This is a genomic window from Myxococcus sp. CA056, assembly GCF_013336715.1.
Taxonomy (GTDB): Bacteria; Myxococcota; Myxococcia; order Myxococcales; family Myxococcaceae; genus Myxococcus; species Myxococcus llanfairpwllgwyngyllgogerychwyrndrobwllllantysiliogogogochensis.
On the sequence record NZ_JABUMT010000021.1, the window covers coordinates 57,672 to 171,108 of the forward strand.

The 113,437-nt window shown below is 67.2% G+C and carries 101 protein-coding genes (2 of these 101 only partly in view); 53 read left to right on the forward strand and 48 right to left on the reverse strand.

Annotated features, from left to right (window positions below; genetic code table 11):
• From HUA76_RS41785 to HUA76_RS41805, 5 genes are all read right to left on the reverse strand, one after another.
• Positions 1-170 carry the beginning of a hypothetical protein gene (locus tag HUA76_RS41785; RefSeq protein WP_174464076.1) on the reverse strand. 277 nt of this gene lie to the left of the window's left edge, so 170 of the gene's 447 nt are visible here — the first part of the coding sequence; it begins with the start codon at positions 168-170; its stop codon lies off the left edge, out of view.
• A 113-nt stretch (positions 171-283) separates the two neighbouring features.
• Positions 284-835 carry a hypothetical protein gene (locus tag HUA76_RS41790; protein ID WP_174458689.1) on the reverse strand — a complete coding sequence of 184 codons (552 nt, stop codon included), beginning with the start codon at positions 833-835 and terminating at the stop codon, positions 284-286.
• Complete coding sequence (locus HUA76_RS41795; RefSeq protein ID WP_254614834.1) at positions 832-1,803, reverse strand: FecR domain-containing protein; 972 nt, start codon at positions 1,801-1,803, stop codon at positions 832-834. Before HUA76_RS41795 ends, HUA76_RS41790 begins: the two co-directional genes overlap by 4 nt.
• 49 nt (positions 1,804-1,852) lie before the next feature.
• Positions 1,853-2,362, reverse strand: coding sequence for an RNA polymerase sigma factor (locus tag HUA76_RS41800; RefSeq protein WP_371745758.1), 510 nt, complete (start codon positions 2,360-2,362; stop codon positions 1,853-1,855).
• Positions 2,363-2,462: 100 nt separating this feature from the next.
• Positions 2,463-3,380, reverse strand: a complete 918-nt coding sequence (locus HUA76_RS41805; protein WP_174464077.1) for a hypothetical protein — start codon at positions 3,378-3,380, stop codon at positions 2,463-2,465.
• A 77-nt stretch (positions 3,381-3,457) separates the two neighbouring features.
• Here HUA76_RS41805 and HUA76_RS41810 point away from each other — a divergent pair, with 77 nt between their 5' ends.
• Together HUA76_RS41810 and HUA76_RS41815 are read left to right on the forward strand one after the other, a co-directional pair.
• On the forward strand, positions 3,458-5,242 hold the full coding sequence (locus HUA76_RS41810; RefSeq protein WP_174464078.1) for a DUF1588 domain-containing protein: 1,785 nt from the start codon (positions 3,458-3,460) through the stop codon (positions 5,240-5,242).
• On the forward strand, positions 5,239-6,846 hold the full coding sequence (locus HUA76_RS41815) for a DUF1552 domain-containing protein (RefSeq protein WP_174464079.1): 1,608 nt from the start codon (positions 5,239-5,241) through the stop codon (positions 6,844-6,846). The genes HUA76_RS41810 and HUA76_RS41815 overlap by 4 nt, the downstream gene beginning before the upstream one ends.
• A gap of 27 nt (positions 6,847-6,873) precedes the next feature.
• Here the strand turns inward: HUA76_RS41815 and HUA76_RS41820 are convergent, their stop codons facing one another.
• From HUA76_RS41820 to HUA76_RS41835, 4 genes are all read right to left on the reverse strand, one after another.
• Positions 6,874-8,301 carry a tetratricopeptide repeat protein gene (locus HUA76_RS41820; protein WP_174458694.1) on the reverse strand — a complete coding sequence of 476 codons (1,428 nt, stop codon included), beginning with the start codon at positions 8,299-8,301 and terminating at the stop codon, positions 6,874-6,876.
• Positions 8,302-8,623: 322 nt separating this feature from the next.
• Positions 8,624-9,277 carry a glutathione S-transferase family protein gene (locus tag HUA76_RS41825; RefSeq protein WP_174458695.1) on the reverse strand — a complete coding sequence of 218 codons (654 nt, stop codon included), beginning with the start codon at positions 9,275-9,277 and terminating at the stop codon, positions 8,624-8,626.
• A gap of 34 nt (positions 9,278-9,311) precedes the next feature.
• Complete coding sequence (locus HUA76_RS41830; protein ID WP_254614835.1) at positions 9,312-11,564, reverse strand: di-heme oxidoredictase family protein; 2,253 nt, start codon at positions 11,562-11,564, stop codon at positions 9,312-9,314.
• A 157-nt stretch (positions 11,565-11,721) separates the two neighbouring features.
• Positions 11,722-12,750: a hypothetical protein gene (locus HUA76_RS41835; RefSeq protein ID WP_174464080.1), complete on the reverse strand. Its 1,029-nt coding sequence runs from the start codon at positions 12,748-12,750 to the stop codon at positions 11,722-11,724.
• A gap of 237 nt (positions 12,751-12,987) precedes the next feature.
• Between HUA76_RS41835 and HUA76_RS45925 the strand changes: the two genes are divergently transcribed.
• The 5 genes from HUA76_RS45925 to HUA76_RS41860 all read left to right on the forward strand — a co-directional run bounded on the left by HUA76_RS45925 (position 12,988) and on the right by HUA76_RS41860 (position 17,818).
• Complete coding sequence (locus tag HUA76_RS45925) at positions 12,988-13,485, forward strand: hypothetical protein (protein WP_254614836.1); 498 nt, start codon at positions 12,988-12,990, stop codon at positions 13,483-13,485.
• A gap of 325 nt (positions 13,486-13,810) precedes the next feature.
• Positions 13,811-14,296, forward strand: coding sequence for an RNA polymerase sigma factor (locus tag HUA76_RS41845; protein ID WP_174464081.1), 486 nt, complete (start codon positions 13,811-13,813; stop codon positions 14,294-14,296).
• A complete protein-coding gene (locus HUA76_RS41850; protein ID WP_174464082.1) occupies positions 14,293-14,997 on the forward strand; it encodes a DUF4384 domain-containing protein in 705 nt (234 codons plus the stop codon). The genes HUA76_RS41845 and HUA76_RS41850 overlap by 4 nt, the downstream gene beginning before the upstream one ends.
• A complete protein-coding gene (locus HUA76_RS41855) occupies positions 14,994-16,538 on the forward strand; it encodes a caspase family protein (RefSeq protein ID WP_174464083.1) in 1,545 nt (514 codons plus the stop codon). Before HUA76_RS41850 ends, HUA76_RS41855 begins: the two co-directional genes overlap by 4 nt.
• Positions 16,538-17,818, forward strand: coding sequence for a hypothetical protein (locus HUA76_RS41860; RefSeq protein WP_174464084.1), 1,281 nt, complete (start codon positions 16,538-16,540; stop codon positions 17,816-17,818). Before HUA76_RS41855 ends, HUA76_RS41860 begins: the two co-directional genes overlap by 1 nt.
• Positions 17,819-17,849: 31 nt before the next feature.
• Here HUA76_RS41860 and HUA76_RS41865 read toward each other — a convergent pair whose 3' ends face one another.
• The gene (locus HUA76_RS41865) at positions 17,850-19,535 is read right to left on the reverse strand and encodes a DUF4082 domain-containing protein (protein WP_217440895.1); all 1,686 of its coding nucleotides are present in this window, start codon (positions 19,533-19,535) and stop codon (positions 17,850-17,852) included.
• A gap of 165 nt (positions 19,536-19,700) precedes the next feature.
• The gene (locus HUA76_RS41870) at positions 19,701-20,873 is read right to left on the reverse strand and encodes a serine hydrolase (protein ID WP_174464086.1); all 1,173 of its coding nucleotides are present in this window, start codon (positions 20,871-20,873) and stop codon (positions 19,701-19,703) included.
• Between the two features lie 326 nt (positions 20,874-21,199).
• Here HUA76_RS41870 and HUA76_RS41875 point away from each other — a divergent pair, with 326 nt between their 5' ends.
• Together HUA76_RS41875 and HUA76_RS41880 are read left to right on the forward strand one after the other, a co-directional pair.
• On the forward strand, positions 21,200-23,587 hold the full coding sequence (locus tag HUA76_RS41875; protein WP_254614837.1) for an Ig-like domain-containing protein: 2,388 nt from the start codon (positions 21,200-21,202) through the stop codon (positions 23,585-23,587).
• Positions 23,588-23,818: 231 nt separating this feature from the next.
• Entirely contained in the window at positions 23,819-24,778 is a 960-nt protein-coding gene (locus HUA76_RS41880; RefSeq protein WP_174458705.1) for a hypothetical protein, read from the forward strand.
• A 250-nt stretch (positions 24,779-25,028) separates the two neighbouring features.
• Here HUA76_RS41880 and HUA76_RS41885 read toward each other — a convergent pair whose 3' ends face one another.
• Positions 25,029-27,293 (reverse strand): hypothetical protein, encoded by a 2,265-nt coding sequence (locus HUA76_RS41885; RefSeq protein WP_174464088.1) that lies wholly within the window; start codon positions 27,291-27,293, stop codon positions 25,029-25,031.
• A gap of 448 nt (positions 27,294-27,741) precedes the next feature.
• Here HUA76_RS41885 and HUA76_RS41890 point away from each other — a divergent pair, with 448 nt between their 5' ends.
• From HUA76_RS41890 to HUA76_RS41905, 4 genes are all read left to right on the forward strand, one after another.
• Positions 27,742-28,101 (forward strand): YciI family protein, encoded by a 360-nt coding sequence (locus HUA76_RS41890; RefSeq protein ID WP_174458707.1) that lies wholly within the window; start codon positions 27,742-27,744, stop codon positions 28,099-28,101.
• A gap of 141 nt (positions 28,102-28,242) precedes the next feature.
• Complete coding sequence (locus HUA76_RS41895; RefSeq protein WP_174458708.1) at positions 28,243-28,725, forward strand: GNAT family N-acetyltransferase; 483 nt, start codon at positions 28,243-28,245, stop codon at positions 28,723-28,725.
• Between the two features lie 602 nt (positions 28,726-29,327).
• Complete coding sequence (locus HUA76_RS41900) at positions 29,328-30,434, forward strand: acyltransferase (protein ID WP_174458781.1); 1,107 nt, start codon at positions 29,328-29,330, stop codon at positions 30,432-30,434.
• 183 nt (positions 30,435-30,617) lie between these two features.
• Complete coding sequence (locus HUA76_RS41905; protein ID WP_174458709.1) at positions 30,618-30,875, forward strand: hypothetical protein; 258 nt, start codon at positions 30,618-30,620, stop codon at positions 30,873-30,875.
• Between the two features lie 97 nt (positions 30,876-30,972).
• Here HUA76_RS41905 and HUA76_RS41910 read toward each other — a convergent pair whose 3' ends face one another.
• Positions 30,973-31,551, reverse strand: a complete 579-nt coding sequence (locus tag HUA76_RS41910; RefSeq protein WP_174464089.1) for a DapH/DapD/GlmU-related protein — start codon at positions 31,549-31,551, stop codon at positions 30,973-30,975.
• Positions 31,552-31,612: 61 nt separating this feature from the next.
• The gene (locus HUA76_RS41915) at positions 31,613-32,533 is read right to left on the reverse strand and encodes a LysR family transcriptional regulator (protein WP_174464090.1); all 921 of its coding nucleotides are present in this window, start codon (positions 32,531-32,533) and stop codon (positions 31,613-31,615) included.
• Positions 32,534-32,590: 57 nt separating this feature from the next.
• On the opposite strand from HUA76_RS41915, the gene HUA76_RS41920 reads away from it, so the two are divergent.
• Positions 32,591-33,460, forward strand: coding sequence for an aldo/keto reductase family oxidoreductase (locus HUA76_RS41920; RefSeq protein ID WP_174458711.1), 870 nt, complete (start codon positions 32,591-32,593; stop codon positions 33,458-33,460).
• A gap of 515 nt (positions 33,461-33,975) precedes the next feature.
• Here HUA76_RS41920 and HUA76_RS41925 read toward each other — a convergent pair.
• The 7 genes from HUA76_RS41925 to HUA76_RS41955 all read right to left on the reverse strand — a co-directional run bounded on the left by HUA76_RS41925 (position 33,976) and on the right by HUA76_RS41955 (position 46,928).
• Positions 33,976-34,224 (reverse strand): hypothetical protein, encoded by a 249-nt coding sequence (locus tag HUA76_RS41925; protein ID WP_174464091.1) that lies wholly within the window; start codon positions 34,222-34,224, stop codon positions 33,976-33,978.
• A 97-nt stretch (positions 34,225-34,321) separates the two neighbouring features.
• The gene (locus HUA76_RS41930; RefSeq protein WP_174464092.1) at positions 34,322-38,353 is read right to left on the reverse strand and encodes a PPC domain-containing protein; all 4,032 of its coding nucleotides are present in this window, start codon (positions 38,351-38,353) and stop codon (positions 34,322-34,324) included.
• A gap of 323 nt (positions 38,354-38,676) precedes the next feature.
• On the reverse strand, positions 38,677-39,801 hold the full coding sequence (locus HUA76_RS41935; RefSeq protein WP_174458714.1) for an ABC transporter permease: 1,125 nt from the start codon (positions 39,799-39,801) through the stop codon (positions 38,677-38,679).
• A gap of 2 nt (positions 39,802-39,803) precedes the next feature.
• A complete protein-coding gene (rbbA, locus tag HUA76_RS41940) occupies positions 39,804-42,599 on the reverse strand; it encodes a ribosome-associated ATPase/putative transporter RbbA (protein WP_174458715.1) in 2,796 nt (931 codons plus the stop codon).
• A 25-nt stretch (positions 42,600-42,624) separates the two neighbouring features.
• On the reverse strand, positions 42,625-43,638 hold the full coding sequence (locus tag HUA76_RS41945) for an HlyD family secretion protein (protein ID WP_174464093.1): 1,014 nt from the start codon (positions 43,636-43,638) through the stop codon (positions 42,625-42,627).
• 10 nt (positions 43,639-43,648) lie between these two features.
• Positions 43,649-45,346 (reverse strand): efflux transporter outer membrane subunit, encoded by a 1,698-nt coding sequence (locus tag HUA76_RS41950; protein WP_371823603.1) that lies wholly within the window; start codon positions 45,344-45,346, stop codon positions 43,649-43,651.
• Positions 45,347-45,380: 34 nt separating this feature from the next.
• Entirely contained in the window at positions 45,381-46,928 is a 1,548-nt protein-coding gene (locus tag HUA76_RS41955; protein WP_174464095.1) for a Cof-type HAD-IIB family hydrolase, read from the reverse strand.
• Positions 46,929-47,261: 333 nt separating this feature from the next.
• Here HUA76_RS41955 and HUA76_RS41960 point away from each other — a divergent pair, with 333 nt between their 5' ends.
• The 3 genes from HUA76_RS41960 to ppk2 all read left to right on the forward strand — a co-directional run bounded on the left by HUA76_RS41960 (position 47,262) and on the right by ppk2 (position 51,851).
• A complete protein-coding gene (locus HUA76_RS41960) occupies positions 47,262-49,709 on the forward strand; it encodes a phosphoketolase (RefSeq protein ID WP_217440896.1) in 2,448 nt (815 codons plus the stop codon).
• Positions 49,710-49,718: 9 nt separating this feature from the next.
• Positions 49,719-50,936, forward strand: a complete 1,218-nt coding sequence (locus HUA76_RS41965; RefSeq protein WP_174464096.1) for an acetate/propionate family kinase — start codon at positions 49,719-49,721, stop codon at positions 50,934-50,936.
• A gap of 141 nt (positions 50,937-51,077) precedes the next feature.
• Positions 51,078-51,851 carry a polyphosphate kinase 2 gene (ppk2, locus tag HUA76_RS41970; RefSeq protein ID WP_217440897.1) on the forward strand — a complete coding sequence of 258 codons (774 nt, stop codon included), beginning with the start codon at positions 51,078-51,080 and terminating at the stop codon, positions 51,849-51,851.
• Positions 51,852-51,984: 133 nt separating this feature from the next.
• Here ppk2 and HUA76_RS41975 read toward each other — a convergent pair whose 3' ends face one another.
• The 4 genes from HUA76_RS41975 to HUA76_RS41990 all read right to left on the reverse strand — a co-directional run bounded on the left by HUA76_RS41975 (position 51,985) and on the right by HUA76_RS41990 (position 55,016).
• Positions 51,985-53,238: a serine hydrolase gene (locus HUA76_RS41975; RefSeq protein WP_174464097.1), complete on the reverse strand. Its 1,254-nt coding sequence runs from the start codon at positions 53,236-53,238 to the stop codon at positions 51,985-51,987.
• A gap of 251 nt (positions 53,239-53,489) precedes the next feature.
• On the reverse strand, positions 53,490-53,849 hold the full coding sequence (locus HUA76_RS41980) for a DUF1048 domain-containing protein (RefSeq protein ID WP_141642113.1): 360 nt from the start codon (positions 53,847-53,849) through the stop codon (positions 53,490-53,492).
• A 1-nt stretch (position 53,850) separates the two neighbouring features.
• Entirely contained in the window at positions 53,851-54,180 is a 330-nt protein-coding gene (locus HUA76_RS41985; RefSeq protein WP_174464098.1) for a PadR family transcriptional regulator, read from the reverse strand.
• A 206-nt stretch (positions 54,181-54,386) separates the two neighbouring features.
• Positions 54,387-55,016 carry a DUF2306 domain-containing protein gene (locus HUA76_RS41990; protein ID WP_254614838.1) on the reverse strand — a complete coding sequence of 210 codons (630 nt, stop codon included), beginning with the start codon at positions 55,014-55,016 and terminating at the stop codon, positions 54,387-54,389.
• Positions 55,017-55,290: 274 nt separating this feature from the next.
• Here HUA76_RS41990 and HUA76_RS41995 point away from each other — a divergent pair, with 274 nt between their 5' ends.
• From HUA76_RS41995 to HUA76_RS42005, 3 genes are all read left to right on the forward strand, one after another.
• Entirely contained in the window at positions 55,291-55,686 is a 396-nt protein-coding gene (locus HUA76_RS41995) for a hypothetical protein (protein ID WP_174464045.1), read from the forward strand.
• A gap of 101 nt (positions 55,687-55,787) precedes the next feature.
• Complete coding sequence (locus tag HUA76_RS42000; RefSeq protein ID WP_174464099.1) at positions 55,788-56,321, forward strand: GrpB family protein; 534 nt, start codon at positions 55,788-55,790, stop codon at positions 56,319-56,321.
• A 434-nt stretch (positions 56,322-56,755) separates the two neighbouring features.
• Complete coding sequence (locus tag HUA76_RS42005) at positions 56,756-58,828, forward strand: glycoside hydrolase family 5 protein (RefSeq protein WP_174464100.1); 2,073 nt, start codon at positions 56,756-56,758, stop codon at positions 58,826-58,828.
• Positions 58,829-58,900: 72 nt separating this feature from the next.
• Here the strand turns inward: HUA76_RS42005 and HUA76_RS42010 are convergent, their stop codons facing one another.
• On the reverse strand, positions 58,901-59,578 hold the full coding sequence (locus HUA76_RS42010; protein WP_174458725.1) for an FMN-dependent NADH-azoreductase: 678 nt from the start codon (positions 59,576-59,578) through the stop codon (positions 58,901-58,903).
• 143 nt (positions 59,579-59,721) lie between these two features.
• Here HUA76_RS42010 and gcvA point away from each other — a divergent pair, with 143 nt between their 5' ends.
• Complete coding sequence (gcvA, locus tag HUA76_RS42015; RefSeq protein ID WP_174464101.1) at positions 59,722-60,672, forward strand: transcriptional regulator GcvA; 951 nt, start codon at positions 59,722-59,724, stop codon at positions 60,670-60,672.
• A gap of 33 nt (positions 60,673-60,705) precedes the next feature.
• On the opposite strand, the gene HUA76_RS42020 is transcribed toward gcvA, so the two are convergent.
• The gene (locus tag HUA76_RS42020; RefSeq protein ID WP_174458727.1) at positions 60,706-61,374 is read right to left on the reverse strand and encodes a TetR/AcrR family transcriptional regulator; all 669 of its coding nucleotides are present in this window, start codon (positions 61,372-61,374) and stop codon (positions 60,706-60,708) included.
• Positions 61,375-61,483: 109 nt separating this feature from the next.
• Between HUA76_RS42020 and HUA76_RS42025 the strand changes: the two genes are divergently transcribed.
• The gene (locus HUA76_RS42025) at positions 61,484-62,659 is read left to right on the forward strand and encodes an NAD(P)/FAD-dependent oxidoreductase (RefSeq protein ID WP_174464102.1); all 1,176 of its coding nucleotides are present in this window, start codon (positions 61,484-61,486) and stop codon (positions 62,657-62,659) included.
• Between the two features lie 60 nt (positions 62,660-62,719).
• Here HUA76_RS42025 and HUA76_RS46170 read toward each other — a convergent pair whose 3' ends face one another.
• Both HUA76_RS46170 and HUA76_RS42030 read right to left on the reverse strand, forming a co-directional pair.
• The gene (locus HUA76_RS46170; RefSeq protein WP_256433628.1) at positions 62,720-62,842 is read right to left on the reverse strand and encodes a hypothetical protein; all 123 of its coding nucleotides are present in this window, start codon (positions 62,840-62,842) and stop codon (positions 62,720-62,722) included.
• A gap of 544 nt (positions 62,843-63,386) precedes the next feature.
• Entirely contained in the window at positions 63,387-63,902 is a 516-nt protein-coding gene (locus HUA76_RS42030) for a helix-turn-helix domain-containing protein (protein ID WP_174458729.1), read from the reverse strand.
• Positions 63,903-63,996: 94 nt separating this feature from the next.
• Here HUA76_RS42030 and HUA76_RS42035 point away from each other — a divergent pair, with 94 nt between their 5' ends.
• Positions 63,997-64,656 (forward strand): glutathione S-transferase family protein, encoded by a 660-nt coding sequence (locus HUA76_RS42035; RefSeq protein ID WP_174458730.1) that lies wholly within the window; start codon positions 63,997-63,999, stop codon positions 64,654-64,656.
• Between the two features lie 174 nt (positions 64,657-64,830).
• The gene (locus HUA76_RS42040) at positions 64,831-65,166 is read left to right on the forward strand and encodes a putative quinol monooxygenase (protein ID WP_174464103.1); all 336 of its coding nucleotides are present in this window, start codon (positions 64,831-64,833) and stop codon (positions 65,164-65,166) included.
• A 114-nt stretch (positions 65,167-65,280) separates the two neighbouring features.
• On the opposite strand, the gene HUA76_RS42045 is transcribed toward HUA76_RS42040, so the two are convergent.
• The gene (locus HUA76_RS42045) at positions 65,281-66,717 is read right to left on the reverse strand and encodes a hypothetical protein (protein WP_174464104.1); all 1,437 of its coding nucleotides are present in this window, start codon (positions 66,715-66,717) and stop codon (positions 65,281-65,283) included.
• A gap of 143 nt (positions 66,718-66,860) precedes the next feature.
• Positions 66,861-67,562 carry an AraC family transcriptional regulator gene (locus HUA76_RS42050; RefSeq protein WP_254614851.1) on the reverse strand — a complete coding sequence of 234 codons (702 nt, stop codon included), beginning with the start codon at positions 67,560-67,562 and terminating at the stop codon, positions 66,861-66,863.
• A gap of 140 nt (positions 67,563-67,702) precedes the next feature.
• Between HUA76_RS42050 and HUA76_RS42055 the strand changes: the two genes are divergently transcribed.
• A complete protein-coding gene (locus HUA76_RS42055) occupies positions 67,703-69,565 on the forward strand; it encodes a long-chain fatty acid--CoA ligase (RefSeq protein WP_174464105.1) in 1,863 nt (620 codons plus the stop codon).
• Positions 69,566-69,728: 163 nt separating this feature from the next.
• Entirely contained in the window at positions 69,729-70,169 is a 441-nt protein-coding gene (locus HUA76_RS42060; protein ID WP_141647681.1) for a YciI family protein, read from the forward strand.
• An 81-nt stretch (positions 70,170-70,250) separates the two neighbouring features.
• On the opposite strand, the gene HUA76_RS42065 is transcribed toward HUA76_RS42060, so the two are convergent.
• Positions 70,251-70,502: a hypothetical protein gene (locus HUA76_RS42065; protein ID WP_174464106.1), complete on the reverse strand. Its 252-nt coding sequence runs from the start codon at positions 70,500-70,502 to the stop codon at positions 70,251-70,253.
• 54 nt (positions 70,503-70,556) lie between these two features.
• Between HUA76_RS42065 and HUA76_RS42070 the strand changes: the two genes are divergently transcribed.
• The 8 genes from HUA76_RS42070 to HUA76_RS42105 all read left to right on the forward strand — a co-directional run bounded on the left by HUA76_RS42070 (position 70,557) and on the right by HUA76_RS42105 (position 79,843).
• Positions 70,557-71,345, forward strand: coding sequence for a helix-turn-helix domain-containing protein (locus tag HUA76_RS42070; protein WP_371823604.1), 789 nt, complete (start codon positions 70,557-70,559; stop codon positions 71,343-71,345).
• Positions 71,346-71,392: 47 nt separating this feature from the next.
• Positions 71,393-72,274, forward strand: coding sequence for a sterol desaturase family protein (locus tag HUA76_RS42075; protein ID WP_174464107.1), 882 nt, complete (start codon positions 71,393-71,395; stop codon positions 72,272-72,274).
• A gap of 126 nt (positions 72,275-72,400) precedes the next feature.
• Positions 72,401-72,904, forward strand: coding sequence for a hypothetical protein (locus HUA76_RS42080; protein ID WP_174464108.1), 504 nt, complete (start codon positions 72,401-72,403; stop codon positions 72,902-72,904).
• A 197-nt stretch (positions 72,905-73,101) separates the two neighbouring features.
• The gene (locus HUA76_RS42085) at positions 73,102-76,059 is read left to right on the forward strand and encodes a PQQ-dependent sugar dehydrogenase (protein ID WP_371823605.1); all 2,958 of its coding nucleotides are present in this window, start codon (positions 73,102-73,104) and stop codon (positions 76,057-76,059) included.
• Between the two features lie 154 nt (positions 76,060-76,213).
• Positions 76,214-77,758, forward strand: a complete 1,545-nt coding sequence (locus HUA76_RS42090) for an arylsulfatase (RefSeq protein ID WP_174464110.1) — start codon at positions 76,214-76,216, stop codon at positions 77,756-77,758.
• A gap of 177 nt (positions 77,759-77,935) precedes the next feature.
• Positions 77,936-78,130, forward strand: coding sequence for a hypothetical protein (locus HUA76_RS42095; protein ID WP_174464111.1), 195 nt, complete (start codon positions 77,936-77,938; stop codon positions 78,128-78,130).
• On the forward strand, positions 78,127-79,125 hold the full coding sequence (locus tag HUA76_RS42100) for an NADP-dependent oxidoreductase (protein ID WP_174464112.1): 999 nt from the start codon (positions 78,127-78,129) through the stop codon (positions 79,123-79,125). The genes HUA76_RS42095 and HUA76_RS42100 overlap by 4 nt, the downstream gene beginning before the upstream one ends.
• A gap of 148 nt (positions 79,126-79,273) precedes the next feature.
• Positions 79,274-79,843: a TetR/AcrR family transcriptional regulator gene (locus HUA76_RS42105; protein WP_174464113.1), complete on the forward strand. Its 570-nt coding sequence runs from the start codon at positions 79,274-79,276 to the stop codon at positions 79,841-79,843.
• 258 nt (positions 79,844-80,101) lie between these two features.
• Here the strand turns inward: HUA76_RS42105 and HUA76_RS42110 are convergent, their stop codons facing one another.
• The 3 genes from HUA76_RS42110 to HUA76_RS42120 are packed head-to-tail and all read right to left on the reverse strand — an operon-like array spanning position 80,102 to position 82,529.
• On the reverse strand, positions 80,102-80,875 hold the full coding sequence (locus HUA76_RS42110) for a LytTR family DNA-binding domain-containing protein (RefSeq protein ID WP_141647690.1): 774 nt from the start codon (positions 80,873-80,875) through the stop codon (positions 80,102-80,104).
• Positions 80,872-81,942 carry a sensor histidine kinase gene (locus HUA76_RS42115; RefSeq protein WP_174464114.1) on the reverse strand — a complete coding sequence of 357 codons (1,071 nt, stop codon included), beginning with the start codon at positions 81,940-81,942 and terminating at the stop codon, positions 80,872-80,874. Before HUA76_RS42115 ends, HUA76_RS42110 begins: the two co-directional genes overlap by 4 nt.
• On the reverse strand, positions 81,939-82,529 hold the full coding sequence (locus HUA76_RS42120; protein WP_174464115.1) for a hypothetical protein: 591 nt from the start codon (positions 82,527-82,529) through the stop codon (positions 81,939-81,941). The genes HUA76_RS42115 and HUA76_RS42120 overlap by 4 nt, the downstream gene beginning before the upstream one ends.
• A 182-nt stretch (positions 82,530-82,711) precedes the next feature.
• Between HUA76_RS42120 and HUA76_RS42125 the strand changes: the two genes are divergently transcribed.
• Positions 82,712-83,479 (forward strand): alpha/beta fold hydrolase, encoded by a 768-nt coding sequence (locus tag HUA76_RS42125; protein WP_141646048.1) that lies wholly within the window; start codon positions 82,712-82,714, stop codon positions 83,477-83,479.
• A gap of 67 nt (positions 83,480-83,546) precedes the next feature.
• Here the strand turns inward: HUA76_RS42125 and HUA76_RS42130 are convergent, their stop codons facing one another.
• Both HUA76_RS42130 and HUA76_RS42135 read right to left on the reverse strand, forming a co-directional pair.
• Positions 83,547-84,179, reverse strand: coding sequence for a hypothetical protein (locus HUA76_RS42130; protein ID WP_174464116.1), 633 nt, complete (start codon positions 84,177-84,179; stop codon positions 83,547-83,549).
• A 262-nt stretch (positions 84,180-84,441) separates the two neighbouring features.
• Positions 84,442-85,062 (reverse strand): glutathione S-transferase family protein, encoded by a 621-nt coding sequence (locus HUA76_RS42135; RefSeq protein ID WP_174458745.1) that lies wholly within the window; start codon positions 85,060-85,062, stop codon positions 84,442-84,444.
• Between the two features lie 177 nt (positions 85,063-85,239).
• Between HUA76_RS42135 and HUA76_RS42140 the strand changes: the two genes are divergently transcribed.
• Positions 85,240-86,100: a helix-turn-helix domain-containing protein gene (locus tag HUA76_RS42140; protein WP_174464117.1), complete on the forward strand. Its 861-nt coding sequence runs from the start codon at positions 85,240-85,242 to the stop codon at positions 86,098-86,100.
• 121 nt (positions 86,101-86,221) lie between these two features.
• Here the strand turns inward: HUA76_RS42140 and HUA76_RS42145 are convergent, their stop codons facing one another.
• Positions 86,222-87,121 carry an NmrA family NAD(P)-binding protein gene (locus tag HUA76_RS42145; RefSeq protein WP_254614839.1) on the reverse strand — a complete coding sequence of 300 codons (900 nt, stop codon included), beginning with the start codon at positions 87,119-87,121 and terminating at the stop codon, positions 86,222-86,224.
• Between the two features lie 119 nt (positions 87,122-87,240).
• Here HUA76_RS42145 and HUA76_RS42150 point away from each other — a divergent pair, with 119 nt between their 5' ends.
• Positions 87,241-87,837, forward strand: a complete 597-nt coding sequence (locus HUA76_RS42150; protein WP_174458748.1) for a TetR/AcrR family transcriptional regulator — start codon at positions 87,241-87,243, stop codon at positions 87,835-87,837.
• A 69-nt stretch (positions 87,838-87,906) separates the two neighbouring features.
• Here HUA76_RS42150 and HUA76_RS42155 read toward each other — a convergent pair whose 3' ends face one another.
• Positions 87,907-88,800 (reverse strand): LysR substrate-binding domain-containing protein, encoded by an 894-nt coding sequence (locus tag HUA76_RS42155; RefSeq protein ID WP_174458749.1) that lies wholly within the window; start codon positions 88,798-88,800, stop codon positions 87,907-87,909.
• Between the two features lie 122 nt (positions 88,801-88,922).
• On the opposite strand from HUA76_RS42155, the gene HUA76_RS42160 reads away from it, so the two are divergent.
• Complete coding sequence (locus tag HUA76_RS42160) at positions 88,923-89,801, forward strand: PhzF family phenazine biosynthesis protein (protein ID WP_174464118.1); 879 nt, start codon at positions 88,923-88,925, stop codon at positions 89,799-89,801.
• A 41-nt stretch (positions 89,802-89,842) separates the two neighbouring features.
• Here HUA76_RS42160 and HUA76_RS42165 read toward each other — a convergent pair whose 3' ends face one another.
• Positions 89,843-90,730 carry an SDR family NAD(P)-dependent oxidoreductase gene (locus HUA76_RS42165; protein ID WP_174464119.1) on the reverse strand — a complete coding sequence of 296 codons (888 nt, stop codon included), beginning with the start codon at positions 90,728-90,730 and terminating at the stop codon, positions 89,843-89,845.
• Positions 90,731-90,762: 32 nt separating this feature from the next.
• On the opposite strand from HUA76_RS42165, the gene HUA76_RS42170 reads away from it, so the two are divergent.
• Entirely contained in the window at positions 90,763-91,707 is a 945-nt protein-coding gene (locus HUA76_RS42170; RefSeq protein ID WP_174464120.1) for an AraC family transcriptional regulator, read from the forward strand.
• Positions 91,708-91,820: 113 nt separating this feature from the next.
• On the opposite strand, the gene HUA76_RS42175 is transcribed toward HUA76_RS42170, so the two are convergent.
• Together HUA76_RS42175 and HUA76_RS42180 are read right to left on the reverse strand one after the other, a co-directional pair.
• Positions 91,821-92,072 (reverse strand): hypothetical protein, encoded by a 252-nt coding sequence (locus HUA76_RS42175; RefSeq protein ID WP_174464121.1) that lies wholly within the window; start codon positions 92,070-92,072, stop codon positions 91,821-91,823.
• 94 nt (positions 92,073-92,166) lie between these two features.
• Positions 92,167-92,658, reverse strand: coding sequence for a hypothetical protein (locus HUA76_RS42180; RefSeq protein ID WP_174464122.1), 492 nt, complete (start codon positions 92,656-92,658; stop codon positions 92,167-92,169).
• 119 nt (positions 92,659-92,777) lie between these two features.
• Here HUA76_RS42180 and HUA76_RS42185 point away from each other — a divergent pair, with 119 nt between their 5' ends.
• The 8 genes from HUA76_RS42185 (at position 92,778) to HUA76_RS42220 (ending at position 100,538) form a co-directional block, all read left to right on the forward strand.
• On the forward strand, positions 92,778-93,536 hold the full coding sequence (locus tag HUA76_RS42185) for a hypothetical protein (RefSeq protein ID WP_246137514.1): 759 nt from the start codon (positions 92,778-92,780) through the stop codon (positions 93,534-93,536).
• 392 nt (positions 93,537-93,928) lie between these two features.
• Positions 93,929-95,392 (forward strand): SH3 domain-containing protein, encoded by a 1,464-nt coding sequence (locus HUA76_RS42190; protein WP_254614840.1) that lies wholly within the window; start codon positions 93,929-93,931, stop codon positions 95,390-95,392.
• 119 nt (positions 95,393-95,511) lie between these two features.
• Positions 95,512-96,579, forward strand: a complete 1,068-nt coding sequence (locus HUA76_RS42195) for an alpha/beta fold hydrolase (protein ID WP_174464123.1) — start codon at positions 95,512-95,514, stop codon at positions 96,577-96,579.
• Entirely contained in the window at positions 96,576-97,391 is an 816-nt protein-coding gene (locus HUA76_RS42200) for a MerR family transcriptional regulator (protein WP_174464124.1), read from the forward strand. Before HUA76_RS42195 ends, HUA76_RS42200 begins: the two co-directional genes overlap by 4 nt.
• Positions 97,392-97,799: 408 nt before the next feature.
• Positions 97,800-98,246, forward strand: a complete 447-nt coding sequence (locus HUA76_RS42205) for a hypothetical protein (RefSeq protein ID WP_174458757.1) — start codon at positions 97,800-97,802, stop codon at positions 98,244-98,246.
• 87 nt (positions 98,247-98,333) lie between these two features.
• Positions 98,334-98,606, forward strand: a complete 273-nt coding sequence (locus HUA76_RS42210; protein WP_174458758.1) for a hypothetical protein — start codon at positions 98,334-98,336, stop codon at positions 98,604-98,606.
• Between the two features lie 145 nt (positions 98,607-98,751).
• Positions 98,752-99,645: an RNA polymerase subunit sigma-70 gene (locus tag HUA76_RS42215; RefSeq protein WP_217440900.1), complete on the forward strand. Its 894-nt coding sequence runs from the start codon at positions 98,752-98,754 to the stop codon at positions 99,643-99,645.
• Positions 99,646-99,719: 74 nt separating this feature from the next.
• Positions 99,720-100,538 (forward strand): alpha/beta fold hydrolase, encoded by an 819-nt coding sequence (locus HUA76_RS42220; RefSeq protein ID WP_174464126.1) that lies wholly within the window; start codon positions 99,720-99,722, stop codon positions 100,536-100,538.
• 349 nt (positions 100,539-100,887) lie between these two features.
• On the opposite strand, the gene HUA76_RS42225 is transcribed toward HUA76_RS42220, so the two are convergent.
• The 3 genes from HUA76_RS42225 to HUA76_RS46650 form a co-directional block, all read right to left on the reverse strand.
• Positions 100,888-101,772 carry a hypothetical protein gene (locus HUA76_RS42225; RefSeq protein WP_174464127.1) on the reverse strand — a complete coding sequence of 295 codons (885 nt, stop codon included), beginning with the start codon at positions 101,770-101,772 and terminating at the stop codon, positions 100,888-100,890.
• An 8-nt stretch (positions 101,773-101,780) separates the two neighbouring features.
• Positions 101,781-102,143, reverse strand: a complete 363-nt coding sequence (locus HUA76_RS42230; RefSeq protein ID WP_174458762.1) for a cytochrome c oxidase assembly factor Coa1 family protein — start codon at positions 102,141-102,143, stop codon at positions 101,781-101,783.
• A gap of 62 nt (positions 102,144-102,205) precedes the next feature.
• Entirely contained in the window at positions 102,206-102,454 is a 249-nt protein-coding gene (locus HUA76_RS46650; protein ID WP_371745762.1) for an MYXO-CTERM sorting domain-containing protein, read from the reverse strand.
• Between the two features lie 62 nt (positions 102,455-102,516).
• On the opposite strand from HUA76_RS46650, the gene HUA76_RS42235 reads away from it, so the two are divergent.
• The 3 genes from HUA76_RS42235 (at position 102,517) to HUA76_RS42245 (ending at position 105,066) form a co-directional block, all read left to right on the forward strand.
• Positions 102,517-102,660, forward strand: a complete 144-nt coding sequence (locus HUA76_RS42235; RefSeq protein WP_174458763.1) for a hypothetical protein — start codon at positions 102,517-102,519, stop codon at positions 102,658-102,660.
• Between the two features lie 279 nt (positions 102,661-102,939).
• Positions 102,940-103,932: a hypothetical protein gene (locus HUA76_RS42240; protein ID WP_174464128.1), complete on the forward strand. Its 993-nt coding sequence runs from the start codon at positions 102,940-102,942 to the stop codon at positions 103,930-103,932.
• 96 nt (positions 103,933-104,028) lie between these two features.
• Positions 104,029-105,066 carry a DUF3592 domain-containing protein gene (locus HUA76_RS42245; protein ID WP_174464129.1) on the forward strand — a complete coding sequence of 346 codons (1,038 nt, stop codon included), beginning with the start codon at positions 104,029-104,031 and terminating at the stop codon, positions 105,064-105,066.
• Between the two features lie 69 nt (positions 105,067-105,135).
• On the opposite strand, the gene HUA76_RS42250 is transcribed toward HUA76_RS42245, so the two are convergent.
• The 3 genes from HUA76_RS42250 to HUA76_RS42260 all read right to left on the reverse strand — a co-directional run bounded on the left by HUA76_RS42250 (position 105,136) and on the right by HUA76_RS42260 (position 107,643).
• Complete coding sequence (locus tag HUA76_RS42250; protein WP_174464130.1) at positions 105,136-105,933, reverse strand: N-acetylmuramoyl-L-alanine amidase; 798 nt, start codon at positions 105,931-105,933, stop codon at positions 105,136-105,138.
• Between the two features lie 253 nt (positions 105,934-106,186).
• Positions 106,187-107,032 carry a signal peptidase I gene (lepB, locus tag HUA76_RS42255; protein ID WP_174464131.1) on the reverse strand — a complete coding sequence of 282 codons (846 nt, stop codon included), beginning with the start codon at positions 107,030-107,032 and terminating at the stop codon, positions 106,187-106,189.
• 200 nt (positions 107,033-107,232) lie between these two features.
• The gene (locus HUA76_RS42260) at positions 107,233-107,643 is read right to left on the reverse strand and encodes a RidA family protein (protein ID WP_174464132.1); all 411 of its coding nucleotides are present in this window, start codon (positions 107,641-107,643) and stop codon (positions 107,233-107,235) included.
• Between the two features lie 149 nt (positions 107,644-107,792).
• On the opposite strand from HUA76_RS42260, the gene HUA76_RS42265 reads away from it, so the two are divergent.
• The 3 genes from HUA76_RS42265 to HUA76_RS42275 form a co-directional block, all read left to right on the forward strand.
• Positions 107,793-108,707, forward strand: coding sequence for a LysR family transcriptional regulator (locus HUA76_RS42265; RefSeq protein ID WP_174464133.1), 915 nt, complete (start codon positions 107,793-107,795; stop codon positions 108,705-108,707).
• A gap of 135 nt (positions 108,708-108,842) precedes the next feature.
• Entirely contained in the window at positions 108,843-111,584 is a 2,742-nt protein-coding gene (locus tag HUA76_RS42270) for a right-handed parallel beta-helix repeat-containing protein (RefSeq protein WP_174464134.1), read from the forward strand.
• A 2-nt stretch (positions 111,585-111,586) separates the two neighbouring features.
• On the forward strand, positions 111,587-113,437 hold the 5' portion of the coding sequence (locus HUA76_RS42275) for a hypothetical protein (RefSeq protein WP_174464135.1). Its footprint extends 351 nt past the window's final position; only the first 1,851 of its 2,202 coding nucleotides appear in the window; it begins with the start codon at positions 111,587-111,589; its stop codon lies beyond the right edge, outside the window.

Genomic DNA, 113,437 nt, shown 5'->3' on the forward strand with positions numbered 1-113,437 from the left:
ACAATCGCGTACTCATACTGAGCGGGCGGATAACCCGGGAGCGTGCATTTGTCGGTCTCGAACTGACTCAGCGTGCCGCAGACCACCCACCCCGCCGCATATGCTGGAGCCGCGGCAAGAAGCAAGATTGCCCCAATGAATCCAAAAGACACCCATCGTCGCTGCATCATAGCGGCGCGCTCCTCTCAAGAACCCACAAACACGAATACCACGCTAAACATGCGGGGCAAGTTTGTGTTCACTGACACACCACCCAAGCCAAGAGTGGAGGCTCAGGAGCTGCTCAAGGTGCGCTCAATGCCTGAACGACCAGCACATCCAGCTCGATGACCTCGCCAAGGACGCCCTCGGCGCCAGTCACTGCCACGGACATCCGTTCCGTTCCCGCTGGAGCCGTCAGCTCGCGCGCGGTCCGGACCCACTTGGAGGAAAGCACCGGGCTGGAGAGCAGGTCCGACTGCAGCTCCCGGCCGCTTGCATCCCGCCAGCTGACCCGCATCTCGGCGACCGGGGAGCGCTCCGACGTCCCGCGCACCCAGAACGAAGCGCGGTGCGCCCCCGGGGATGCGGCGAACCCGGGCCAGTTGTCGAGGTGCACGCCCCAGCCATACGGCTCGGTCACCTCCACGCGCAGGACTGCTTCACCTTCTCTCGCGTCGGTGGACGCTCTCGAAGCGGTGACGCCGTACCACGCAATCCAGGCGCCAGGCCCCGTCTCCAGGGAAGCCGACTCGGCATCGAGCAGATTGGACGTCGCCGAATGGTCGATGATGGCGGGCTCGCACGCGGTCAGCGCCGCTGCCAGCCACAGCAGGCTCCAGCCTCCCCGTTTCATCGCGCGCTCTCGCGGTCTCGGCCCTCGCAGGCCAGCGTCCCACGGGCACGCTGGACCGCCTCCGCGTAGTGCCCGCGCTGGAACTGCTGTTCGTGCCGAGCCCAGTGGGAGCAGGCACGCCGCGCGTCCTTGAGCTGGTACGTCAGCAACGAGCCCAGCTCGAAGCTCAGGCGCTCCCGCGTCGCCACCGGCTGCTTGCGCATCGCCTCCTCGAGGTACCTCGCCGCTTGCTCGAACTCGCGCCGACCGCGAAGGACCTCCAGCTCTCGCAAGACGTCCTCCGCGCTCGGAGCACGAACCGGTGTGGAGGGAACGCGCGTGGGAGCAAGCTTCGGGCTGGGCGCCGCCAGCGGTGCGGGCCTTCCCGACTCGGGAGGCGCAGGCTCCGGAAGGGCTGGCTCGGAGGGCACGGCCACCGGCCACGCCAACGTCTGCCCCACCCCCACGGGAACCACCGCGCCACTGAGCCCACGAAAGGCAATGGCACCTTCGTGCAGGGTAACGGTGCCTTCCCCTCCCCGCTCCTCCACCGTGAAGCGCGTGCCCATCACCTCGATGGCGCCGCCCGACACGAGCACGACGGCAGGAGGCACGCCTGGCTGGCGGTGATTCACCGAGAACTCCGCGCGACCGTGGACCAGTCGCACGCCGGAGGGTTCACGACGAACGACGAGCGGCCCCTGGTTCCTGAGGGTGATGCCTCGGGCCACGTCCATCAGGGCGGCCTCGCCCCCTTCAATCATCACACCCGCGGCATCTTCCCGCGCCATGAGGTCCACACTGGCCCGCGCGACCTCGAGTCCCCCGAGAGAGCGTGCGGAGGGGGCCCGCATGAAGAACACCGCGAAGGCCAGCGCCACCGCCGACGCGGCGAGTCCCCAGAACACGGGACGCCTGTGCCATGCGGACTTCGGCGCGCGTGAGTCCCGCAGCCGCGACCACAGTCGGGCCCGGACGGCGGGTGGCATCCCTTGCTCGCGGCGGAGCGGGTCTTCACGCCGGAGCTCTGCACGGAAGTCACGGGGAGCCATCATCCACCTTCCATCCCCAGGCCGTCAGACGGCCCTGGGCGCGGCTGATCAACTTCGACACGTAGCCTTCTGACAGCGAGAGGAGCTGGGCAATCTCGCGCTGGCTCAGGTCGTCCAGAAGCTTCAAGGTCATCACCACCCGCTCCTGCCCCGGCAAGCGGTCCAACGTCGCCGTGGCGCTGCGCAACGCCTCGCGCCGCACGAGGGCCGCCTCCGGCGTGGACTCCGTCTCCGCGGGGTGCACAGGAAACAAGAGCTCGGCGATGCGCTGTCGGAACGTCTTCTCGCGCCGCAGGGCGGAGAACGCCACGTTCTGCGTGACTCGAAAAAGCCAGCCCCTCACATCCTCCTCGCGCAGCCAGGCCTGGTGCTCCCACGCCTTGAGGAAGACGTCATGTGCGACGTCTTCAGCCCAGCCCGACCGACCCGCCGCATACCGCATGGCCCAGACGTAGACGTCCTCGGCGTGCTCCTCGTAGAGCGTGTCGAATGACACAGGCCGGGCAGGCAGGGCGAGCGGGGCCTTTGAGTGCGGAGCACGCGACATCCATCACCTGCGAACCTACGATTGAAGCGGGAGAAACTTTCCTCGGAGGCTACTGCCCCCAAGAAAGCTGGGCGCCGGTTTCGAGCCTCACCCCTCCCCGAGACCACAGTGTCTCGCCCTCGCGCACATGCGTCACGGGCCGCAGCACCCCCAGGGCCACGCGCAACTCCGCCGCCAGACGCTCGGTGAACCGCCACCGGAGCTTCATCCGGGCCCAGCCCGCGGGAGACACCTGGGTACCGGTCCGGCCCGACGCCCAGGCGTCCTCGAGTCGGAAGGCGTGGAGGACGAGGCCCGCGCCCACACCCGGTTCGAGCTGCAGGCGCTCCGCCACGGGGAGCCGATAACTGAAGAAGGCGCCACCTTGCGCCTCGAACACGGTCAGCGCCGCATCGCGGGACACCCCGAGCCCCGCCTCCGCCTCCAGGCCGAAGGCCCCCAGGCCCCGCCTGACGGAGAGCAGGAGGTGTGGATCGACTCCAGGTCCGTGCCAGAGCGTCCCCAGCCCCAGGCCCAGGTCCAACTCGGGGCGCTCTGGGGCGGCAGCCACCTCCACGGGAGGCTGGAGCACGAACTCGGGCAGAGGCGGCTCCGGTTCGGGCGGCTCCGGCTCGGGCTGCACCGCCCGCGTCATCTCGGAGAGCTTCTGTGCGACCTCCAGATGAAGCTCCGCGATGGAACCCCGTCCCACTCGGACGCCCTGTTCCACCCGTTGCAGCGGCCCGACGGCCTCGAGCAACAGCCCTTCGGGAGTGCGGCTCGCACGCAGTCGAAGCTGGGCCGGACTCTGTGGGGAGACGACCGCGAAGCCCTCCTGAATCAGCCGCAGGGCCACCTTGCGCTCCAACTCCACCGCGTCCCACCGCCGATAGTCCTGCTCGGGAAGCGCGCGCAGGTCGAACGACACCGACACCACCGGGGACTGGGTCAGGGCGACGAGGGAGAACGCGCAGAGCAGAGCAAGCATGCGGTGATGGCGAGAGTACCGTCGCCGGTGGCCCACCGGGCAGGAAAGTATTTTCGGCCCCGCGCGTAGCCAGGGACATGACGCTTCCTCGCTCCGTGGGCATCCTGCTTCTTTGCGCTGGCGTGGTCGCCTGTGAGGGCTCCGCCCAGCACACCCATCACCCCGGCGGAAACGACCCGGATCCGCCTCCGCCGGCCACGTCCGATTCCGTCCGTCCGGCGCCAGCGAAGTTCTCCTGTGACGCGAGCGCCGTCCCCTCGGACCTTCCGTTTCCACGGCTGTCCCGGACGCAGGTGATGAACTCGCTTCGCTTCTCCATTGCCCGTGCGCTGCCGAACGAGGCCGACGCCCTCTGGGCGAACCTCGCCCCCCTCCTTGCCCGCTACCCCACGGACCAGCGCACTCCCGCGCCTGGTGACTTGAAGGGTGGCTTCAGCCGGCTGGACCAGTCCATCCAGCAGACCCAGATCGACGTCATGTATGACCTGGGCAGCGCCGTGGCCCAGGAACTCACCAGCACCGACGCGCGCCGCAACGCGCTCCTGGGAAGCTGCGCGAGCGACAGCCAGACCGCCAACGACCGGGCCTGCCTGGAGACCTTCATCCGGGGATGGGGCTCCCGCGTCCTGCGCTACCCGCTGCCGACGGCGGAGGTCACCGCCTTCGCGGACATCGCCGGGGCCACGCCGGTGAACAGGGCGGCGGTGGCGGACGTCATCACCACCGTCCTGAACTCGCCCTGGTTCCTCTACCGCGTCGAGCACGGCACCGCCGCCGGCCAGCCGGTGAGCCCCCTCTCCGCGTTCGAGCTGGCCGCGAAGCTGTCCTACCAGCTCTGGCAGGCGCCTCCGGACGACGCGCTCTGGGCCGCGGCGACCGATGGCTCGCTCCTGACCGAGAGCGGCTTCAGCGCCCAGCTCGACCGGATGATGAAGAGCCCCCAACTGCGAGGCTCCCTGGACGAGTTCGTCAGCGAGTGGCTGCGGCTCGAGGAGCTGCCGTCGCTGGAGGCGCTCCGCAACGACCCGGTCTACCGGTCCTTCGTCGGAGCGCAGATGCCCTTGGACGCCACGCGCACCGCGATGTTCGAGGACGTCCAACTCTCCGCCTGGAACACCGTCGTGTCCGGTGGCACGGTGAGCGACTTCCTTCATGACAAGAGGTCCTACACGGCGGACCCCTTCCTGGCCGGCATCTACGGTGTCCCCGTCTGGAGTGGCTCCGGTCCGGCGCCGGTCATGCCGTCCCAGAACCGCGGCGGACTGCTGACCCGCGCGGCGTTGCTGGCCACGGGGACCCCGTCGACGCGGCCCATCCACAGGGGCTACCTGGTGCGAAACGCCCTGCTCTGCCAGCAAGTCGGGGCCCCTCCGCCCAACGCCAGCACCAGGCCGCCCGCGCCGACGGAGCGCATGACGACGCGACAGGTGGTGAGCCAGCTCACCTCCGGAGGCAGTTGTGGGGGATGTCATAACAACACCATCAATCCACCGGGCTTCGTGCTGGAAGGGTTCGACGCGCTCGGACGGGAGCGCGACGTGGAGCGGCTGTTCAACCCTCAGGGCCACGAGACGGCAACCCCCTCCGTGGACACCTCGGCGGACGTGTTGCTCTACGACTCCGAGCAACGCGTCATCTCCAGCGCCTCGGAGCTGTCGCGGATGATTGACGACAGCCAGCTCTTCGAGTCCTGCGTCGCGCAACACTACTTCCGCTTCGCGCACGCTCGCGTGGAGTCCACTTCCCGCGATGGGTGCCTTCTTTCAGAGATGGAGACGGTCGCGCGCAGCGGCGCACCGATGGCCGACCTGCTGAAGACCGTCGTCCAGCATCCCACGTTCAAGCAGAGGAGCTTCCAATGAGCAACACACCTGTCTTCCGATGGGACCGCCGCATGTTCCTGCGCGGCGCGGGCGGAGCCGTGCTGGCGTTGCCGCTGCTCCCATCGCTCTTGAGCCCGCGCGAAGCGAAGGCCCAGGCCGCCGGGCGCCCGAAGTCCTTCGTGCATTTCCGCACCCCCCACGGCGCCATCTTTGGCGCGAGCATGTGGCCGGGGGACCCGGCGCTGACGCAGTCCCTGTTCTACGCGGACCACGACGTCCGGCGGGGAGACCTGGCCGCGACGGCCCAGGCGAACGGAGATGCGGTCATCAGCCGGGTGCTGACCGCGAAGTCGTCCGTGCTCACGCCCACGCTCATCTCGAAGATGAACATCCTGCGGGGACTCGATTTCCCCCTGTACATGGGTCACAACTTCGGCGCCCCGCTGGGCTACTACGACTTCGACAAGCAGAGGCCCGGCTCACCTCGAGCGACCATCGACCAGGTGATGGCCTACTCACCGGCCTTCTACCCGAGCGTCGCCTCCGTCCGGAAGCGAAGCGTCGCCATCGCCGGCGCAAGCACCTCGACCGGCAGTTGGGGATACAACACCCCCGGGGTTCGCTCCTCCGGAGTCGCCTCCAGCTCCATCGGCGGCACCGAGAGCTCGCTCGCCCTCTTCGACACCTTGCTGGCCGGTAGCAGCAGTCCCGGCACCGCCCGGACTCCCGTGGTGGACAAGGTCCTCGAAAGCTACCGGCGGCTGCGCAACGGCAACGGTCGGCTCTCGGCCGAGGACAGGGGGCGACTGGACCAGCACATCGACGCGGTCGCGGAACTGCAGCGCCGGCTGGAGACCACCGGCACCGGCTGCCAGGTGCCGGCCCGTCCCACCACCGACAACCTGTCGCTGCGAAACTCCAGCTCCTTCGCGGGAGACCCCGCGAAGAACGTCGAGTACTTCCGGCTCATCAACGAAGTGCTCGCCGTGGCGATGAACTGCGGCGTCTGTCGCGTCGCCACCATCAGCATCGACGAGCACAACCAGAACCTGACCTTCACCCCTCGCGCGCCCCAAGGCGAGGACTGGCACAACAACGTCGTTCATCCCTCGACCGTGCCCGGGGCGAACCAGGACCTGGTGGTCCAGTTCAACCAGGTCTTCTTCTCGCAAGTGTTCCTCGACCTCGTCTCCCGCTTCGAGCGGTTCTCGAACGGCGCGGGCGGGACCCTGCTGGATGACTCGCTGCTCGCGTGGGGGCAGGAGAACGGCAACACACCCCACTTCTCCTTCTCCGTCCCGGTGGTGACGGCCGGGAGCGCGGGGGGCGCCCTCAAGACGGGCAACTACTGCGACTACCGGAACATCACGCGCAAGGTGAGCGGCGACTCGAGCACGGGCAGCGAGGGCAGCTTCCTGTGGTCGGGCCTCCTCTACAACCAGTGGCTCGGCACGGCGCTCCAGGCGATGGGCATCCCGCAGGCGGAGTGGAACGAAACCGACCACTCCGGCTACGGCTGGAAGGCGTCGTACCAGTCCACCTACGAGTACCTCTTCACGAACAAGGGCTTCAGCTCGGCGCAGGCCTATCCAGCGGTGATGTGGCAGAAGGCTGGAGAGCTGCTGCCGTTCCTCGCGCCCTGACAGACGTGAGTCCCGGCATCCAGACTGTCATTTCGAACCCGGCTCCAGCTTCCGCAATTCTCGCTCCGCGTGCTTGCGTTGAGCCGCGGTGCCCTTGCGCTGCAGGAAGGACCGATAGGCCTTGATGGCCTCAGGTCCCTTCCCCATGTCCCGAAACAAATCGCCCCGATTCAGGTGGAGCACGTTGCGCTCGTGGCCCGTCTCGGTGAGCAGCGCCAGGCATTCGTCGAGGACGGCCTCGGCCTGTGACCACTCCTTCTGGGACCACAGCGCGAAGCCGAGGTTGTTGAGGATCTCCGCCCGGAGGTCGATGGTCGCATTCAACTGCTGGTTCATCTGCTTCCTCAGGCTGGCGTCCTCCACGGTGATCGCGGCCAGGGTGCCCTCAATGGTGAGCCGGCCGCTCTCGAGCCATGTCCGGTACAGTGTGGTCCACGCTGCGAGCGCCGCCTTCTGCTGCCCCGCTCTCCACTGAGTGAGTGCCTCCTCGTTAGCGGCGAGCAGGCCCTGGTGGGTGCGACGGAAATCCTCCAACTCATTCAGGTTCTCGTCCTCCCACTTCTTCGTCAGCCTTCCGTCCTCTGCCATCTCCTCGAACTCCGGGAGGGAGTATTCGCGCCCCATGTACGCCGAGCACTTGACGCCAGCCTCGCCCGTCTGCGCGAACGTGCAATCACAGGTCGGAAGCGCGGTGCCTCCGCCCGTCCAGCTCATGGAGTACACCGTCTGGGGGAGTTCGAACTCCGTTTCTCCGAAGGAGATGGTCTCATCGAGACACCCGCAGAGCTCCCGGGTCATCGCCTCGCTGGCGGTGGCGTTCACCTCGGAGGTGAGGCTGTCGACGACCCACAGGCCGCACTCCTTCTGGGACGCGGCGAGCAGCCAGCGGGAGTTGGGAAGGTAGGACCAATTGAGCTTATGAGCCCCTCCGTCCCGGGGACCCAGCACCTTCTCCAGGGCGGCAGCCGCCGCTGGGAAGGTCTCCACGGGGGAGCGGGCCTCATCCGGGAAGAGGGAGACGACCCAGGCCTCCTTCACGCGCCGTAGCCGGAGCAGACACCGCTGAGCACCATTGCCAAAACGGACCGCGGCGGAGGTCGCGCTCTCGGGCTCGGGGGTAAGCCGAGAGACCTTGCCCATCTCCGGACAGCCATTGAGGGGCTGACTCGTTCGTACCACGGCCGGGGCAACGGGCTGCCCCGTGCGTGGGTCCACCACGAAGAAGGCGTCATGGAACGGAGGAGTATCCGAGGACTCGCGGGTCCGTGGGCTGGGGACGACGAAGTAGCCCACGCGAAGTCCGGCCTCCGGGAGTTCGACCCAGAGTTCCTCCAAGAGGAAGCGTCCGCCGCGCCAGTCCTGGAAGGCGGGGGTCTTCTTGAGGTTCGCCGACGAAATCTCCGGGGAGGTCGCGGGCGCGATGGCGACAAGGAGTGGCAGGAGGAATGAAAGCATGGGCCGTCTGTGACTGTAGTTCTCGCACTGCCTTCGCGCGAAGTCCGGAACGCAGCGGTTCGTGTCGCTGAGGTTGAGCCACGGCGTCTCGGGCGACCAGGTGGTCACCGCGATGGAGAAGCTCAAGCAAGAGGGCAAGTACGGCTACAGCGACCTGCGCGCCGTCCTGGACGACAAGGGCGAGGGATTATTCAAGACGCAGAAGGAAGTGGGCGCAGGAGCCGGAGGACGACCAGAACCGTCCCGTCAACGACCCCAGGCCCGGGTTCATCGACGCGCTTCGACTGGCGCTGCAGCCCTGACCCGGCGCGGGCCCGTGCCGTCACGCGGTCCGCGGGGCGGCGTTGAACACCGCTCGTTGCGCGGCGAACGCACGCTTGTAGGCGGGCCGCGCTTCGGCGCGGGCGATATAGGCGGCGAGGTTCGGATACGCCTCGAGAATGCCCGACGTCTGCAGTCTGCGCAGGACCGTCACCATGAGGATGTCGGCCGCGCTGAAGGCGCCGCCTAGCCAGTCCGCGTCGCCGAGAAACGCGGAGAGATCATCCAGCCGTTTCCGGATGAGGGTGTCCAGCGCGCGCAGGCGATGCTCGTACCAGGGCTGGTCGCGCTCGAGAATCATCACCAGACTGCGGTCGAAGATGGGCGGCTCGACCGTATTGAGCGCCGCGAACATCCACGCAATCACGCCCGCCCGGCCATTCGCGTCTTCCGGCAGCAGGCCGGCATGGCGCTCCGCGATGTGGAAGACAATCGCGCCGGACTCGAACAAAGCGAGATCGCCCTCCTCATAGGTCGGAATCTGACCGAACGGATGCAGCGACTTGTGCGCGGGCTCCTTCATCGCCTCGAACGACAGCAGACGGACGTCGTAGGGCTGGCCCACCTCTTCCAGCGCCCAGCGCACCCGCATGTCCCGCGCCAATCCGTTGCCGCGATCAGGTGAGCGTTCAAAGGCGGTGATGGTGATGGTCATGTCCTGCTCCTTGCCCTCACCAATATCACTCCCGTCAGAGTGACTGGATGAACTTGAGCAGGGCCGCCCTCTGGGAGCCGCCCAGGGTGCGGAAGGCCTCCTTGGAGGACTCAGCTTCGCCACCGTGCCACAGGATGGCCTCGGAGAGGCTGCGCGCACGGCCGTCATGCAGATAGGCCTCCCCGCCGCTGACGCCAGCCGTCAAGCCAATGCCCCAAAGAGGTGGCGTGCGCCACTCCGCTCCCGTGGCCCCCTCCTCGGGGAGGTTGTCCGCCAGCCCCGGTCCCATGTCATGCAACAGCATGTCGGTGTAGGGACGAATCACCTGGCTGCGCAGCTCGGTGTGGGGGTGATACGGGCTGGTCGCCAACGTCGCGACGTGGCACCGGGCACAGCCCACGCTGCCGAAGAGGCCCTCCCCTTGAAGCGCCACAGCGTCATTGAGATTGCGGCGCGCGGGGACCCCGAGCAGGGCGACGTAGCGAACCATCCTATCCAGGTCCGCGTCAGCCAACTCGGTGCTTGCTCCGGCACAGGTCTGTCCCGAGCCGCAATCCGGAACCGGGAAGACAGACGTGGTGACGCCAAGATCGACATTGAGCGCGCTCGCGATCTGATGCCTGAGCCTCGCTTTGCCCGCCTTCCAACCGAAGCGCCCCATGCGCGGCTGGCCCGTCTGTGGATCAACCACGGTCTGCATGCGACCCGAGATGCCGTCGGCATTGGCGTCGTTGGGGTCGGCGAGGCTGGCAATCATGGTCTCATCGAGCGCCTCCAAGAGTCCCATCCCGACCAGGGGCGGAGTGATTCGGGCCGAATGGTACGTGGGAACGGGCCCCGTGAAGCTGTAGAGGGGGCGCCGCAACTGATAGCCCGTGCCATCACCGAACGTGCCGCCCGTCACCGCCCAGCCCGAGATGCTCACGTTGCCCTCGGGGCTCCCGTTGGTGCTCTGCGGTTGCAGGACCCACCCCAGTGCAGGATGCGCCGTCACGGTGGTGCCGACCGCTCCCACTCTGACGGTATAGAGGAGAGGAGGCGCGAGGACGACGTGGCCAGGATTCCCTCCACTGGCACCACCGCCGTTCACCGTGAAGCTCACCGGGGACGTCGTGCTCAGCCCCCCCGAGGTGTTGCCGATGGTGAAGTGGTACTGGACGGCCGTGCCCGCCGGGATGTTCTTGAGGAGATGGGTGTTCGCGTTGGAGCTGTCATGCGCCATCCGGAAGCTCTGCTGGGCGCCTCCGTTGAGCTTGTAGTGAAGGTCCGCCCAGGGCGCGTCATTCACATAGAACCGCAAGGTATACACGGACGTCGCCGGGTCGGGAGGAAGCCCGCGGCCATTGTTGGTGTGGCAGGCCACGCAGCTGCGACCGATATAGGAGGGCCCGAGCTTGTTCTGCTGCGCGGTGAGGCTTGGGTTGCCAACCTCCGAGTGGGAGCCATCGCTGAAGTCGGTGTGATGCAGGCGCCGCCCCTCGACGAATGGCTGGGCGTTCCCTGGCGCCGTGTTCGTCGCCATCTGCTTGAACAGGTGCGCCGGCTCGTTCGAGTAGCTGTAGCCAAGCGTCGTGCGCCCCCCCAGCCAGGCTGTCTCCGGCAGGGGAAACGAGTCCAGGTTCGAGCCCCTTCCTTCCCAGGGCACCATGCCGCCCTGGCCCACGATGTAGAGGAACGCCGTCCCGTAATAGTTGGCGCGTCCCACGACGGGAGGGAGCAGGAACGGGCTGATTTCAATCTCCATGCGGTCGCCCACCTGGATCCGCCGGTTCTCCTTCGCATTGTAATTGATGGTGGCCGTGTAGCGCAGTGGATCCACCTGCGTCATGTCCACGTTGAACCAATACTGAGAGAGCACCGCCTGCCCCTGGTAGAACGCGCGGAAGTCCGGCGTGTCCAAGGGCCAGAGCGTGGTGATGTTGACGGTGATGTCGCCGCCCCCCTTGGCGACCCTGTCGATGATCTCAATGCCGTGGGTGCGGTATTCGAAGTACAGCGGCAGGTAGTGCTCGTAGCTTTGGAACTGCGCTTCACGGGCGTGGCGATCACGCGACCGGTCCGCGAGGCGGGTGATGAGCGCCGTCGGCGTATCCACCACGACCGCGGGCTCCAGCGGGGTGCTGGAGTCGAAGAGCGGGACCACCGAGAGCATGGACGCCGGCATCGAGGAAGGCGCGGGCTGCGCTTCATCGCGCTCGGCCTGGGGCGCGTTCCCGCAGGCGCCGATGAACACCCCCATGATGGCCAGACTCCAAGCCGCCGCTCGCGTGCTGGAAGGTTCTCTCATGCCCTGAAGTCTATCGCATCAAAAGCTGGAATAGACTGATTTCGAGCTTAACTCGCCATGTGTATGGCGTCTGTGTGGAATGAGATAATCGAGCGGCTTGCTCGGGCGCGCCCTGGCGTCATCCGTCTGGATGACGCACATCGCCCATACACCAGCGCTACAGGAACTCGTCCCCTCCCCCAGCCTCCGGCTCCTGCGCGGAGAGCAGAACATTCCCGGGCCGCTGCTCCACGCGGAGGCCCAGGCCCAGGGCCGTCAACTCCTCGAGCGCGGCGAGGGCCTCCATGACGGGCTGGACATCCGCGACCCGGGCAGGCACGGCGATGCGTTCCAGACGCGAGCCCACCCGCTCCAGCAGCACGTGCGGAGGGAGTGCTTCGATGTATCGGCCATAGAGATAGGCGGGCGCGCTCAGCTGGGCGACCTCGGAGGGTGAGAGGGTCGCGACACTCGTATCGAAGCGCGCCCTCACCTCCTCCACCGAAGTGTCCTGACGCCACAGTCCGAGCAGGGAGCGCAGGAAGTCCATCAACGGTTGCGCCCGGGACGAGCCCAACTTCGCCGAGGCGACCTCCAGCGCCCGCTCGGCGCGTGCGGTGTCCGGCTCGACGAAGAACAGCGGCAGCACCTCTTCAATGCCTGGGGTGTAGAGGGGCTCGGCGAGTTGCTCCGGCGCACCCGCGAACGCGCGCAGCGTCTCGGGTTCGAGCGGCTCACCCGCGAGCCACCGGCACCACAGCGCCTCCAGCGAGCCCGCGGCGAGCGACGCGCGGCGCAGCAGATGGGGTCGTGCCTGCTCCACGCCTCCGAACAACACGACGGTCACCAGGTCCGCGGTGCAAGGCCCCTCGGGGAACTCGAGCGCATCCACCCCCGTCCAGCGCGCGTACCGTTTGCGCTTCAGGTCGCGCTGGACCTCGCTCGCCACCTCGCTCCACGCGGACCAGGGCACACCCAGCGCCGCGTAGTCCTTCCGGAGTCCCTCATCCGCGGGGGCAGAGACCTCATTGGGGCGCTTCTTGAAGTCGGTCCGCACGCGCTTGAGTTCCTTCGCGAGCGCGGGCAGCTCTTCCGCCGGACAGCCGCCAGTCAGGAGCCGGAGGCGGGAGATGGGGACGCCGGGCAACTTGAGCAGCCAGGATTTGAACGCCGACCAGGCGGGTGCGGAGAGGTCTCGGGATTCCACGGTCTGTCCTCGTTCAGGCGCCAGGCCCGCGCCCCCGCGATGAGTCGCGGGGCCATGTGGCCTGCCTGGTCCATCATGAAAGTTTGCTCCGCTGGTGGCTACGCCCTGGGCCTGTCCCCTCGGGGCGTCCAGTCCTTGTCGGCACATGTGGTCGGTCGAGCGCCGGCGTGGGCCCGGAGGGCGTGGTGTGCCCCCAATTTCTGTCAGCCCCTCTCAGCCGAACGATATGCTGAACTCATGGAGACGCGGACTAACTGGCTCTTGATTCTTCTACCCTTCGCGGGATTGGTCTCGCTCTGGCTCGTCACGAACGCACGCGAAAAGCAAGTCGCCAAGAAAGTATACCAGGCCGTGGACGAAGGCCGGCTGAGTGACGTCAAGTCCATGCTCTCAAAGCATGCCTTTCCAAACCAGCGCACAGTCGTCGTCGCGACCTCCATCGTCAGAGCCGTTCAATCAAGACAACCTGCGATCCTCGACTTTCTTCTCAGCAAAGAGCTGAAACCCATATCACTCACTCAGAAGCTTGATTCATTTCTTCACGAGCAGTCGCTGAGAGGTGGCTGGAGGGGCGTTGTTCTCTGGCAGTCGCGAACCTCGCACATGTTCGAGCCTTGGAGAGACCTGAGCAAAAGCGATAAACTCAAGCTGAGAAGCAGGGCCTCTCGCGGCGACACGGTAGAAACGGCAAAGGCCCATCTTCGTGGCGAACGTGGACGATGGACCGTCCCATGAAGAGGGAGAAGCTCGGCCACCCTGCATGAGTGCGTCAAAACGCGCATCACGACGGTGATCGATGCTCACGGCGAGCCGCCTTCCCCCCACTGAAGGAGCGCGAGTCAGCGCCGGGCGGAAGGGAGGCTCACCTCCGTCTTGCCGGGGGATGCGACGCCCTCACTCCTCGCGAACGCGCTCGGCATCAACCTCCCCGGCTCCAACCCGGATGGCGGCACCGCGGCGCGCTGAACCGCCCCTGCCGCTCCGTCTTCCGCCGTTCGGAGGCTGGGTGTACGCTCGGTGTCGCAGCGGTAGATGTCCTCCCCCTCATCGGATTTCCCTGATGCGCGACGGTGATGCCCTCAGTGAGGTCTGCCGCAGACTGGGACCGGCCATCTACCGCCGGTGTCTGAAGATCCTGCGCAATTCGGATGAGGCCGCGGACGCCTGTCAGAAGGTCTACATGCAGTTGGTGCGTCATCGCTCCCGGCTTCCTCCGGAGCCCGAACAGCTGCGCTGGGTCTACGTCGTCGCGACACGGGTGTGTTTCGCCCAACTGCGCGACGATGCCTGGGAGACGGCGAGCGGGGCGGAGCTGAACCACGACGCGCCCGCGCCCACGGACAGCTTCGCGGAGGTGGCCGACCGGCAGATGGCGCTCAAGGCGCTCTCCTGCGCCACGGAGCACGAGCGCATGGTCGCGTGGCTCGTGCTCGTCGATGGCCACTCCCAGGAGGAGGCCGCCGAGCTTCTCAGCCTCTCGCGCAAGACGGTCGGCAAGCGCATCCAGCTCTTCCTGGCGAACGCCCGCCGAGGGGTCTTCGAATGAACGCGGCACGGACGGCGCAGTGCCCGAGCGACCTCGCGCTCGAGGAGCACCTGCTCCACGCGAATCCCGCCACTGCCCGGCACATCGCCGGGTGTGCCCATTGCCAGACCTGGGAGCGGTCCGCCGAGGAGGCCTCGCGCGCGTTCGCCCGCGAGAACCCTCGCTGGATGGCGAAGACCCAGGCCAGGTCCCGGCCTCTGCCGCGATGGGCGCCACTGCTGCCGGCGGCCGCCCTCGCCGCGGCCGCCCTGTTCTTCCTCCGCTCCCCTCCCCCGGAGTCCCCGCGCTATGCGACCAAGGGCGAGGAGCTCACCGTCTACATCGGAGGGCAGGGAGCGCCGCGAGCCGCGACCCAGGGCGAGCGGGTGCGACCAGGAGAGGCGCTCCGCTTCCAGGTCGCGCCGGGCTCGGCGGCATTTGTCTGGATTGCCTCCGTCGACTCGACGGGCGCCGTCTCCCGCCTCGTGCCCGCGGAAGGGACGACACCACTCGCGGTGGACGGGACACAGCTGCTTCCGGGCAGCGCGGTGCTCGATGCGGCTGAAGGCCCGGAGCGAATCTGGGCGGTGATGTCGCGGGAGCCCCTGAGCTGGGCCGTCGTGGAGCAGGCTCTCCAGGGGAGCCCGGTGCGGGACTCCACGACAGTTCAAATCCCCGGCGCTCGGACCGCCACGGTGTTGCTCGAGCGCGGCGCTCCATGAGCCGGCTTGCGTTGCTCCTCGTGTTCTTCTTCGCGGCTTCCGCGAAGGCCCAGTTGCCCGAACGGCGCTTTGCTCTCGCGGTCGGCGGCAACGTGGGCGCACCGGGCCACGCGCGGCTCCGCTTCGCGGAGGCGGATGCCTCGCGCTTCGCGGACACGCTGAAGGAGCTCGGGGGCTTTCACGGCGAGGACGTGCGCGTGCTTCATCAGCCCACTCGCGCGCGGCTGCTCGCGGAGGTGCGAGCGCTCGAACAGCGCATCGCCGAAGCGGCCCGCCACTCCTCGCGGCGAAACCTGCTGCTCCTCTACTGGTCCGGGCATGCCACGGAGCAGGGCCTGGAGCTGGGAAGCGAGAGCCTCTCCTTCGCCGAGCTGAGGAAGCTGCTCGGGGCCTCGCGTGCGCACGTGCGACTGGCTTTCGTGGATGCGTGCAGGTCCGGAGGGCTCATCACCCCGAAGGGGGCGAAGGCCCTTCCCGGTGGCTTCGCGCTCGACGTCACGAGCGACGAGTCCCCGGATGGGACCGCGATTCTCGCGTCCTCGGGTCCAGGGGAGAACGCGCTCGAGAGCGCGGAGCTGCGCGGGAGCTTCTTCACGCACCACCTGACGGCCGGGCTTCGCGGCGCCGCGGACGCCGATGGAGACAGTCGCATCACGCTCCAGGAAGCCTATCGCTATGCCTATGCGAAGACCGTCTCCCACACGGCCGAGGTCTCCGGAGTCGCGCAGCGCCCGACGTATGCCCTGGACCTGAAGGGAAAGGGAGAACTCGTGCTCACCGAGCTGCGCCACGCGGACGCGCGTCTCGTCTTCGCTCCGGGGACGGAGCCCGACAGACGCTGGCTCGTCGTGCGCGACGAGGGGCTCGGCGAGGTGCTGGAGCTCCGAGAGGACCCGGTGAAGCCACGGCAGCTCGCGCTGCGTGCCGGAAGCTACCGGCTGATTCGCACGACCGCGGACGATGTCCGGACCGGCGCCTTCGCGCTCAGGCGCGGGGAGGAACGGACGGCCACGACCGTCACGCTGACGCAGCGGCCTTTCGCCGAGCGCGGAGAGAAGGGAGGCGAGGCCGTCGCACGGGAGCTGGAGTTGCTCGCCGCGGTCGGTCTCAACACGCCGCCACTTCGGGGCATGGGGCTTGCGCCCGCGCTGGTGCTGGGAGGGGACGTCGCGATGGGGACATCCCAGACGCTGCGGCTCCGCGCGAGATACCAGGACGGCCGGGGCCAGGATGCCGGGCTGCCCTATGCGCTCCGGAGCCTGGGAGGGGATGTCGCGTGGCTCTGGCGGCTTCCTGTCCGGGGGCTCGAAGCCGGTGGCCGGCTGGGTGCGGATGCGGTCCGGCAGTCGGTGGCGAGCACGTCGGAAGGGACGGCGTTCCGCGGACGCGTGGGGGCGGTGCTCTCCCATGCGCTGCCCCTCGGGGGCCGGGTCTCCTGGTTCTCGGAGGTGGAGGCACAGCTCGCCTCGTTCAGGCTGAATGACCGCGTGGTCCTTCGGCCCGCGGTCGAAGCCGTCACCGGCCTGGGCTTCCGACTCTGATGCGTGACGTCCTCCTCGTCGCGGCCCTGGGCCTCTTCGCGTGCGCGTGTGGTGAAGGCCTCTTCGATGCACGCGGGCGGCCCGACGTGCGTGTCATCGGGCGCGAAGGCGGCACCGTCACCTCCCGCGATGGTCGCCTCCGGGTGACCCTTCCGCCGGGAGCACTCGAGAGCGAGGAGACCGTCTCACTCCGGGAGCTGGGGGTGCGGAGCTGGTCGGTGGGGGTGGCTTATGCCCTGGAGCCTTCCATGCGGACGCTCGCCGTCCCCGCGCGGGTGGAGATGCGCGCCGAGTCGGCCCCGGGCCACCGTGGCCCCGCCTCCCTCGTCCGGATGACCCGGGATGGCCTCCCGGCCCCGATGGCCGGTTCCTGGAGCGAAGGGACGCGGAGCTTCGGCCAGCTCTCCGCGCTCGAGGACCTCGGGCTCGCGCAGCCCCTGTGCTCCGAACCCATCGAATGCGCGGATGGCTTCCGGTGCGAGGACGGCGCGTGCAAGTCCTGTCCCGCCAACGTCTCCTGCCGGGCCAACCCGGGCCTTCCCGGCCCGCGGAATACCGGCGTCCCCCCGGGCGCGACCCTGGTCCGGCATGAGGGAGACGTCGTGCTGGACACGCCGGGGGCCGTGCTCGAGGACCGGGACATCCACGGTCGACTCATCATCCGCGCGAACGACGTCACCGTACGCCGGTGTGTCGTGCACGCGCCGGTACCCCGCGAGATTGACGGCATTATCAACGTCTCAGGGGCGACGGGCGTCCTGCTGGAGGACATCGAGGTCTTCGCCGAGGAGTCCTCGACGCTCCAGTGGGGCGTGGTGGGAGGAGGCTTCACCGCGCGCCGGCTCGACGTGCATGGGGTGGTGGTGGGGATGGGCCTGCGGTCCGGCGCTCGGGTGGAGTCCTCGTGGATCCACGCACTGGACCCGGTGGGCGCCCAGTACGGCATCAGCATCTTCGAGGGGCGAGACATCGGCATCTACGACAGCAACGTGCATGGCCCGGGGGAAGACATCGGCGCGGCGGTCTTCGTGAACCAGCAAGTGGGGCCCACGCGCGACGTGAGGGTAGAACGCAACCGGCTCGACCGCGGCAGTTGCATCGTGAACCTGGGACATGCGGGCGGCACAAGCCTTCAAGGCATGGTGGTGCGCAACAACGTCTTCGGCGCCCGGACGGTCTACGACTGTGCCGTGCTCGTGAGCACCCAGACGCAGCTGTCCGCCGAGGGCAACGTCTGGGAGGCCACGGGCGTGGAGGTCCCCATCGAGCGACACGATTGAGACCTCCGGGATGCCGCCCTGACGCTGCTCGCTAGTTCGACGGAGGAAGGACCGTTCCGTCCTCCCAGGTGTTGTTGGACCAGACGTTCCCCGGCTCCGAGGTGTCGAAGCTGGTGATGGCCCCGTACCAGCCGCAGCGCCCGCTCTGACCGCGACCGAAGACATTGCCGATGAAGCGGATGTTGTTCGACGCGCCCGAGTACGGCTTGCCCTGGGACGACCCGCCATAGGCGCAGAAGCCGCCCGTCGTGCCGGGGAAGAAGTTGTTCTCCACCAGGTTGTTCTCCACCGGAGCGAAGTCGCCATAGCCGGTGAGCGCCGCCGAACAGCCCGCGTCGGGCGGCACGTCCGGCGCGTCGCAGATGATGGTGTTGTGCCGGAGCGTGACATTCCGGCCCATCCGGATGCCGGACTCGTGCGCGGTGCCCGTCTCGTCCGTCATCTGGCCATGGACGTAGGAGTCGCGAATCTCGCAGTCGTGCCAGCAGTGGATGGAGCGATTGCCACCCTGCACGTGCACGCGAACGGCGGTGAAGTTCACGGCGCCTACTCCCGTGACGATGCGGTCACCCGCGTCGACGTGGGAGTCGGTGAGCGTGAAGGAGAACCCGGTGGAGTTCTCGTCGGTGGAGACACTCCCGTTGATCTTCGAGTTGCGGATGATGACGCCCGCCGCGCGGATGGTGAGGTCGCAGTTCACCGTCTTGGAGTCGATGAGCGTGTTGGCCACGGAGATGGAGCACGGTCCGGTGTAGGGCGTGAGCTGCGTTCCCGCCGGCACGCCTGTATTGCTCGCATTCGGAAAGCCGCCGGCCGGAGGGCTGGAGCCGGTCGTCGCCGTGACGGCGTTCGAGTCGGCGCTGAGATTGCCCGCGGCATCACGCGCCTTCACCAGGTAGCTGTAGACCGTGGCCGCCGTGAGTCCCGTGTCCGTGTAGGCGCGGCTCGACGTGGAGGCGATCTTCACGCCATCGCGGAAGAGGTCGTAGGCCGCGACGCCGACATTGTCCGTGGAGGCATTCCAGCCCAGGTTGATGGCGCTCGCGGACGCCGCGGACACGACGAGTCCCGAGGGGGCGGTCGGCGCCTGGGTATCCGGCGAGGGCTCGGTGCTGTCCGGAAGGAAGACCACATCCACGGCGTAGTCGGTGTTCTGGTAGCCCTGCGTCGGAAAGCCGCCGCCATAGCGATAGACGCCGTTGACCCCGTCCACGCCCGATGCGAGTCCCCGGATGGGGCCGCGTGACTTCTCCGTGTTGAAGCCACCCACGGTGGCGCCATACCGTCCGGCCGCCGCGTAGTACGACACGACATAGGTGGTCCCCACGATGACGGTGATGGGGGAAGCAAAGCGCACCGTCTGCCAACCCGTCGTCGTCTCGCTCGTGGAGGTCGCCTCCGCGAGCTTCGCGCCCGCCCGGTTCCACAGACTCACGCGGTGCGGACCGGCATTCTGGGCCCCTCCCTTGAAGAAGCGCACGCCACGGACCGTGCCCGGAACGGACACGCGGAACTTCATCCCCAGCTCCACCGCACCGGTATCGCTGTCCATCGCGATGGTGGGGCGCGCCGAGTCGAGGAAGAGCGAAACCTCGCCCGCCTCGAGGGCCTGGTGCTCACCGGCGAGCGACTCCTGGCGCGGGGAATCGTCCACGGTGCCGGCGGAACAGGCGGACAACACGATGAAAAGGACCGCTGCAAGACTCCGAACTCTCATGGGCACTGCCTCCGAAGGATTTCTTTTCGGGCGGCTAATGCGCGAGCCGCGATTCATGGGAACCCGAAGCGCACGAAAAAGCCCTGGCACCTTTCTGTCGGTGAAAGTCCCTGAAGCTGCCCCGCGAAAAACCAGGCAGCTCCAGGCACCTGATAGAACGCGACGCTATTTCTTGCAGGTCGTCGCCGCATCGACCTTGGCCACGTCGGCGCCCCACAGGCAGACGATGCGGTCCAAAGCCACGCCGCTGCGGGAGTTGCTGAAGAAGACGATGCCGTCGCCGGATTGCGGACGCATCAAGAAGTAGGCGCGGAAGCCGGCCTGGTTGCGTCCATCATGACCAACGGCGGTGCTGCCATCACCGAGGCGTTCGATGAAGTGGCCCAGGCCGTAGGCCGGCGCATCGGGCGCGCGCGGCGTGCTCAGTTCCGCGGGGGTATACAGCTGGGCCAGTTGCGCCTGGCTCAGTGGATGCGCGCCGGCGGTGTTCGTCATGCCGGCAATCATCCAGCGGGCGAAGTCGCGGACGTTGGTGGTCAAGGTCGACGGCGCCTGCTCGACGTAGTAGCGCATCGGCACCGGCGCACCATCGTCGCCGTGTCCCTGCGCCGCGACGGCCAGCACCTCCGGCGTCATCGCGACGCTGCTGTGTTTCATGCCCAGCGGCCGGAACACCAGCTCACGCGCCAGGTCTGAATACTTGCGCTTCGTGGTCCGCTCGATGGCCAGTTGCATCAGGGTGTAGCCGCCGCCGGAGTACTGGAGTTTCGCACCGACCGGTGCGAACAGCTCCACCGCGCCGCGTCCATTCGTCTTGCCGGCCAGCGACTCCTCCAGGCTCGGCAGCTCCTTGAAGTCGAGCCACCCCTGATACCCACCCAAGGTCGTGCCCGCGGTGTGCGACAGCAGGCGACGGATTGTGATGAGTCGATGGTCGAACTGGCTCTGCGCCAGCGGCCACGGCGACAGCATATCGGCCACGGGCTTATCCAACTGCACGCGGCCCTGCTCGGCCAGACGCATCGCCACCCAGCTGGCGACCGGCTTCGACAGGGAGGCGGCGCTGAACACCGTGTCGGGGGTCACCGGCACCTTGCCCGCGTGGTCCGCGAAGCCGAAGCCCTTGGCGTAGACCAGCTTGCCTCCGGCAATCAGCCCCACCGCCGCGCCTGGGATACGGGCTTCTTTCATGAGGGCCGGCACTTCGCGCTCGATGACCTGGGCGAACGGCGGCGCCGCGACGGCCGGCACGGCGAGGGGGCCTGGCCTGGCCTGGAGGCCCTGGGCCTGGGCGAGGGACAGCGGAAGGATGAGGGTCAGCAGGAGCACGGCACGCATGAGCGTTCCTCCGAAGGGGGGTCCGGAGAAGAGGATGCGGTAGCCGGCGCGGAGCGTGGGGTGCCCGTCGCCCAACGTCTCACAGCGTCGCCGGAGTGCACGTGGGGCGGCGCCGCGCGGAGGCAGGCAAATGCATGTCATGGACATTGTGTCCATCGTCCTCGAGCGCTTGTCGGCTGGTGGTCTGAGGACGCCGGCCATCAAGGTGTTGCGCGCAGAGCCGTTGCGGGCAAGGAGAGGTGTCGTTCATTCCATGGGGGGGACGGTCCATTCCGGGCTCCATCCTGCTCCTCGGGGGAAGACACTCGATGCGAAGCCGTCCTGGTATGCCGTGGTCGTGGGGGCTGGGCCTTGCGCTGGCCTTGTCGCTGGGGGCGTGTGGCGTGGAGCCGTTGGAGGAGAAGGTTCGTCTTCCGGAGGATGGGGCGCTGACGAGTGAGCGTCTGGACGCCTTGTTGGCGTGGGACCCGTATGCGGATGCGGTGGCGTCCGGCACCACGGCGACGGTGCTCAACGCGAGCGCGGCGCTGGGCGCTCCGGACGGGCAGGCGGCGACACTGCTGGGCTTGCTCAACTCGGCGCTGGTCCTGGACCTGGGTCAGGGAGAGGAAGGCAACGGCGACCTGCGCGTCTACTACCAGGGCCTGTCATTGGCGCTGGTGGCCCAGGTGGACTTCCTGAAGGCGGATGGGACGTTCATTGGCTCCAGCTCGTTGCACCTGGTGGAGCTGGGCCTGGGGACGCATGTCGCGGTGGCGACGTACCCGGGGAACCAGCCCTATCGCTACGTGCGACTGAGGGGCGCGGTGCTCGCGCTCTACCTGGTGGACGCGGTGGAGACGTCGCTGCGACCCATCTGTGGCGATGGGGTGATTGGTGGGGTCGAAATCTGTGACGACGGCAATCAGCTCTCTGGAGACGGCTGCAACAGCGTCTGCAAGGTGGAGCCGGGCTACACCTGCACGGGACAGCCGAGCATCTGCGACAACAACTCAGCGCCCACGGTCGAGGACGTCCACGCGACCACCCCCGAGGACACCTCGGTGAACATCACCATCCCCGCGGCGGACCCGGATGGCGACGCGCTGGTGTTCTCCTACACCTCGCCGAGCAACGGCACGCTCACAGGCACGGGCGCGACGGTGACGTACACCCCGAACGCGAACTTCGCCGGAGAGGACACCTTCCAGGTCACGGTCTCCGACGGCGAGGAGCAGGCAACGGCCACCGTCTCGGTGACGGTGACGCCAGTCAATGACGCGCCCGTGGCTGCCTCCGCCTCGGTGACGGTGAGCTACAACACGTCGACGCCCATCACGTTGGCGGCCACGGACGTGGACGGGGACGCGATCACGTACACCGTGACCGCTCCTCCCGCGCACGGAACCCTGTCTGGGACGGGCGCCCAGTTGCTCTACACGCCGGCCGTGGACTTCCATGGGGAGGACTCGTTCACCTTCACGGCCAGCGACGGCGCACTGACCTCCAATACCGCCACGGTCAACATCACCGTCAGGCCTCCGCCCTTCTGCGGCGACGGCAACACCGATTCAGGTGAGGTGTGTGACGACGGCAACCGCGTCGCGGGGGATGGCTGCCGGGCGGACTGCCAGGGCGTGGAGGTGTGCGGCGACGGCCTGGTCGACAGCGCCACGGGAGAGCAGTGCGATGATGGCGGCACGACCCCAGGGGATGGCTGCGACGCCACGTGCCAACTGGATGCCTTCTCGAATGTGCCCCCCACGCTCATCAGCGGGACGCTGAACTGCACCACGGCCAACTCGAACACGGGGCGCAAGGCGGCGGTGGATGCACTGGGGCGCTTCTACGTCGTCATGCGGTGTGGTGGCGAGGTCCATGTCAGCGTGAGCGTGGACCGTGGCCTCACCTGGGTGGGGCCCACTCCCCTGGGAATCACCAACGCGGCGGAGGTCGCGATTGAAGGCGGCCCCACGGGAGTCGCGTACGTCGCGGCGACGGCGAGCCCAGGCGTTCTGCTGTTCACCCGGACCGTCGACGCGGGAGCGAGCTGGGAGGCGCCGCGGTCCCTCAGCGCGGCCGCCAACGCCACCGTCAGTCTGGATTCCAGGGGCGACGCCCTCTACATCTCCGTCTCGCGAGGCGGCGTAGGGGTGCGCATCCTCCGGAACTTCGCGCGAGGCGCGAACGACTTCAGCGCGACAGACGTGGACCAGGCCAATGCCTTCTTCGACGTCCTCGTGGACAAGATCAGCGGAGATGTCTTCTCGGTGAGTGACTCCCCTGCCTTCCGCATCAGCCGCAGTAGCGACCAGGGGACCAGCTTCGGCCCGCTGAGTTCCCCGCCGGGGCAGGCTTTCTTCTCGGACTGGACGGGCTCCAACGGCTTCATCTACGCCACGGGCTCCAACGGGGACAACAACGTGGACGTCATCCCCATGTCCGCGCCGGGGACGAGCACCCAGGTGCCGGGCCTCCCCACGGACGTCAGTCCCGCCCCCATCCGGACGATTGACTCGGACGCGCTCGGCAACGGCTACATCGCCACCCAGCGGGGGACGGGCGACATCCAGTTGGACCGGATGCTCGTGGGAGCCACCCTGATTCTGGCCACGGATGCCAGGACGGTGGGGCCGGGCACCGTGCCAGCGGTCGCGGCGCTCCCGTCGAACGGCGGCGCCCTGGTGGCCTATACGAACGGCACCAGTGTCTACGCCTCGGTAGTGGTCTACTGAAGCTGAAGCCACCGAGTCACGGATGCGCGCCTCCCAGGGACTTCGGGAGGCGCGCATCCAGTTCGCCGTGAGTGGGACCACGCCTTCGAGCGGCGTTCAGGAGGGACGAAACCGCGTCCCACGAGGACGCAATCGCTCCACCACGCAGCGCCTCACCGGGCGAACACAGCCTTGCGCCATGTTGGACTGTGCATTGCACTGCATTCCTGCCCACTCCGGAGGAACAGCCGCGTGCATGAACTCAACAAGAGATTCAAGGCAGACCCGCTCGCTTTCATGAATCGGCTCATCATGGTCACGCTGCCGGCCCAGCCCTGCCCGACCTGCCATTGCGTGATGGACCTGGGTCAGGGGGGCTGGGCGGTCGACAACGTCTATGCCCGCCCGGAGCCGATGGTGCTCACGTTTGACTTCGTCGCGGGAGCCTTTGGCGGCAACATTCCCGCGGGACAGACCTTTGGACAGGCACTGGGAGCAGCGGCACCGGCAGGCCTGGCCTTCACCAACGCGGCTGCCAATTACGCGGCGCTGCAGGTGATGAAGGTCGGGCTCGCCCGCGTCGCGAATCCCGTGGGGCGGTGGACCCGCCAATACACCGCATACTGGTTACCCTGGGCGACGCAGGGCGCGAACGAACTGCATCTGAATGACCCGCACGTCAGGTTCTTCTTCACCGCCATGTTCAGCGGCTGCACGTTCTGCGTCGCCACGCCCGCGGGCGGCGCGGGGCCGGCCAACGTCTGGGTGACACACATTGCCTGGGATCCTGGGGTCAACGCACCCGCGGCCTGGGGCGGGGCAGCGCTCGCTGGCGGCGTCAACGTCGATGCCCGGAGGCTCAGCGCGGAGCGCGCCTTCTACACGGCCCGAATGGGCGCGGGCACGAATGTGCGGTCGGTGGCCCTGCGCCCCGATGCGCTGCCCGGTTTCGCCGGCGTGCCGCCGGTGGCCGCCGTCCCCATCACGGCGCTCGGCGGCCCACTCCCCGCGATGCATGGCCGGTACTGCTACGGCGACAACCCCGCGCTCGTCCCCAATCCAGGCATCGCCTTCATCGCGGGATGGAGGGACGACAATGACCACTGGCACTTCGCGGTTCAAAAGCACCCCGGTGGCTTCACCGCGCTAGGAGCACCGATGCAGCGCGCCGTACACACCATCGTGCCGCAGGGCGTGCAACAGTTCTTATGAAGCGCGTCAAGGCGGGTGAGCACGGCATCCGGACAACGGGGCTCGGAGGGACCAGCGCGGTCACCGTCAGGAGACATCATTCAGGAGCAGGGACCAGGGCGGCCCGGGCGAACACAGCGCCCACCCGGGCTCCTATGCGGCCTTCGTATTGGTCCCGGATGGAAACAACATCGAGGTCGTGAACCACGGACCGACACGGCGCACGGCCGCGTCGGTCATCCTCACCCTGGCGGGGTGACGCCTCGACCGCTCAAACGACCGAGAAGTTCGAGAACATGACGCGGACGTCCGCCTGGGAGGGGTCCCCCTTCCGGAGGAGGTCCGCGAGTTCCTTGCCTCCCTTCACTTTTGTCCCGTCCAGCTTCTTGAGCAGGTCGTCGCGGAACTTCTGCCCCAGGTCCTTCCAGTCCTGCTGGTTGTACCAGTCCTTGCCGTCGCTCATCCGCGGGAACTCAAGGGAGGTATCGTTCATCGTGTTCGTCACGATCATCGTGAGCGGGTCCTGGGGGTTGCCCTGGGCCTGCTTGATGAGCTGCGTGAGCGCCTGAGGGTCCTTGAGTCCGAACGCCTGGGCGGCCTTCGCGTATGCGGCCGTGGCGGTGGAATTGAGGTCCACCTTGGGGTCGGTCGACCCCGCCAGGTTCTGGATGTCCTTCGGCGTCAGTCCCGCGTTGATCAACCGCTCGTGGTCCTCGCTGCCCGCCTCGACGATGTTCTTCGCGGCGCTCTCATCGATCTGGGCGGCCTTCTGGACCAGCGCGGTCCGCTCCTCCTTCAGTTCCTTCTTCGAGTCATCCCCGGAGAAGAGCCCGCTGACCATGCCACCGAGGAGGTGGATTCCCGCGCCAACGCCACTGATGACGGCTCCCGCCGCGGTGCCCAGCACGGGGACGAACTGGAGGGCATTGCCCGCCAGCGAGATTCCCGTTCCCATCACCTGCATCCACGCGCCAGGGTCGCCCTTGTTGTCCTTGAGCTTCTCCACGTCCTTGCTCATCTGGAGACCATTGAGCGCGAGCCCCACACCCGGCGCCATGCGCGCCGCGAACTTGGCCGCGTTCTTGGCGAAGGGGCTGGCGCTGTTCATGGTGTGCAGGACGCCCGCCGTCAGCTCCAGGCCGCCATTGGCGAACGCGGCGGACTTGATGATGGCGGCCGGATACTTCCCATCCTGGAAGGCGTTCACGGCGCCGAAGCCCGACTGCACCACTCCCGCGACTCCCAGCGCCTTCATGAAGCGGTTCTGGCCCTCCCAGTCGGTGAGGAATTTGTTGGCCAGCGTGTCGTAGTTGCGGTCGATGACGGCCGTGCCCAACGCGGCCTGGAAGTCCTTGACCGCGCCGGGAATCTTGGCGAGCCCCTTCACATCCACCAGAGAGACGAGGAGGGTGTTCAGCTCCTCCGACGCGGCCTTGCTGTCCGCCTCGAGGGCGGCGGGGTCGTCGTCCTTCGTCCCCGGCGCGGTGGGGCGATCCTTGCCCAGGATTTCAGCCTGGGCGTTGGGGAGGGCGGGAGCGAGGATGTCATCTTGGAGCTTGGTCTCGAAGTCCTTGCCCTTCGCGGACTCAAGCGTCCTCAGGACGGGGTTCTGGTCCAGGGGGAGCTGGCTGATGCTGCCCACCCAGCGGATGGCGTCATCCGCGTGCTGGCTGCTCTTCGCCAATGACTGGTAGCCGTCATACAGCTCCTTGATGGCCTTCTCGTCTCCGGCGACGGCGAGCGTCTCCAACGAGCCCCGGGACGACTCCAACGTCGAGGCGAGCTTGTCGGCCGCCTGCGTCTCCGCGTCGTAGACGTCCTTGTGCTTCGCGCGGTACTCGTTCTTGTAGGCCTCCAGTTGCTCGGGCGCCAGCGCCGCGCCGAACCGGGCGAGGTCCTCGTTCAGCCTCGCCTCCGCCTGGGTCTTCTTCTCGAGTGCCTTGTCGTAATCCCCCCGGGCCTGGGAGACCCCGTCCTTGGCCTGCTGGGTCAGCTCGCTCAACCCCTCGACCGCCTTGGGCTTGATGGGCGCGAGCGCCTGGACCAGACCATCGGTGAGCACCCTGCACTGGCAATCCTCCGCGAGTGACTTCAGGGTGTCGTCGAACTGGCCCAGGTCCTTCTCGTTCGGCAGCCCCTCAGCGAGGCGCTGGGAGATGACCTTCACTCCATCTGGCCCCGCGGCATCCGCCACACGGCCCAGCGCCGACAGGCTGTCGCGCACGGTGGCCTTGGACTTGTCGTCCTTCTTCTCCTTGTCGGCGATGTACCCCAGGTCCCCTCCGATTTTCTGGAGCGTCGCGTCCGACGCCTTGAGGAGCGCGTCCGCGTAGGCCTTGTCCCCCGGGCGGCTCGCCACCAGGGACTCCAGCTTCTTCGCGGCCTCGCCCGCGTTACTGGACCGGTAGACGTCCGCGACTGAAGCGGCATCCTGCTGCGCCTGCGCTTCGACGGGAGGCGGCGGAGGAGGAGGCGGTGCCACGTGCGTCGTGTCTTGCGCCGGCGGCGTGAACTCGTCCTTGAAGGGGGTCCCCACGGTCGCGCCGGCCGGAGGGGTGGCCTGATTGACAGGCGCCGCTTCCGGAGGGGGCGCAGCCGGGGCTGGCGCAGGGGCAGGTGGCGGCGGGGGACTGCGAAACAGCTTGTCGATAAAGGCCATGGCGAGACGCTCCGGGTGGGGACTGGTCAGGAAGAGCGCGCCCACGCCACTCCGGGGCCACGCCGCCACGCGGCGGACGAGGGTGACCCGGCGTGGAACCCGCGGGGAATGGGGGATGAGGGAAGCGGGTGGGCATGGGGGCGCTCCACCAGGGGAGTCCCCACGGAATTGGGCGGCGCATTTCCACCGAATTTCCACAACGCCGCGTACGTCCGTGACGGACCGGGGCAATGGATTGCCAGCGGCCCGGGGTACGCGCAGGAAACGCTTCTGCTCGAAGGGCGGATGGGGGACGCTCCGAAGCCACCCACGAACGGAGCGTGTGATGGCGTACATGTTGTTGATTCTGGAAGAGAGCACCCGCAAGCGGAGCCGGACACCCGAGGAGGGAGGGCGCGAGATGGAGCGGATGGTGGGCTTCGTCGAGGACCTCAAGGCCCGAGGGGTATGGAAGGCGAGCGACTCGCTCCGCTCCGTTTCGGAAGGGGTGCGGGTCGAGGTCCGAGGCGGTCAGCACACCCTGCGCGATGGCCCGTTCGCCGAATCCAAGGAGATTGTCGGGGGCTACGTCCTCTTCGACTGCCCTACCCGTGCGGAGGCGCTCGAGATCGCCCGCAAGTGTCCCGCGGCCGAGTGGTCGACGGTCGAGCTGCGTGAAGTCGGCGTCTGCTACGAGGGAGACTGACTGCGGACATGCCCCATTGCAGGGGGAACGCCGAGCTCCGGGTCCACGTCATCCAAGGGAGGCGCCGGGCTCGGGGTCACGTCTCCAGCCGGGGCCCCGCGCCCGCGTTGCCTGTCTGCTTGGGTCAAGTAAGCTTCCGCCATGCGCCTCAGGAGAGCCGAAGCCGCCGATGCCACGGCCATCGCGGCCATCATCATCCCCACCATCCGCGAAGGCACGACGTACGCGCTCGACGCGAACATGAGCGAAGCGGACGCGCTGGCGTACTGGATGGGTCCGGACAAGGAAACGTTCGTCGCGGAGGAGGACGGTGTCATTCTCGGCACCTACTTCATCCGACCAAACCAGGCAGGCGGCGGACGACACGTCTGTAATTGCGGCTACATGACGAGCGCAGCCGCGACGGGCCGAGGCATCGCGCGGCGCATGTGCGCGCACTCGATGGAGTACGCACGCTCGCGTGGGTACCGCGCCATGCAGTTCAACTTCGTCGTCAGCACGAACGAACGGGCCGTGAAGCTCTGGCAGGCACTCGGGTTCGAAATCGTCGGGCGTCTCCCCCTCGCGTTCCAGCACCCCACCGCGGGCGAAGTCGATGCGTTCGTGATGCACCAGCCGCTCTGACGCACGCTCTCTCGGAGAAAGGAACCGAACTCATGCCGCAACGACTCTGGTTGATGCTCTTGGGAGTATTGGTGTCCTGTGCCTCGACTCCCAGCCCCCACGGCGCTCCCCTTGCCCCACTGGACCCAGGACCAGCTCCCCGTGGCCGCGGAGGTACAGGACCGGTCAACGTACGAGGATGGGATACTGGGCCAGGTCTGGTTCGCGGGGCGCGTCTGGACCTTTGATTATCCCGACAAGAAGCTGTGGCTGCGTGCTTCGGGAGATCTCCCGGCGGTGGAGCCTCGGCACCGGGTCCTGCTGGGATTCTCCTCGGACTCAAGCTGTCTTCGAACGCGCTTCCGAGTAGGCGGAGCATCCGTGACGGATGGCGACGAGGGCCCTGCCCGAGGGCCCTGCCCGGGGGACCTGCCCTGGCCTTCATCGGAAACACGGCGTCCCGGCTCTCCCCTCTTTCCTCAAGACGCGGCGTGACGAAAAACATCGGGGCGCGGAAATGGATGCCGCACGTCGGGCGATGTCCCCTAGCATCCAGCGCCTCCCCCCGCTGAGAGCCGACTCCGCTGAACGCCACCGAACCGCGCCACCTCGCCGGCCTGGACCTGCTCCGGTGCCTGGCCATCCTCATCGTCGTCCTCTTCCACTACCCGCGCCCCGACGGCCACGAGACCTACCAGGTGCTCGCCAACTTCGGATGGACGGGCGTGGAGCTGTTCTTCGTGCTGAGCGGCTTCCTCATCGGCTCACAGCTCCTGGAGCCGGTGTCCCGGGGCGAGACACCGTCCCTGAAGCGCTTCTACCTGCGGCGCTCGCTGCGCATCCTGCCGCCCTATCTCATCGTCGTGGCCCTGTACCTCTTCATTCCCGCGTGGAGTGAACGCCCCGTGGAGACGCCCGCGTGGCGCTTCCTCACCTTCACGCAGAACTTCGGACTGCGCCGGAACGGATTCTCCCACGCGTGGTCGCTGTGCGTGGAGGAGCACTTCTACCTGGTGCTGCCCCTCACCGTGCTCGCGCTGCGCGGACGCGTCCGGGCGCCGCACCTCCTCGCGGGCGCGGCAGGGTTGTTGGTGGCCGGAATGCTCTTGCGCGGCGGCCTGTGGCAACGCCACTTCTCGATGCTCGGGCCGGGTGAAGCCGGGTGGCGCGGTTACGACACGCTCCTGTACTACCCGACGTACGCGCGGCTCGACGGGCTGGCGTGCGGCGTGTTGCTCGCGGCGCTGCGCGTCTTCCGACCCGCGGCATGGGAGCGCTGGACACGAGGGGCCCGCGCGGCAGGCCTGGCGTTCGTGGGGCTCGCGTGCCTGGGCGTCGTGCTTTGGCTGAACGAGGAACACTTCCGGTATCTCGCCCACACGATGCTCGCGTTCCCCCTGACCTCGGTGGGCTACGCGGCGCTGCTCGTGGCCCTGGCGGGCCCCACCGCCTCGCGCGTTTGCGCCCGCATCCCCGGCGCGAGGACCTTCGCGGTTTTGAGCTTCACCGTCTACCTCACCCACAAGGCCGTGCAGCACGCAGTCCGTGTCGCGCTGGAGCCCCATGGCATGGACGCCTTCCACCCCATCACACTGCTGGGAGGCGCCGTGGCGGTGCTGCTCGCGTCGCTCGCGCTGCACCACGGCGTGGAACGGCCCGCGCTCAAGTGGCGTTCGCGGCTGGAGACACGGCTCGTCGGTGAGCCTTCGCCTCAACCCGCCGCCCGCTAGCCCAACAACCTGGCAAGAGGGCGCCCATTACACGTGGACTCCGGGAGCCTCTCCTGGAGTGCCGAGCCTCGGGCGTCAGCGGTGGAGTGCTCTGGCATTGCGCGCCGAGTCACGAGTTTGTCGGGGATTCAAGAGACAGATGTATTGATGGATGACGTGGCTGCAACCCCTCACGGAGGGCGCATGCGCACGTTCCTGATTGGCGGTCTGTTGGCGATGGCGGTGGGCTGTGGCGGTCCCATGGAGCAGGAGCAAGAGGAGGAGTCGACCCTGGCCTCGGAGGAGTCGCCGCTCCCGAACTGCACCAACCTCCCAACCAGCGTCACCCGCTACTACAACGCCTCCCTCACGGCGGTCATCGGTGAGCGCGGGTGCTCCTGCGGCAGCTATGTCAACTGGGGGCGGACGTCGAAGTACTACAATGTCCGCGACAACTGCTAGCAAGCCGCTGAAGCAGCCTGCGTTGGAGCGCTGACAGGCGCTGCTTCATGAGGCGGCGCCCACCGGCCGGTCCGAGCGCCCGGAGCACGCTCGTGACTCACCACCGTCGGCGAACGGTCGCCTTGGGGCCGGTCACCAGGCTCGCCGCGGGCACGTCGTCGACGACGACCGCCCCGGCCGCGACCACCGCGTCGCGCCCGATACGGACCCCGGGCATGATGGTCGCGCCCGCGCCAATCCACACGTTCTCCGCGACGTCGATGGGTGCGCCCGTGAGGTACAGCCGCCGCTCGCCCGGGTCGACCGGATGGCTGACGGTGATGAACGTGGCCTTCGGGCCGACCATCACACCTTCGCCCAGTCGGATGCCGGCGTAGTCGAGGAACGTGCAGCCCTGATTGATGAACACGCGCTCGGCAAGCTCCAGACGCAGGCCGTGGTCCGTGTAGAAGGGCGGATAGATTGTCACCCTCCCCGGGAGCGGCCGGCCCAGGATCTGCTCGAACAGCGCGGCCTTGCCCGCCTCGTCCTCGAAAGGCAGGACGTTGAGGCGCGACGTCAGCTCGGTGACCCGTCGCACCCGCTCGCTCATCGCCGTGAACTCAGGTCCGAGAGCCCTCTCCCCCTTCGCCAGGGACTCAGGGCAGTGGATGCGCATGAGACGGTCAATGGGCATCCCAAGAGCTTCTCTCGACCCCACACCCAAATCCAGCGCTGAAACATTCCTTGGGAGTGCGTCAAGAAGGCGCGGGCACCTGCCTGGCGATATCGATGATCGCGGCGCGCACGAAGGCGCACGCCTCGTCCTCATCCAGCGCCGCGGGCCACAGCAGGTCCATGCCACCAGCGGGGTGCGCGAAGGGGAAGCGCGCGCTGCGAAGGTGCGGCCGCTGCCGCAGGACATGCGCCGCGAAGACATCGGGCAGGGTCGCTACCAACGGGCTGCCGTCAACGATGGCGCCTATCGCGCTGAAGCTCGCGACCGAGCAGCGGACGCGTCGCTCCACGCCGAACCGGTCCTCGACCGTGCCGCGCAGGTCGCCGTTGAAGGAGACGATGACGTGCTCCTGCGCGAGATACGCGCGCTTGCCAGGTCGCGCGCCGAGGTTCACGTGGCGCGGGTCGAACAGGCAGACGAAATGGCCGCGGATGAGCGGCGTGCGCAGAATGGCTTGCGGCAGCTTGTCGATGACCGTGGCCGAGAGGTCGACGCGACGGGTCGCCAGCGCCTCGACCACCGTGCGGAACTGGACCGGCGTGCAGACGAGCCGCATGTTGGGCGCGTCGCGACCGAGCCGGCGCAGCAGCGGCGGCAACAGCCATTCGTCCGCGTAATCGGCGAGTCCGACGCGGATGATCCTCTCGCTCTTGCGTGGGTCAAAGCGCGCCGGTGCGAGCGAGGCCTGGAGCATCGCCTCGAGCAGAGGACGGACCTCGGTCACGAGACGTGCGGCACGGCTGGTCAGAATCGCGCCGCGACCGTGGCGCACGAGCATCGGCGTTTCCAGCGACTCGCTGAGCCGGGAGAGCGCCGCGCTCACCGCCGACTGCGTGAGGTAGAGCCGCGCGGCCGCCTTCGTAACGGAGCCCGCGTCGGCGACGGCGACGAGCACGCGCAGCAGGTTGAGGTCGAGATTCCTGGCACGAACAACGTTCATGATTGGCATGCATGCTATTTGCTAGTGTGAATCGGGGCCAGCGTTAGATTTACGCCCATGACGAACACAGACAGACTCGGCGGTCGATTCACGTTCCCCGGCACATCGCTCACGGTGCACCGCATGGGCTACGGCGCCATGCAGCTCGCGGGCCCGCACGTCTGGGGACCGCCGAGCCATCCCGAAGCGGCCGCGGCGGTACTCCGCGAGGCGATTGCGCTCGGCATTGACCACATCGACACGAGCGACGCCTACGGGCCCCACGTCACGAATCAGCTCATTCACGCCACGTTGCATCCGTATCCCAAGAACGTCGTGCTCGTGTCGAAGGTGGGTGGGCGGCGTGGCGCGGACAGGTCGTGGCTCCCGGCGCTATCGCCCGCGGAGCTCCGCTCGGGCCTCCAGGACAACCTGCGCAACCTCGGGCTCGACGCAATCGACGTCGTGAACCTGCGCATGATGAGCATGACGCCCACGGAGGGCCCTCTCGACAAGGAACTCGCCGTCCTCATCGAGCTCAAGCGAGAGGGGCTCGTTCGACACATCGGCCTCAGCAACGTGACGGCGCGCCAGGTCGAGCAGGCGCAAGCGCTCACCGAAATCGTGTGCGTGCAGAACCACTACAACCTGGCGCATCGAGGAGACGACGCGCTCATCGACGCGCTGGCGAAGCAGGGCATCGCCTACGTGCCGTTCTTCCCGCTCGGCGGCTTCACGCCGCTCCAGTCCTCGACGCTGTCGGAAGTGTCGAACGAACTGGGCGCGACGCCGATGCAGGTCGCACTCGCGTGGCTGCTGCACCGCGCGCCGAACATCCTGCTCATCCCGGGCACGTCGTCGGTCGCGCATCTGCGCGAGAACGTGGCCGCCGCATCACTCGTGCTGCCGGAGAAGAGCATCACCGCGCTCGACGGAATCGCGCGTTGACAGTGACCTGCGCCGGCTCCGGCCACCCCCGGGGGCAGGCCGTGAAGAAGCGTCGGCTCAGCGTCGACCCGGCGGAAGCGCGTCTCCGGGAGGGGGTCCACCTGCCCTCCGGGAGAGGTCGCAGTCCTCGGGACAGTCGCAGCGGGTCTCCCGCGCGTCACATACGCCGTCGCCACAGCGGCGACAGACGGGCTGGGCCGCTGTGCCGAGCCGCGAGTCACACGTCCCCTCCTTCGACACGACACCGCAGCGAGGGAGCAACCCGGGACAGCAGGCCAGGGGGCCCGCGATGGCTCCTTCTCCGGCACACGCCTCCTCGCCGCTCCACGCAGAGCAGAAGCGGGTGCCATCACAGTAGGCCGCCTCCCGGCAGTGCTGGGGAAACTCCCCGCATCGCTCCACGGGCAATCCCTCACACCACACATCCGGGCGCGACTCCCAAGGCAGCCACTCCGTCAGCTCAGCCGGCACACCGCCCCAGAGCACCACGGCGCCAACGGCGCTCCACACGAGCATCATGAGCACGACCACGAGGAGGTGGTGCCCGGGAAGCTGCGCGGTTCGCCCCGAACGAGCAGAGACGTGAGCGCCGCCGCGTCCCTGGAGGAGACGGCCTTCATCACCGCCGATTCCTCGACCTCATCGCCGGGGACCGGCTCCGGCGCCCGGGCACATCCCTGAGCGAGCAGCACCCCCGCGGTGATGGCCAGCAGGCCCAGGACTCCACGGAGCCCCACGCCCCACGTCTGACATTCAGGAGCCATGACTCCCATTCAACCCAGAGCCCCCCTGGATGGGAAGCCGGCGCCACCCCAAGGCTTCCGAGAGACAGCGCTCACGGAAGCCCGGGATGTGGGGCCGCTACCGGAAGTTGGGCAGCACCCACAGGTTGTAGCTGTTGGCGGTGAGGGTGAGGCTGACGAAGTACGTCCCCGGGGCGGGGTCGATGATGGTGCAGGTCGAGTTCGGACTCGGGAAGGGATATGCGCAGTCCCGCTCCGTCGCCGTCGGCGGTGCATCCTTGCGCACCGCGAGGCTCAGGTTCCCGTAGTAGGAGCCCGACTCGCCCGTGGTCCGATAGCCTGTCGTCACCGTGAAGTAGTCGACGCCCTCGGGAACGACAATCTTGTAGGTGCGCACCACGCCCTCGGAGCCGCCGACTCCGTAGAAGTAGTCCTGGTTGAGCAGCAGCGGGGCCTGGTCCAGACGGGGGCCATGGAAGGCCCCGACACGGACGTGGCTGAAGGACGTGGTGGCGCTCAGCACGCGGGCATACCAGGGACCCTCGGCGGGATTCTCGAGGGTGCAGCGCACGGAGCCCTTGGCCAGGTAGGCGCAGCGCGGGCTCGCGGCGGTGGGCAGGGTGCCACGCTCGACGCGGACATCGAAATGCTCATACGTCGATGTCGTGTCGTAGCGCAGCTCGAACGAATACATGGCCGCGTTGGCGGGCACGTCCAGGTGGAAGTATTGCGTCTTGCCCGCGTCGAACTGGAGGTTGGTCGCGGGGATGCCATTGGCGAGCGGCGTCACCGTGTCCGCCTGGAAGTAGCCGCCCGTGAGGGTGACGAACTCGTACGCCTCCGTCCCCGTCAACGTGACGAACCACGTCCCCGGCTGCGGGTTGGCGAACGTGCACTGCTTCAGGTTGCCCGGGCCCGTCGTCGCGCAGTCCAGCGTGGCGCCGTCCACGGCGCGGCCACCCCGCTTCACCTTCAGGTTCACGCTCCCCGTCCCATTCTCGGTGGCGAACCACAGCGTGCCCTGGCCGGGAGGCACCTCCAGCTTCCACTGCTTCTGCGAATACTTCGGCCCCTTCTGCCCCGACAGGGAGACATGGGAGGTCAGCGCGGGAAGATGCTCGCCCGGCGTCATCGCGTAGGAAGCGCGCAGGACGGGCACCGACGCGCCCACCTGGTCCCGCACGGCCACGTACCAGGTGCCGGGCTGGGGGTTGGTGATGGCGCAGGTCTCCTCGTTGCCAGGACTGTTCGTGGAGGCGCAGTCGTAGGCACTCGGGTCGGCCAACGAGCCGTGTTTCACATACAGGTCCGCGTTGCCGGTGCCCGAGTAGGGAGCGCCCGACAACTGGAAGAGCAGGTCCGTCGCGCCCACGGGCACTTCGAGTCGCCAGTGCCTCGTCGCGCCCTTCGCGCCGTTGAACGGCCACTCCTGGATGTCATTGGCCAGGGGCCGCACGTCTCGTCCCGTCGTCGTGAAGCGGACCGCGCCTTCGAAGCCCTCCGTCGTCGGGCCGGTGGAGCCGTAGATGCCGCCCTGAACGGTGAGGTACCAGGTGCCGGGGGCGGGGTTGGGGATGTCGCAGACGGAGGCGGGCCCGCAGTCGAAGAAGACGCTGGCCGGGGAGGCCTCGTGCCGCAGCCACTGATAGGCATACGCCGACTTGGGCGTGCGGCGGGCATTGAGCAGCTCCGTGAGCAGGTAGGCCTGGCCCTCTGGCACCTGGATGCGGAACGTCTGGAAGGACCTGGACGCGCCGGCGACGGGCACGGGGACGCCATCCACGAGGTCGGAGGTGGGCCCCCGCTCCAGGTGCTGCCAGTAGAACGACTCGGTCGTCTGGGGGTAGTCCGACGGGAACTCCAGCAGGGCGAACCAGTCCCCGGGCTGGGGCGAGGGAATGCTGCATTCCTGCCGGACATGGCCCGGCTTCACGGATGCGCAGTCGTAGTCAGAGGACGTCGGCAGGCGGCCCTGGCGCACGTACAGCTTCGCCTCGGAGTTGCCACCCGTGTAGGCGTTGAGGCCCGTGCTTCCGACGGGGACCTCCAGCTTGAAGTAGCGCCGGGGCGGCCAGTTGTTGACGGTGGCGCCGTAGCCCAGGTCCTGCGTCGTCTCGGGCGCGGTGTAGTCCGCGGTCAGCGTGGCGTCCGAGTACGTCGAGCTTCCCTCCAGCCGGATGTACCAGGTGCCGCCCTCCGGACGCTCGATGTCGCAGTAGCCCGAGCAGTCGTAGCTGGTGGACGTGGGCGCGGAGCCCCGCTTCGCGTGGAGCCACGTCTTGCCCGTGCCGACCGTGGTCGAGACCCTGAGCCGCGTCTGGTTGGGCGGAACCTGGAACACGAACATCCGGTCCTCGGTGGGGCGGCCCGCGATGCCCGTCCGGGGCTCGCCCTTGCGCAGTTCCTCGGGCGGAGGTGGCTCGGCCGCGGTGTACTCGGCGGTGAACGAGACGCCCTGGTAGTAGGAGCCGGACTCGGGCCAGAAGAACCACGTGCCCGGCTGCGGGTTCTCGATGATGCAGGGCCAGTTGAACAAGCTCGCGCACTCGGCGGTCGTGGTCGTCGGGATGCCGCCCAGCCTCGCGTAGGCGTGGGGGAAGCCCGTGCCGCCGGTGCCCCAGAAGGCCAGGCGCTTCTGCCCCGGGGGGACTTCCAGCGAGTAGTAGACGTAGTCCCGGGCTCCCGCGGTGACGGGGCCTGTCGGCTGGCCGTTCTGCAGGGCCGTGGTCTCGATGCGACCGCCGTAGGTGCCCACGAGGTCCAGCCCCGTGAAGGAGGAGTCAGGGATGATGTGGACGTACCACGGGCCCGCCTGGGGCTTGTCGAACTGGCATTGCTCCGGGCCCGTGCCGAACTCGGAGCAGTCGTACACACCGCCCGCGGGCTCACTGCCATGGCGGACATACATCCAGTACCGGCCGCTGAAGATGTAGGAGACCTCGATGGTGAGGCTGCCCGTGTCGGGGGGCACGTCGAGGCGGTAGACGAACGGACCGCCATCGCGGCTGTTGAGCTCGACGGGCACGGCATTGGTGAGCGGCAGCCCGATGGGGCCACCTCCCGTCGTGGTCACCAGCAGCGTCGCGCCGCTGAACGCCGAATAGCCGTAGAGGAGGATGTGGTAGGTGCCGGCCTGCGGGTTCGTCACCGAGCAGCTCTCCGTGTTCGTGCCCCCCCGGGAGACGCAGGCGTAGGTCGCGGTCGACGGGGCGCTCGCGCGCTTCAGGTAGAGGTCCGCGTCCCCCGTGCCGCCCGCGAGGTCGACCTTGAGGAGGCTCTGTCCGGTGGGGACCTTCACCGTGAAGTAGAGCGAGCCCCCCTTGGCCCCGGTGATGTTGGCCTGGGGCTGGCCGACGGAAATCAGCGTGGGGACCGCGACGGCCGCGCCCAGCAGGCTCACGTTGCTGAAGGTCGCGGCGCCGCGAACCAGGAGGTACCACGTGCCCACCTTGGGGTAGCTCACCGAGCAGCCCTCCGTGGTGCCGACGACGCGGGAGCGGCAGTCGTAGGTGGCCAGCGTCGGCGCGCTGCCGTGGCGCAGGTAGAGGTCCACGTCGCCCGTGCCGCCAGAGGTGGTCACCTCCAGGGAGGACTGCTGGGCGGGGACCTCCATCGTGTAGAGGAGCCAGTCGCCCACGCCCCCTGCGACCGTCACCACCTGATTGTCCGCGAGCACCTTGGCGACGCCGGTGCCCGTGCCAAGGGGAGAATAGGTTCCGGTGAGGCTCAGCCCGGAGAAGGCGCTGGTGGCCTTGAGGAGGACGTACCACGTGCCCGAAGACAGCCGGCTGGCCACGGTGCAGCTTCCCGTGCTGCCCGAGGTCGTCGAGCTGCATTGGGCATTGGCGGGCGTGGGGGTGCTCCCAAAGTAGACGTACATGTCCGCGTTGCCGCTCGCTCCGGACATGGTGAACGTCACCCCGTTCTGGTTGGCCGGGACGTCCAGCGTGTAGAGGAGCTCCGCGCCGGTGGCGGCGGAGAGGCCGGTGACGGGCTGGCCGTTGACCAGCGTGCCGTTGACCAGGGCCTGGGCCGCACGCTCGGTGGGGGAAGGGATATCCGCGGTCGGTGCGTCGACCGGTTCGGGCGCACAGGCGCCCAGCAGGAGCAGCGCTCCCGCGAGCAAGGAGAAGAGATGGCGACGATGCACGGAATCCTCGTGTCGTGAATGAAGGGCTCGCCGCGACGCCGGCCTGTCGCTCGATGCCAACCTTCAAACGCAACCCTGTGTCATTTGTCGCATCGAGTGCGCATGGCGCTCCGCGACGCACGCGACGCAAGACGTAGGGTGGCATGCCCGGGCGCGACGGCTGTGCCTGCCAAACGCCGACGTGGACTCCGGCGAGCCCGCTCAGCAGGAGCGCTCCGAGGTAGACCTCCTCCGAGTGCCTGTTCGGGCCTCCTGGCCGCGTCAATCGCTGAAAACGATGGGGGCGCGCAGGACCTGTTCCTCCGCCCCACGTTCTCTTGTTCCTACTTGCTCACCGCGATGGACTTCCGGAAGAGCGACAGGCTGTAGACGAAGAAGCCGATGCCCACCCCGGCCACCATCAGGAACTGGCGCCAGACGGCATCCAGCCCTCCGCCGCGGTAGATGATGACCTGCGAGAAGCTGACGAAGTGCCGGGCCGGCAGGAGGTACGTGATGTACTGGAGCCACTTCGGCTGGCTCTCGACGGGCGTGCTTCCGCCCGACAGCAGCATCAGCACGAGGACCACGAGGATGATCAGCAGCGCGAACTGCGCCATGGACCGTGAGATGGTCCCCAGGAAGATGCCGAGCGCGGTGGCGAAGAAGAGGTAGAGCACGACACCGCAGAACCAGAGCGTCACCGAACCGGCGAACGGCACCTTCAGCACCAGGTGCACCACGAAGAGGAGCGAGGCCGCCGTCGCCACGAGAATCACGAGGCCGTTCGCCCAGATCTTCGCCATGGCGATTTCGAACGCGGTCAGCGGCATCACCAGCAGGTGCTCCAGCGTCCCGTGCTCGCGCTCGCGGATGACCGCGGCACCCGTGAGCACGACGGTCAGCAGGGTGATTTGATTGATGATGGCCACCACGCTCTTGAACCAGGACGACACCCCGTTGGGGTTGAAGAGCTTTCGGATGACCAGGTTGATGGGCTTGGGCCCCGTCTCCTCCGTGCGCTGGAGGAAGGAGTGGATGCGGTCCGTGAGGATGTTCTGGATGTAGCCGGCGCCGATGCCCGCCTGCTGCATGGCGGTCGCGTCGATGTTCACCTGGATGTCCGGGGTGCGGCCCGCGCGCAGGTCGTGCTCGAAGCGCGGCGGAATCACGACGACGAACAGGAACCGGCCCCGGTCCATGGCCGGCTGGATGTCGTCGGCGGAGATGAGCTCGGGCAACATGAAGCGGGGGGGATAGAAGGCGTTGAAAAGCTCCTTGGACAGCAATGAGCCGTCTTCATCCACGAAGGCAATCGAGGCGTTGTTCACCTCGCTCGAGGTGCCCGTCGCCTGGACATAGATGGCCAGGGTGAATGCATAGATGACGAAGATGACCATCACCGCGTCGCTCAGCAGGCTGCGAATCTCCTTGAGCCCGAGCCACAGGATGTTGAGCAGCGAGTTCATCCCTATTTCTCCTGCTTCCGCAGGCCGATGAAGCTGATGGCCAGGAGGACGGGGATGCAGGCGGCCAGGAAGAGGACGTCGCGCAGCATGAGGCCGGCTCCCAGTCCCTTCGTGTAGGCGCCCAGGCTGGCGTGCATGTAATAGGTCGCCGGCCAGATGGACCCGATGACGCCCGCGCCGCCCTGCAGCGTGGAGACGGGCTGCAGCAGGCCGGAGAACTGGATGGTCGGAACAATGGTCAGGATGGCCGTGACGAAGACGGCCGCGACCTGGCTGTTGGTGAACGTCGAGGTCACCATCCCGAGGCCTGTCGTCGCCATGACGTAGAACAGCGTGCAGAGCATCAGCATCAGGAAGCTGCCCTTGATGGGCACGCGGAAGACCACCAGTGTCAGGGCGGTGAGGATGAGGAAGTTGGCCATGCCGATGACGACGTAGGGCAACTGCTTGCCGAGCAGGTACTCCAGCCGCCCGGTGGGCGTGACGTAGAAGTTGATGATCGACCCCAGCTCCTTCTCGCGCACGATGCTGACCGTCATGAGGATGGCGGGTATCAGCAGCAGCAGCAGCGCCGGGACGCTCGGAACGATGGAGTAGATGCTCTTGAACGTCGGGTTGTACATGAAGCGCTCTTCGATGTTGGCCGTGTACTTCGGGGGCCCCGCGGGATTGAGACCGCTCGCGGGGTCCACCAGCAGCCGGTTGTGCACTCCCTGGACGTATTGCTGGACGGTGTCGCCGCGGAAGGTCATGGCGCCATCCACCTGGGCCAGGACCTCGGGCCCGGAGCCCCGGCGGAGGTCCCGGCTGAAGTCGGGCGGTATCTCCAGCAACACCGAGATGTCATCCGATTGCAGCCGCCGCAGGGCCTCGTCCGCGGATTCGGCGGGCGGAGTCGGCGTGAAATAGGGCTTCGCCCCCGAGAACTGCTCCAGGTACGCACGGCTTTCAGTCGACTGGTCGAGGTCCAGCGCGGCGAAGCGGATGTTCTCGACGTCGGTGGTGATGCCGAAGCCGAAGACGAGCATCAACAGCGCCGAGCCGATGAAGGCAAAGGCCAGGCGGATACGGTCGCGGCGAATCTGCACCGCCTCGTTGTGGGCGTACGCAAGCAGCCGGCCGAGTCCCAGTTGGAAGGCGCTCTGCTTGGATGGGGCCGGAGGGGGCGCGGGCGCGGGCGCCTCGGGAGCGGGGGCCGCGGCCGCGCCCTTGCCTTCGGCGCGGGCCGCGTCGGCGATGGCGTCCTCCATGTAGGCGATGAAGGCCGTCTCCAGGCTGTCGGCCTTCTGGGCCTCGATGAGCTTCTGGGGCGTGTCACACGCCAGCACCCTCCCCGCGTTCATGAGCGAGATGCGGTCGCAGCGCATCCCCTCGTTCATGAAGTGCGTCGTCACGAAGATGGTGACGCCCTGCTTCCGCGAGAGGTCGATGAGCAGCTCCCAGAAGCTGTCCCGGGCGACCGGGTCCACACCCGACGTGGGCTCGTCCAGGATGAGGATCTGCGGCCCGTGCAGGACGGCGACCGCCAGCGAGAGCCGCTGGCGCAACCCCATCGGCAGCGCCTCGGCCAGCGAATCCACGTGCGCGCCGAGGTCGAAGCGCTCGACGAGTTCCTGGATGCGCGCCTTCGCCTGCTCTGGTGGCAGGTGATAGAGGCGGGCATGCAGGACCAGGTTCTGCTGCACGGTCAGCTCGCCATAGAGCGAGAAGGCCTGCGTCATGTAGCCAAGACGCTTGCGCACCTCCATGCTCCCGGCCTCGACGGAGCCGCCGAAGAGCTTCGCCGTCCCTTCCGTGGGAGGCAGCAGCCCGGTCAGCATCTTCATGGTGGTGGACTTGCCGCAGCCGTTGGAGCCCAGGAAGCCGAAAATCTCTCCGCGCTCAATCGACAACGTGACGTGGTCGACGGCGGTGAAGGTGCCGAAGCGCCGCGTGAGCCCGTGCGCCTCGATGGCCAGCTCCGCGTTGCCCGGAGGCCGGGGCGGGATGGTGAGCACCACGTGGCCCTTGCGCTTCTCCTCGGGCAGCAGCGCGATGAAGCACTGCTCGAGGTTGCTCGTGCCCGAGCGCTCCATCAGCTCCGCGGGCGTCCCGGTCGCCAGCACGCGGCCCTCGTCCATGGCGACGAGCCAGTCCCACTGCTGTGCCTCGTCCATGTAGGCCGTGGAGATGATGACGCTCATCCCCGAGCGCCCGGCGCGAATCTCGTCGATGAGCTTCCAGAACTGCCGTCGGGAGAGCGGGTCGACGCCGGTGGTGGGCTCGTCGAGGATGAGCAGGTCCGGGTCATGCACCAGCGCGCCGCAGAGCCCCACCTTCTGCTTCATGCCGCCGGAGAGCTTGCCGGCCGGGCGCGCCGCGAACTTTCCCAGCCCCGTCGCCGCCAGGAGCTGCGGGACACGGACCTTGCGCTCCTCCGGTGACAGGCCGAAGAGCCGGGCCATGAAGTCGACGTTGTCGTAGACGCTGAGCTCCAGGTAGAGGTTCTTGCCCAGCCCCTGAGGCATGTAGGCGATGCGCGGCCCCACCTCGCGGCGGTGCCGGGCGTCGGCGATGTCGCCGCCCAGCACCGTCACCCTCCCCTCCTGCAGCTTCTTGGAGCCGGCGACCAGGGCCATCAGCGTCGACTTGCCCACGCCATCGGGCCCGATGATGCCCACCATGATGCCGGAGGGAAAGTCGAGCGAGATGCCGTCGAGCGCGACGACCTTGCCGTAGCGGTGTGTCACGTCCTGGAGCGAGACGACGGGGCCGCTCGAGAGCCCGCCCGGCGAATCTGGCGACGCGGATGAGTTCATGGCGGAGCCCTCACCGGTCGCCTGGCTAGGGAATGACGGCGCCTGCCCCGATGACCTTCTGCAGTGGGGCCGGCCACGATGCGGAAGGAGTCAGCTTGACGTAACCGACGCCGCGAATTCCCGTCTTGATGCGCTCGACATAGCGGGCGGCCAGCTCCTTGGGGATTTGAATCTTCACCCGGAACATCAGCTTCTCCCGCTCGCTCTTCGTCTCCACCTGCTTGGGCGTGAACTGCGCCTCCGGGGACACGAAGCTGACATACCCGGCGACGGCACGTTCGGGCTCGGTGTCGACCTGGATGCGCGCCTCGGAGCCGATCTTCACGCGGGCGGCCTCGTTGGCGGGGAGGAAGATCTCCATATAGACGTCTTCCAGGTTGACCAGGGTCAGCGCCGGTCCTCCGGGCGCGAGCACCTCGCCCGGCTCGGCGAGGCGATAGAGGACTCTTCCCGTCACCGGAGACGTGAGCGTCGCGTCGGTGATGCGCGTCTGAATCGTCGCCGCGTTGGCGCGCGCGACTTCAATCTCATCCATGGAGGTCTTCAGCATGGCCTCCGCTTCCAACAAACCAGCCCGGGTCGTCTCCAGCTTGCTCTCGCGGACGTCCAGGTCCCGCTGCGAGCCAGCGCCATCCTTCACCAGCCGCCTCGCGCGCTCGACCTCGATGGTGGCGAGCTCGATTTCACTCCGCTGCTTGACGATGCCCGCCTTGGCCACCGCCAGGTGTTCTTCCGTGGCGGCGATGTTCGCGTTGGCCTCCGCGAGGTTGGCCTCCAGCGTGGAGGTGTCCAACTGCACCAGCACCTGGCCCGGCCTGACGAGGTCACCCTCGTTCACGCGGATCTGCCCCACCCGAAGGGGCTCCTTGGCGGCGACGTCGACGAGCTTCGCCTCGATGCGTCCGTTGCCCGAGACAATCCCTTCCGGCAGCTCGGATTTCTTTCCCTTCCAATATCGGAAGCCAATGAATGCGGCGATCGCAATGGCGACCAGCCCGATGATCCACTTGGCCTTTCCCTTCGGGACAGTCTTGGACATGGCGGGCTTTCTATTGCTTCCCCTGGGGAGGGTTCTCCGAGACCTCGGGCTTCCGGGGCGTGGACACCACGTTGCCCCAGTCGGTCCGCTTCTCCATTTCGCTCCGGACGCGCTCGGGGACCACCGGCACCCCCTGTCGCACCTCCCAGCCTCCGCCCAGCGCCTTGTAGAGGGAGACCAGATTCGTGGCGATGGCGGAGCTCGCCTGGGCCCGGTTGTTCTGCTGCACGAGGAGCGAGCGTTGCGCGTCCAGCACGCGCTGGAAGTCCACGGCGCCTTCCCGGTACTGCACCATGGAGAGCTCCACCGACCGCTGGGCCGCCTTCACGGCGGCCTCCTCGAATGCCAGGGCTTTATGAGACTGAACGAAGCCCACCAGGGCGTCCGTGACCTCCTGGGCCGCCTTGAGCACCGTGTTCTGATAGTTGATGAGCAGTTGCTGGAACCGCGCATCCTGGACACGCACCCCGTTCTTCAGGCGGCCATAGTTGAGGAAGGGCCAGACGATGCGCGGGCCGAAGCTGTAGGCCAGGCTGTGGATGGAGGCGAGGTTGCCGAAGGTGCCGCCGGCGCTGCTCGCCTCGAGCCCGACGGAGCCCACGAGCGTGAAGCTCGGATAGAGTTCCGCCTTGGCGATGCCGATGCGGGAGCACTGCGCGGCGGCGGACAGCTCCGCGCTGCGGACGTCCGGACGCCGCCGCAGAATCTCCGCCGGCATGCCGACAGCCACCGTCGCGGGCGCCACCGGAATCTGCTTGGGCCCCGCCAGCAACGCCTCCAGGGCCCCCGGGGGCCGGCCCAGGAGCGCGCTCAAGGCATTGAAGGACTGTTCCAACCCAATCTCCAGCTGAGGGAGGGAGGCCCGGGTGCTCTCCAACAGCGTCGCCGCCTGGACCACGTCCAGCTCCGAGGTCGCGCCGTTGCTGAAGCGCGACTGGGCGATGTTCAGCCCTTCCTCCTGAATCCTGATGTTCTGCTCGGCCTGAGCCATGAGCACCTCGAAGGTGCGAATCGAGACATACGTCCGCGCGACCTCCGCGGTGAGCGCGACGATGGCGGATTGGTAGTCCGCGGCCGATGCGAGCAGGCCCGCGGTTCCCGACTCCACGCCCCGCCGGTACTTTCCCCAGAAATCCAGCTCCCAGAGGGCGTCGAAACCCACGGCATAGTTCAGGAAGTCGCGGTCGAACCCGAGCCTGGAGAGATTGGCCGCGTTCTCGCTGAGCCCCACCCCGGTGACGTTGCCGGTGGCCACCTGCACCTGTGGATACTGCTGGCCCGTGAGGATGCCCAACTGGGCGCGGGCTTCCACGATGCGCAGCCCCGCGACCTGCAGCGGCAAGTTCTGCTGGTAGGCCTGCTCGACCAGGCGATCGAGTGTCGGATCGCCGAACGCCTTCCACCACTCGGCGTCAACCACGGGCTGCGTCGTGATTCGCGGTTCGCCTTGGGTGTTCCACTCTTGAGGAACCGCGGCGACAGGCCTCGTGAATTCGGGGCCCACCGAGCAGCCGGAGAGCGCCGAAAGGACGCAGAGCAGCGGTAACGCGCTGCCCATGGGTGAAAGCCCTCGGGGTACCTCCTGTCTGGTACTGCCCAATTCCCGCATTCCGAGCACCCCGTGACGAGGAAGAGTCGCCATGGTCCAGGGCAAGCGTGAGCGGGACTTGAGCGCGATGTGGGTGTCGTTGTCGCGACACCGGTCCATCTTCGGCGCGGCGGGAATGGTTGACCCGGTGTCCTCAGACGCCCGCGGTCGGTTTCCCAGGTGGCGTGCCGTCGGAGCCGTCTTGCTCGAGGAGGGCGGCTGGGTCCGTCACGACGATGTCCGCGCCGCAGCGGCGAAGCTCGGCGGCCCGCCCCCGGCGGTCGACGCCTACGACATAGCCGAAATGGCCCGCACGCGCCGCTGAGACGCCCGCGGGTGCGTCCGCGAAGACAACCACTTCCCCGGAGCCGACACCGAGGGCCTGGACCGCCGTGAGATAGACATCGCCGGGCGGCGTGCCCTCGACCCGCGCATCGAAGAGGTCCGCGAGGCCGGAGGACTGGAGCACCTCGGTGGAGTGCCCGAGTTCGGAGACGACCGCGAGCCGCAGGCGGTCAGCGCGCGCCGCCTGGACGTAGCGGACCGCGCCCTCATACGGTTCCACGTGCTCGTGCTGGAGCATCTCGACCAGGAGCTCGCCATGACGGTCGGTCAGCGCGCGCACCGTATTCTCCGGCAGCTCGATGTCACGAGCGGCGAGAAACGCGCGGATGCCATCCAGGGGCAACATGCCGTCGAAGTGACGGCTGTAGTCGCGGATCAGGTCGAAGGGGATGAAGGGTTGCCCCGACGCTCGCGCCCGTCTCCGCAGGTAGTAGTCACACAGGTTCTTCCAGGCCCTCGCCTGGAGGCTCGCGGTCTGGGTGAGGACATCATCGAGGCCGAAGAGGCAGGCGCGCGCGCGGGGAGGCAGCCCCAGCCGCGTCCGTGCGAGGGGCGGCTGGCCCAGGATGAAGGTCTCGACCGCATGGGCGAAGCCCTCCTCGTCGTTGGTGCGAGTCACGTGGCGTGCGGAGCGTCGGACGTCGTCGCTGGCGTTGCCCATGGCGATGCCAAGCCCGGCGACCTTCAGCATGGGGAGGTCATTGGGCATGTCGCCGATGGCCGCGATCTGGTCCAGGGGAAGCTGGAGAATGCGTGCGGCCTCGCGTACGACCATGCCCTTGTTCGCTTCGGGGTGCGTGACGTCGAGGTAATAGGGCGTCGAGCGCATGGCGGACGCCTCGGTGCCCAGTCGACCGGCGAGCTCCGCCTCGCAGCGCTCGACGCGTGCCCGGTCCTCACTCACTCCGACGATCTTGATGGGCTCGTCGAGCACGGCGGACAGGTCCTGGACGACGGTCGGGTCGAACCCGAGGTTGTTCCTCTCGCGCGCCACGCGGAACGCCTCGGCATCGCGGAGGAACCAATCGGCGCCTTGATACACCCAGACATCGAGGCCCGCTCGCAACAGGTGGTCGATGGCCTGCCTGGCGACGGCGAGGGGAAGCGTTCGCTGCGCCAACGTGGTCGTCAGGTCGGGCTGGACGTACACACCGCCGTTGAAGGCAGCCAGGGGGGCGGTGAGCTTCAGTGCCGCGACCACCCCCGCCATCCCACGCGGCGGCCGTCCGCTCGTGACGGTGAACTGGATGCCCCTGGAACGCAGTCGGGCGACAGCCTCGCGGGTCCGCTCGGTGAGGACCTTGTCCTGTGTCACCATCGTTCCGTCGATGTCCGCGATGAGCAACCTGATCGCCATGGCCGTCTCCCGTGCTCGACCCGCTCCCCGACGCAACCGCGGGCAGGGGGGGCCACCAGAAGAAGGTAGCCCCGCGGCACATCCGCTGCCTCGCGGGTAGCTCTCCGGCTCTCCCCTCCTCGGTGGCTCTGCGGGCCGGCCCATTGCCGACCGGTGACCCGCCGATTGCTGGTGCCTCGGGGCGCGCTCAGGCTACTTCGGACGGAGGGGAGTTCTCGAAGTGACGTCAAGGGCGAAGCGGGCACCGCCCGGACAGCGGTGCCGCCAGCCGACATCAAGGCAAACCAGACCTGAGATCAGATTCTGCATTTCTGCATTGAGGAGTGACGTGTCATGGCACATCCAGTGACGACCAAGGGGGCGGGGACGCAGATGCCGTTGTCCGCCAGGGGAGCAGCCGCCAGGGAGCAGTCCAGGGATGGCCCACTCGCCGCCAGCGAGGTGGAGTTGATGAACGCGTACTGGCGTGCGTGCAACTACCTCTCGGTGGGGATGATCTACCTCCAGGACAACCCGCTGCTGCGGAGGCCCCTGGTGCCGGAGGACGTGAAACATCGACTCCTCGGCCATTGGGGAGCAAGCCCCGCGCTCTCGTTCGCATGGGTCCATCTGAACCGGCTCATCGTCAAACACGACCTGGACGTGCTCTTCGTGGCCGGGCCGGGCCATGGCGCCCCTGGCGTGCTCGGGCCGACGTATCTCGAGGGGACCTACTCCGAGGTGTATCCGGACAAGAGCATGAACGAGGAGGGGATGCGGAGGTTCTTCAAGCAATTCTCCTTCCCGGGTGCCATCGGCAGCCACGTCACTCCGGAGACGCCAGGGTCCATCCATGAAGGCGGCGAGCTTGGCTACAGCCTCTCTCACGCATACGGCATGGCCTTCGACAATCCCGACCTCGTCGTCGCCTGCGTCGTGGGTGACGGTGAAGCAGAGACGGGCCCCCTCGCGACGGCCTGGCACTCGAACAAGTTCCTCAATCCCGTGCGCGACGGCGCCGTGCTGCCGATCCTGAACCTCAACGGGTACAAGATCGCCAACCCGACCATCCTCGCCCGCATCAGCCGGGAAGAGCTCGAGGCCCTGTTCGTGGGCTACGGCTACAAGCCCTATTTCGTCGAAGGCAGCGACCCGACCCGGATGCACCAGAAGATGGCGGAGACCCTGGAGCACGCCGTCGAGGAGATTCGAGACGCTCAAAGAGCGGCACGGCGGTCGAACACCCCGACACGTCCACGCTGGCCCATGATCATCCTGCGCGCGCCCAAGGGATGGACCGGCCCGAAGGAGCTCGGCGGGCACAAGCTGGAAGGGTCCTGGCGCTCACACCAGGTCCCATTCTCCGACGCGCGGCAGAACCCGGCGCACTTGAAGGTCCTCGAGGATTGGATGCGCAGCTACCGGCCCGAGGAGCTGTTTGATGCGCGCGGAACCCTGATTCCAGAGCTCCAGGCACTCTCACCCAAGGGGCCCCGGCGAATGGGCGCGAACCCACACGCCAATGGCGGTGTGCTTCGCAAGGACCTCAAGCTCCCCGACTTCCGTGACTATGCGGTGAAGGTGGAGTCGCGGGGCACGTCGTTGCATGAGAACACGAAGCCCCTGGGCGAGTTCCTGCGCGACGTGATGCGAGGCAACCCGACGAACTTCCGCGTCTTCGGTCCGGACGAGACGGCGTCGAACCGGCTCCAGGCCCTCTACGAGGCGAGCAAGAAGACCTGGATGGCGGACCTGTTGCCAGAGGACGCCGACGGCGGCGAGCTCGCGCGTGACGGCCGTGTCATGGAGATGCTGTCGGAGCACACGTTGCTCGGCTGGCTCGAGGGGTATCTGCTCACGGGACGCCACGGCCTCTTCCACACGTACGAGGCGTTCGCCCACGTCATCGATTCCATGTTCAACCAGCACGCCAAGTGGTTGGACGTCAGCAAGAACCACGTGAGGTGGAGGGCGCCCGTCGCCTCGGAGAACATCCTGCTGTCTTCGACTGTATGGCGCCAGGACCACAACGGGTTCTCACATCAGGACCCGGGGTTCATCGACCTGGTGACCAACAAGTCCGCATCAGTCACACGCATCTATCTGCCTCCGGACGCCAACACGTTGCTGGTGGTGGCGGACCAGTGTCTGCGCAGCACCGACTGCATCAACGTCATCGTCGCCGACAAGCAGAAGCACCTGCAGTTCACCACCATGGAGGAGGCCATCGCCCATTGCGCCAAGGGCCTGGGCATCTGGCGGAGGGCCAGCACGGACGCCGACGTGGAGCCGGACGTCGTCATGGCTAGCTGCGGCGACGTCGCCACGCAGGAGGCGCTGGCCGCCACCGCCATCCTGCGCCAGCGCGTGCCGGACTTGAAGCTGCGGTTCATCAACGTCGTCGACCTGTTCAAGCTCCAGTCGGCGGCGGACCATCCGCACGGGTCGACCGAGCGAGAACTCGAGGGACTCTTCACACCGGACAAGCCCATCATCTTCAGCTTCCACGGGTATGCGTCCCTCATTCACAAGCTCGCCTATCGCTTCAAGAATCAGGAGAACCTTCACGTTCACGGCTACAAGGAGAGAGGCAACATCAACACGCCGTTCGAACTGGCGATGCTGAACGAGACATCTCGTTTCCATCTGGTCATCGACGTCATCGACCGCGTGCCGAAGCTGAGCGCGAAGGCGGGGCACCTGAAGGAGGAGATGAGGACCGCGATCGTCGACAATACGGCCTACGCGCACGAGCATGGCAGGGATCGTCCTGAGATCGCCAATTGGACCTGGCAGGACTGAGGTTCCCGGATGGAGCGACGAGCCTTTGAAGCAGGAGACGCGGAGGGTGCACTGCTGGTGCTCAACGCCGGCTCGTCGAGCCTGAAGTTCTCGCTCTTCCTCGATGAGGACCCGCCCCGCCTCCTGCTGCGGGGGGCGTTCGAGGCATTGTCGACGCAGCCTCGGTTCCTCGCGCGCGCGGGCGGCTCCATCATCGGCGAGGAGGACTGGGCCCCAGGAACGCAGCTCGGCTACGAGGGCGCCCTCGACCATCTGTTCGCCTGGGGGCGAGGGGGTGTACTCGGGGGGCGTCACGTCACGGCCGTGGGCCATCGTGTGGTTCATGGCGGTTCGCATTTCTTCGGGCCTGCGCTCATTGACGCCGCGACGCTGGCAGCCCTGGAAACGCTCATTCCGCTCGCGCCGTTGCACCAGCCCCACTGCGTGGAGGCAATCAAGGCCGTCACGGGGACGGCGCCATCGGTGGCGCAGGTCGCATGCTTCGATACCGCGTTTCACCGGACCCAGCCTCCAGTGGCCCAGGCCTTTGCCCTGCCCCGCCGTCATACCGAAGAGGGAGTTCGCCGATACGGGTTTCATGGGCTCTCCTACGAATACATCGCCTCCACGCTCCCGAGCGTGGCTCCCCAGGCCGCGGCCGGGCGCACGGTCGTCGCGCACCTCGGCAATGGCGCGAGCATGTGCGCCCTGCTCGGAGGGCGAAGCGTGGCGACGACCATGAGCCTCACCCCACTGGATGGCCTCATGATGGGCACCCGCTGCGGCGCGATTGATCCCGGAGTCCTGCTCTACCTGATGAAGCAGCACGGCATGGACGCGAGCGCCCTGGAGCGGCTTCTCTACGAGCAATCCGGCTTGCTGGGCGTCTCCGGCGAGTCCAGCGACATGCGAGACCTGCTCGGCCGCTCCAGTGCCAGCGCGGCGGAGGCGCTGGAGCTGTTCGTCTACCGTATCAATCGCGAGCTCGGGTCGCTCGCGGCGGCACTGCACGGGCTCGACGCCATGGTCTTCACGGGCGGCATTGGCGAGAATGCCGCGCCGATTCGCGCACGGGCCTGTCGCGATGCGCGCTGGCTCGGCCTGGAGCTCGATGATGAGGCGAATGCTCGCGGTGGGCCCTGCATCACCAGGCCAGGGAGCCGTGTATCCGCCTGGGTCATTCCCACGAATGAGGAGGCGATGATCGCCCTCCACACCCGGCGGGTGCTGGGCTCGGCACGTCGGTAGCCGCGTTGACGAGGGTGGAATGGTGAAGCCGCGGCCTTGGCGGCGCACGGCTGGCTGCCCCGCCCGCGAATGACTGCCATTGCACGCGTCGCACGGACTCACAATCATGATGTCATGGCACATACGACTCGAATGGAGCCCATGAAGCGCAAGGCCTATGAGAAGGAGCTGCAAAAGCTCCAGACCCGGCTCTGCCTGCTTCAGGATTGGGTCAAACAGGAGGGGCTGCGCGTCGTCGTGGTCTTCGAGGGGCGGGATGCCGCGGGCAAGGGTGGCACGATTCGCGCCATCACCGAGCGGGTGAGTCCCCGCGTCTTCCGGGTGGTGGCCCTCCCCACGCCCTCGAGCCGGGAGAAGACGCAGATGTACCTCCAGCGGTATGTGTCTCATTTCCCCGCGGCAGGGGAGATCATCATCTTCGATCGCAGTTGGTACAATCGGGCCGGAGTCGAGTTCGTGATGGGCTTCTGCACCACCGAGGAGCACGAGCGCTTCCTTGAGGGGTGCCCCGTCTTCGAGAAGTACATGGTCGACAGCGGAATCGTCCTGGTGAAGATCTGGCTCGAGGTCGGCATGGAGGAACAGCAGCGGCGCTTCGAGGCGCGGATCGAAGACCCGCTCCGACAGTGGAAGCTGAGCCCCATGGACCTCAAGTCGTGGAAACGCTGGTACGACTACTCCCATGCGCGCGACAAGATGTTCGAGGTCACGGACCTCTCGTATGCGCCGTGGCACATCCTACGGTCTGACGACAAGAAGAAGGCACGGCTCAACTGCATCCGCTTCCTGCTGGAGCAGATTCCTCACAAGAGGGTGAAGCGCCCCAAGGTGAGATTGCCCAAGCGCACCCTTCAAGGGAGCTATGACGACGAGGCTACGCTCCAGGGCAGGAACTTCATCCCGGAACACTTCTGAGCAAGACCCAGATGTACCGCACCCGATGGGCGATGACCCGCTGCTGATGCCGACCCCGGCCATCGGGCAGTCGTCGTAGGTCATTCCGCGTCGGTCATGACCTGCTCTATGTCCTAGCGGGTCGAGCAGCGCTTCAACGTCGAGACCCGAGGCAGGCCGTGACCGCCGCGGCCAGGTTCGACGCTCGCGGTTCGCCAATCCGGAATGACCAGTGGTTCATGACGTAGCCGAAGCCGACACCCGCATCGGGGTCGGCGAAGCCCACCGAGCCACCGGAGCCGGGGTGACCGAACGACCCGGGCCCGACAAGGGGCATCGGCGGGCAGGCCCGCCAGAACCCGAGTGACATGTAGAAGGAGCGGTTGGCCGGGACGTCCAGTCCTGGCGGCAGCCCGTTCATCTTCGTCTTGTCGGTGTGGACGACGGTCATCTTCTCGACCGTCGCCGGAGTCAGCAGCCGCACGCCGTCGACCTCGCTCACCGTGGCCGCATACATCCGCGCCAGCGAGTGAGCGTCCGAGAACATGTTCCCGAACGGGAACTCAGCAGCGCGGAAGGCACGCGTGTTCATGTAGCCGCTGGTGTGGTCGAAAGCGCCGCCGAGCTGCCCAGCCCGTTCTTGCACGGAGCCCGGCCCCCACACTGCGCTCATCCAGGCGATGACCGTGTCCCTATCGAGGCCAGTGGTCTCGATCATCCCGGCGGTCAACTCCTCCATCGTGAACGGAGCGGCGTACTCGACCCGCGCCACCCTTCCCTCTTGCGCCTCGGGCAGCCCAATCCACGCGCTCAGCCCGAGCGGGGCGGCGACCTCGTCCGCGAAGAAGGTGCCGAGCGACTTGCCGGTGATCCTCCGCACGACCTCCCCGACCAGGAACCCGAAGGTCATGCCGTGGTAGACGTGCTCGGTGCCCGGAGGCCACTCCGGCTTCTGCGCCTCGAGCGCCCGGATGACCGGATGCCAGGCGCAGGCGTCCTCGAACGTCAGCGGACCATCGACGACCGGCAGACCGGCCTGGTGTGAGAGCAGCCAGCGCACCGGGATATGCTCCTTGCCGGCGGCGCCGAACTCCGGCCAGTACTTGACCACCGGAGCGTCCAGATCGAGCTCGCCGCGCTGTGCCAGCAGATGGGCGCAGATCGCCGTAGCCCCCTTGGTCGTGGATGCGACCAACGAGATGGTGTCCCTGTTCCACGGACGCTTCGCCTCGCGCTCGGCGAGGCCGCCCCACAGGTCGACGACGGGACGGCCGTCCACGTAGACGCAGCATGCCGCGCCGACCTCGCCAGGGGACCCCTCGAAGTTCGCCCGGAAGACATCAGCCACTTTCCCCCAGCCATCCTCGACGTGCCCCTGCACTACGGTTCCGCTTGTCGTGTCCAACATGACGCACTTCCTTTCGAGAGGGTCTGAAACGCATTGCTTGCGCAGCGCCGCGACACGACGCATGGAGTCGTGCTTCGCGAGCTGACGTCGCAAATCCGTTGCTGCTTGTGTTTCGAGCGCGCGGTGAGTCGTGATGACGCCAATGCCTGTCCGAGCACGGGCTCGACGGCCTTCTCGCTCGGCGCGGGTGCGCTGGCAGCGGCGAGGAAATCGTTACAAACGCAGCACGTGGATGACGTGCTGTATTGCCATCAAGCGCCCTTCGCCTCTTCTTCCGCGGCGCGCGCGATGGCGTCGGTCAGCCGTTCCCGCTCCCGGACAATCCACTGTCCCCTTGGATAGTTCAGGACGAAGGTCTCGATGAACTCCACGGGGTCTTCCCCGACAATCTGGCGGACGGGAGTCCGGTTCGCCGCGCTCTGTTCAAACAGGTCGACGAGGTCCACATAGATCGCGGTCCCGTCACCCCCCGTTCCAAAGTACATCAGGTAGCGCTCCAGGGCTTCGACCGCCGTGCGATAGCTCGGGGGAAGTTGTTTCGCGCGCGCCTTGTACTGTCGCCATTGCCTTTTGTCGCCGATCACCTTCGAGATAAGCATTGAGATGAACATGTCATCCGCCTCCTTTATGGAGTTGTTCGAGCCGTTCGGTGAGGAAGCTCCACGTCCGCCAGAACTCCTCGAGGTAGGCCTGTCCCTGCGCGTTGAGCGAATACACCTTGCGCGGCGGCCCCTTCTCGGACGGGACCTTTTCCACGCCCACCAGGCCGCGCAGCTCGAACCTGACGAGCAGCGCATAGACGGTGCCCTCGGCGATGTCGGAGAAGCCCATCTCCCGCAACCGCACCGTGATTTCGTACCCGTACGCCGCCCGCGCGGACAGGATTGCCAGGACGATGCCCTCCAGCGTGCCCTTGAGCATCTCCGTCATCTGCTTGCCCACGAACCGCTCCTCGAACTACTCAGTGGTACTGACTACCAGTACTTAGTACCACAGAATAGCGGGAATGCAAGCCCACCTTCCTGACCGGTCGCCCCACGCCTTCATGCGAGGGCCCGCTCATGACGCTCAAGCTTCGGCTGTATGGCCTTGCCAGTTTCGACCTGTTGCGCCGTCGCCCGCTGCGCACCGTCTGAACAGGGGTCACTTCACGAAGGCACGAGCTCGCTCGCCTGGTGCCGTCTGCGCGAGATGAGGTAGGCCACGCCGAGGTTGGGGACCCAGCAGAGCCAGGCGACGGTTCTGTAGGCCGACATGAAGTCACCCAGGGTGGGAATCAGGATGGGCATCCAGAGCCTCAGCGTGACCGCCCCGAAGCAGGCGGCATAGCTGTAGGTCATCATGAGCCGGTGTTCCTCGATGCGCCGGCTCTTGATGAGTCGATAGGCGGAGACCGTCGTATAGAGCCAGACGAGGCCCAGGCTGACGAAGCCCGACGCGGCGATGACGCCACCCGTGGCGAAGAAGCCGACGTAGACCCCGGAGAGCCCGCTCAGGAGGACCGCTCCGACGTAGAGTTTTCCAAGGAGCCGGTGTGCGCCTGGGCGATTGAGTCGCAGTCTTTCGACGAACTGGGTCCAGCCGATGGCCAGCGCGAGTCCTCCCAGGGCGATGTGCGTGTAGAAGGCCGCGTTCCAGACGGGGTCGGCCAGGAGCGCGCTGCTCTTCAAGCCACGGATTCCGAAGTTCGAGGCCGCGAGGAAGTAGCTGCCGGGATAGAGGCCCACGGCCAGACAGAGGGCGGCGAAGAGGACCCAGCATGCCTTGCTTGCCATCATGGAGGCTCGGGGTTCGGAGTGGGGAGACACGGCGCGGGAGATGAAACACCAGAACCCCCGTGCCGTGCTCCTCGGACCGGCTCCTCCGGTTCGAATCCCGTCGGGGCAACCTGGCAAGCCCCGCAACCTCAAGGAGTTGCTGGGCTTTTCCTTGGCCCCCGGTTCCACCTACGCCCTTGGTATGCCCCTCTGGCACCTCTCGCCGGGAGGGGCACGGTCGTTTTCATGCAACGGTGTCGCCCGGCCTGTCTCTTCCCGTCAGGAGGGGGCGCTCATGCCCCCCATGACTCCTCGGGGCGACGACATGAAGGCGACGACGCGGTACCTGGTGCTTCTCTCCATGCTGGTGGTGGGCTGTGGCGGCTCGAACCAAGACGATGGGGACGATGACACCCAGTCATTCCCAGAGACCCTGGAGTGTGGCGACACCCGTTGCAAGCGCGCCACTCAATACTGCGCGACCATCGTCACCGCTGAGACGACCCACATGTGTCTGAACAAGAAAGAGAGCTGCAAGGGCTGCGACTGCGTGAACCTGGACACAGACCTCACCGCCCAGACCGGGCGCCAGGACTGCACCGCGACCGCCCGGCTCGATGTGTACTTCTCCTGTGCCTATTACGATGATGTGGACTACATCAAGACCTCCTGCACCGTACGCGCCCGCTGAAAGCATCAGACCGATACACAGGGAAGAGGCCCGTCCCCGACGACATCTTCTTCGTTGGGGAGCTCGCGTAGACGACCACGAGCCGCGAGGAGGAGAACAACGTGCCGCCACCGATTCAAGTCACCTTGGTTCCCCATGACCCGCGCTGGGCAGAAGCCGCCGCCGCGGAGGCCAGGTCCCTCGCGGACGCGTTAGGCCCCGTCGTTCTGCGGGTCCATCACGTCGGCTCGACGGCCATCCCCGGCATCTCCGCGAAGCCCATCCTCGACCTCATCCCCGTCGTCACTTCGGTGGACGAGCTCGACAAGCACCAGGGCGTGCTCGAAGCGCTCGGCTATGCGGTGTGGGGAGAACTCGGTCTCCCGGGCCGGCGCTACTGCACGAAGGACGACCCGAGGACCCGAGAGCGCCTCGTCCAACTCCACTGCTACGCCGACGGCTCTCGGGAGATCTCTCGGCACCTCGCGTTCCGCGACTACCTGCGTGAACGGCCGAGCGTCGCCCGCGAGTACGACGACGAGAAGGCGCGATGTCAGCGCCTTCATCCAAACGACTCGCACGCCTACAGCGATTGCAAGAATGCCTGGATCAAGCGCATCGAGGCCGAGGCGCTCGCCGTCTACCAGACGCGCTGAACGACGCGGGGCCTCACGAATCACACGACCGTGAGGGTCCTGGTTCGGCGGGGAACGCCTCGGCCTCCTCGCCAAAGGAAGACCCTCTTGGGTTGACCTCCGAGGAGCGTCCCTCTTCCTCCTTCGCTCCTGCTCGCCTTTTACACACGGACAGGAACACGGCCCCGCCGCATGGCCGGCGACAACTACGACGATGTGAACGCGTTCGTCAGGTTGAGCCCATCGGGGCGCAATAGTTGTCATCAAATGGAACGAGCAGTTGCCGCTGAAGCGGTGGTCGTTAAATCATGCGCCAACTCCAGGGGGCCTGCATGGGACGACCACCGGTTTCGAGAAAGTGTTTGTACGTTCTTCTGGGAAGTATCTTCACCCTTGGCGCGGCATGTGCTCCGCCTTCGAGCGAAGAAGCAGGCCTGACCGCAAGCGACCTGCTGATGGAAGCACCCGCTTCGAGCACGGACAGGCTGTTGCTCCTGCCAGCGATGAACACCTCCTACCAGACGGTGTTGTATGACGATGCCGTCACGCCAGGTTGGGATGCCGGCTACAGTTGGGGCAACGTCTCCCATGGTTCGACGACGAGCATCAAGGCCTACGGCGCTTCGTCGATGCAGGTCACCTCCGCCGCCGACAGCGCCCTTGCGTTGGGAGCTGACGGTCAGTCGTTCTCGACAAATACCTACACGGCGGTGAGCTTCGCCATCCATCCAGGTAGCGCGAACCTGCCGGCAATCAAGAACCTCAAGCTCATCGTGAGCCAGGAGGGCGTCGACGGAAACGGGGGCGTCACCATCGGCAACTACGCCAGCCCGAGCTTCGACTCCCTGGGCGCGGGTGAATGGACTCGCGTCACCATCCCGATGAGCGCGCTCAAGGGCTCGCTGACCACCTTCAACAAGCTCACGCTCATGGCGCAGACCGCGGTCAACTACGGCATCGATGGCATCGCCATCGAGATTCCGCGGCTGCCCGCGCTCGACACCTCCACCATGACGGTCCTGTATGACGATGCGGTCGCGTCCGGTTGGAGCTCCGGCTACAGCTGGGGCGGCACCACGCTCGCACCCGACACGGCCAGCAAGGCCTATGGCACCACGTCCATGAAGGTGACGGCACCAGCCAACGGTGCCCTGTCCTTGGGCGCGGTCGGCTCCAGCCTTCCGGTCTCCAACCACGTCGCCGTGAGCTTCGCCATCAACCCAGGCACTTCAAACCTCACGGCCATCCAGGCCCTCAAGGTCATCGTGAGCCAGGAGGGTGTCGACGGGAATGCGGGTGTCGCCATCAGCGCCTACGCGAATCCGAGCCTGGGTTCCCTGCCGCCGGGGCACTGGACACGCGTCAGAATCCCGATGAGCGCGCTCAAGGGAGCGTTGACGACCTTCAACAAGCTCACCATCCAGAGCGCCACGGCGGTGGTCTACGGGGTCGACGGAATCGTGCTGGAGAATGACACCACGAATCCGCCGACCGGCCTGGGGAAGACCTATCCCACCGGCGTGGCCTATCGCGGAATCAACCGCGCCGGGATGGAGTACGGCAACGACTGGGGTGGCTGGACCGGCCAGACCTTTTACGAGATGCCGTCGTCGACCCAGATCACCGCGGAGCTCGCATACTACAAGGGCAAGGGCTTCAACCTGATTCGCCTGCCAATCTCCTGGGAGCGCCTCCAGCACACGCTCCTGGGCCCGCTGAATACGGCGTATTCGAACGGCATGATGACTTACATCAACCTGGCAACGGCCCAGGGCTTCACCCTTGTGCTCGACCTCCATAACTACAATCGTTATGCGACAGGCGCGTTCGATGGCGCGGGGAATCAGACGGGGAACTACGTCCAACGCGTCATCGGAGACGGGACGCTGACCGTGAACCATCTCGCCGACGTCTGGACGAAGCTCGCGAATCTGGTGAAGACGAACCCCAAGGTCATCCTGAACCTCATGAACGAGCCGCATGATCTCCCGATGACGTCGACCACCTGGTTCGCCGGGATTCAGACGGTCATGAACGCCGTGCGCGCGACGGGTTCAACCCAGTTGATCCTGGTTCCCAACACGCGCGCATCGGACGTGGGGCACTGGCACACCTGGGCTCCGGGCGGAGGTCCGCTCGACTCGGTCGCGGCCCTCTCCATCACGGACAGCGCCAACAACTACGCCTTCGACATGCATTCGTATTACCCGGAAGGCTACGGCAGCAACGATGAGTCGTCCTATGGCGCTCAGCTCACGGCGGTCACCCACTGGGCGAGAACCCACGGCAAGAAGCTGTTCCTGTCCGAGATGGGGATAGGAATCCACGAGTCTTTCGCGCAGCCCCAGATTACGAACGCGCTCACGTTCATGAACAACAACAGCGACGTGTGGCTCGGTTGGTCTCCGTGGGATTTGACCCACTGGCAGCTCACCACCAACAACCATACGGCGGACTACACGACCAACGGAATCACGCCCATCAACTGGTACGCCGCCTTCTTGACCGCGAACTTCCTCGCGTTGTGAGCAGCGGCATCGAGACGGCGGGGCCTGTGAATGGTCCCGCCGGACTCGATGCGGAAGCCCGGCGAATCTCCGTCACTGTGCAAGGCGCAGCAGCCGGGCCACGAGGACATCGACTTGTTCCTCCGCGTGGGCGATGGAGCGCTTGAGCCGCTCACCGCCATACTCGTCGTATTCGACCGCCACGGAGTCCATGTCCGTGATGCCGATGTAGCCGAACGCGGTGCGGATGCTCGGCTCGACATGGTTCATGGCCTCGAGTCGTTCGCCGCGTCCATAGCCGAAGTCGCCGCGCGAGCTCAGGATGACGAGCTTCTTGCGCGCTTCGGTCAGCAGGGGCCAGTAGGGCTCACCGGGCCGTGAGCGGTCGAACCCGAAGGTGCGGCCCACTCGGATGATGTTGTCGATGTACGCCTTGAACTGCGCTGGCACGTTGAAGTTGTACATGGGCACGCCCGCGACGATGAGGTCCGCGTCGAGCAGCTCATCCACCAGCGCGTCGCTCTCCGCGAGCACGTCCGTCATCCACGGTTCCCGCTTCGAGGGAGCAGTGAACGCCGCGTGAATCCACCGTCCCGTCACGGGAGTGGGAGGTGCCTGCCCGACGTCCCGGTAGACGACCGTGTCGCCCGGACGGCTTGCCCGCCAGCGCGCGACGAAACGGGAGGACAGCCGGCGCGTATGTGAGCCATGAGGCACCTGCTCGGACCCACCCGGGCGAGCGCTCGAATCGAGATGAAGGATTTTGACCATGGGTTGTCTCCAACGGGGTTCCGGTTGAGTCGCGCTCATCCATGGCGCGGACCGGACACGAAGAGAGATAGAGGCTGGCCACTCCCCTGACAAACGCGTATTCCTCAGGCGATGGCTGAGCCTGATTCATCCATGGGTGCTTCATGAGGGACCTCCCACCGCTGTCGGCGCTTCGGGCCTTCGAGGCGGCCGCACGGCATCTCAGCTTCAAGAACGCCGCGGACGAGCTCGCGGTGACCCCCACGGCCATCAGCCACCAGGTCCGTCAGCTGGAGGAGTGGCTGGGGCTGCGGCTCTTCGAACGGCACATCCGTCGCGTGGTCCTGACGAAAGAGGGGGCGGAGCTCTTCCCGTCGCTGAGGGAGGGCTTTGACACCATGGTCCGTGGGGTCGAAGCGCTCAGGACGCCCTCCGCCCAGGAGCTCCTCACGCTCTCGTCCACGGTCGCCTTCACGTCGAAGTGGTTGGTGCCGCGCGTGCCCGCGTTCCGGGCCGCGTGCCCTGGCCTGGACCTGCGGCTTCATGCCTCCGATGAGACCGTGGACTTGCGGGCGGGAGGAGTGGACCTGGCCATCCGCTACGGCCGGGGGGCGCATGCGGGGCTGCGCTCAGAGTTGCTGTTTCAGGACCGCTTCGCGCCTGTGTGCAGTCCGCGCCTGGGGGTGCGCGGACGGGAGGACCTCGGCCACCATCCACTCATCCACTTCGAGTGGCACCGCGTCGAGGATGCGACTCCGACCTGGAACCGGTGGTTCGCCAGCGCGGGCGGACGGTACCGCGCCCCGAACGGCGAGCTGCGATTCTCCGACGAGTCTCACGCCATCCAGGCGGCTGTCGCGGGGCAGGGCATCGCGCTCGTCAGCCTCGTGCTCGTGGCGGAGGAGCTGGCCAGCGGGGCGCTCGTGCAGCCATTCGGGCCGGAGCTGGAGGGCTTCGCGTATCACCTCGTCTACCTGGACACGCCACGCCACGCCGAGCGGTTGGGCCCCTTGCGTCAGTGGTTGCTCGCCGAAGCGAAGGTGCTCGAGGCGCGGGCGGCCGGCGTTCGGCGCCCGGCACGCACGCGGAAGCCGGGCACCTCCCGCCGGCGCTGAGTCCTCGTCAGACCTTCTCCTGTCGAGGACCGGCTACAGCGAAGCCTCGATGCCGGCGAGGATGAGGTCGATGCCGGCGAGGAACTCGGCGCGGTCGTCGTGCTCGCGCAGTCGCGCGGCGACCTTCACGGTGAACGGATACGCGTGGGCGTCGCGTGTCCACTGGGCCGACACCTTCTCGAGAAAGTCCGCGCGGTCCACGGGCGGCTCGAGCAGGCGGCCGTTCGCGGCATTCTGGACGCTCACGCCGATGATGTAGCTCAACAGCGCCGACGCCGACGTGAACCAGGCGCGCTCTGGCCCCCCCAGCGCCTGGACCTGACGCCCGAGGCGCTCGAAGATCTGCAGCATCGCGGTCTGCCACGGAGCGCGGGACAGCTGCGCGCCCACCCACGGATGCGCATCGATTGCCTCGAACACGCCGGCGGCGATGCCTCGGATTGCCTCCCGCGGACTGGCGGAGGCGAGCACTTCGCCCATCGCGCGGGCGACGACGGCGTCACTGGCGGCGACGAGCAACTCGTTCTTGTTCGCGATGTGCCAGTAGATAGCGCCAGGTCCAGTGGCCAGCCGCGAGGCAAGCGCTCGGAAGGTCAACCCGCCCTCCCCTTCGTCGTCCAGCAGCTCGATTGCCACCTCGACGATTCGCTCGCGTGAGAGCGCCTCCTCACGTCGTTCCGACCCGCGCGTTGCCTTCGCCATGGCCCCATCTTGACAGCTCTGGAACGGCGTTCCAACATGATCAATGGAACGGCGTTCCAGAGACCGGCAGCCGCATCGCGGGGCGGTCTCCCACTCGAAAGGAAGCACGATGACCCCCATCACGATCATTGGCGCCGGCCTCGGCGGGTTGACGCTCGCGCGCGTTCTGCACGTCCACGGCATCGCCTCCACCGTCTACGAGGCCGATGCGTCCGCGGACGCGCGCACGCAGGGCGGGATGCTCGACATCCACGACCACAACGGACAGCTCGCGCTGAAGGAGGCCGGACTGTTCGACGAATTCCGCCGAATCATCCACGAAGGCGGAGAGGCCATGCGGGTGCTCGACCCGCGCGGCGCGGTCCTTTTCGATGAGCCCGACAATGGCGGCGGGCGTCGCCCCGAGGTGCATCGCGGTGAGCTGCGGCGCATCCTGCTCGACTCGCTCCCTGCGGGAACCGTCCAGTGGGGACACAAGGTCACCACAGTCCACGCGCTCGGCGATGGGCGTCATGCGGTGACGTTCGCGAACGGGTCGACTGTCACGACGAGCCTCCTCGTCGGCGCGGACGGCGCGTGGTCGAGGATCCGGCCGCTGCTGTCCGACGCGAGGCCCGAGTACGTCGGCATCTCGTTCATCGAGACCTATCTCTTCAACGCCGACGCTCGCCACCCGGCCAGCGCGAAGGCCGTCGGAGGCGGGGCGATGCTCGCCCTCACGCCCGGCAAGGGCATCCAGGCCCACCGCGAAACCAACGGCGTCCTGCACACCTACGTCGCGCTCACCAGGCCGAGGGAGTGGATGGCCGGCATCGACTTCGCCAACCCGAAGGCGGCGAAGGCTCGAGTCGCGGCGGAGTTCGACGGTTGGGAGCCAGCGCTCACCGCGCTCATCACCGATGGCGAGACAGACCTCGTCCCCCGGACCATCCACGCGCTTCCGCCGGGACATCGGTGGGAGCGCGTGCCTGGGGTGACGCTTCTCGGCGACGCCGCGCATCTGATGCCGCCGTCTGGTGAAGGCGCCAACCTCGCGATGTACGACGGCGCCGAACTCGGCAAGGCCATCGCCGCGCACCGAGGCGACCTCGAAGCCGCGCTCGCCGAGTACGAGGAACCCATGTTCACCCGCAGCGCGAACGAAGCCGCCGATGCGGAGACCCTCCACCGACTCTGCTTCGGCGACAACGCTCCGCACGGGTTGATCGACTTCTTCACCGGCTCGGCATCGACCTCGGCACCGCCCACCGCGGGGGACGCTCGCGGTGGCTCACTCCGGCCCTGAAGGTCGAGGAGTCCTCCGCCCCGGGGCGTCCCGGGGCAAGAGGCAAGCACCCAGGCGGGCCTACTCGAAGACGGCCGAGAGCAGGGTATCGGTGCCCGCGTCCAGGTCCTGGCGAGGCCAGACGACGACGGCGTTGCCGAGAGGGCTGGTTGCCACCTCGATATTCCCGAGGTACCCCTTCACGGTGGCGAAGTCCTTCGGCGTCCGCGGCGCCCTCGCCGGCAATGACGCCGGAGCAGCCCGCGACGGTGAAGATGCGCACGCGCGCCCCGGGCTCGGTCCTGGCCAGGATGTGCGGCACGTTGGCATTGGCGGGAGAGGCGGGCGCGGTCCCGATGAGCATCGGCGCGTCGGGAGGCGAGGTGTCCTACAGAGGCCCTGCGTCCCCGAGGCCCGCATCCGTCGGGCCTGCGTCCTTCTGCTCCGGTGTGCCGGAATCCCGCTCGGTGTGCGTCCCAGAATCCGTCGGCGTCGAACCGTCAGGCAGCCCGTTGCCATTCCCCCCACAGGCAACCAGCAGCCATCCACATACGACAGCGCCCACGAGCCCCTTCGACATCGCCGTCCGTCTCATATGGTCTTTCAACGTGAGGTCCCCCATCGCGACCACGCGCCTGACGGAGCCCCCAGGGCCGCCGCCCGAGGCGGTTCATCCACTCCGGGTGATGCCTACCCAAAATTCGCTCGCTGAGCCATGGGTGCCCAAGCGGTTCCTGGAGAGCCGCGCTCAAGGCTCGTCAGCGTGGGTCGCGCCGCCGCGGCGCGCACAGGCCTTCTCGTAGGCGGCCTGGAGTTCACCGAACACCGAGCGAACTGGGCGGGGCGCCCCCAGATGCAGGTGGCGCAGCTCCTCCATGAACGCATTCCACAGAGGCGGGCCGCCCTTCTCCAGCAGTTCCGCGCGGACCGACAACTCCTTGCTCGGCCGGGTATGCCGGCGGCCCCAGGCCCCCATCTGCGCGAGCAGGGGCACGAGCTGGATGGCCGCTTCCGTGAGGTTGTAGATCCCCTTCTGCCTGTGTTCCGGAGCGCTTCGTCGCGTCAGCAGGCCGGACGCGGTCAGCCGCTTCAGCCGGTCCGCGAGGATGTTCGACGCGATGCCCTCCTCGCTCTGCGCGAGCAGCTCACCGTAGGTGCACCTGTTCCCGAACATCACGTCGCGGATGACGATCAGACTCCAGCGGTCGCCCAGCTGTTCGAGTGTGAGGTTGATCGGACAGCCGGATCGTTTCGTGTGGGGCACAGCGAGTCTCCTGAAGTCACCACTTGCAATCTGCAAGTGCCTCGGGCAGAAATCAACCCATTGCAACATGCAACTGGTTCCTGGAGGCCTCACGATGTCGCTCGCGCTCTATGGTCATTGCTTCTCCTCGTACACGCAGAAAGTGCTCATCTCGCTGTACGAGAACGGTACGCCCTTCGATTTCCGCAGCCTCGGGCCGGATACGCCGCAGCACTCGGCCGAGTGGCTCCAGCGTTGGCCGTTGCGCAAGTTCCCGCTGCTGGTGGACGGCGAGCGCAATGTCGTCGAGACCAGCGTCATCATCGAGTACTTGCAGCTCGTGCATCCCGGGCCGGTGCGCCTGCTCCCCTCGGAGCCGATGGCCGCGTTGGACGTGCGGTTCCTCGACCGATTCTTCGACCTGCACGTCATGACTCCGGTGCAGCGCGCGGTGGACGGCGCGCTGACGGGTGATCCGGTAAAGCGACAGGAAGGCCTGGCCTTTGCCGCGCAAAAGCTAGAGCTCGCCTACGCGTGGCTCGAAGGACGGCTTGGCGGCAGGACCTGGGCCGCCGGTGCGGACTTCACGCTCGCGGACTGCGCGGCCGCGCCCTCGCTCTTCTACGCGGACTGGACGCATCCGATTTCCGAGGCGTTTCCCCAGCTGCGCGCCTACCGCGCCCGGTTGCTTGCCCGCCCGTCCTTCGCCCGGGCAGTGGACGAGGCGCGGTGGTTCAGGCCGAACTTTCCCCTCGGGGCGCCGGATCGAGACTGAAGCCCTGACATGCGCCGCGGTAGCGCACTGCCAGGAAGACCTCTTGACCGTGTACCCAGGCGCGCAACTTCTGCTCGCCATCGCGGCACGCAGCACGTTATCAAACGACTTCAAGCCTGCCGCGTGGCACACCGAAAACCGACCCTTGAGGCGCGGCCTGCGTAGGAGCATCGTATGAGTCTTGTGGTTCTATGTGAGTTCAGAGCACGGACCGACGGGGAGACGGAGTTCCTGCGAGTGGCGCGGGCCTTGGCCTCCGTCGCCGCGACCGAGCCGGGAACGTTGCGCTATCAGTGGTTCACCACGCAGAAGCCCGGTCATTTTTCGATCATCGAGGAGTACGTCGACGCCGACGCGGCCGAAACACATAACAACCATGTGGGTTCGCTGCTCCGCGAACTCTTCGCGGTGGCGGACCTGGTGTCGGTGTCATTCTTCGGGGAACTCAACGCGTACTTGCGCGAGTGGGCTTCCGGCCGCGAGGGAGTTGCCGTCAATATGCCGCTGTGACGGCGCCCGAGCGGCCTCGACACCGAGTCCGCTCGTCACCCACTTCTCGATAGGCAGGCCGTGATTCGGACGGCTCATCGAGCCTCGCGCCCCCCCGTTCGGGCCGCGGTGGACTCACTTCGTGGCGGGCACGGGGCTGACCGGAGTGGCCTGTCGCGGCGCCTGGAGCCCGGGCGGGGACGCGGTCAGCGCGCCCAGGTAGAGCCGGCCGTGGAAGCCGTGGGGCTGCTGGGCGGTGAAGAGCTTCAGGCCCGCGGCCTGCGTGGAGGCCTGCCGTGCCTCGAGCGTCGGGCTGATGCCGAAGACGTTGCACTCCACGTCCTCGTCCCAGACGTCGTAGCGGCAGACGAACTGGGTGCCGCGCTGGAAGCCCACGTCCAGGGCACGCACCGAAGAAGGCAGGGCGCGCGCCACGCGAACGCCCATGGGCTCGAAGTCGCCATCCCAGTTCACCTCCGTGGTGCGAGCATGGACGCTGCCCGCGAGCACCAGCGTCCAGGACTGGGGGCGCTTCGACTGGGCGTTCAGCAGGTGCTGGGCCATCTGCGCCTCGCGTTCATTGCCCTGGGCCCTGTCGGCGTCGATGGCGGCCACGGCCACGTCCTTTCCGGAGACGCGCAAGCGGCGAGCCTGCTCGACGAGCCACAGCATGGCGCGGCTGCTGCGCCCGTCCTGGTAGGCCCGGCGCCAGAAGGCGCTCCCCGAGAGGAGATCCTGAACGGCCGATGAAGCGCCGTCGCTGGCGAGGTAGCGCTCGAGGAGCGGCTGCTCGGAGACGGGAATGGACAGCGCCAGCGTCACCGGCAGCGCCTGGGCCGTGGCCTCGCACAACATCCGCAGCGCCGCGGACGGCACCTCCTGCGTGCCCAGCGGGTCCGCCACGAGCAGGACGCCTCCCGCCGCGAACAAGGACGAGGCGCCCTCCACGGGAGCACCACACGCGGGAGCGATGGCGGCGACGGGGGCCCCACCCTCCTCGCCCGCGCTCTCCATCACCACCGAGCGGAGGGGAACAGGGGGATTGCCATCCACCAGCTCCAGCGCGGGGGCCATCTCCAGCCGCTCCAGGAGCTTCTGCTCGACGCTCATGTCGCGGTAGCCGTGCGCCGGCCGGTAGCCCTCCAGCCCCGGGATGTTGTTGAAGGCCTCCGACATGGCGGGCACGGAGAGCTGATCGCGGGTCCGACCGGAGACCTCCGCGCTGGAGCCGCCCCCCTCCGCCGAATACCTGAGGCGAAAGACTCGAACGAGTGCCTGCCGGGGCCCGAGCCGCTCTCCCTTGATGTAGTAGCGCTCGGGGGGAAAGACCTCCGGAATGAAGGAGGAGAACAGCTCCAGTCCTCCCTCCTTCTCCATCACGTCGTAGTGGTCCTTCTCCAGGAGGTATCGGACGGTCATCAGCGCGTCCTCGACGGGCACCTGATAGACGAGCTCATGCGTGGGCGTCTCGTACCGACCCGTCTCCGGGTTGTACTGGGTGTCGATACCTCGCGTGAGGGTCGCGCATCCCATGCACCCCAGGAGCCCCAGCACCATTCCAAGCCGTCGCATCTCTTCCTCCATGAGCCACAGTTCCTGGAGGTGGGTTACTGGCCTCCTGGCCGCGTCAGTCGCTGAAACGCGTGGGGCGCGGAGGACATACTGACATCGCGCGGCGGACGCCGGAATGAAGATTGGGACATCGACCGTGACGCTCAGCGGGGTCCTCGTGCGTCGAAGACGGTGCCCGAAAGGCCATGGGTGAAGACCTTCGAGGGCGGCAAGCCGAACATCCTGCTGAACAGTCGGGAGAAATGGGCCGAATCACAGAAGCCCGCGGCGTGCGCGACCTCGGTGAGGCTTCGGCCTCTGAGCGCGAGCGCGGTGGCCGCTTGCATCCGGTGCCAGGCGCGAAAGGCACCCAACGGGACGCCGAACTGTTCCCTGAATCGGTGTTCGACGAGGGACGTGGAGACCCCCACCCGCCGCGCCATGGTCATCGCATCGGAGGGTTTGTCAGTGGGTGTGGAAAGAAACGCGGCGATGCGAGCGATGCGAGCGTCGACCGTCAGCGGACAGGGGCCCAGATTCAAGGCGTTCTGGAAGAGCTCGGTCCAGGGTTCGGGCCTTCGCGAGACAAGGGCGGTTTCGACCGCCGCGCGCAACGCGCCTGCGTCCACCTGACGGCTGAGGCCCGCGCCGGGCTCCAGAAACAGCACGGCCGCGCGTCCACCATGAAAGTCGAGCGCATGCCACTGCCACCCGCGCACGAAGGCGGCTTCGTGGTGCTCGACGCGGCCGTCACCGTCGATGAGGTCGAACGCATCATCGAGCCCCACGAGAACGGCGTTGGCGGCGAACCGATGCCTGGGCAGCTCGTGGAAGCGGCCGACGTACAGAGATCTCCCTCCGCCCATCAACAAGTGGCTCTGCATCTGCAGAATCATACAAGCGTGGACGTGGGCGCCGCACCTAGCTTGGTGCGTTGAACCCCACCGCTCTCCTGTCCCCTACCCCGCCCGTCCCGATGACTCTTCGTTCGAACAGAGGTGGCCTCATGGCCCACGAACACCCGTCCCTCTCCCAGATGATTCTCGACCGGGCGCGAACGTCGCCGCAGTGCGTCGCATTCCGTGTACGCCGAGGCGAGGCCTATGTCGACGTCCCCTGGTCGGAGTTGCCAGCGCGCATCGAAGCCATCGCGGCGGGGTTGTTGAGCGCCGGTCAGGTGGATGATGGCGCGTGCATCACCATCGTCGGAAACACCACGATGGAGTCGTGTCTCGTCGACTTCGCCGCCCTGAGCGTCGGTCTCAAGACGGTGCCCGTCTACGCGAGCCTGCTGCCCGAAGAGGTGGGCTACATGCACGTGGACACCGCGGCACAGCTCATCGTCGTGGACGACGGGAGTCAGCTCGACAAGGTGCGAGCCTTTCGCAAGGGCTTCACGTTCTTCGACAGGCGCTACTCGCCGGACGAACTCGGTGCCCGAGCGAAGGTGGTGGTCCTCCATCCGGCCGGGCTTGCTCCCGCGGATGATTGGGAGAGCCTGGAGAGCCTGGAGGCCCGGGGTCGCGCCCGACGCGCGGCGATGGAGGGTGAGATGCGCCGACGAGCGTCGCTGATTCGACGCGAGCACGTCGCGACCTTCACCTATACCTCGGGAACCACCGGAGCCCCGAAGGCGGTGATTCAAACCCACGACAACATGTTGGCGATGCTCGAGGACGTCGCGGACGCGGGGCTGTTGGATGACAACGTGCTCAAGCACGGCTTGTTTCTATTCCTCCCCGCCGCGCACTCCTTCGGACGCATGGTGGAGTTCGCGGGTCCGTTCTTCGGCGCGCCGCTGGTCATGTCGTCGGTGCCCACGCTGGCAGCGGACCTTGTCGCCGCGCGCCCGGGGTTCTTCCCGGCGGCGCCCCGTGTCTTCGAGAAGATGATGGCGAAGGTCACCAGCGCCATCGAGAGCGAGCACGGCCTGCGACGATGGCTTCTGGAATGGGCCCTGCGCGTGGGTCATCAAGTCGCGACCCAGGGCTCCGCCGGCAAGCCGCTGCCGGTGTTGCTCGCGGCTCAGCGGAGATTGGCGGAACGCCTCGTGTTGGCGAAGCTGCGCGCACGGTTGGGGTTGGACAACGCCTCCGTTCTCCTCTCGGGAGCCGCCGCGCTTCGCGTCGATGTGCAGATGTTCTTTCTCTCCCTGGGGCTGACCGTCCTGGAAGCCTACGGACTGACGGAGACGTGCCCTGGGTTGACGGTCAATCGCAAGGAGGACGTGCGTCCAGGGACCGTTGGAAGGCCGTTCAAGCGATGCGAACTCAAGCTGGGGTCGGATGGTGAGCTGCTGGCTCGCGGGCCGAACATCTCCCGGGGGTACTTGAATCGTCCGGATGCAACGGGTGATGCCTTCGATGATGAAGGGTGGTTCCGGACGGGAGATCTCGGCTCCATCGATGCGGAGGGCTTCGTTCGGATTACCGGGCGGAAGAAGGAGCTGATCAAGACGAGCGGTGGCAAGTACGTCGCGCCGCTGAAAATCGAGGCCCAGCTCAAGCGAAACCCGCTCGTCCAGGAGGCCGTCGTCATGGGTGAGGGGCGGAATTACTGCACGGCCTTGTTCGCGCTCGACACGGAGATACTCGCCGTGGTGGCTCGACGCGAGGGCATTCCGGCGGACCCCACGCACCCGCGAATCACCAGCGTCCTGCAGACCCTGGTCGCGGAGACGAACTCGAACCTGGCGTCCTTCGAGCGCATCAAGACGTTCCGCGTGTCGCCCGGTCCGTTCACGGTGGATGGTGACGAGCTCACGGCGTCGCTGAAGGTCAAGCGCCACGCCGTCGCACGGAAATACGCGGCGTTGATTGAGTCGATGTACGAGGCGGGGCCTTCCCAGATTCCGGTCGCTGCATCCTGAGGAGGCCGAGTCCGCGTCAGGGACCGGCACGCGCGGCTTACGCGCAACCGCCTGTAATCACATGGCTTTCGAAAAAATCGTGGGCCATGTCGATCTGCCGCGCGGAGACTCGTCGCCAGGCTGAAGGGCGGGAACACTCCTGCCTTCGAACCAGGAGACGAACATGCGCGTGATGGTGGTCGTGAAGGCGAGCCCGAATTCCGAGAAGGGCATCATGCCGAAGGAAGAGATGCTCGCGGCGATGGGCCAGTACAACGAGGAACTGGTGAAGGCGGGAATCATGCTCGCCGGCGAAGGCCTCCACCCCAGCAGCAAGGGCAAGCGGCTGGTCTTCCAGGACGGCAAGAAGCCAAGCGTCGTCGATGGCCCCTTCACCGAGACCAAGGAGCTGATTGCCGGCTACTGGCTGTGGCAGGTGCGGTCGATGGAGGAGGCGGTCGAGTGGGCGCGCCGCTGCCCGAACCCGATGCCGGGTGAGGAGGGCGTGCTCGAGATTCGTCCGGTGTTCGAGGCGGAGGACTTCGGACAGGAGTTCACGCCCGAGCTGCGCGCGCAGGAGGATCGCCTCCGCGAGGAGCTGGAGCGAAAGCAGCAGGGGAAGTAGCCCCACCCCCTCGGCGAGCAGGAGTCCGTCACCTGCTGGTGGCGCCGCGCGCCCACCACGAGGAGACCGCCACCTGGAGCGTCATCTACAGATGCTCCGTGGCGGAGGTTTCGTGAGGTCCCAGGTGTCATAGCCGGGCGGCTTGGGAAGGGTCGTGAAGGACAGCGGGATGTCGAGCTCCCTCCCAGGCTCGTACTGCACGAACCCGTCGCGGTAGCGGCGGAGGAGGAAGAGCTGGTGGCTCATGAGGAGCGGGCCCGACTCGTCCAGGGGGATGCCATCCACGTCATAGAGCCGGGGCGCGTCCTTGGGACAGCAGATGTCGTGGCGCACTCCATTCCCTGGCCAGGGAGGAACGCGGAGCTCCAGTCCTGGTAGAAGACGGGCGTGCCGCGAGAGAAGAGATGGCTCGGCCATGCGATGGTAGGCCCGCGCTGGCTGGCGTACTGGGGAACCATTGGCCCCACCCAGGAGCATGCGCATCACGCGTTCCAGCTCATCCGCGCCACCGAAGAACCGCTCCCACTCGTGGATGCGCAGGGGTGCCGCACGGAGGGACAGGTGGCCGTCATTCCTCCGGACACCCCTCATCGCATCGAGCGAGGGACAGCACGTGCGTTGCTCGTCTTCGTGGACCCGGACGACCGGAGGGGTCGAGGGTTGCGGCGGCTCGAGGTGGGCGAGTCCTCGGCGGCGTGGATTCAGACGGGGACGCCACTGCTTCGCGTCCCCCTCCCCACCGAGTCGGTGCGCGCGGAAGACTGGACGCGACTCGTGGAGGCTCTGCTGGCTCAGTTGATGGGCGAGGAGACCTCTCCCGGTCCGGTACACCCGGCCATCAAGCGCCTCATTGAACTTCTCCCGAGCCGCATCGAGGCGGGCGATGTGAGCCAGAGCGCGCTTGCACGGGAGGTAGGACTGTCCGCCAGCCGGTTGGGACATCTCTTCTCCACCAGCGTGGGCATCCCGTTGCGTCCCTACATCCTCTGGCTTCGCCTCCGCCGGGCCACCGAAGCCTTCCAAGGCGGCGCCACCCTCACGCAGGCAGCCCACGTCGCGGGCTTCACGGACAGCTCACACCTCAGCAACACATTCCACCGCATGTTCGGACTGGCCCCCTCGGAGATCGCGCGGGGCATCGGGTGGGTGAGCGAGCCGCTCGCGCCCATCAAGTAGCCAGTTCTTCCAAGTCAGCGGAGGTGCGGCGATGCCACCCTCCTCCCATGCTGACAACTCCCCTCGAAGCCTCTTCAACATCCCCGGCGCGCCAGGCGCTCCGCGTGGGCTACCCGCTCTTCATGCTCCTGGGTGTCAATGGCGCGGCCCTGGCCCTGGCCCACGGCGGTGCCTCGAAGGCGTGGCTTGGCGGCCTCCTCCTGGCAGCCATTGGAGCCTCCTTCCTGGCGGAGCGCGCCATCCCCTACGAGCCCGACTGGAATCGTTCTCATGGAGACGTCGGTCGAGACCTCCTCCACTTCCTCGTCAACGAAGCCTCCAATGTCCTGGCCGTGCTCGCGCTGCCCTTTCTTTCAGGCTGGGTGCGTCTGCACGACGCGTGGCCTCATGCGTGGCCGTTCGTCCTCCAGGTCCTCTTCGCCGTGCTCGTCTTCGACTTCGGCGTCACCTTGACGCACTGGCTGAGCCACCGCGTGCCGGCGCTCTGGAGATTCCACGCCGTGCATCACTCCGTGAAGCGCTTCTACGGCTTCAACGGGCTGATGAAGCATCCGCTCCACCAGGCATTGGAGCTGACGGTGGGCGTGGCGCCACTGCTGCTCATCGGGCTTCCTTCGAGCGTCGCGACAGCGCTCGCCGCACTCACGGTCGTGCAGCTCCTGATGCAGCACTCGAACGCGGATTACACGGTGGGACGGCTGAAGTACGTGCTGGCCCTCAATGCGGGACACCGCTTCCACCACCTCAAGTGGGGAGGCGTCGGCGACGTCAACTTCGGTCTGTTCACCCATCTCTGGGACACCCTGTTGGGCACGTGGTTCTACACACCCGAGCGGCGGTTCTCCTCGGACGACCTTGGCATCGCCAAGGAGCCGGACTTCCCTGTGAGCTATCGGGCACAGCTCCTCAAACCCTTCCAAGGCAAGTGAACACCCGAGGGTGCGTTCAGCACCGCGACTCGCGCGGCGGCAAGGGCAGTCTCCGTTTCGAACAGCATGTTCGTTGGGTTAGCCTGTCCGGCCGAGCGCGAGGCAATGCTCGACTTGAGAGGGAATATGAAGCGAGCCATGTGGAGCATGCTGCTGGGAGGAAGCTGTGCGCTGCTGGGGGCCTGTGGTGACGAGCCGGGCGCCGAAAAGGATGCGAAGGCAACCCAGTACGCCATTCAGGTGCATGTCCCCCTGGCGACAGACCCCTGCGGCGTCGTGACGGCGACTGCATCCGTGATGGGGCCGGTTCGCAACATCGCCCCCGTGCCCATCGAGGTGGTGAACGACGCCATTCAGGGGGCCATCATGGATGTCCCCGTGGGGCGGCAGCATCAGGTGTTCGTGAAGGCATATACCGACAGCGGCCTGGAAGCGTACTCGGGCGTCTCGACCGTGGACGTCAATGAAGCAGGGGCTGGGTTCGGAGGCGCGAGCATCTTCATGTTCAGCCGCGGTGAAAACTGCCCGGCTGGAGGTACGGAGGGCATCCGCATCATCGGCAGCCTGGAATCGGTCGTCGTCGATTCGTCAGGCAGCCCGTTGGCGCCAGCCCCCCAATTCATTCCCTGACATGAAAGGAAGCGGCGCACCCGCACCTCCGCCCGTTCACCTACCCTCGAACTTTATGCCTGTCAGTCGCTCTGGGCCCCATGCCACTCCCGGCAAACAGTCTTTCAATGTAAATCAGGACAGCACCATCAACGTTCGCGCAGCCCCAGGGGCCGCGTGAGGCTGTTCAACCGGGAGAGGTCGCGATGCCATCACAGGTGAGAACGAGTGTAGGAGCGTGGTGCCCCAGGCCGCTCTTCGTCGTGTGGGCGGTCTTCTCCCTCGTCGTGGGCTGCTCGATGCCGTCGACGCCGGAGCCCTCAGAGCTGGCGAGCGCTCGCGCGGGCGCGGTCATTCAAGACGCCAACTTCGCCGACTCCGTCTTCGTCAGTGGCCTCCAGGGGCCCACCACCATGACCTTCGCGCCCGACGGGCGCCTGTTCGTCTCGGAGAAGAACGGCTCGCTGCGCATCGTCCAGAACGGCCAGCTCCTGGCGACTCCGTTCCTGACGCTCGCCGTGGACACCGGCAACGAGCGGGGACTGATGGGCGTCGCGTTCGACCCCAACTTCGAAAACAACCATTACCTGTATGTCTATTACACGTCGGTCGCCGGCAGCATTCACAATCGCGTCAGCCGCTTCACCGCCAACGGCAATGTGGCGGTTGCCGGAAGTGAGCTGGTGCTCGCCGACCTTCCGACGCTCGACGCCGCCAACCACAACGGCGGGGCGGTTCGCTTCGGACTCGACGGCAAGCTCTACGTTTCGGTCGGCGAAAACGCGGTCTCCTCCAACTCGCAGAGCCTGAACACGCCGCTTGGAAAGCTGCTGCGGTTCAACTCGGACGGGAGCATTCCCACGGACAATCCGTTCTATGCGACGGCCACCGGGCTCGCCAAGGCGACCTGGGCGATGGGGCTGCGCAATCCCTTCACCTTCGACGTCCAGCCCGGCACCGGGACGCTGTTCATCAACGACGTGGGCGAAGGCGGCTGGGAAGAAATCAACCGCGGTCAGGCCGGTGCCAACTATGGCTGGCCGATGACGGAAGGCTATTTCACCAACCGCCCGGGGCTCACACAGCCGTTCTTCGCGTACCCGCATGGCTCCGGCACGGCCTCGGGCAACTGCATCGCGGGCGGAGCCTTCTACAACCCACCGGTTTCCGCGTTCCCCAGCGCGTACGTCGGCCAATACTTCTTCGCGGACTACACCAACAATTGGATATCGCGCATCGACCCGAACACCGGCGCGAATTCGCTGTTCGCGACGGCCGTCTCGGGGCCCGTGGACCTCGATGTCGGGCCCGACGGCGCGCTCTACTATCTGGCGCGCGGCACGGGCCAGGTGGGTCGCATCGCCTACACGGCTTCGCTGCCGCCGAGCATCGCGCAGCCACCGGAGAGCACTTTGGTCTCGGTCGGCGGTCCGGCGACCTTCACTGTGTCCGCGAGCGGCGAGCCACCTCTCACCTATCAGTGGCAGCGCAACGGCGGGAACATCGCCGGCGCGACCTCGACGAGCTACGTGCTGAACGCCGCGCAGCTCGCCGACAGCGGCGCGCGCTTCCGGGTGGTCGTGACCAACGGGCTCGGTTCAATCACCAGCGCCGAGGCGGTGCTGACGGTGACGTCCAACAAGCCGCCGGTGGCCACCATCGCGACTCCGGCCGCGGGCGCGACCTATATCGCGGCCACCCCCATGGTGTTCTCCGGCTCGGCGAGCGACCTGGAGGATGGCGCGCTGCCGCCGAGCGCGATGACCTGGAACATCACCTTCCATCACGATACCCACACGCATCCCGCCATGGCCGATACGACCGGCATCGCGAGCGGGAGCTGGCCCATCCCCAGCATCGGCGAGAGCTCCGCCAACGTCTGGTATCGCCTGCGGCTCACGGTGCGCGACTCGATTGGCCTCACCCACACGACGTATCGCGACGTCCACCCCGTCACGGTGCCGCTCCAGGTGACCAGCGTGCCAGGGGGGCTGCAGGTGCTGATGGACGGGCGGCCGTTCGCGGCGCCGCACGCCACGACCGGCGTGGTCGGCGTCGTCCGCTCGGTGGGCGTGGACTCGCCGCAGTACGCGAACGGACGATTCTGGGCGTTCTCGTCATGGTCGGACGGCGGCGCGCAATCACACACCTTCACCACGCCTGGGAGCGCCGCCACCTACACGGCCACGTTCGTCGAGACCTCGGGCGGGAGCTGCTACCAGATTCAAAGCGAGCGCTCCGACAAGTGGCTCATCGTCGACACCGCCGGCAAGGTCGTCGCCGGCAGCGCGACGCAAGCAGGCGGGCAGATCTTCCAGCTCGTTCCAACCGGCACCCGGTACAAGCTCAAGGGCTCGGGCGACGCGTTCCTGGCGGTGGTGACGAACCAGCTCGCGATGAGCGCCAACTTCTCCAGCGGAGAGTCGTTCACGCAGCTCCCCTGCGGCTATGGCGGGCGCAATCGTGTCGGCTTCCAGGCCTCGGCGGGGAGCGCGCCCCATTGGAAGGAGACCACGCCGGACGGGCCCATCCAGAGCGGTGACGGCGGCAATGGCGGCGCCTGCAACGCGGGCGATGGCGGCGCCTGGGAGGGCTTCTACCTGGAACCGGTGACCTGCCCGGATGGCAGCAGCGGACCCGTGTGCGGCAACGGCACCGTCGAGAGCGGTGAGCAATGCGACGACGGCAACACCCAGTCGGGCGATGGCTGCGATGCGGCGTGCCGCACCGAGACCAGCGGCGGCGCGGGTTGCTTCCGCATCCAGAGCGAGCGCAGCGACAAGTGGCTCACCGTCGACGGCGCTGGAAAGGTGGCCGCCCTCGGCACGATGCAGGCCAGTGGCGAAGTCTTCGAACTCGTCACGAGCGGCGCGAAATACAAGCTCAAGGGAGCCAGCGGCGCGTTCCTGGCGGTGGTCACGGACCAGCTCACCGCCAGCGCCACGCTCACCACGGCAGAGCCGTTCACTCGCCACGACTGCGGCATCCACGGCGGCCGCAATCGATATGGCTTCGAGGCGTCGACAGGCACCGCGCGCAACTGGAAGGAAGTCACCACGGGCGCTCCCATCCAGAGTGGCAATGGCGGCAACGGGGGCATCTGCAATCCCACCGACGGTGGCTCGTGGGAAGCCTTCTACCTCGAGCCCGCGACCTGCCCCGCGGCGCTACGCTGAAGTGTCGACGACAGGAACGAACGCAGGGCCATGCGGAGGCCCCAGGGGAGCAGCCACAGCGAGCATCTGACCGTCACCAGCTTTGCCTCCTCCCCCTGCCCCCTCACCTTCATGACGTCCAGGAGCCAGTCGCCCACGGCGCGGGGGAGACGTCATGAAGAAGAAGAAGAAACCGAACATTCTCGTCATCTGGGGAGACGACATCGGGTGGTTCAATCCCAGTTGCTACCACCAAGGGGCGATGGGCTACCGCACCCCGAACATCGACCGCATCGCGAAGGAGGGCGCGCGCTTCACCGACTGGTATGGACAGCAGAGCTGTACGGCGGGCCGCGCGGCCTTCATCACCGGTCAGTCCCCCATTCGCACGGGCCTCACCAAGGTGGGGCTGCCCGGCGCGAAGCTGGGGCTCCAGGCCGAGGACCCGACCATCGCGGACCTCCTCAAGCCGCAGGGCTACGCCACCGGCCAGTTCGGCAAGAACCACCTGGGCGACCGCGACGAGTACCTGCCCACGATGCACGGCTTCGACGAGTTCTTCGGCAACCTCTACCACCTCAACGCGGAGGAGGAGCCGGAGAACTCGGACTACCCCAAGGACCCGGGCTTCCGTCAGCGCTACGGGCCGCGCGGCGTGCTGCACTGCTTCGCCAACCCCGACGGCACTCAGCGCATCGAGGACACGGGGCCGCTGACGAAGAAGCGCATGGAGACGGTGGACGAGGAGTTCGTGGAAGCCACGCTGGGCTTCATGGACCGGGCCCATGCGGACGACAAGCCCTTCTTCATCTGGTTCAACTCCACGCGCATGCACGTCTTCACGCACCTGAAGAAGGAGTCCCAGGGCGTCACCGGGTTGGGGCTCTACCCGGATGGCATGGTGGAGCATGACGGGCACGTCGGCAGGCTGCTCGACAAGCTGGACCAGCTCGGCATCGCTGACGACACCCTCGTCATCTATTCGACCGACAACGGCGCGGAGGTGATGAGCTGGCCGGATGGCGGCAGCACCCCGTTCCGCGGCGAGAAGGACACCAACTGGGAAGGTGGCTGGCGAGTCCCCTGCGTCATCCGCTGGCCGGGGGTCATCGAGCCGGGGACCGTGTCGAACGAGATGTTCTCGCACACCGACCTGCTGCCCACGCTGCTCGCGGCGGCTGGCGAGGGCGACATCGTCAAGAAGCTGGAGCGCGGCCACACGGCTGGCGGCAAGACGTTCAACGTCCATATCGACGGCTACAACCTGCTGCCCTTCCTCAAGGGCGAGGTGAAGGAGAACCCGCGTCGCGGCTTCTTCTACTGGAGCGACGACGGGGACCTGATGGCGCTGCGCGTTGGCGCCTGGAAGGTTGTCTTCATGGAGCAGCGAGCCCACGGTTTGAGCGTCTGGCGAGAGCCGCTCGCGGAGCTGCGCATCCCGAAGCTCTTCAACCTCCGGAGCGACCCCTTCGAACGGGCCGACACCGACGCCTCCATGTACTACGACCGCTGGTTCGCCGAGCGCGGGTTCGCCCTGGTTCCCGCGCAAGAGATTGTCGGCGAGTTCCTGAAGACCTTCGAGCGGTTCCCGCCCCGTCAGCGCCCCGCGAGCTTCAGCATCGACCAGGCACTGGAGCGCGCCCGAGACAAACACGAGAGGCTCGCCGTCGCGGCACCCTCCGACGAGGCACCCGCCGCGGAGCAGCCCGCGGTCCACTGAACTCCCCGGAGTCGAAGCGGTCGATGGCCTGAGCGCTCGCGCGGAACCGCATCGCGGCTCCATGAAAGAGGGGCACGAGCCCGCACAGCGGGAACTCGACGCGCATCCCTTGCGTCGCTCTTCATGGCAGTATACGCATACTGCCATGAAGAGTGAGTCCCTGAGCGGAAGGGCGTCATGAACAGCTCGATGGCACTCGTTACGGACGCCGTGTCGGGCCTCAGCGAGGCCACGTCCGCGGGCGGGCGGGTGTTCGACATGCACTCCCTCGACGTAGTGAGCGCACCATCCATCGAAACCGCTGTCGGGGTTGCCGACGTCGTCCTGGTTGCGGCAAGCGACAAGCCCTCGACGCCGGGGAGGAACCCATGAAGGCCCTTGCAATCCGCCGCTACAAGGCTCCGATGGAGCTCATGGACCTGCAGCGCCCCGCGCCGGGCCCAGGCGAGTTGCTGGTGCGTGTGCGCGCCGCCAGCGTCAATCCGCTCGACTTCAAGATGCGCGACGGCGCCGTGAAGGTGCTCCTCCACTATTCGTTTCCCCTGATCCTCGGCAACGACCTCGCCGGTGACATCGTCTCGGTCGGGCCCGGCGTCACCAGGTTCAAGGAGGGCGATGCGATCTACGCGAGGCTCGACAAGGATCGCATCGGCGCCTTCGCTGAATATGCCTTGGTCCGCGAGAGCGCGGCGGCGGCGAAACCGGCTCGCATCGACTATGTCCAAGCAGCATCGCTGCCGCTGGTGGGGCTCACTTCCTGGCAGGCGCTGATCGATATCGCCAACGTGCAAGCGGGGCAGAAGGTGCTCATCCACGCGGGCTCGGGCGGTGTCGGAACCTTCGCGATTCAACTCGGCAAACACCTTGGCGCTGAGATTACGACCACCGCGAGCCCCAAGAACCACGCGCTCGTGAAGTCGCTCGGCGCGGCGCGGGTGATTGATTACAAGACCACCCGTTTCGAAGAGGTGGTCAAAGACCAGGACGTCATCTTCGACACGCAGGGGGGTGAGACACTGCTCCGCTCGTTCAAGGCCGTGAAATCGGGCGGCGTGGTGGTGACCGTGGGCGGGCGCCCCGACGGCAGGTTTGCACGCGCATGGGGCCTCAGCCTGCCACTCGTGTGGCTCCTCGGGCTGCTGAACCGCAAGGTTGATCGCCTCGCCAGGGAAAAGAACGCGCGCTTCGAGTACTTGTTCATGCGGGCGAGCGGCGAGCAGTTGGAGAAGATTGGCGCGATGGTCGAACAAGGGGTGCTCCAACCGGTCGTGGACAAGACGTTTCCGCTGGAAGCCGCGACCGAGGCGATCTCCTACGTGGAGTCGGGCCGGGCTGTCGGCAAGGTGGTGATTCGCGTCGCGGACTGAGACCTCGAAGCCGTTTGCGCATGAGTCCAGCATGAGAGAAGCCCCGCGCTGACTCGCGCTGCATTGATGCCTGTCAGGTCCTCGGGCCCGCCGCCGCGATGCTCGTTACCCTCCGCGCCGGGAAGGCTGCTCGAGTTCGAAGGTGCCGATGCGATACGCCCCAGAACACAACGAAGTGACTCGCGAGCGAATCCTGGAAGCGGCGACGCGCCTCTTTCAAAAGCTCGGCATCGACGCCGTGGGGCTCGCGAAGGTCATGGCGGAGGCCGACCTGACCGTCGGCACGTTCTACACACACTTCAAGTCGAAGGGGGCGCTGGTCCGAGAGGCCCTGGCCCGGTCGCTTCAGGCCCGGCATGAAGTGCTCGTTCGCGCGCTTCGCGATGGCGACGTGGAGACTGCGGTTCGCGCCTACCTGAGCCCCGAGCACCGCGATGCGCCGGAGGGGGGCTGCCCCGTCGCGGCGCTGGCGCCAGAGATAGCGCGGCAGGCTCGCGCGACACGCGTCGCACTCACGTCCCATCTTGAGCCCAGCCTCGATGACATCGCCAGATGCCTCTGGATACAACGTGGCAAGAAGGCGAGTCGCGCGGACGCCGCCGCATTCTTCGGGCTCCTGGTCGGCACGTTGCAGCTCGCACGCGCAACCCCGGCCCCCGCTGAATCAGACGCCATACTCGAGTCGGGTGTGCGCGCCGCGCTCCGGCTTGCTGAGTAGCGTTCTGCGCCGCGGACGCGGCCCCCCTTCTCGGGGCGTCTCCGCCGTTACCTTGAAAGCGGTGGCTCCTACGGGACGTATTCGAGGCGCTGGACGGGATGCTCTTCGAAGTCGAAGCGGTCGCGGTCCTGCGTACCTGACCGCTCGCACGGAACCGAAGTGCGGCTCAATCACCGTTTGGTGTCCCCTCACCGGCGCGCTGGGGGATGCCCCAGGGCCGGTCTCGCGCACTGGAGTGCCCCTCCAGGGCTTGCTGCCTCATGGACGGCCAGCGGGACTCCGGGTGCCACCCAACCGCTCACGGAGTTCGCGCAGCCGGTCGCGCGCCACGGAGAGCACCGTCCCGTCCTTCAGGTGCACACGCGCGTCGCCGTAGCCCCCCAGGACCTCCACAATCGCATCGAGATGGACGAGCGTGGCGCGGTGGATGCGCAGCCAGCGCGTCGGGTCGAGTCGGCGTTCGAGCTCCGCGAGCGACATGTCCACCACATCGGTGCGCCCGGCACGCGCCACGTAGACGAGCCGGTCCTCGGCATACAGGTGCGTGGCGTCCGCGAGTTCCACCACACGCACGCGGGTGCCCGTCCTGGAGGTGAGCCGCGACAGCGGCGTGGGGGGCTGGAGTGCCGCTTCCAGCGCACGCAGCCGCTCCTGCGCGAGCATGGGGTGCATGCGCGCGAGCTTGTCCAGCGCACGCGTGAGGCCTCGCGCGTCCACCGGCTTGAGCAGATAGTCCACGGAACTCACCTCGAAGGCCTGCAGCGCGTACGTGTCGAAGGCGGTGGTGAACACCACGGGCGGCGGCATGGGGAGCGCCCGCACCAGCTCGAAGCCGCTCATGCCCGGCATCGATACATCCACGAAGAGGGCGTCCGGGGGCTCGGCGCGCAGTGCCTCCGCGGCCTCCACCGGGTCGGTGTACGTGGACACCACCGTCACACGCCCCGTTTCCTCGAGCATGCGAGCGAGGCGCCGCAGCGCGAGCGGCTCGTCATCCACCAGCACGGCGCGAAGGAGCCCTGGTGCACTCATGCGGCCTCCGTGCGTGGAAGCCACACCCGCACGCACGCGCCGACACCGCCCTCGCCCCGCGCAATGGACAGGCCCGCGTCCTCCGCCCCGTAGGAGGACACCAGTCGCCGCGTCAGCATGTCGAGCCCGTGCCCTGGAGGCGGCGGCCCTTCGATACCAGGGCCGTCGTCCCGCACCTCCAGGTACACGCGGCAGGCATCCGCGCGCACCGACACCCGGACCTCGCCACCCTCGCGCCTCGGGGACACGGCGTACTTCACGGCGTTCTCCACCAGCGTCTGCACCGCGAAGGGAGGCACCGCGAACCTTTCGAGGCCCGGCTGCACGTCGAGCGAGCAGCGCAGCCGCGCGCCCAGTCGCACCCGCTCGAGTTCCAGATAGTCGGACACCAGGTCCAGCTCGCGCAGCAGCGGGACATGGCGCCCCGCCCCCGCATCCAGCGAGGAGCGCAGCACGGACGCCAGTCGCTCCACCATGGCCTCCGCGGCGCGCGGGTCCTCGCGCACCAGCGTGGCGATGGAATTGAGGGTGTTGAAGAGGAAGTGTGGCTGCAGGCGCGCGGACAGCGAGTCGAAGCGCGCCTCGGCCTCCAGCCACTCGGCACGCTCGCGCAGCGCCTCCGCCTCGCGCACGCGCGCATCCCGCCCGTGGATGCGGCCCGCCATTCGGGAATACACGAACGTGCACACCCCCGCGGGCAGGCTCAGCACCAGGCCGATGCCACCGTCGACGAACAGATGCTGCCGGAGCTCCGAGGTGGGAAAGGCGCCCAGGCCCGCGAGCGTCACCGTCGCCACCGTCATCATCACGGCCGTGATGACCGCGCACGCGGCCAGGCACTTGAGCAGGGCGGGCACGGGCGGGCCGTGCATGGCGCGCCGGCCCACCGTGGGCATCACCCTCATCGACGGGAAGCCGATGCAGATGCCGTAGAAGGCGCTGAGCGCGAAGATGCGCATGACCTCCGCGGGCGGAGTGGGCGCGGGGAGTATCACGAACGCCGTGACGAGCGCCGCGAGCAGCAGCGTGCAGCCCGCGAACAGCGCCCAGCGCACCCCGGGTTTCATTTCGCGCGCCGCACCGTCATCTCGAGGAACTGACCGAATGTCTTGCCCCCATCGAGCGAGAGTTCTCCCTTTTCAACCCACACCCCGTCGCGCACGTCCAGCGTGAAGCGGACGCGGCCCTGAGGCATGTCGAAGCCCCACTGGAACACCCCATCGCCCAGCAGCTTCATTTCGGTGTCCACGACGCCGCCGCCGAGCCGGTATGCACTGAAGCGCACGCGGCCAGCGGCCTCATCCCAGGAGAGTACTCCGAGCGCCTGGTGCGTGGGGACCTCGGGGGCCGTGGGGCTCGCTCGGCTGGTGCCCAGTCCCTCCACCACGAGCACTGTTCCGTCGAGGTGCGACTGCACGGTCTCCTTCAGCTGGAACGTCTTGCGGCCGCCCGCATGAGGGCCCATGTCGACCCATCCGTCTCCCCGCCAGTTCCCCACCAGGACCTGGAACGGCAAGAGCTTCTCGCGGTGCCGGGCGGCTGCTTCCGCGGCGGAGGGTGGCTGTCTCGGCCGCACAGGAGGCGTGGGCTCCGCGGCGAGGACAGGGGCGGCCAGTGTGAGCGCGAGGGCGACGAGGAGGTTGCGAGCGTGCATGAGAGGTACTCCCGTTCGTGGGTGCCTTCCGGTCCTAGTTCAGGGGCACTCGCCGGGCGCGCGGGTTCCGACGAGAGGTCGGACTTCAGGGACGAGGGGTTCATCGGCACCCGAGCGGGGGCTACGCCGGTGTCGTTGGTTCCCCGTGACTTCGCGCAAGGACACACTGACCGTAAAAGCAGATGTATTACGAGGTGTCCGGCAAGGGCGACCCGCTGATTGTCCTGCACGGCGCCTACATGAACATCCCGACGATGGGCGCCATCATCCCCAAGCTCGCGAAGACCCATCGGGTCTATGCGCTCGAGTTTCAGGGACACGGCCGCACCACCGACATCGACCGGCCCATCACCTACCCCCACCTGGCGGATGACATCGCGGCCTTCATGGACGCGGTGGGACTCAAGAAGGCGGACGTGTTCGGCTACTCCATGGGAGCGGCCGCCGGGCTGCAGTTCGCCATCCGCCATCCGGAGAAGGTGAACAAGCTGGCCGCCGCTTCGGTCGCCTACGACGTCGAGGGCTGGCAGCCCGAGTTCAAGGAGTTCATCCCGCAGATGAAGGTGGAGATGTTCCTCGAGATGCCGTTCGCGAAGGACTACCGGAAGCTCGCCGCCAACCCCGAAGGGTTTCCGGAGCTGGTCCGGAAGCTGATTGCGCTCGAGAAGGAGCCGATGGCGTGGGGGGAGCAGGTGAAGGCGCTGAAGACTCCGGTGCTCATCATCACCGGAGATGCCGACGTCTCGACCCTGGAGCATTCGGTCGCCCTGTTCCGGCTCCTCGGCGGTGGCGGCGCGGGCGACATGGGCAAGCCACTGTCGCCCTCGCGCCTCGCGGTCCTGCCGGCGACGTCACACACCGCGGTCATCACGCAAACGGAGCTGTTGCACGCCTTCATCGAGCCCTTCCTGAAGGGCATCACGCCGAAGGGGATGTTCGAGGCGCCGTAAGCCGGTGCCTCGAACCGCGCTCCCTGTCACCGCGTGAATGACGGGGAGGCTTCCACCTCTGGACGCCTCAGCGTCGGACGAGGAGTCGCAGACCGCCCATGAACCAGGAATGGAAGCGGGCATCCTGTCCGTCGTACCTGGCCAGGGTCCCCGTCACGTAGGGGCCGAACCACACGGGCCCCGCGACGTTGAAATCGATGCCCCCCTGAAGGTTGCCCACCTCGAAGCCTTCCAGGCGGCCATACGGCGAGGTCGGTTCGAGTTCTCCGGTCATGACGGAGGGCACCTGGTCGGCATCGAGGACGTCGTAGCCAATGCCCAGGCCCACCCACGGGCTGAGCTTCTCCGACCAGGGGTGGTGGTAGCTCAGGTTGAGGCCGATTCGCATGGCGCTCACACCGCAGTCCCCCTGGCACTCGCTGACGGCGAGCCCCACCGCGTACTGGAACGAGGCGCCCACGTAGAAGCGGGAGCCCAGGAACGTCCCCACGTCGAGCTGCGCGGGGACGATGCCCTTCACGATTTCGTCCAGGTATATGTCGTAGTGGCTGTCCCCTCCCTTCGCGATGCCGATGGGGAGCCCGTAGCCGGCGCGAAGGCCGAAGGAGAGCTTCAGGTCCTCGGATTCGGCCTGGGCGACAGGCGCCCCTGCGAGGATGAGCGTGATGATGGCCCCGAACGTGACAACTGAGTTGCGCATGATGTCTTCCTCTCGCGGTGATGCGATGTGAATCACCGCCGGGCCCAGAGCGGGGTCGGCCTCCCTCGCCTGGCCCGACGAGGCGCCAGTGCAAGCGCGGTGCCTTCCCTGTTCTCCAGGTGACACCAGGATGGACCGTGAAGACAGCACGACTCGGGGACTCAGAATTTCGCGGCAATGCGCCAGGGAGGCCGTGCTCCAGGGGAGGCATGACTTGTGTGTCGCAGCCTGGCTGAGGCACGGGTGGTGATGCGGGGAGTGCTCAACGGGCCCTGGCCGTTGGCCATACCGGCATCTTCACGAAGCCCGGCAGTTGCTCGACACGCGCCAGCCAGGCGGTGACTCCAGGGTAGTCGTCGAGGGCGATTCCTCCCTGGTACGAGAGGCTCACCAGAGGATGACAAGCCACGTCCGCCAGCGTCGGACGCCCGAGCTCAAGCCAGCCCCCGTCGGTCAGACGTCGCTCCAGCACCTGCAGGGCCGAGCGCGCTCGCGACTGCGCGGCGGGGAGGTCGCAGGCCACTCCGAAGGCCAGGTGGTTGCGCGCGAAGCCAATGCCGTTGTGCAGCTCATTGGCATCCATGAACAGCCATTGCATCACTCCCGCCGCCTCCGCGGGCTCTCGCGGCAGCCAGACGTCAGCGCGGTCATAGGTCCGGGCAAGGTAGTAGACAATGGCGTGACTGTCTCGCAGCACGAGTTCACCGTCGGTCAGCACCGGGACCTGCCCGAGCGGATTGAGCGCCAGGAATTCGGGGCGTCGATGCTCGCCGACGACCAGGTTCACCATCTGCTCGCGGTAGTCGAGCCCCAGCAGGGAGAGGAACAGCCGCACGCGGTGCGTGTTACCGGACAGGGGAAAGCCATGAAGGATGCGCGTCATGAAGCCTCCTGGAGAGGACTGAGCTGGGGTTGCACGTCGCGCGGCGATGGCGACGCGGGCCACTGTGGAGTCGTCGCGTGGGCGCGGCAACCACCTCGGAGGTAGTTGTCGCCATCACCGCATCAGCCCCACACTCCCCGCGTCCGCCATCTCGTCTTCCTCACGGAGGGGTCACTCATGGCTTCACGTCCGCAAGCGCTGCCGGAGCTGAACCCAGGCTCGTCCTTCGCCGAGCAGCTCAAGCGCTGGCGACAGCTGCGCAGGCTCTCGCAGATGGAGCTGTCCCTGCAGGCGAACGTCTCGCAGAAGCACGTCAGCTACCTCGAGCTGGGGCGGGCGAGGCCCAGCCGCGCCATGGTCCTGCTGCTAGCGCACGTGCTCGATCTCCCCCTGCACGAGCGCAACGTGTTCCTGGAAGCCGCTGGCTTCACCGGAGCCTTCAGCCGGAGCACCCTGGATGACCCCTCGATGCGGCCGGTGGTCGAGGCCGTCGATGTCATGCTCACCCACCTCGAGCCGAATCCGGCGCTCGTGGTCGACGGCGCCTGGGACATCGTCCGGCTCAACGCAGGCATGTCGCGGCTCACGGCGGCGCTGGCATTCGACCCGGCGCCACTGCAGCGCGCCGTGGGCATGGCGAGGGCGCGAAACATGATGCGCCAGCTGTTCCACCCTGCCGGCCTGCGCGGGCGCATCATCAACTGGACGGAGGTCGCGCCGCTGATGCTCGTGCATCTGCGCCGCCAGCATCAGAGTCGGCCGAGCGAGGCCCTCGCGGACCTCTACACCGAACTGCGGGGGTATCCCGGCGTATCCGCCCTGCCAGTTCCGTCATCGGCATCCACCGGCCTGCCGCCCATCACGCCCATCGAGTACGCGCATGGGACGTTCCGGATACGGCTGTTGTCGATGTGCTCGACCCTTGGCAATGCGCAGGACATCACCACCGACCATCTGCGCATCGAGTCCTTCTTTCCCGCCGACGACGACGCGCGGCGGCGCTTGAATGAGCTCAAGGCGGCAGGACGGAGACGGTAGGGTCTTCGGGCAAGACCTCAGCGCGCCCAGCAGGCCGCGCGCCGCCAATCCTGCCCACGGCACCGCGTGGAGAGAGACTTCGCCCTTCGCCTCCTGGCGGAGTCCCGGCGATGAGGTCACCTCAAGGCCACGTGGCGTGGACCCATTGCGCGAAGGTCCGCGGCGAGAGGCCGAGGGCCCGCGCTTCGTCGGGGCGGGCCGGACTCGGATTTTCGTTCAGGTAGCGCTGCGAGTGGACGAACGCGGGGAGGAGGCCCTGTGCGAGTGCCTCTTCCGGAGTCAGGTCGGGCGCCTCGACCTTCGTCTTCCAGGCCTCCGAAAGGACCGCTGATATCTCGCGGAGCGAGCGGACATCACCGGCGAGTTCGAGGTTGCGGCCATCGAAGCGCTCCGGCTCGGCGATGATTCGCGCGACCGCCTTGCCGATATCGTCGACGGCGATGAGCGACAGCCGGGTGTCGGGTTTGAGGACGGTCAGCAGCCGATTCTCCACCCAGTTCGCGAAGAGGAATGACGGGCGCACGAAGTTCTCCATGAACATGGACGGCCGCAGCACGGTCCAGTGCGGGAAGCCGGCGTCCTTCACGAGCTCGTCGAGATACGCCTTGCTCTCCCAGTAATGCTCCAGCGTCTTCCAGCGCCCCTCCTTCCAACCGGGGACGCCGCGATGATGGTCGCCAGCGCCGGAGACCGATGTGTGGACGAACTGTGGGACGCGCTCGGCGAGCGCCGCCTCGACGAGGTTCCGCCCATGCCTCGTCTCGGAGTCGCCTCCGAGGTCCTTGAGGTCGGGCGTCTGCACCGAGAAGACCGCGTCGACGCCACGGCAGGCCGCGCGCAGCGAAGGCGGGTCATCAAGATTCCCCGAGGCAATCTCGACGCCGTGCTCCCGGAGCCCCGCCACTGCCGGCGCCTCCAGGTTTCGGACCAGCGCCCGCACCGCGACGCCGTCGGCGCGCAGTGCGCGTGCGGCCGCTCCGCCCTGTCTGCCCGTGGCACCCGTCACCAGAACCGTCTTCATGGTCCACCTCATCGCAACGCGGCCGGCGCTTTATTGCAACCAGTTCGTTGCTTTAACGAAGGTAACGGCCCCGGGGGGCAAAGCAACTTGTTCGTTGCTTTCGTGCTAGAACGTTCGGGATGGCTTCGAAACAGCAACGGGGCGAGCCGCTGGTCGCGAAGATTCTTGAGGCGACCCTCGAAGAGGTCGCGCGGGTCGGCTACGAGAACCTGTCAATCGAGGCGGTCGCCGAGCGCGCCGCCGTCAACAAGACGACAATCTATCGCCGCTGGGAAACACCGGAGGCGCTGGTGCTCGCCGCGTTCGAACGGGTGTCCGACCAGGACAGCTTCCCCAACACCGGCTCGCTCCGGGGCGATCTCCTCGACTACCTGCGCCGCTATCGCGCGGTCTGCCGCTCCCCCGTGGTGCTGTCGCTGATGCGCATGCTCTTCGCTGGCAGTGGCGGCAAGGGAGAGCTCTGCAAGGTCATCCAAGAGCGAATCGAACGCTCCGAATGCAACGCGCTCGTGATGTTCGAGCGGGCGGTGGCGCGCGGCGAGCTCCCGAAGGACACCGACATGCCGCTCGTTCGTGACCTCCTGCTCGGCAGCGCCCGGAATCTGATTTTGTTCCGCCATGACACCTGCACCGACGAGACGCTCGAGCGCGTCGTCGACGTGATGCTGCTCGGCGCCGCCGAAGGCGGTCGGCGAAAGAAGTCGGCGCGACGCTGAGGCACCCCACGAAGCGCATTCGTCCCATGCGTTGCACGCGGACTGGGACGACCCGCGAACAGGTATGAATCATGGGGGCGTCATCAGGTTGCGTTGAAACCACTCCCGGAGGGCGACGACGTCGGCACGGGAACTCAGGCCTGGCGCGCAGGCGAAGTGATAGGTCTCGCCGCGAAGAACCTCGACGAACGGCTGGCTCAGCAGTCCCGCGGACAAGGCGTCGGCCACCAAGACCCGGCTGACGATGGCAACCCCCTGCCCCGCGAGCGCGGCCTGAACCGCATGCAGGCCGTCCGTGAACCGGATGCCGGCCTCGGTATCCACCCCTGTGACTCCGGCCTCGGCACACCAGCGGGCCCACGTCGGCGGAGGTCTGGGCACACGCTGCCCGTCGATGTGGATGAGCTTCGCGCGGCGCAGGTCGCTGGCGCGCGTGAGTTTGAGTCTCGGGCTGCACACGGGGGCGAAGGTGTCGCGCTTCAGCACCGTGGCCTCGGCTCCCGGGAATGGGCCCCTGCCATAGCGGATGGCCACATCGACTTCGCCCGCTTTCAGCACCACGGGCGCGTTTCCGGCATGCAGCCGGAACTCGATGTCCGGCAAGAGGCGGCGGACCTCATCCAGCCGCGGCACCAGCCACTGGCTCAAGAACCCCGTGGTGGCGGAGAGTGTCAGCGTCACGGGAGTCGGGCCCTTGCGCAGGCGTGAGACAACCCGGCTGATGTCCGCGAAACCCGCCGCGGCCGCCTCGTACAGCTCCGCGCCCGCCGACGTCAGGGACACGGACCGTGGCGTCCGGTCGAGCACACGCACGCCCAGGTAGGCTTCGAGCTGCCGGACCTGGTGGCTGATGGCCGTGGGCGTCACGAAGAGCTCCGCGGCGGCGGCCTTGAAGCTGGAATGTCGGGCGGCGGCGTCGAAGGCGCGCAGCGCGTTCAAGGGAGGAAGCTCGTACGGAGGCATGCTGAATCCAGCTCATCTTCAAGGTGAGAACTTCGCTTTTGCGGCAGCACCCGAGCCTCATTAGGTTTCCGTCAGGTCCGAGCAAGGTGAATGTAGCTCATCTACGACCGAGGAGAAGACGCATGGCAGAGCTGGCATCCGGGCTGATCGATGTGTTCGCGGATACTCCGCTGAGCGGCAACCCTCTCGCGGTCGTCGAAGGCGCGGACGCGTTGCCCGACGACACGCTTCGGCGCATCGCAGGCGAGTTCAATCAGGCGGAGACGACCTTTCTCTTGAAGAGCACGCGCGCCGATTGGAAGTTGCGCTCGTTCACCGCGAACGGCTCGGAGATATTCGGAGCGGGGCACAATGCGCTCGGGGCCTGGCTGTGGCTCGCCGAGCACGGCGCCCTCGGTTCGTTGGATGCGCCAAAGACCTTCCAGCAGGAAATCGGTACAGAGGTGTTGCCCATCACGCTCGAGGCACGTGCGGGCCGCATCCATGGACGGATGAAGCAGTCCCCATTGAAGCTCTCTTCGTCACTCGATGACGTCGGCCCCCTGGCCGAGGCGCTTGCCGTGCCTGTCGCGGATGTTCTGACGCACCCGGCGCCCCGCGTCGCCAGCACCGGTGCAGGTCATCTCCTGGTTCGCGTTCGAGACGCGCTGACTGTTGATCGCGCTCGCCCCATGAGTGACAATTTGCTCTCGGTGCTGGCGGCGGCGGGGGCCGAGGGCTGCTATGTCTACGCGTTCGACCCGGCCGCGCCACGGACAGCCTATGCGCGCTTCCTCAACCCCACGGTCGGTCTCTGGGAAGACGCGGCGACGGGCACGGCCGCCGGGCCGCTGTGCGCCTACCTGGGTTCGGAGGACCTGCTCGCGGAGGACAAGACCCTCGTCGTCGAGCAGGGTGTTCACATGGGCCGGCGCAGTTTGTTGCATGTGCGCCTGACGCCGGAGCCCGAGCTCTCCGGCTCTGGGGTCGTGGTGCTTCGTGGGATGCTCACGGTGACGTGACACTCACTCGACGCCCACGTGCTTCTTATCCTGGGCGCGAGTCACGAACCCGGGCGCAGCATGGCCTCGGCGAGCCTCCAGACGCTGGCCGCCAGCTCGGCGTCGTACGCAATCGCTGTGGGCTGATATTTCTTCGGACTCTTGAGCGCGGCACCTCGCGCGAGCCGCACGTCCTCGTCGAGCAGGAAGCGAAGGCCATTTTCAGCCGAGCGTTCAGGAGTCGTCGCGATGAGCGCGTACAGCGCGCGGGCCCACCACGGCTGCTCGCGAATCGAGTCGGTTGTCGTAGGGCCCACGCAGGAAATCGCGATGCTGATGGGCAGGTCTTTCCACCTTCGCGCGGCCTCCTGAACGTGAAGGAAGCCGAGCACCTGCGACGACATGAGCGAAGCCGTGAGCGTCCACTTGCGACGCTCGAATTGAAGATCGCCCACATCCGGCACGAGCCGCGCGGGAGGGCTGGCGCCGATGTGAAGAATCCGTCCATCTCCGGACGCCGCGAGCGCATCGACGAGCTTCAGGTTGAGCCCGGCCCGCGCGAGGTATTGCAGGCCGAAGGCGTGTTCGTAGCCGTCGGCCGTCGACTGACGCGTCCGCGCCCGCAGGTCCACGTTCATCGCCGAGTGGATGAGGCCATCGAACGTCCTGCGCCAGGCCAGGATGTCGCGAGCAGCGGCTTCGATGCCCGCGACCGACGAGAGGTCTGCCCGTGCCCACCGCGCGTCACCGGCTCCGGCGTCACGCAGCAGCTTCGCCGTGGCTTCGCCCCGTGTGGCATCTCGGCCCAACACGAGCACGTCCGCGTGTCGCCGCGCCATCGCGAGCGCGGTGGCTCGACCAATGCCACTCGTCCCACCGGCGAAGACGAAGGCCTTTCCTCTAACGTCTCTCGACATCAGCACCTCGTGGAGTTCAAGTTCGGGTGCCATGGTCTCGGACGACCTGCTACGAAGCGTCTCGAATGGTTGATGGAACGTCCGACGATGCGCTGACGTCGCTTCTCTCCACCGTGAGGCTTCGCGCGAGCGTCTTCGGTGCGAGCGAGCTTGCGGCGCCCTGGGGAGTCAGCACCGAGGGTCTCGGCGCCTACGTCTGTTACGTCATTCCAGAAGGCAGCGCCGTCCTCTCCGTGCGCGGGACTCGCCGTGCCCTCCCCCTCCTGGCGGGCGGTGTCGCGCTGGTCCGCGCGGGCATGGCGCACGAGCTCAAGGACTCGCTCAAGACGCGCGCCGAGCCCTTCGAGCGGCTTCGCGCCAGGTCCAAGAGCGCGACCTCTTTCTTCCGCGGCGGCGGCACCGGCGCGCGAACCCAGGTCATCTGTGGGACCCTCGAGGTCGACGAGATTGACCGCGCCCTCTTCGACACCGCGCTGCCACCAGTCGTGAGCTTGAAACACGAAGAGCTCTCGGGGGCGACGCGGCATCTGGTCGCCGCGCTTACGTCCGAGGCTATCGACCGGAAGCCCGGGGCCTCACTCGTCCTGACGCGGCTGGCGGAGCTCCTCTTCGTGCAGGTCGTTCGCGCGTGCATCGGTCTCGATGTTCGGACCGCCAGTTGGCTGCGAGGAGTCGGACACCCGGCAATCACGAAGGCGCTGGCTGCGATTCATCGCGCGCCAGGAGAAGCATGGACGCTCGAACGTCTCGCGGAGGCGGCGATGATGTCGCGGTCGACCTTCGCGGCGACCTTCCACGACATCGTGGGGGAGACGCCGTTCGCATATCTCACGTCGTGGCGCATGCGAGCCGCCGCACAGCTCCTCGCATCGTCTGAACAGAGCCTCAAGGTGATTGCCAGCACCGTTGGCTATGCATCTGACGAGGCCTTCTCGCGAGCCTTCCGAGCGTGGGCCGGTATGCCTCCCGGCGCATACAGGGGGCGGTCGCCAAGGCGTGCGGACACGTAGCCGTCCCGCCTCGAACACCTGTGCAGCCGGCTTCCCATCTCGTCGTTCGAGCGCCTCCCCTGTTCGGTCCCCGCACTCGAACGGGCATCCCACAACGACCTTGGCGCGCACCGCTAACGCCTGTTGATGAGGTAGCGGAGGACCGAGCCGAGGCCGGAGAAACGAAATGAGGGGTCGATGTATTTTTCGATGACGTAGAAGGCGAAGTAGTAGGCGCGGCAGTAGGCCCAGATGGCGAGGCTGAGCAGGAGCAGGACACGCCACTCGGGCAACTGAAGGAGGACGAGCGCCGACGACATCAGTCCGATGACGACGAAGAGGCTCGCCTTGATCCACATCCATCGGTGCGATTGCAGGTCGCGCATGCGCGAAACCTATACCGCCGCTGAGACCTTCGACAGCGCAGGGGGCCGCGGGGCACCAGGCCTCGCCTCCGCATCAGCCGCGCTCGCTCTTCCCCTAGCTCTTCGGACAGAGAACATCATCGTCGTCCTTGATGTACGCCAGCAGGAAGTCCTCCAAACTCCCTAGCGGAAACTGGGGATCGTTGCCGCTATAGAGGCCGAGGACGAGGGACACATATCCCTTCCATGGCCCTGACACCCACAGCGCGTACCACCACGATTGCTGAAGGTAGTCGGCGAAGATGACCGACGCCTCCGTGGCGTTGCAACCGTACCCTGCGTCCCGCAGCACGTCGGCGGTCGCGCGAAGCTCCTCGGGCAACCAGAAACGAAACCCCCGGGAATCATCATCCGTTGGAAGCCCGGCGATGCGGAGGAACGCTTCGTACTCTTCCGGAAGTACGCCAGGAAGCGACCGCCAGGCGTCCGCGACGTCCTTCATCGCGACCGGCTGGACGTTGAGGTGCCGCTCCAGCCAGTGCTGCCGCACCTGCGTCGCGATATTCGTTATTGCAGCCATGGCGCGGCAATCCAATCCATCAAGCACTTCAACAGCCCCAGTGCTGCAAGCGCAGGTTTTCGACGGTAGCACGGGTCAATTTCGCTGCGTGTCCTGGACGAACCGCGAGGCGCGGTGGAGCAACAGGCGCGTGCTACCTTCGGTGGATGGCAAACCACCTCGCCTGCATCGGAATCCACGCCAACGACAAGGCGGCCTTCGGGCGCGTCCTGGACTCCCTGCTGGAGCACACCACGGTCGCGGGCACGACACGCGACCACGAGTTGAAGGTGTGGTCCGACACTTCGGGCGCGAGCTACAGCTTCGTCTTCAACCACGCGCACAAGGTGCAGTGCGCCATCCCGGGCTTCCGGGCGGAGTCGCGCCTGCGGGTCCGCGCCACCGACTTCGCCCTCCACGAGAGCTGCCGCCTCTGCGACCCGCTGAAGGCAGAGATGGTCGACTCCGAAGGCCACGTCCTCTACCCGTTCGCCACGCAGCTCGATGACCTCGCGCTGGTGCGCGAGCGCATCCGGCCCGGCATGGTGCTGGAACTTGCGCCGTGCGCCTTCGCGGAGTCGCTGCAGGCCTGGCCGGACGAGGCGGCCTACCTGACCTCGCGCAAGCCGGGGAAGGCGCTGCGGGGCTCGAAGCTCTTCATCCCCAATCCTGCCTCGCTCCTGTCGAAGAGCAGCACTCCTCCCCCGGTCGAGCCCCGGGCCTACTTCGCCGGGCAGGTGGAGGCCGCGGACGTGCGCACCAACGGCGTCACCGGCCACCAGTTCCAGCACGCCCTCGTGCGGACCTATGGAGGCACCTATGACGTCCTCGCGGCGGCAGACGAGGCGACGCCCCAGCTACGGCCCGGCAACATCGTGAGAGGGACCTTCTGGCTGGTGGCGAGCGTGACGGCGGGGCTGGGCTGAGCCCGACCGCGAGAGTGGCCATGAGCTTGTGCGAGAAGCGCACCCGTGTGCCTCCCAAACCCGGTCGCCGCATCGCGGGCGCGTCACTGCCATGAGCGCCAGCGCGTCGCGGCCAGTGAACGAGCCGTGAACTCCGAGGCGACAACAGCCCTGACGGAGGGGCATCTCAGTGGGCCTGTGAAGGCGGCGAGCAGCCGACAAGGCGAGCCGTCCGTTCGAGGAGCTTCTGGAGCGACTGCCTCCCGGAGAAAACGCCGCGCGCCTGCGAAATAGCTCTCGCCAAGAGTTCGTTGTGCCTGAGGGTGAGCAGCCAGTTACAAGTGCGATGACCTGCTCGCCCCCGCGCGCATGCACGGCCACATGAGCCGTCTTCCCCTCTCGGAGTTGAACGAATGAGCCGCCTGGCATCCCCCTCCACTCAGCCTCGTGCGACGACGTGCCGGGCTGGCGCACGCACATGGCGCACGCGGATTCTCTCGCTCGCGGTGATGGGGACCACCGCCAGCCTTGCCGCCTGCGCCGCGCCGTCCGCGCTCGCCGTGTCTCCATCCGGGGTGCCCGCGTTCAGCGAAGACATGCTGTCGCCCGAGTTCTGGATTCGCCGCGCGCCATCTCCCGACGAGGTGCTGCTCGATGCCAGCCAGGTGGCGGCCAAGCGCATGCGCGCCTTCGGTCCGGATGGCGGCCTGATCGACCTGAAGCGCATCCCGGCCACGCTGACGCGGGCGCAGGTCGCCGGCTGGGTCAAGGATGCGCAGCAGACGCCCATCCAGGCAGTCATCGACGAACAGGGCCGACCGGTGACGGAGGCAATGCTCGAAGAGCCGCGCCAGAACACCGCGACCGAACACATCCCCGAAGCCTCCACCGCGCGCCACGGCCTCAGCGTGCGGCGCACGACCCTGCGGTCACTGCCGTCCGACCGGAAGTTCTTCGCGGCGGAGAACCTGCGCGACTACGAAAGCCTGCAGGCCGGCATCCTCTTCCCAGGCGAGCCGGTCGTCATCGCGCACCACAGCGCGGACCAGCAATGGCTGTTCGTCATGACGACCCAGGGTCCCGCATGGGTCCGGCGCGCCGATGTCGCGGAAGGCTCGGCGGACGCGGTGTTCTCGTACGTGGCGAAAGCGCCCGGGCGTGTCGTCACGGGCGACCAGGTGCGCACGGTCTCCACGCCGGAAGCACCCGGGGTGTCCGAGCTCGAGCTCGACATGGGGGTCGCGCTGCCACGGGCCGACGTGGCACCCGGTGAGCCGGTCAACGGCGCCAGCAGCTATGCATCGTGGCCGGTGCTGCTGCCGGTGCGCGAGCAGGACGGCACACTGGCGTTCCAGAGCGCGCTGCTGCGCCGTACCGCCGACACCGCGCCGGGCTATCTGCCAATGACACGCGCCAACATCCTCCGCCAGGCGTTCAAGTTCCTCGGCGAGCGCTACGGCTGGGGGCACCAGTTCAATGCACGCGACTGCAGCGGACTGACCAGCGAGGTGTACCGCAGCCTGGGGCTGTTCCTGCCGCCCAACTCCGGGATGCAGGGCAAGAGCGAGGCGCTGAATCACCGCCTCTTCACTGCGCAGGACTCGCACGCCGAGCGGCTGCGCGCGCTGGCCCAAGCGCAGGTGGGTGACCTCATCGTCGTTCCCGGTCACGTCTTGATGATCATCGGCCACGTGGATGGCGAGCCCTACGTCATCCAGGATGTCCCTTTTGCCGTGTTCAAGGACCCGGCCACGCAGCAGCTCCGCAAGACGAAGCTGAACCAGGTGTCGGTCACGCCTCTGCTGCCGCTGTATGCCGACGACACGACCCTGTACGTGGACGCCATGACGAGCCTCGTACACGTCACGCGGCCATAGGCCCGGCCGCGGGCGATGAATTCCATGCTCGCGTGGGCCTCCTCCGCTTGACTCTCCCCCAAGGGGAGACCGCCACCCTCCGCTCCATGTCACCCGGAAACAGGTCGCGGAGGATGGTCATGGTAGGAGTTCTTGGAACACTCGTCCTGCTGGTCGCGGCGGCAGCGGGCACCTGGTGGTGGATGGGGCGAGCGCTCTTCCAACCAGGCACCGTGGAGCAGTTGCTGGCCGCGCGGGGCGAAACGCTGGACGTTCCCCCAGGACAACGTGCGGATGGGCCGTCCTGGCAGGTGTCGCCGGACGTGAGGCTCCACCACGTGGCCGTGGGTGATGGGCGGGACGTCGTCGTCGTGCATGGCGGCCCTGGACTCCCGCCAGCGGAACCCTGGCGCGGGGCGACCATGACGGGTGACGCCCTGCGCTGGCACTTCTATGACCAGCGAGGCTGCGGCGCCTCGTCGCGGCCCTTCACCCACGCTCCCCCTGGCGGCACGTGGCAGGCCATGCAGGCGGTGGAGCTGCGACTGGGACTCGCCGCGCAGCTCGCGGACCTCGAGCGCATCCGGCGCCTGCTGGGCAAGGAGCGCCTCACGTTGGTGGGACACTCCTTCGGAGCCCTGGTGGCCGCGCTCTACGCCGCGGAGTGGCCGGAGCGGGTGGAGGCCCTCGTGCTGGTGGCACCCGCGCCGTTGGTGACGATGCCCGCGGGTGATGGCGACCTGTTCACCCAGGTGCGGGCCCGGTTGGACGCAACGGGCCAACGCGAGCTGGCGGCGTGGATGAAGCACACCTTCGACTTCCCTGCCCGCCTGAAGGACGACGAGGCCCGACTCGCCGAGCACTTCGCCGCCTTCGGCCCCCTGTACGCCCAGGCCACGCGGCACGCCCGCCCCGACGCGAAGCTTCCAGGCGCCGGTGCCGCGGGAGGCTTTCTCTCGCTGGGGCTCTACCTGAGCCTGGGCCGACATCACGACTGGACGGACTGGTTGCGGCGGGTGCGCGCGCCCACGCTCGTCATCCATGGCGCCCAGGACCTCCAGCCGCGCTCGGCCACGGAGCGTGTGGTAGAGGCGATTCCCCACGCGCGACTGGTGGAGCTGGCGGACAGCGGGCACTTCCCTTTCGAGGAGCAACCCGAGTCCTTCGCGGCCACTGTGCGCGCCTTCCTCTTGGAGGAGGAGCGGTGAGCGGACTGCTGTATTCCATTGGCGAGACTTCGCGCATCACCGGGCTGACCGTGAAGGCCCTGCGCTTCTACCAGGAGAAGGGACTGCTCGAACCCTCGCGCGTGGACCCCTCCTCTGGCTATCGCTACTACACCGAGCGCGACATCTCCCTGGCCCACACGCTGCGCGCGCTGCGCGACCTGAAACTGTCCCTGGAAGAGATTCAGGGAGTGCTCACGGAGGTGGCGACGGGCGCCTCGCTCGCGGAGCAACTGGGGCGCGCGCGCGCCCGGCTCGCCGACGAGGCCGCCAGCGCGCACCGCTCCGTGCTCGCGCTGGACACACTGCTGCGAAACCAGGCCCAGGCGGAGGCGTACCTGCGCGCACCGCCGCCACTCCTCGAGCGCTGGCTCCCCGCGGCCCGCGTCGCCGTGCACCGGGCCCGGGGACGGTACTCCGACGCGTCGGTGGCCTTCCCCAGGCTGTTCGCCGCGTGCGGACCCCACGTGGCCGGTGCGCCCTTCTGCCTCCTTCACGAGGCGGAGTACCGCGAGGAGGACGCGGACGTGTCCTGGTGTGTCCCCCTGGCACCAGGAGCCACTCCACGAGGTGTCACCATCGAGGAGGTGCCCGAAGTCCAGGCAGTCACGCTCGTCCACTCAGGGGCGCCCCAGTCCGTGGGCCCTTCCTGGGCTCGCCTCTTCGCATCCCTTCACTCGAAGGAGCGCACCCCAGCCCTTCCCCTGCGCGAGACGTTCCTGCGCGTGGACACACAGGAGAGCGCCTCCTGGTTGACCGAGCTCGCGCTGCCGTGGGAGGGGAGCAAGACCTGAGTCAGCCCCTCCCGATGGATGGGCTGAGCCAGTGCCTTCCTTGGAGCCACTGGAGAAGCGTGTACGCGCCAGGCTGTGCAGCCGCGTTCACATCGACCTCTGGATTGTGCAAGGAATTGCACAGCCCTGACATGGGCGCCGTCGAGGATGGGGAGACTGGGACAGGGCCAGCTTCTTGCTGGGCGACCGGGCATGAATACCCTCAGGCATCTGTCGACCTGGTCGTCGTTCGTGGCGCTCGGATGGGTCCTCCTCGCGCCAGGAGTCGGCCGTGCATCGGAAGCCGAAGCGTCGCCCGGTGAGATGGCGTCAAGCCCACAGCCTCTCAGCCCGGCCCCGCTGGTGGATGCGCCTCGGGAGGAGAGTGGTGGACGGTATGTGGGGCGCATCGCGGCCGAGGTGGGACTCATGGCCGCGACCTCGATGGCGGCGGCGATCCCCGGAATGATCATCGGCGCGACGAGCTTGCGGGAGGATCCACCGTCCCGCTTCGACTTCCTGAACCTCGATGGAGCAGGGCGTGGGTTTCTCGTGGGGGCCGCGATAGGTGCTCCGCTGGGCGTCTGGTTGGGTGGGCGGGCCACCCGGGGCCGAGGGACCTTCGGGGGCGTATTGCTGGGGGCTGGAACCGGGGGCGGCCTTGGGCTGCTGGCCTCGACGCTGGTTCCGAAGAAGCACGAGGATATCGCGCCGCTACTCTTCCCGGCATTCGCCATGGCCGGCTCACTCATCGGCTACGAGGTGTCCCACGCCTCGAACATGGCGCCTTCGGCCCCCGCCGCCGAGGTGAGCCTCCTGCCGGTGCTCGCCCTCGACGCGAAGGGGAGCATGCTGGGCCTGTCGGGACGGTTCTGACGACCCCGACGCAGGTGCTCGGGGCCACCGGGCGCGAGGAGCAGGCAGACGCGCTGGCGCACTGGCTGCGAATACACCTCAAGGTGGATGCGACCGCGCCGGAAGCGCTGCGCTCCGCCTGACTCACGACGCACGAGACACCGAACCCGAAGTGGCACCGCGTGGGAGCAGCAGGCCTACGTCAAAGCCTCCAACACGGGGGTCAACGACAACTTTGGCCTGCGCCTGGCGCTCTCGGCGGATGGCTACCTGCTGGGTGTGGGTGTCCCCTACGAGGACAGCAAGGCGAAGGGCATCAACGGCAACCAGGCGGACAACAGCAGCGAGGACAGCGGCGCCGTCTACCTCTTCAAGCTCTGAGCCGCCCTCGCGCGGGCCTGCATCGAAGCCGCGCCAAGCCCGCGTTTTCACTGGGGCCGGGGAGGAATCATCGGTCGACCGATGATTCCGGTCCCTCCGCGTCGTTTGGGTGTGGATGATAGAGACCACACCCTCCCCGCCCCCGATGACCGCCTTCGACGCGCTCGTGCGACCGCACCGCCGCGCGCTGCATCTCCACTGCTACCGCATGGTCGGCTCGTTCGCGGAGGCCGACGACCTGGTGCAGGAAACGCTGCTGCGCGCGTGGAATGCGCGCGATGCGTTCGACGCGAGCGGCGGTGAAGCCGGGATGCGGCGCTGGCTGTACCGCATCGCCACGAACGCCTGCCTCGACCACCTGCGAAGCTCTTCGCGGCAGGCGGCCTCCGCGCGCTCGTTCGCCGAGATTCCCTGGCTGCAGCCCTACCCGGACGTCCTGCTTGAAGAGGAGGCCGTCACGCGCGAGTCCATCGCCCTGGGCTACCTGGCCGTCATCCAGCGACTGCCGCCGAGGCAGCGGGCGGCCTTCGTGTTGTGCGAGCTCCTGGACTGGTCCGCGGCCGAGACGGCTTCCCTGCTGGAGACCTCGGTCGCGGCGGTCAACAGCAGCCTCCAGCGTGCCCGCGCCACGCTCTCCCGCCACGAGCCCCTCGCACGCGGCGACGCGGTGAGCGCCGACGAGCGCGCGCTGCTGGAGGCGTTCATCTCGGCGCACGAGAGCGGCGACTGCAAGGCGTCCATCGCGCTGCTCACGCGCGACGTGCGGGTGACCATGCCCCCACTGCCCGCGTGTTTCGAGGGCGTGGACCAGGTGCTCCCGCTCATGGAGCGAGCGAATGCCATGGGCGAGTGGCGACTGGTGCCGGCGTGGGCCAACCGCATGCCCGCGGCCATGAGCTACCTGCGACGACCGGGAGACCCCTCGTTCCGCGCCTTCAAGCTCGACGCGCTGCATGTACGCGACGGCCGCATCCACGAGATTACGACGTTCGAACCCAGGCTGATGGCCGCCTTCGGTCTGCCGGAGGTGCTCGCGTGAGAACGCTCCTTGTCGCGCTGTCCCTCCTCGCCAGCTCCTGCTCCTCCATTCCCTCCTCCCGAGGCGCTTCCTCCATGACGACCCCCACCCTCCCGACGAAGACCGGCCATGCCCAGGTGAATGGCCTGCGCCTCTATTACGAGGTGCGCGGCGTCCCCACTGACGGAGCCCTGCCGCTCGTGTTGCTGCACGGAGGACTCCACAACACCCTGATGGACGCGCCGGTCGCGACGCGCCTCGCGCAGGGGCGCCAGGTCATCTCGGTCGACCTCCAGGGCCACGGCAGGACCGCCGACATCGACCGCCCCTTGCGCTACGAGCAGTTGGCGGACGACCTCGCGGCCCTGCTCGACGAGCTGCGCGTGCCGCAAGCGGATGTACTGGGCTACTCGCTCGGCGGGGGCGTCGGCCTGCGCCTCGCCATCCAGCATCCGTCGCGGGTGCGCAAGCTCGTCGTGGTGAGCTCACCGTTCAGCAGTACCGGCTGGTACCCGGAGGTGGCCACGGCGTTCCAGCACCTGACGGGCGCGCTCGCCGACATGATGAAGCCCGCGCCGGTGTACCAGACCTACGCCGCCATCGCGCCCGATGCGACGGGCTTCGCGCGCCTCATCGACAAGACCGGCGAGCTCCAGCGCCGCCCCTACGACTGGTCCGTGGAGGTGTCGAAGCTCGCCATGCCCGTGCTCCTCGTGTTCGCGGACGCGGACTCCATGCCGCCCTCGTACATCGCGCGGTTCTACGAGCTGCTCGGCGGAGGCCAGCGCGACGGTGGCCTCGACGGCAGCGGTCGCCCCAAGTCGAGCCTCGCCATCCTGCCCGGCCACACGCACTACGACCTGTTCGAGTCCCCCGCGATGATTACAACCGTCGAGCCCTTCCTCGGGCCCTGACCTGCCGCGCGAAGCCGGACCTTCCGCGTCAGGCGCCCCCAATCCGGTCACTGCGTGATACGCGCGTCAATGCCTGTCCACAGCCCTTCCCACGTCCGGCAAGGAGCCCTCTGAAGTGCGACAGACGCCGCTGCATTCCTTCCGCGGTTGACCGGAGGGCGTTAGTTATTGGTGACGTCTATCTTCTTGAAAGTGCGGTTTGGACGGTCGACCTGGGGGTCGTTGCTCAGGGTGATGGAGGTCTGGGACAACGAGCCAACGGTGGTGAGCGCCCGGGCCTGTTGATTGAAGAGGAACGAATCGGGAGCGCCAGGATGCCTGCGCCAGGAGGGCGGCGTCAGGCCCTGGTTCAAGTGCCTGGGGCCGGTCCACCGAGACGAACTCCACGCATGGCTCGCACCGAGCGCGCAAGGCTCTCAATGGATACCGAGTGGCCGCGCTCCGCCAACAGCTCGACGAGCACCGCCATCGACGCGTCATCGCCGAGCGCCATGAGCGCCTGGCTGCGCGAATCACTCGCCAGCCACGTGAGCGCCGCGCGTGGTGCCAGGCCCTTGCCCTGACGCAGCCGGTCCTCGACCTCGGGCTTCAGCGCGGAGTGCCCTGCGTTCGCGAGGGACATCACGCGGTCATAGTCGACAGAGCCGTCCGCATCGAACACGGTGGGCTCGAACACTTCATCGAACGTCGCGTGGTCGTGGATGTCGGGGGTGAACTCGGTCCAACCGCGCGCCCCACACACCACCGTGCGGCGGCACCGGTCCGCGTCGACGCACGTGGTGCCATCCAGCAACACGAGTGCGGCTTCGCACGAGCGCGCCACCAATACCGCGCCGCCGTCGCCCCACGCTCCACTCACGATGCCGAGCCCGCCGCCGACAATCAGGTCGCCCTTTATCTCGACGCGTGCGCTCGCGGCGAAGCGCACGTTTCTCGCTCGCACGTCGCCGGTCACGACCAGCGCGCTCGACAGGTAGTCGTTGGTCCTGCACACGAGGTCACCACTTGTCTCGAGGTCTCCATCGATGACGACGGCCCATGGGCCGCGCCCGCTCTTGATGGTGTCCTCGCAACGCACGCTGCCATTGACGATGCGTGGCACGACGATGCCATTGGTCTCCGGGTCGTTGAAATCCTCGGTCTCCAGGAACGAGGTGAGCCAATCCGCTCCGGCAAACCGCCTGGCGACTTCCGCGAACGTCGTCACTTCACCGAGTTCATCGAGCCGAATCATGGGCCTGTTCAGAACTCGGCGACGACGTTGATGACCTTGCCGTCCTGCGCCATCACTCGAAGGCGGCTGAATCCCCAGACCTGGCTTGTCTGAACCGCCTTCACATGCAGCACGCCGTCCTGCTTGCTTCCCGAGAGAGCAATCTGCATTTCGGCGACTGCGTTATCGTCACGAGCCTGGGTCGTGCCCGAGAAGAAGAAGCTGCCACTCACGGGCGCGCCCAGTGTCTGGATGACCTGCTGATGGTTCACGACCCGCGCGAGTGCCTCCTCATGGGGAAACTGACCCCGGAACCACATGCCGCCGCAGCCGCAGCACATCAACGGAAGTCCCACCAGCGCTCCAAGCACCCACTTCAGCGTCGGCGACATTCCTGGCTCCCGGCCCGTCTGGGCCTGACGACGTGACGGGGAGCACTCTAAGCGTGTGCTGCCTATACCGATAGAAACGAACGGGAACCCCGGCGCGCAAGCCGTCCGAGGAGGAGCACGAGCGCGAAGGCAAACGGCGCCGAGGCGCCCGCCCCTGGATGCGCCTCACAGCCACATCCGGACGTCCCTGGCCTCTCATTACCGGTTCCAGGATCGACGGGAGGCGGCGACGCGCCCCTCCTGGAGGAACTCCAGAGTCCACGCCATTGGACGCCACCGCGACATTCCGTTCGTGGAGGCCCGGACCTCATAGGTCGAATGGCCCCCGCTCCACTGCTCGCCCTCGGGGCGGTAGGCGAAGTGGACCTGCCTCATGACGGAGGCCACGTCGAAGGGCGCGCTGACCGCCGTGCTCGTGGGCGCGGCGACGGACTCGGCGGGAGGTCGTGAGCGGCAGCCCATCCAGGCGAGGAGCGCGACACCCAGACAGAGGCGCAGGGCTCCCCTGGATGCGTGACGAGGGAAAGTGGAAGGCATGGCGGTCGTGAGGTGGGGGATGAGTGCTTCCGCCGGGCCCGGAAAGCATCGAGAGGAGCAGGTGCTCCCTGTTGAGTCGTGGACGCCAGCCTGCACCACCTGGGCCACGACGGTGTCTGCCTGATATTGCGTCCCGCGGGCGTCGTCTGCGCAAGGCGTTGCACGGTGCTGCGCAGCGGCCTGCTCGACCCGGTGGTTCACGCGCCGGAGTCCGTGGTGAATGTCGCAGGATGGAAACACCCCGAAAGGAACCGCACGCATGCCGCAGCGACTCTTGTTGATGCTCTTCGGAATGTTGGTGTCCTGCGCCACCACGCCGAGCCCCAGTGACGCGCTCAAGACTCCCGCACCGGTGCCCGGCCGACCGCTCGCGCTGCCGGTGAAGTTCAGCGAGGACCGATTCTTCGTGCAGCCCGTGACGCGCGAAGGGCAGACGTTGACGTTCTACACGGACACGGGGGGAGGCCTCTTCATCCTGGCGGATGCCGTGACGCGACTGGGCCTGCAACGGATTGCCAGAGCGGCAGGAAGTGAGGATTCCAAGGACTGGGTACGGATGCCTGACTTCCGAAATGAAGCCTGGATGCCAATGCCCGAAGGCACCGAGGGACAGCTCCCCGTAGCGGCAATGGAGAGGGTCCTGTCTGAACTCGGGGATGGATTGCTCGGTCAGGGCTGGTTCGCCGGACGGGTCTGGACCTTCGACTACCCCGGCGGAAAGCTGTGGCTGCGCGCGGCGAGAGACGTTCCGGAGGTTGCTCCCGCGCACCGGGTGGCGCTGGGGTTTCCTACGGATGCGACGGGAAAGCGGCAGGCGAACTTTCCTCGCATCCAGGTTCGGGTGGACGGAGAGACGCTCGACCTGCTCTTCGACACGGGCGCGATGCTGTCTCTCACGGAGTCCGCCAGGAAGGTGCTCGCGGATGAGCGGCCGGCGACCCGGGCGACGAACTTCATCACTCGCTCCACCTTCGAGCGCTGGCACCAGCGTCACCCGGACTGGCGGGTCATCGAGGATGGAGACACCTACCTTCCAGGCTCAACGCTCATCGAGGTTCCCCGCATCGAGGTGGCGGGTCATGAGGTCGGCCCTGTCTGGTTCACCACCCGGCCCGACCCGAACTTCCGTGAGTTCATGTCGCAGTTCATGGACAAGCCCGTCGAAGGAGCCTTGGGAGGCAATGCGCTGAGGTTCTTTCGCGTGACGGTCGACTACGACCAGGCGGTGGCCGTCTTCGAACGCGCTCCCTAAGAGGCCCCGGCGTCCGTCACGCAGGACCCTGCGGGAGGGGGGCCCCGTAGCGGACGTCCTTTCGTTCATTCCGGAGTATCCCTATAGGCTGGGGCCATGTCTGTTCGCGTGGGCTCGCCCCTCCTGATGATCGTGGTCGTGTTGCCGGTGACGGTCCTCATTGGGGGCCTGGACTTCTTCGCCATCTCCGCCATGGTCCGCCAGGCACAGGTGGCGAGCTGGCCCTCCGTGCAGGGCACCATCACCCGGAGCGAGGTGATGATGGTGCACACGAGCAAGGGCTCCAGGCGCGAGGTGAAGCTGGCCTACACCTACTCCGTCGACGGGCAGCCCTACGAGGGCGACAAGCACAGCTTCAACGCGGGGAGCTCGGGGATACGCAGGTACGAGGAGGAGCGGCTCGCGCGCTACCCCCCCGGGGCCAGCGTCCCCGTGTACTACCGGCCTGGTCAGCCCTCGGAGGCGGTGTTGCAGGCGGGCATGGATAGCTGGGGGCTGTTCACGCTCATGGGCGCGATGCCTTTCAACCTGGTGATGTTCTGGCTGTGGGTCGTGGTGCGGTGGACCCCGAAGGAAGACGAGCCGTTCCGCTTGTCCACCTTCATCCGGGAGGACGGCAGCGAGTGCGTGACGCTCGATGGGCCGCGGCCGGCCATCCGGGTGTCCCTGGCCCTGGTGGGCTCCTCCCAGGCGTGCTTCGCGCTCGGGGGATTCATGGGGGGATTCACCGCCCCGCTGCCCGTGGGCGTGGGGACCTGGGGGGTCATCATCGCCTGCGGTGTACTCGCCGGGCGGTGGGCGCGCGAACGGCTGAAGTCAGGGCACCATGACGTGCGCCTCCACACCCAGGCGCGAAGCCTCTCCCTGCCGCCCTTCTCCGAACGCAAACACCGGCTCGACGTCCGGTGGCGCGATGTGCGGTCTCTCCGCGTCGAACCCCAGCTTCACATGCCCAAGAAGGAGCGGGTGAGCAGCTATCAGCTCACGCTCCAGCTCTCCACCGCCGACGGCGAGGCGCGCCAGGAAGCCATCGCCAGCTTCCCCGACCAGGAGGAGGCAGACGCGCTGGCACACTGGCTGCGAACGCACCTCGAGGTTGGCGAGGGCGCCCCGGAAGAGCTGCGCTCCGCCTGACTCACGGCCCATCGGTGTCGCACGACACGGGCTCCGGGCAGGGGGCATGCCTGGAGTCCCGTGTGCCCCTTACCGCACCTTCTCGGTGGCGCGGGTGATACGCCCGAAGTCGAAGTTCTCCGAGGGGTCCTTCTTGTCGGGGTTGGTCTCCTTGTGGCCCACGACGTTCTTGGTGGGGACGTCGTAGCGCTTGGAGAGATAGGGCACGAGCTGCTCGAGCGCCTTGTATTGCTCTTCGGTGTAGCCATCCTTGCCGTCGCCGTCGTTGACGATTTCGATGCCGATGGAGCGGTCGTTGACGTCCTTCGACTTATCACCGTGCACAGCCCCCCCACCCGCGTGCCAGGCACGCTTCTCGTCGGCGACGAGGTGATAGATGGTCCCATCCTTTCCAATCACGTAGTGGGCGCTGACCTTGCCGCCGTTCTTCTTCTCCTTCGCCCATCGAGTGGCTTCACCGATGAGACCGCCCCCCTCGCCGGTGAGCGTCTCCAGGCTGCTCTTGTCGGACTTATCGGCGGTGTGGTGAAGGACGATGGTGTCGATGTCCGTTCCGTTGCGGGACTCATCGTAGCGGTCCGATCTGGCCGGACGGACTTGCATCTTCGGCGTCGGGTTTTTCGGGTCGGTGGACGGAGGCGTCAGGGGCGCCGGGTCCGGGCAGTTCGGCCCACCGGTACTGGCGTTCGACGGCGCCGGGCCCGGGTGCGGGCAGGGAGTTGTCCTTGGCGCTGGAACAGGTTCGAAGCTGTCCACGGGGCCCGGCGAGGGTGCGGGCCGTGGAGTGGGCGTGGGCCGAGGACTCGGCTCGTCCTTCAAGTAGCGGACGATGCTGTTGTCGACGATGCGCTTCAGGGGACCAAGCATGGGGAAATCCTGGGGTGTGGGGATGGAACGGGAGCAACCGTGAGCCTGCTCCTCTGCGAGCACTTGCCTGGTCCACAGAGCAAGGCGCAGGCCACCTCCAACCATGCGAAAGGACGAAGCCCCGCCGCCCGCGTTGTAGGCCGCAGCCTGCAACTGGAGCCGAAGCTGTTGTCTGGAGCCTGCACGGCGTCATCCGCCACGTGATGCGAACCCCGCCCGGCGTTCTCGTGGAGTTCCACACCGCCCTGAATGCTCACCGGAGCCATTGGCCGAGCCGGTCCCACCGAGCCCTGCCTTCGGGTGCCCACGAGAAGAAGATGTAGGAGCCCACACCGCGGATGTTGGCTTCCGGCACGGCGCCGAAGTAACGCGAGTCGAAGCTGTTGTCGCGATTGTCTCCCAGGACGAAGAGGTGCCCCTCGGGGACCTTGCAGCTCGTGCCCTCGAGTTCGAGGTGGGCTGGGCATCGTCCCTCTTCCGTCGGGAGGGACGCTCCTTCCCCGCCGACCTGGATGAGGTAGTTGAGTTCTCCCAACAACTCCTCGTACACCGCGCATCCGGGCGCCTGCCGCGGCGGGTCGGTTGCGATGCACGCGTCCTCGGTGAGCCGGCGCGAGACGGGCTGGCCGTTCAGCCACAGCCTGCCAGCTTCCATCCGCACGGTGTCACCGCCCAATGCGACGATGCGCTGCAGAAAAGGTCCTTCTGAAGTGTGCGGGGGGTCGAACACCAACACCTCACCGCGCAGCAGAGGGCGACGCCTCAGCGGAGGCGCGACCGTGGCGTCCGCAATGAGCACTTCTCCCTGCAGGAGGGAGGGATGCATTCCCCCGGACGGCATGCGCCAGGACGTCGTGACGCTGGCGCGAATCTCATTCAGCACCACGCTGCTCGCGAGCCAGATTCCCACCACTATCAGCAGCGCACGCCAGCGCGAGGGCACGCCCACGGCGGGTGGAGCCACACGCGCCACATCCACGACGGCCGCCACGTACAGCGCCAGCATCACCACGACGCCGACGAAGCCCACGAACGGCAGGCTCGCGCTGAGCACCACGATGGCGCCCACCCACAGCGCTCCGCGGAGCCACCGTCCCATGAGTGCATGACCCACACCGGGATTGAACAGCGCGAGGAGGGTCGCCACGGCCCTGCGCCGGAATGAGAGAGGCCGGGGCGGGGGCATGGCTGATTCAGTTTCGACCGTCATCGCTGGAGCATCCGCGAAGAGAGCGGGCCTGCACAACCGTCCTGGCCCCACTCCTCCGCTGTCGAATGGACGCTCGGTTACGACGTGGGTCAGCCCACGACCGCGGTGGCTTCAATCTCGACGAGGACGCCCGGCTCGAAGAGCACGGAGACTCCGATGAGCGAGGCCGGCGCTGGCGAAATCTGCAACTCAGCGGCGACCTGCTCGATGCCGGCGAGGAAGGCGGGCATCATCTCGGGCTTCCAGTCGACCACGTAGAACGTCAGTCGGACGACGTCACGGAACGTCGCCCCAGCGGCCGCGAGCGCGATGGCGACGTTGCGGTAGGACCGCGCCACCTGTCCCGCCAGGTCACCGCGTGCGACGAGTTGGCCATTCGCGTCGTACGCGACCTGCCCCGCGACGTGCACCTGCCGGGTGCCGGTGGCAATCGCCACCTGTCGGTATCCATATGCGTCGGTCTTCGGGAGTCCTTCGGGGTTGAGCAGGGTGACGGGCATGAGTGCGCTCCAGTGGGCTGTGCCGGGAAGCGTTTCGGGGACGTCGTCGCCCCGGCGTGAAGAGGTGATTGCCGGACTCGTATACCGAGGCCATTGACGAACGGCGTTCGCCTCTCCAGCGACGCTGGGGGCTACAATGAGGGACATCCATGAAACGCGCCCAGTTGGATGAGATTTTCGTCTTCATGTCCGTCGTGGACGCGGGCAGCTTCGTGGGCGGAGGCCGGGCCGTTGGCCTGACACGCTCGACGGCTGGCAAGGCCCTGGCCCGGCTGGAAGCCCGCCTTGGGGTGCGGCTGCTCAATCGTACGACGCGCCACGTGAGTCTCACCGACGATGGCCGTGTCTTCCATGAGCATTGCCTGCAAGTCCTGGCGGCCCTGGACGAAGCGGAAGCCAGCGTCGGTCAGCGCACGGGCCACCCCCGGGGAACCTTGCGGCTCACCGTGCCCGACGCCTTCGGCAGACGGCATGTCCTCCCCTTGCTGCGGGACTATCTGCGGACCTGGCCCGAAGTGCAGGCGGAGGTGAGCTTCACGGACCGCGTCGCGGATATCATCGAGGAGGGTTACGACCTGGCCGTGCGCATCAACACGACCAGCACCGACACGCGCCTGGTTTCACGGCTCGTGGCTCAACACCGGGCGGTCCTCTGCGCCGCGCCTGCCTACCTCGAGGCGCGCGGCGAGCCTGAAACGCTGGAGGAACTCGCGACGCATGATTGCCTGATATTCAGCAGCCGGACGCGACGACAACACTGGCAGCTGCGCAAGAAGGGCGGCTCCTCGGTGAAGGTGGAGGGGCGAAGCCGCCTTCGTCTCGACAGCGGCGAGGCGCTCAGGGATGCGGCCGTCGCGGGACAGGGCATCGTTTATCTTCCCGACTTTCTGGTCGACGAAGACCTGGCGAGTGGGCGGCTCAAGGCGCTGCTGCCGTCTTGCGAGACGGAGGTCGTCCCCATCATGGCCATCTACCCGAGCAAACGATACCTGCCAGCGAAGGTGCGACGTTTCATCGACCTGATGGTCGCGCAATGGAGCGCGAAGTCTCGCCAGCTCCCCTGAGCCAGGGCTTATTCCTGGGTGATGTCACCTTTGTGCACGCCATTGTCGCGGTGCTGGAAATGACGACAGCGTGAAGTGTGTGAAGACGGGCCGGTCGAGTCGCGCCTCTCGCTGACTCTCCCCGAGGAGTTCTTCATGCACCGTGTCATGAGCTGGATGCTCATCCTGGCCGCCGTCTGCCTCGCAGCTCCCGCCCAGGCGCGCGACTGGTTCGTCCGCGCGGGCGCCACGGGAGGTGATGGCTCGCGGGAAAGGCCCTTCGCCGACCCCTGGATGGCGCTGGAGCGCCTGGAGGCGAACGACGCGGTCCACGTCGCCGCGGGGCGGTATTACGGCAAGCTGGAGCGTGGAAACTGGGAGCTCGTCTTCCCAGGAGTCCGGTTGCTCGGCGGCTATGACGCGGCCTTCCAGGAGCGCAACCCCTGGAAGAACCTCACCGAGCTCACCTGGCGCAAGGGCTCGCCAAACCGTCCGGATGTCTCGCTCGCCCGAGTCAGCACCAGCGCCCAGCGAGACACGGCGGGCGCGACCATCGATGGCTTCTTCATCGACATGCAGGACACCTATGACTACGTCGGCGAGGGCGGCAACTTCGACGCGAGCGCCCTCCACCGCAACGGCGCCGTGGACCTGGCCAGGGGCGGCGTCCTGCGCAACTGCATGATTGTCAATTCCCTCCACGCCGTGCGCACGTCGCCCGGAGCCGTGGTGGAGAACAACGTCATCGTCAACTCCATCTCCGCCGCCATCATCTCCAAGGGCGGCGGAGACCAGGACCCGCCCGTCACCCTCCGCAACAACACCATCGCGTTCATCTGGGCCACCAAGGCCATCGCCGAGGGCGGCACCGATGGCGCAGGCATCGACGTGACGAACAAGGCGCTCCTGGAGAACAACCTCGTCGTCCACTCCGACAACCACGGCGCCCAGGTGACGGTGCCCTCCAAGGTGACGCTCCAGGGCAACGCGTTCTGGAGGAACCTCTTCTCGAACGCCGCCTTCTACTTCGAGGGCAAGAAGTCCTCGCTCGATGACTCCGACATCGCGGACGCCGAGGACGTGGGCTTCGCGCGGGCGGGCGGCAACGTCGCCGTGGACCCGAAGCTCCCCTTCGAGCAGGCCTGGTACGAGCGGTTCACCCGCCGCGAGGGGCGCGGGAAGAAGTTCGACGCGAAGGCCTGGGAGGAGACGCGCACCGGCGCGGGCTTCCCCGCCACGGGCGAGCCCCTCACCCTCTTCGCGCCCGCCTATCCGCCGGGGGCCGTCCCCCAGCTCGTCTCTCCAGGCAATGCCTCACTCACGCAGGGAGCTCGCGCGAAGGGACTCAAGCTGACCTTCTCCACGGCCTCCTCGGCGGCGCCGGCCAAGGTCTACACACGGGTGAGTCTCACCAGCATCCAGGCGAACCCGAAGGGCCACGACGGCAAGGACGTGGAGGTCATCGTCGGAAGCCAGGGCGTGGCGAATCCGGACAACGGACCGGTGGGCACCTCGCGGGAGACCCACAAGGCCGTCTTCCTGGTCGACGAGAAGAACGAGGCGCGGGCCACGGGACTCTTCAGGAAGGGGACCGCCGCCGAGCGCGTCATCGACGCCATCCCCAACTACGGCTCGGGCCCGCCCAGGGACCTCTTCGTCGTGCGCGGCACCGCGAGAGCCCGCGAGGGCAATCCCCGGTACGCCCTCGTCATCGACTCGGTCGAGCCCTACGAGAAGGAGCTCGCCATGGCCGCCCGCCCAAAGGGACGGGACTGGTTCGTGCGTGCCGGCGCGACCGAGGGCGATGGCTCGCGCGAGCGGCCCTTCAAGGACCCCTTCCAGGCGTTGGAGCAGGCCCAGCGCGGAGACCGCATCCTGGTCTCGCAGGGCGAGTACGGCGGCAAGCTGAAGAGCGGCAAGTGGGTGGTGGACGGCAAGCAATACCTCACGCTGCTCGGGGGATGGGACCGGGACTTCCAGCGCAGGGACCCCTGGAATACCCCCACCCTCCTCCACTGGCCGTCCGACTCGAAGACGTCTCCGCAGGGGTACCTGCTGGAGGGCAATGGCGACCACACCGGGCTCATCGTGGATGGCTTCGTCTTGGATCGCCGCACGCTCAACCGGTATGACCCGGACGGCTTCCTGGACGTCAACCTCTCTCCCGACAGCGAGCACGTCTGGGTGTCCTCGCCGGAGACGGTGATTCGCAACTGCACCTTCGTCAATGGCGCGGGCGCCGCGGTCCGGATGAGCAACGCGGTGACGTTCGAGAACAACATCGTGGTGAACATGGTCTCCGACGGCATCCGCGTCACCGGAGGCTTCGGCACGCGGCCCGCGAGGATTCGCGACAACACCTTCCTGTTCATCTGGAACCGCAACCGCCCCCATGACGGCTCCAGCTCCACGGGCACCGGGGTCGCGCTGGGAGGCAACGCGCCCGCGGTGCTGGACGGGAATGTGTTCCAGTACATCGACAACTTCGCGGTGCGCTCCAGCGCCAATCCGGGAGAGGTGGTCCTGACGGACAACGCGTTCTTCCGCAACTGGGCCGCGTTCCGCTCCACGCAGGGGACACCACCGCCCACGGTGGACGAGAAGTCCATGCACCTGCTGGCGGACCTCCCCTTCAAGAAGCAGGCAGGCAACATCGTCGCCGACGGAGGATTCGACCTGGACCCCGCGCTCTACGCGAGCTGGTTCGCTCGAACCTCGAAGCAGACCAGCCGGTTCACCGCCGAGGAGTGGGAGCAGGTCTCACCGCCGTCTATCGGCGCGGAGCCGGCGAAGGCCGGGCTGGGCAAGGCGTTTGACTGGAAGGCGGCCGCGCAGCTGTTTCCGAAGAACGCCCAGGTGAAGGGCGCGCGGCCCAGGAAGCTGGAGACCGGGGGATGACCATGAAGAAGACACTGACCGCGGGGATGCTCGTACTGCTTGTCGCCCTGCCCGCCGGGGCGGATGAAATCGACGACAAGGTGCGCGCCGTTGAAGACAACCTCAGCCGCATCAAGGACAAGCTCGACGGCATTGTCTCCGACTCGAGTTCCAGCGACATCGACTCCGCGCTCGACACCCTGGGCAACGTCAGGAATGACGTGGAGCGACTCAGGTCGCTGAACCCGCCGAATGACCCGGGCAAGACGATGGCGAACTCCTACCTGGACTACATCTCGAAGTTCCGGGAGTCGGCGCAGTACCTGAAGCGGATGAAGGACGCGCAGGTGAAGGCGGACGAGTCCCGCCTCGCCGAGCGCTGTAACGAGGCCGAAAGGAACCTGAAATCCTTCATCCAGACGTTCGTCGACAAGAAGGACCCGACGGGGGTCTTCAAGATTCCAGATGAAGCCGAGAAGATTGGCCGCATCTACAACGACGAATACCGGAAGCACCAGGAGGTCCACGGCGAGCTGGACCGCTGGCGGAGTTATGCCCGGAACTTCTCCGAGTCACACAACCGCTGGTCGGACGTGAAGGGCGAACTTCAAGACGGCGTCAACGATATCTGGGACCGCTGGAATCGGCGGATGGAAGAGACGAAGTCGAAGTGCGTCGAGGTCGCGAAGGGCAAGGAGTTCGACGCGGCGAAGGACGCGATGTCGAAGCTCGGCAACTTCGGGCAGGTCCGCACGGTGATACGCAAGAAGCTCGATGAGCGATTGCAGACCATCGCCTCGAAGGTCAAGGACCTGGACTCCCGCAGCGGCGATGCGTCCTCGGAAATCTCCGAAGCGCTTCGCGCCGTGGAGGACGTGCTCGGCTTCCTGGGTGACCTGAAGGACATCCAGGGCGAGGACTCAGAGGCCCGCCAGCTCGTGGAACGCTGGCCGGCACCCACCAGGTCGCTGAAGGAAGCCATCGAGTCGATTCGCAGGCTGAAGTCCGAGCAGTACTTCCTCGAAGGAGACGTCCGAGCCTGCCGCGCGGACGAGGTCCGACTCCAGGAGACGATTCGTGAGCAGATCGGCAACAAGGACAACCACGCGCAAGGGGTCGTGAAGCTCAAGGAGATGTCCGACTCACTTGAACGGACGTGGACGGGCAAGAAGGCGGAGACCGACCGCCAGAAAGAGGCGATGGAGCGCCGCGTGGCGGCCACCAAGACCTTCTCCTTCACCGAGGGGAACTGGTCGAGCATCAAGAGCAACCTCGATGCCTCCGCCGACAAGATACTTGCCTACTGGAACACCCGGCGCTCGGAGATCTACGAGAAGGACCCGTGCAAGAACCTCGTCCTCGGAGAGAAGAACCCCGACGTCGCGCGCGCGGGGCAGGAGCTCAGCCGCTATGCGGTGGGCATCGCGGAGAACTACCGCGCACTCCGGAAGGACTTCCTGGAATGGGAGCGTGATGTCCTCGCGTTCCGGAAGACCGCGAAGCAGGACGCCGATGCCATCCGCGACGCCTTCTGCAAGGAGTACGACTGGGAGCAGAAGGTGAAGGAGATTTCGGACAGCTATGCGTCGACGCTCAACAGCCAGTGGGGTTCAATCACCGGGCGATATGACCGCATGTTGAAGGCCGTCGAGGTCCTCGTCGCGGAGAAGAAGGTCAAGTCCGCACCGAAGCTCCAGAGTGCGCTCAGCTCGAGGATGAAGAGCATCGAGAACATCAAGGAGGGCCAGTTGCTCGGCTCGAACAGCCCGAAGGTCCGGGCGCACATCCGATACGGACAGGAAGAGCACAAGCGCCGCCAGGCCTCGAGCTGTTCGGAGGGTTCGGAGATCTCCATCGAGGCCACGTACTGCGAC

Coding starts and splice junctions, on each gene's coding strand:
- HUA76_RS41790 (WP_174458689.1), bottom strand. CDS start 835: ATGAAACGGGGAGGCTGGAGCCTGCTGTGGCTGGCAGCGGCGCTGACC.
- HUA76_RS41795 (WP_254614834.1), bottom strand. CDS start 1,803: ATGCCACCCGCCGTCCGGGCCCGACTGTGGTCGCGGCTGCGGGACTCA.
- HUA76_RS41805 (WP_174464077.1), bottom strand. CDS start 3,380: ATGCTTGCTCTGCTCTGCGCGTTCTCCCTCGTCGCCCTGACCCAGTCC.
- HUA76_RS41810 (WP_174464078.1), top strand. CDS start 3,458: ATGACGCTTCCTCGCTCCGTGGGCATCCTGCTTCTTTGCGCTGGCGTG.
- HUA76_RS41815 (WP_174464079.1), top strand. CDS start 5,239: ATGAGCAACACACCTGTCTTCCGATGGGACCGCCGCATGTTCCTGCGC.
- HUA76_RS41820 (WP_174458694.1), bottom strand. CDS start 8,301: ATGCTTTCATTCCTCCTGCCACTCCTTGTCGCCATCGCGCCCGCGACC.
- HUA76_RS41825 (WP_174458695.1), bottom strand. CDS start 9,277: ATGACCATCACCATCACCGCCTTTGAACGCTCACCTGATCGCGGCAAC.
- HUA76_RS41830 (WP_254614835.1), bottom strand. CDS start 11,564: ATGAGAGAACCTTCCAGCACGCGAGCGGCGGCTTGGAGTCTGGCCATC.
- HUA76_RS45925 (WP_254614836.1), top strand. CDS start 12,988: ATGGAGACGCGGACTAACTGGCTCTTGATTCTTCTACCCTTCGCGGGA.
- HUA76_RS41845 (WP_174464081.1), top strand. CDS start 13,811: ATGCGCGACGGTGATGCCCTCAGTGAGGTCTGCCGCAGACTGGGACCG.
- HUA76_RS41850 (WP_174464082.1), top strand. CDS start 14,293: ATGAACGCGGCACGGACGGCGCAGTGCCCGAGCGACCTCGCGCTCGAG.
- HUA76_RS41855 (WP_174464083.1), top strand. CDS start 14,994: ATGAGCCGGCTTGCGTTGCTCCTCGTGTTCTTCTTCGCGGCTTCCGCG.
- HUA76_RS41860 (WP_174464084.1), top strand. CDS start 16,538: ATGCGTGACGTCCTCCTCGTCGCGGCCCTGGGCCTCTTCGCGTGCGCG.
- HUA76_RS41865 (WP_217440895.1), bottom strand. CDS start 19,535: ATGAGAGTTCGGAGTCTTGCAGCGGTCCTTTTCATCGTGTTGTCCGCC.
- HUA76_RS41870 (WP_174464086.1), bottom strand. CDS start 20,873: ATGCGTGCCGTGCTCCTGCTGACCCTCATCCTTCCGCTGTCCCTCGCC.
- HUA76_RS41875 (WP_254614837.1), top strand. CDS start 21,200: ATGCCGTGGTCGTGGGGGCTGGGCCTTGCGCTGGCCTTGTCGCTGGGG.
- HUA76_RS41890 (WP_174458707.1), top strand. CDS start 27,742: ATGGCGTACATGTTGTTGATTCTGGAAGAGAGCACCCGCAAGCGGAGC.
- HUA76_RS41895 (WP_174458708.1), top strand. CDS start 28,243: ATGCGCCTCAGGAGAGCCGAAGCCGCCGATGCCACGGCCATCGCGGCC.
- HUA76_RS41905 (WP_174458709.1), top strand. CDS start 30,618: ATGCGCACGTTCCTGATTGGCGGTCTGTTGGCGATGGCGGTGGGCTGT.
- HUA76_RS41910 (WP_174464089.1), bottom strand. CDS start 31,551: ATGCCCATTGACCGTCTCATGCGCATCCACTGCCCTGAGTCCCTGGCG.
- HUA76_RS41915 (WP_174464090.1), bottom strand. CDS start 32,533: ATGAACGTTGTTCGTGCCAGGAATCTCGACCTCAACCTGCTGCGCGTG.
- HUA76_RS41920 (WP_174458711.1), top strand. CDS start 32,591: ATGACGAACACAGACAGACTCGGCGGTCGATTCACGTTCCCCGGCACA.
- HUA76_RS41925 (WP_174464091.1), bottom strand. CDS start 34,224: ATGGCTCCTGAATGTCAGACGTGGGGCGTGGGGCTCCGTGGAGTCCTG.
- HUA76_RS41935 (WP_174458714.1), bottom strand. CDS start 39,801: ATGAACTCGCTGCTCAACATCCTGTGGCTCGGGCTCAAGGAGATTCGC.
- rbbA (WP_174458715.1), bottom strand. CDS start 42,599: ATGAACTCATCCGCGTCGCCAGATTCGCCGGGCGGGCTCTCGAGCGGC.
- HUA76_RS41945 (WP_174464093.1), bottom strand. CDS start 43,638: ATGTCCAAGACTGTCCCGAAGGGAAAGGCCAAGTGGATCATCGGGCTG.
- HUA76_RS41950 (WP_371823603.1), bottom strand. CDS start 45,346: ATGGACCGGTGTCGCGACAACGACACCCACATCGCGCTCAAGTCCCGC.
- HUA76_RS41955 (WP_174464095.1), bottom strand. CDS start 46,928: ATGGCGATCAGGTTGCTCATCGCGGACATCGACGGAACGATGGTGACA.
- HUA76_RS41960 (WP_217440896.1), top strand. CDS start 47,262: ATGGCACATCCAGTGACGACCAAGGGGGCGGGGACGCAGATGCCGTTG.
- HUA76_RS41965 (WP_174464096.1), top strand. CDS start 49,719: ATGGAGCGACGAGCCTTTGAAGCAGGAGACGCGGAGGGTGCACTGCTG.
- ppk2 (WP_217440897.1), top strand. CDS start 51,078: ATGAAGCGCAAGGCCTATGAGAAGGAGCTGCAAAAGCTCCAGACCCGG.
- HUA76_RS41975 (WP_174464097.1), bottom strand. CDS start 53,238: ATGTTGGACACGACAAGCGGAACCGTAGTGCAGGGGCACGTCGAGGAT.
- HUA76_RS41980 (WP_141642113.1), bottom strand. CDS start 53,849: ATGTTCATCTCAATGCTTATCTCGAAGGTGATCGGCGACAAAAGGCAA.
- HUA76_RS41990 (WP_254614838.1), bottom strand. CDS start 55,016: ATGATGGCAAGCAAGGCATGCTGGGTCCTCTTCGCCGCCCTCTGTCTG.
- HUA76_RS41995 (WP_174464045.1), top strand. CDS start 55,291: ATGCCCCCCATGACTCCTCGGGGCGACGACATGAAGGCGACGACGCGG.
- HUA76_RS42005 (WP_174464100.1), top strand. CDS start 56,756: ATGGAAGCACCCGCTTCGAGCACGGACAGGCTGTTGCTCCTGCCAGCG.
- HUA76_RS42010 (WP_174458725.1), bottom strand. CDS start 59,578: ATGGTCAAAATCCTTCATCTCGATTCGAGCGCTCGCCCGGGTGGGTCC.
- gcvA (WP_174464101.1), top strand. CDS start 59,722: ATGAGGGACCTCCCACCGCTGTCGGCGCTTCGGGCCTTCGAGGCGGCC.
- HUA76_RS42020 (WP_174458727.1), bottom strand. CDS start 61,374: ATGGCGAAGGCAACGCGCGGGTCGGAACGACGTGAGGAGGCGCTCTCA.
- HUA76_RS42025 (WP_174464102.1), top strand. CDS start 61,484: ATGACCCCCATCACGATCATTGGCGCCGGCCTCGGCGGGTTGACGCTC.
- HUA76_RS42035 (WP_174458730.1), top strand. CDS start 63,997: ATGTCGCTCGCGCTCTATGGTCATTGCTTCTCCTCGTACACGCAGAAA.
- HUA76_RS42040 (WP_174464103.1), top strand. CDS start 64,831: ATGAGTCTTGTGGTTCTATGTGAGTTCAGAGCACGGACCGACGGGGAG.
- HUA76_RS42045 (WP_174464104.1), bottom strand. CDS start 66,717: ATGCGACGGCTTGGAATGGTGCTGGGGCTCCTGGGGTGCATGGGATGC.
- HUA76_RS42050 (WP_254614851.1), bottom strand. CDS start 67,562: ATGGGCGGAGGGAGATCTCTGTACGTCGGCCGCTTCCACGAGCTGCCC.
- HUA76_RS42055 (WP_174464105.1), top strand. CDS start 67,703: ATGGCCCACGAACACCCGTCCCTCTCCCAGATGATTCTCGACCGGGCG.
- HUA76_RS42060 (WP_141647681.1), top strand. CDS start 69,729: ATGCGCGTGATGGTGGTCGTGAAGGCGAGCCCGAATTCCGAGAAGGGC.
- HUA76_RS42075 (WP_174464107.1), top strand. CDS start 71,393: ATGCTGACAACTCCCCTCGAAGCCTCTTCAACATCCCCGGCGCGCCAG.
- HUA76_RS42080 (WP_174464108.1), top strand. CDS start 72,401: ATGAAGCGAGCCATGTGGAGCATGCTGCTGGGAGGAAGCTGTGCGCTG.
- HUA76_RS42090 (WP_174464110.1), top strand. CDS start 76,214: ATGAAGAAGAAGAAGAAACCGAACATTCTCGTCATCTGGGGAGACGAC.
- HUA76_RS42095 (WP_174464111.1), top strand. CDS start 77,936: ATGAACAGCTCGATGGCACTCGTTACGGACGCCGTGTCGGGCCTCAGC.
- HUA76_RS42100 (WP_174464112.1), top strand. CDS start 78,127: ATGAAGGCCCTTGCAATCCGCCGCTACAAGGCTCCGATGGAGCTCATG.
- HUA76_RS42105 (WP_174464113.1), top strand. CDS start 79,274: ATGCGATACGCCCCAGAACACAACGAAGTGACTCGCGAGCGAATCCTG.
- HUA76_RS42110 (WP_141647690.1), bottom strand. CDS start 80,875: ATGAGTGCACCAGGGCTCCTTCGCGCCGTGCTGGTGGATGACGAGCCG.
- HUA76_RS42115 (WP_174464114.1), bottom strand. CDS start 81,942: ATGAAACCCGGGGTGCGCTGGGCGCTGTTCGCGGGCTGCACGCTGCTG.
- HUA76_RS42120 (WP_174464115.1), bottom strand. CDS start 82,529: ATGCACGCTCGCAACCTCCTCGTCGCCCTCGCGCTCACACTGGCCGCC.
- HUA76_RS42125 (WP_141646048.1), top strand. CDS start 82,712: ATGTATTACGAGGTGTCCGGCAAGGGCGACCCGCTGATTGTCCTGCAC.
- HUA76_RS42130 (WP_174464116.1), bottom strand. CDS start 84,179: ATGCGCAACTCAGTTGTCACGTTCGGGGCCATCATCACGCTCATCCTC.
- HUA76_RS42135 (WP_174458745.1), bottom strand. CDS start 85,062: ATGACGCGCATCCTTCATGGCTTTCCCCTGTCCGGTAACACGCACCGC.
- HUA76_RS42140 (WP_174464117.1), top strand. CDS start 85,240: ATGGCTTCACGTCCGCAAGCGCTGCCGGAGCTGAACCCAGGCTCGTCC.
- HUA76_RS42145 (WP_254614839.1), bottom strand. CDS start 87,121: ATGAAGACGGTTCTGGTGACGGGTGCCACGGGCAGACAGGGCGGAGCG.
- HUA76_RS42150 (WP_174458748.1), top strand. CDS start 87,241: ATGGCTTCGAAACAGCAACGGGGCGAGCCGCTGGTCGCGAAGATTCTT.
- HUA76_RS42155 (WP_174458749.1), bottom strand. CDS start 88,800: ATGCCTCCGTACGAGCTTCCTCCCTTGAACGCGCTGCGCGCCTTCGAC.
- HUA76_RS42160 (WP_174464118.1), top strand. CDS start 88,923: ATGGCAGAGCTGGCATCCGGGCTGATCGATGTGTTCGCGGATACTCCG.
- HUA76_RS42165 (WP_174464119.1), bottom strand. CDS start 90,730: ATGGCACCCGAACTTGAACTCCACGAGGTGCTGATGTCGAGAGACGTT.
- HUA76_RS42170 (WP_174464120.1), top strand. CDS start 90,763: ATGGTTGATGGAACGTCCGACGATGCGCTGACGTCGCTTCTCTCCACC.
- HUA76_RS42175 (WP_174464121.1), bottom strand. CDS start 92,072: ATGCGCGACCTGCAATCGCACCGATGGATGTGGATCAAGGCGAGCCTC.
- HUA76_RS42185 (WP_246137514.1), top strand. CDS start 92,778: ATGGCAAACCACCTCGCCTGCATCGGAATCCACGCCAACGACAAGGCG.
- HUA76_RS42190 (WP_254614840.1), top strand. CDS start 93,929: ATGAGCCGCCTGGCATCCCCCTCCACTCAGCCTCGTGCGACGACGTGC.
- HUA76_RS42195 (WP_174464123.1), top strand. CDS start 95,512: ATGGTAGGAGTTCTTGGAACACTCGTCCTGCTGGTCGCGGCGGCAGCG.
- HUA76_RS42205 (WP_174458757.1), top strand. CDS start 97,800: ATGGCCGCGACCTCGATGGCGGCGGCGATCCCCGGAATGATCATCGGC.
- HUA76_RS42210 (WP_174458758.1), top strand. CDS start 98,334: ATGCGACCGCGCCGGAAGCGCTGCGCTCCGCCTGACTCACGACGCACG.
- HUA76_RS42215 (WP_217440900.1), top strand. CDS start 98,752: ATGACCGCCTTCGACGCGCTCGTGCGACCGCACCGCCGCGCGCTGCAT.
- HUA76_RS42220 (WP_174464126.1), top strand. CDS start 99,720: ATGACGACCCCCACCCTCCCGACGAAGACCGGCCATGCCCAGGTGAAT.
- HUA76_RS42225 (WP_174464127.1), bottom strand. CDS start 101,772: ATGATTCGGCTCGATGAACTCGGTGAAGTGACGACGTTCGCGGAAGTC.
- HUA76_RS42230 (WP_174458762.1), bottom strand. CDS start 102,143: ATGTCGCCGACGCTGAAGTGGGTGCTTGGAGCGCTGGTGGGACTTCCG.
- HUA76_RS46650 (WP_371745762.1), bottom strand. CDS start 102,454: ATGAGGTCCGGGCCTCCACGAACGGAATGTCGCGGTGGCGTCCAATGG.
- HUA76_RS42235 (WP_174458763.1), top strand. CDS start 102,517: ATGACGGAGGCCACGTCGAAGGGCGCGCTGACCGCCGTGCTCGTGGGC.
- HUA76_RS42240 (WP_174464128.1), top strand. CDS start 102,940: ATGCCGCAGCGACTCTTGTTGATGCTCTTCGGAATGTTGGTGTCCTGC.
- HUA76_RS42245 (WP_174464129.1), top strand. CDS start 104,029: ATGTCTGTTCGCGTGGGCTCGCCCCTCCTGATGATCGTGGTCGTGTTG.
- HUA76_RS42250 (WP_174464130.1), bottom strand. CDS start 105,933: ATGCTTGGTCCCCTGAAGCGCATCGTCGACAACAGCATCGTCCGCTAC.
- lepB (WP_174464131.1), bottom strand. CDS start 107,032: ATGGGACGGTGGCTCCGCGGAGCGCTGTGGGTGGGCGCCATCGTGGTG.
- HUA76_RS42260 (WP_174464132.1), bottom strand. CDS start 107,643: ATGCCCGTCACCCTGCTCAACCCCGAAGGACTCCCGAAGACCGACGCA.
- HUA76_RS42265 (WP_174464133.1), top strand. CDS start 107,793: ATGAAACGCGCCCAGTTGGATGAGATTTTCGTCTTCATGTCCGTCGTG.
- HUA76_RS42270 (WP_174464134.1), top strand. CDS start 108,843: ATGCACCGTGTCATGAGCTGGATGCTCATCCTGGCCGCCGTCTGCCTC.